Here is a 114,916-nt window from a genome sequence, read left to right as displayed (position 1 = left end):
CCGTACCTCGGCGAAGGCGTGCAGCAGCGCGATCAGGTCCTTGGCGGGTTCGACCCTGCCGACCCAGACCAGCGTGTCGGGTCCGCCGTCGTCGTCGCTCTCGCCGAGCGCGGCGAAGCGGGCGGCCTCCATGCCGGGGTAGACGGTACGCAGCTTGGCCGGGTCGGCGCCGCACCGCTCCTGCCAGCGGCGGGCGTGCGTGTTGCCGGGGGTGATGAGCGCGGCCTGCCGGTACACCTCGGCGGCGAGCCGCCGGTGGAAGCCGGCGAGCAGGGCGCGTACCGCCGCGCTCAGCGGTGTGCCGGTCGCGGCGAGGTAGTGCGCCCGCAGCTGCACACCGTGCTCGGTGACCAGCAGCGGTACTCCGAAGAAGCGTTTGGCCAGCAGCCCCGGCAGCGCGGCGGCGCCGCCGGAGGTGGCGTGGCAGACGTCGACCGCGCCGAGACTCTCCTCGTCGTACCAGTCGAGCGAGAGGGGCCTCAGGACACGGTCCAGCTCGGCGGTGAGGGCGAGGAGGTCGGGGACGGTCGCGGTCTGGACCGTGCGGCTCGTGCCCGGGGCGCGGCAGGCGGCCTCCAGCACCCGGACGGCGGCCTCCGAGCGGAGGGCAGCGGTGAGTCCGCCGTGGTCGCGGGCCAGTTCGGCGAGTCCGTAGAGCCCGTCGGTGAACTGCGCATCGGCGGCGCCGGGGGCGCTCGTACGGCGCACGCCCTCCTCGTCGTCGCCCGCCGTCTCCGTCGTGCAGATCGACGTCGCGAGCGCGGTGAAGGACGCCCTGAAGCGGCGCCGTTCGCGCCGTCCGTAGGGCCGGCCGCCCCCGCCGGTCAGCAGTCGGGCGAGCAGACCCTTGGGGGTTCGGCCGCCCAGGATGTCCTCGTCGGCCATCCACAGCGGCGCCGTCCGCACCCGGCTGACCTGGTGCGGGAGCTGCACCCAGCCCTGGGCCTCCTGCTCGGCGGAGCGGCTGAGCGCATAGAGATCGAACTCATGCTGCGCCAGCCCGCGCACCAGACGGTCGCACCAGAGTCTGGACTCACCGGTCGCATACGGATAACCACCGTCGGTGAGGAGCCCGATCCGCACGAGTGCACCCCCGATCTCCCTTGTGGGCGGCCGCCGTCGGATCGGCGACTCACAGCGGGACGACCGTAAGCGGATATTCGGGTGGCGCGATGGACGGTTGTCCATCGCGCCACCGAAAGGGGTGAACCGTCGTAACTTTCCCGCCCCGGTAGCGTTCTGTCGCGCTATGAGCGGGATCGGTTACGTTGGGTCAGGCTGCGGCCAGCTCCTTGCGAGCCGCGCGGCGCACGGCGGCGAGCGCCGGATCGAGCGAGGGCACAGCGGCCAGGAGCTGCTTGGTGTACGGGTCCTGGGGCGCCCCGTACACCTCGTCGACACGCCCCTGCTCGACGATCCGGCCCTGCCGCATCACCGCGACCCGGTCGCTGACCTGCCGTACGACCGCGAGGTCGTGGGCGATGAAGACCAGCCCGAGGCCGAGTTCGCGCTGCAGCTCGGCGAGGAGCGCGGTGACCTGTGCCTGGGTGGTGACATCGAGCGCGGAGACCGGTTCGTCGCACACGATCAGCTTGGGGTCGGCGGCGAGCGCACGGGCGATGCCCACACGCTGGCGCTGTCCGCCGCTGAACTCGTGCGGGTAGCGGTCGTACCGGTCGGGGTCGAGGCCGACGCGTTCCAGCAGTTCCTGGACACGCGCCCGGATCCGGGTGTCGTCGAGTGCGCCCGCCGCGCGCAGCGGATCGGCGACGGATTCACCGATCGAGCGGCGCGGGTTGAGCGAGGCGACGGGGTCCTGGAAGACCATCTGGAGCTCGCGCCGGTGCGGGCGCAGCGCCTTGTCCGACAGCGATCCGATCTCCGTGCCCCGGTAGTGGAGCCGGCCCGCGGTCGGGTCGAGGAGGCGTACGAGCATCCGGCCGAGGGTCGTCTTGCCGCTGCCGCTCTCGCCGACGATGCCGAGCGTCTCGCCGGGGTGGACGGTCAGCGAGACGCCGTCCACGGCGGTGACCCGGTCACGGCCCCGCCCGAAGGCGCGTCGCAGATCGACGGCTTCGAGCAGGGGCTCACCCACCGGAGCGACCTGGGGCGCGGCTGTTTCCCGTGCCGGCCCGGCCACGTCGGCGACGCGAGCCGCCGGCACGCGTGCCCCCGCCCGCACCGGACGCTCCGCGTCCACCCGCGGTACCGCCGCCAGCAGGTCGCGCGTGTACGGCTGCCGGGGAGCGCCGAGCACCTCGGCGACCGAGCCGCGCTCGACCTCACGGCCCGACTGCATGACCAGCACGTCGTCGACGCTCTCCGCCGCGACCCCCACGTCGTGGGTGACCAGCAGCAGGCCCATTCCGGTCTCCTTGCGCAGGGTGTGCAGCAGGTCGAGGATCTGGGCCTGGACGGTGACGTCCAGCGCGGTCGTCGGCTCGTCGGCGATCAGCAGCTCCGGCTCGCAGGCCACCGCCATCGCGATCAGCGCGCGCTGCCGCATCCCGCCGGAGAACTCGTGCGGCCGGGACCGTGACCGCCGTGCCGCGTCGGGGATGCCGACCCGGTCGAGCACGTCGACGGCCCGCGCCCGCGCCGCCCGCCGCGAGGCACGCGTATGGACCCGGTACACCTCGGCGATCTGGTCGCCGACCGCGTAGTAGGGGTCCAGCGACGACAGCGGGTCCTGGAAGACCATCGCGGCCTTTGCGCCGCGCAGCGCCCGCAGTTCCGCGTCGTCCGCCGTCTGTACGTCCACGCCGGCGACCCGGATCGAGCCGCCGACCGCGGCCCCGGTCCCCCGGTGAAGCCCGAGCAGGGCGTACGCCGACGCGCTCTTGCCCGAGCCGGACTCGCCGACGACGCCGAGCGCGGCGCCCGCCTCCAGGGTGAAGGAGAGGCCGTCCACGGCTCGTGCGCCGTCCGCTCCGTCGAAGGTGATCGTCAGATCGGATACCTCGACCAGGCTCATGCCAGCACCACCCGACGGTCGGCCATCGCCTGGAGAATGTCCGCGACGGCATTGGCTAGGACGACGAAGAAGCCGGTGACGAGCACCAGGCCGACGACGACCGGAAGGTCGACGTTCTTCACGGCTTCGACGAGTTCGCGTCCGACGCCGGGGATGTTGAAGAGTGATTCGGTGAGCACGGCGCCGCCGAACATCGAGCCGATGTCCAGTGCGCCGAGCGCGATCACGGGGCCGAGAGCGCCGCGCAGCGCGTGCCGCCCGACGAGCCGCCGTTCACTGACGCCGTACGCGCGGAAGGTGCGTACATGGTCCTCGGCGAGGGTCTCCAGCATCGACGCCCGGGTCATCCGGGCGTACGGAGCGGCGGAGACCAGGGCCAGCGAGACCCAGGGCAGCAGCAGGTTCCAGGCCCACTGTTCCGGGTCCTCGGTGAGCGGTACGTAGTCGGGGAACGGCAGCAGTTGCAGCGCCGAGCAGAAGACGATGATCAGCAGCAGGCCGACGACGAAGACGGGTGTCGCCGTGCCGGCCAGGGTCAGTCCGGTGAGGAGCCGCTCGGTCGCCCGGCCGCGCCGCCACACCGAGAGCAGCCCGGTGCCGACGCCGACCACGATCCACAGCACGAAGGCGCCGATGGCGAGCGAGGCGGTGGCCGGGAGCTTGGTGAGGATCATCTGGGTCACCTGCTCGTCGTTCTGGTACGAGCGTCCGAGGCAGGGTGCCGGGCAGTGCAGGATCCCGGTGCCGGTCGAGTAGTCGCGGCCGGCGAAGATCCCCTGGAGGAAGTGCGCGTACTGCAGATACAGCGGGTCGCCGAGCCGCAGCTGGTCGCTGACCTGTGCGACCTGGGCGGGCGAGCAGCGCGGACCGCAGGCGATCTGTGCGACGTTGCCCGGGGCGACGTAGAACGCGGCGTAGACGACGACGCTGAGGGCGAGGAGCACGAAGAGCGCCCCGCCGAGGCGCCGCAGCAGGAACCGGCTCATGCTCCGGCCTCCTTCTTGCGTCCGGTGCCGACCCGCAGCCGGGAGGCGACGCGCGGGTCGAGTGCGTTGCGTACGCCCTCGCCGAGGATGGTCAGCGCCAGCACGGTGATGAAGATCAGCAGGGCGGGGATCAGCAGATACGTGGGCGCCGCCTGGTACCAGGTGTCGGCGTCGCTGAGCATCTGCCCCCAGGACGGCGTGGGCGGCTTGATGCCGACGCCGAGGAAGGACAGCGCCGCTTCGACGACGATGTTGCCGGGGAAGAGCAGCACGGCGTACGTGATGACGGGTGCGGCGAGCGCGGGCAGCAGTTCGCGCCGGGCGATGCGCACCCCTCGCCAGCCGCTGAGCCGGGCGGCCGCCACGTGGTCGAGCGACTTCAGCACGAGGGTCCGGGCGCGCACGATCTTGGAGATGCCGGACCAGCCGACGAGTCCGACGATCGTGGCGATCAGCACCGGACGCGGAAAGTCCGCGGGGACGACGGCGAGCGCGCCGAGCGCGATCACCATGACGGGCAGGGCGACGACGACGTCGGTGACGCGGCTGAGGACCTGGTCGACGAAACGGTTGCCGAGCCCGGCGGCGAGACCGACGGCCAGCCCGATGATCACCTGGAGCAGGGTCGCGGCGAGCGCGACGCCGAGGGACACCCTGGCGCCGTACACCACGCGGGCGAAGAGATCGCGGCCGGTGAGCGGTTCGACGCCGAGCCAGTGGTCGGCGCTGATCCCGCCGTACGAGCCCAGCGGCACGCCGCCGGTCGCGGAGTCGACGAGGTTCGCGTGGTACGTGGTGGGGTCCTGGCCCTCGATGCCCGCGAGCAGCGGGGCGGCGAGGGCGACCAGGACCAGCAGCGCGACGACGACGGCCGCCACAGCGGCGGACCGCCGGGCGCGCAGCCGCCGCCAGAACGAGGAGGCCCCGGAGGCGGGGGCCCGCACGGCCCCCGCCTCCTTGACCAGCAGAGCTTCGGCCATGGCTACTTGACCGCGACCTGCGAGATGTCGAGAACGCCGGTCCAGTCGCTGATGACGACGTTCTTGACCGCCTCCCCGTAGAGACGCTTGTAGACGGGGTGGAACAGCGGCACGGTCACCGCCTGCTCCCCGATCTTCTTGTCGAGTGCGCCCCAGCGCTTGGCGGCCGCGCTCAGGTCGGTCAGCTTGTTGATCTCGTCGACCTCCTTGTTGACGGAGGCGTCGTCGAGCTGGGAGGCGTTGAAGTTGTAGCCGTTCTTGACGATCTGGCGTCCGTCGAAGATCGGTGCGAGGAACGGACCGCCGGACGGCCAGTCGGCGCCCCACCCGGTGAGGAAGAAGCCGGGCTCGCTCTTCACGTTGTAGACCGTGTCCGAGTACGCGTTGGACTCCAGGCCCTGGAGCTTGACCGTGATCCCGGCCTTCTTCAGCGCCTCCTGGATCGCGGTGGCGATCTCCGGGCTGGTGGCGAAGTTCTTGTCGTTGGAGTGCGTGAGGGTGACGGTCAGGCCCTTGGCGTAACCGGCCTCCTTCAGCAGTTCCTTGGCCTTGGCCGCGTTGCCCGTCTTACCGGCGGGGAAGGCGTCGTAGGCCTGGTAGCCGAAGGACGCCTGCTCCGGCAGGAAGGTGGTGGCGGGCTCGGCGAGCGAGGAGCCGCCGGCCGCGTTGACGACCGAGGTGCGGTCGACGGCGTACGAGATCGCCTGACGCACCTTCGGGTTGTCGAACGGCTTCACCTTCGGGTTGAAGGCGATGTAGTTGGTGTAGCCGAAGTGGCCGGTGCCGACGCGGGCGGCGAGCTTCTTGTCGCCGGTGACCTTGGCGAGCTCGGCCGGGCCCAGGTTGGTGTCGGTGGTGACGGCAGCGGCGTCGGCGCCCCGGGAGGCGGAGAGCCGCTGGTTGATGACGGCGGAGTCGAGGCCGGAGCGCACGTCGATACGGTCCGGGTACGCCTTGCGCTCCTCGTCGGTCGCGGCCGACCAGTACGTGTTGCGCTCCAGGACGAGGCGCTCGCCGTCGCCCTCGTTCTTGACGACCTTGTACGGCCCCGAGGAGATCGGGTGGTTCTCGTACTTCGTGCCGGTGTCCTTGGCCTTCGGTACGGGGGTCGTCTGGGTCTGCGTCGCCAGGTAGGGGAACTCGCCCTCCGGCTTGTTGAGGTGGAAGACGATCGTCTTCGCGTCGGGCGTCTCGATCGAGGCGAGGCCCTTCTTGTCCTTGTACGGACCCTGGTAGTCGGCCCCGCCGATCAGCCAGTCGCGCAGGTAGGGCGCACCGCCGGAGAGTTCGGCGGCGAAGGAGCGCTCGATGCCGTACTTGATGTCGGCGCTCGTGATCGCGGTGCCGTCCTCGTACTTCAGGCCGTCCTTGAGCGTGTACGTCCACACGGTGGCGTTCTTGCTGGGCGTGCCCAGGTCGGTCGCCAGGTCGGGGACGACCTTCGCGCCGGCTGCACCGCCCTCACGGTTGCGGGTGGTCAGCGTACGGAAGACCAGGGACGGGACGTTGCCTCCGCCCGAGGTGTACAGCCGCGCCGGGTCGAAGTCCTCCTGCGGGCTGCGGTTGAGGACGGTGAGCGTGCCGCCCTTGGCGGGCTTGCCCGCCGCGCCGGAGCCGGCGTCGCTGCCCTTGCTGTCCTGGGGGCCGCAGGCCGCGGCGCCCGAACCCACGACGAGAACCACGACGGCCGCTGCCACGCGGCGCGATATGACGGACGGTTGACGCATCGGAAGATGACCTCTCGGAGTACTGCCTGCGGAGAAAAGCGGAAGGGGGTCCGCGCAGGCTGCGGCGAGAGTGGGAACGAATCAACCGGCCGTCATCGGAAAAGGAGGGCCGGAAAACCGAAACTGCCGCGCCTGCGGACGTATGCACACCGGGCGCGGCGGTCGGAAAGGGCCGTTCGGACCGAGACCAGGGCTCGGAGCAAGGGGCCGACGCGCGCTCGGGCAGGCGTCAGCAACAGTGAATGTCGGCGACGCTGAGCCCGGTCACGCCGATGAGCGCCAGCACAAAGGCGGCGCGCTCGGAGGTGACAGGGCTGCGTGACATGCCGAGAAATATGCGCGACCGGATCAGCGATGTCAACGCAGGAATGAGACGCCGTCTCACATGGTGGACGTCATCCTGGGCGGCCGTCTCTGCGCCCCGGGCGCGGACACCGGAAGACCCTCGGCCCAGGGGCGGCCCGGCGAGCACCGGCGGACACCCGCACCCCGGGTCAACTGACCGGGTACACCCAGGCGTTGGGGCGGCACTTGATCCCGTCGATGTCCAGCGACTTGGTCTGCTGCTGCATGACCGGAGCCAGCGCTCCGGGCGTGCGGCAACTCACATGGTTGTGCCCCAGTCGGTGGCCGACCTCGTGGTTGATCAGCATCTGGCGGTAGGAGAAGAGCTTCTCCGGGCCGAACGTCGACGACCCCTGTGCCCAGCGATAGGCGTTGATCATCACGCGCTCGGTCGCCGCGGAGTCGCACGAGACGTTGTCCTCGGTCGTGTCGAGTCCCGACTTCCTGCACCAGTCGCCGGTGGTTCCCGGACTGGCCAGAGTGATGACGAAATCAGGGTCGCCCGAGGAGATCCGCTCAAACGTCATGGCGCCGTCGTGCGCCCAGCTGCGGTCGTCGTTGAGGGTTTTCTGAACCGCTTCGGCGAAGAGTCCGGCATCGAGACCCAGACCCTTTTCGATATCGATCCGATAGCGGTACTTGTGCCCCTTGCCCGGAGCTTTCGCCGAGCCCGGGACCACCTCGAAACGCCCGGAACCCTTCAGTTCCGGGTCGAGCGGATAGGCCTTGGCCATCTTCTGCGCGTACGAGAGCGGCTTGACCGCGGCCTTTGTCGGCGTCGGCCGGTCGTCCGAACGCGAAGGGGTGTCGACGCCGCCGTTGCGGTCCACGCCGGACGGCGCCATGGCGACGCCGACCCGCGCGCTGCCGTCGTGGGCGACCTGTCCGGCGACGACGACCGCAAGCACGGTGGTCACCGCCGCGGCCGCGATACCGGTGAAGGTACGGCCCTTGGTGCTCCTGCCGTCCTTGGCGTCCTCGGCCCCGTCGAGGTCTTCGCCGGGGGGCCGCTCGTCCCATTCGCCGACCGAGCTGTACGGATCGTCCGACGGGGCCCGCGGCGAGGGCGGCGTGAGCGAGGCCGGCGGTGCGTCGAAGACATCGACGAACTCCCGTCGCGGCCCCGGTATCAGCGGTCGCTCATCGACCGCCTGCTGCTGGGCCGTCCGCGGATACTGCGGCGCCGGCGACCGCCGGGAGGACAGGGGCGCACGCTCGAACAGCGACTGCCCGGACATCGACGGCGCGGCCGTCGGCGGCTGCTGGGACATCGGCCGGGCCGCCCCCGGGCCCCGGCCCGGGCCACCGCCACCGGGCCGCCCCGGAATCTGCCAGTCGCCGTACCGCTGCTGCGTGCCGGTTCCCCAGCCGCCACCCGGTTCACGCTGCTCGGGGTGGCCACCGCGCACCTGGGGGACCCCCTGGTACGGCGTGTGCCCGTCCGTGCTGCCGGGCTGCGCGTCGGCCGCCCTCCGGCGCCGGCCGCTGCCGGGCTGCGGCCGGACCCCCTCGCGGCCGGCGCCTGCGTTCGCAGCGGCGGCATCGCTCTCGGGTCCCTTGGGTTGAGGGCCTTTTCGACTGTGTCGTCCCACGCCCCGAATCAGCTCCTGCCGCGTTCGTCGAGCAGTTCCCGGAACGCCTGGGCGACCGTCTCCGGGTACTCCATCATCGCCACGTGCCCGGCTTCGGGCAGTGTCAGCAGCCGCGAATCGCGGAAAGTCGCGGACGCCCTGCGTGCCATCCGGTACGAGACGAGCTGGTCCCGTCCGCCGTACACGAGCTGGGTCGGAGCGAGTACGCGCTCGGCCTGGCGCCACAGCCCGTGCTGCCCGCCCAGCGTGTACGCATCGACGATGCCACGCGCCGAGCGCGTCATCGCGTCCCAGAAGTACGGCAGCTCCAGCCGTCGCTCCATTTCGGCCACCGCATCACGGAAGCCGGCCTCGGAGACACGTGCCGGATCGCCGTAACAGAGTGCCATGACTCCGCGGGTGCGTTCTTCCGCGGTCCAGTCCTTCGTCATCCGGGAGAACAGGGTTGCGGCACCCGGAAGCGCGAGCAGGGCGGTCGGCACGGCGGGCCACTGCACCCGGATCTCCGGCAGTGCGGGCGAGATCAGAGTGAGTGTGCGCACCAGATCGGGACGGACGGCCGCGACCCGGGTCGCCACCGCGCCGCCGAGCGAATTGCCGAAGAGATGGACGGGACCGCGCTCCCCCGCGTCGAGGAGCCGGATCACCGCGCGGGCATGGCCGGTGACCGAGTAGTTGCCGTCGTCCGGCGGCGGGGAGTCCCCGAACCCGGGCAGATCGACGGCCTCGCCGTCCACCACGTCCTGGAGCAGCTCCATCAGCGCCGACCAGTTCTGCGAGGAGCCGCCGAGCCCGTGCACATACAGCGCCGGCTCCAGGCCGGCCTGCTGCGGCGGCCTGGAGCGGATGCTCAGCGTCAGTCCGGGTAGGGCGACGGAGTGCAGCTTCTCCCCCTCGGCGACCCGGACGGCGCGCCCCGGGGGGACCACGGCGGCAGAGACGTGGACTCCCGGCAGCTCGGTCGAAGACATGCGCCAATGTTACGAGACGATCACACCGTGATTCGTGTGTTCGCCGTCACAGATCGCATAGCGCCGTGAGGGGCTAGCTCCTACGCTCGAATCAAGGAAGGGAGTCACCATGACGGTCGACCCCAGTGACCCGGAGACCTTCGAGGACATCCAGCCGGACGAACCCGACCAGGAGGCGCCCGAGGCGGACGCCGCGGAGCAGCACGCCGATCTCCAGCAGAAGAGCGATGAACCGCTGACCAATATCGATCAGGCCACCGCGAATGCGGCGGATGCCGCCGAACAGCATCGCGTCGTCGCGCAGGATGAGGACGATTACCGCTGATACGCCCTGCTTTTACCGTGCGGGTCGACAGATCTGTGGCTACCGCAGCGGTCCGGTACGTGAAATTCTGCGTCCGCACCGCGCGCACCCGGGTTACTCAAAAGTACGATGGCCGAACGGCGCAGTGTGCAGGTAACGGCTGTGTTCGATCACAAATTTGGGAGGCGGCGTGACAGCCATCGAGCAGACAGAGGCAGCGCGCCCGCGGGGCACTCGCCTGCCTCGCCGCGCCCGACGCAACCAGCTGCTGGGCGCCGCGCAGGAGGTCTTCGTCGCACAGGGGTACCACTCCGCCGCGATGGACGACATCGCGGAACGGGCCGGCGTCAGCAAGCCGGTGCTCTACCAGCACTTCCCGGGCAAGCTGGAGCTCTATCTGGCCCTGCTCGACCAGCACTGCGAATCGCTGCTGCAGTCGGTCCGCACGGCACTGGCGTCGACGACGGACAACAAACTGCGTGTCGCCGCGACGATGGACGCCTACTTCGCCTACGTCGAGGACGAGGGCGGCGCCTTCCGGCTGGTCTTCGAGTCGGACCTCACGAACGAGCCCGCGGTACGCGAACGGGTCGACCGGGTCTCGCTGCAGTGCGCGGAGGCGATCTCCGACGTCATCGCGGGTGACACGGGACTGTCCAAGGAGGAGTCGATGCTGCTCGCGGTGGGCCTGGGCGGTGTCTCCCAGGTGGTCGCCCGCTACTGGCTGTCCAGCCAGTCGGCGATCCCGCGGGACACGGCGGTGCAGCTGCTCACGTCGCTGGCCTGGCGTGGCATCGCCGGGTTCCCGCTGCACGGCATCGACCAGCACTGACCGTGCCGGGCGGGCCCCGGGGCCGATGTTCGCTGCGGGCGTTGCCCGCCGACCCCTGACTGTTCCGCTCACCGGGCTAATGTGTGGTGCGTACGGCGCGGCTCACGCGCAGAGGACTGACCGTCGGAGGGACATAGCCGTGGAGGTCAAGATCGGCGTGCAGCACGCACCCCGGGAGATCGTTCTGGAGAGCGGACTTTCCGCCGAGGAGGTCGAGAGCGCGGTCGCCGAGGCTCTCACCGGCAAGACGCAGCTGCTCAGCCTCACGGACGACAAGGGCCGCAAGGTCCTGGTGCCGGCCGACCGGGTCGCCTACGTGGAGATCGGCGAGCCGAGCACGCGGCGGGTGGGGTTCGGCGCGCTGTAGGAGCACGCTCGACGCACAGCAGTGAGAAGCGGCCCGGTGGGGATCGACCCCCGCCGGGCCGCTTCGTCGTGCGGTGGCCCGAGGGAATGCCCGGCGGAACGGGGCCCCGGCCGCGATCCGCCGGTCACGGCCTCCCGCCTCTGCGACAGCTGTGCGAAACCTGTGCCAAAAGGGTTGCATTCCGCGGCTCACGGGTAGGACCGTCTACGACCGATTTGCCCTCCCCGCACCTTCCCGAACAGGGCAGATCCCCGTCCCAACCCCCCGCGAGGTGAACATCTGTGATCTGGGAATCCCTCGGCTCCGTCGTGCTCGGACTCGCCCTCTCCTGGGTGGCGCTCCGACAGCTGTCCGGCCGGCTTCCGGCCCGCCGTACGGTCTTTGCCACCGGCGCTCTGGGAGCCCTGTTCGGCGCGTATCTGACGCACTCGGTGCTGGGTCCGGGCCATGTGCCGGCCACGCTGATCGGCGCGGTACTGATCGCGGCGGTGACGCTGTCCCTGTTGCTGCGCCCGCGTAGCCGCCGTCTGGGCCGATCAGCGGCGGCCTGACCCTCGTACGAGGTCTTTTCTGCACTCCCGTACGAGGTCGGCCGCGGTCCCAGGGGGCTCAGGCAGCAAGTCCGAGCGCCGCCATCCGCTTGGTGTGCGCCTCGGTGATCCGCGAGAACATCCGGCCGACCTCGGCCAGGTCGAACCCGTCGGCCACCCCGCCGACGAGCATCGTCGACAGCGCGTCGCGGTCGGCGACCACCCGCTGGGCCTGCGAGAGCGCCTCGCCCATCAGCCGGCGGGCCCACAGCGCGAGCCGGCCGCCGACGCGCGGGTCGGCCTCGATCGCGGCCCGCACCTTCTCCACGGCGAAGTTTCCGTGGCCGGTGTCGTCGAGCACGGCGAGAACGAGCGACCGGGTGTCCGAGTCGAGCCGGGCGGCGACCTCACGGTAGAAGTCACTGGCGATCGAGTCACCGACGTACGCCTTGACCAGGCCCTCCAGCCAGTCCGACGGGGCGGTCTGGCGGTGGAAGTCGTCGAGCGCCTTGGCAAAAGGTTCCATCGCCGCGGTCGGCTCCGTGTCGATCGCGGTCAGCCGGTCCGTGAGCTGCTCGAAGTGATGGAATTCGGCGGACGCCATCTTTGCCAGCTCCGCCTTGTCGGCCAGCGTCGGCGCGAGTTTGGCGTCCTCGGCGAGCCGCTCGAAGGCCGCAAGCTCTCCGTACGCGAGCGCACCCAGCAGATCCACGACCGCGGCGCGGTACTGCGGCTCCGCGGATGCGGTGGCCCAGTCCTGAGCGGCGATTCCGGTGGGTGCGGGGGCTTCAGTGGCGTTGTCAGGCGTCTCCATGAACCGCAGAATAGCCCGCCCGTCGGGGGATGGAAGGGCCTGGTCAGCCGGTGACATCACACCGTTCCGATGAATTCGCCCAACACACATGCACGAATCCGGGGTACAGTGGTATTGCGGCTACTGAGTATTTTGGATGTACCGGTGGCGCGAAATTGAATGAGGATGCCCGGTCGGTGGCCCGATCGGCTCCGACCCGACAGCCCTCCACGTGGGTCGTACGACACGTACGACCGCAGATGAGGGGCCCCCTCAGCGGCACGAGCGCTCGAGCGACGGCAGTGGTCCCGCGCCACCCGGCCCATCCACGGCCGGATGACCAACCCCGGCACGGTACGACCCCCAGCGTTCGCCTCGGACCGCGTCTCACAGAAGAGGCAGCACCCTGACTACGTTCCGAGACCTCGGGATCCTTCCCGAGACGGCCGAGGCCCTTGAGGCCGTCGGCATTGTGTCCCCCTTTCCCATCCAGGAGATGACGCTCCCCGTCGCACTCTCCGGCTCCGACGTGATCGGACAGGCCAAGACCGGTACCGGCAAGACGCTCGGTTTCGGTCTTCCGCTGCTGGAGCGCGTCACCGTCCCCGCGGACGTCGAGGCGGGCCGGGCGAAGCCCGAGCAGCTGACCGAGGCGCCGCAGGCGCTGGTCGTCGTCCCCACCCGTGAGCTCTGCCAGCAGGTGACCAACGACCTGCTGACCGCCGGCAAGGTGCGCAACGTCCGCGTTCTCGCGATCTACGGCGGCCGTGCGTACGAACCGCAGGTCGAGGCCCTCAAGAAGGGCGTCGATGTGATCGTCGGCACCCCGGGCCGTCTGCTCGACCTGGCCGGGCAGCGCAAGCTCGACCTGTCGCACGTGCGCTCCCTGGTCCTCGACGAGGCCGACGAGATGCTCGACCTGGGCTTCCTGCCCGACGTCGAGAAGATCATCACCATGCTTCCGCCGACCCGCCAGACGATGCTGTTCTCGGCGACCATGCCGGGTGCGGTCATCGGCCTCGCGCGGCGCTACATGTCGCAGCCGACGCACATCCGCGCCACGTCGCCCGACGACGAGGGCGCGACCGTCGCGAACATCTCGCAGCATGTCTTCCGGGCCCACTCGATGGACAAGCCCGAGATGGTCTCGCGCATCCTGCAGGCCAACGGCCGCGGACTCGCGATGATCTTCTGCCGTACGAAGCGGACGGCCGCCGACATCGCCGAGCAGTTGGAGAAGCGCGGTTTCGCCTCCGGCGCCGTCCATGGCGACCTCGGCCAGGGCGCCCGTGAGCAGGCGCTGCGCGCGTTCCGCAACGGCAAGGTGGACGTACTCGTCTGCACCGACGTCGCGGCCCGCGGTATCGACGTCGAGGGCGTCACGCACGTCATCAACTACCAGTCGCCGGAGGACGAGAAGACCTACCTCCACCGCATCGGCCGAACCGGCCGTGCGGGCGCCAAGGGCATCGCGATCACGCTGGTCGACTGGGACGACATCCCGCGCTGGCAGCTGATCAACAAGGCACTCGACCTGAAGTTCAACGACCCGGTCGAGACGTACTCCACGTCGCCGCACCTGTTCGAGGAGCTCGACATCCCGGCCGGCACCAAGGGTGTACTGCCGCGCGCCGAGCGGACCCGCGCGGGGCTGCGGGCCGAGGAGATCGAGGACCTGGGCGAGACGGGCGGCCGCGGCCGCAAGTCGTCCGGCGCGTCGTCGACGCCTGCGGTACGTGAGGAGCGGGCGCCGCGTACGCCGCGTCAGCGCCGCCGTACACGGGGCGGGTCCACGGTCGCGGACGGCGCCGCCACGGCGCTGCCGGCGCCCGCCGCAGAGGCCGTGCAGGCCCCGCCGGCCGCTGACGCGCCGGTGGAGCCGCGTACCCCGCGTCGCCGTCGCCGTACCCGTGTCGGTGCCCCCGAGGTCGCTGTCGCCGAGGCCGCCGTGGCCGTGGCGGAGGCCCCGGTCAGGGCCGAGGTGACGGTCGAGGAGCCGGTGGCCGAGGCCAAGCCGCGTCGCCGCCGGACCCGGGTCGCCGCCAAGCCGGCGGACGAGGTCGACTTCCAGATCGCGCCGATCGCCGAGCCGGTGCAGGAGACGAAGACGGTGACCAAGCCGCGTCGTCGCGCCCGGATCGTCGCCAAGCCGGCGGCGGACGAGGTCGACTTCCAGATCGCGCCGATCGCCGAGCCGGTGCAGGAGAAGCCGCGTCGGCGGACACGGGCCGCCGCGAAGCCGAAGGCGGAGACCGTGGTCGAGGCTCCGGTCGCCGAGGGCGAGGCGAAGCCGCGGCGCCGCCGCGCGTCGCGTGCGGCCACGCAGACCGAGGGCTGATCGCCGTTCCGGGGCTCTGCCCCGGACACCGCAGATGTGCCGGACGGGCTTGAGGGCGACCTCAGGCCCGTCCGGCGTTTGTGGACACCTGGTTCGGCCCGTCCGGCGTGTGAGGACTTAGCCTCGTCACATGAGTCGGCCGCACACCTTCACCCCGCCCTCCGGCACCCGCACCCACCCGCTCCGTACCGTGCGCGGGGACTTCGCCGTGCTGGACGCCCCGCCGCCCGCCGAACCGCGCGGCACCGCCCTCCTGTTGCCCGGTTACATGGGCAGCAAGGAGGACTTCATCGCGCTCCTCGAACCGCTCTCCCACGCCGGATACCGCGTCGTCGCCGTCGACGGGCGAGGGCAGTACGAGACCGAGGGGACAGACCGTCAGGACACCTACGCACAGGGCGAGTTGGCGCTCGACGTGCTCGCGCAGGCCGCGGCGCTCGACGGCCCCGTGCATCTGCTCGGGCATTCGCTCGGCGGGCAGATCGCCCGCGCGGCCGTACTGCTCGACGCCTCGCCGTTCCGATCGCTGACGCTGATGTCCTCCGGCCCCGCCCAGGTCGTCGAGGCCCAGCAGCTCAAGGTGAAGATGCTCAGCGACGCGCTCGCGACACTGAGCATGGCCGAGGTATGGGCGGCGATGCGCGCCCTCGACCCGCCGGAGGACGCGGCGGCGGCGGACGGCGAGGGTCTGCGTCGGCGCTGGCTGCGACACCGGGCCGCCCAGCTGATCGCCACCGGCCGGCAGCTGGTGACCGAGCCGGACCGGGTGGCCGAACTCGCCGCCGTACCGCTGCCCGTCCATGTGCTGTCCGGCGAGCGCGACGACACCTGGCCGGTGGAGCTGCTCGACACGATGGCCGAGCGCCTCGGCGCGCGCCGTACCCGGATCGCGGGCGCCGAGCACTCCCCCAACACCGACCGCCCGGAACAGACCGCTGCCGCGCTCGTCTCCTTCTGGGACAGCCCTTGAGGGCTGTCCCGTCATCCCTGGTGGATCAGCGCGCGGCGTCGGATGTGGTGCATCGCAAGGCGGAGGAGCGTCCTCGCACGGGGCGTATTCGGGCATTCCGGCAACGCGGCGAGGTGCCGCAGCTGTCGTCGTGCGCCCGCCAGGGATGACGGGACGGCCGTCAGCTCAGTACTGCGCCTGCAGGTGCTGCCAGAAGCCGTCGCGCAGCGCCCGCCGGAGGTGGGCGTGACCGCGCAGCGAGTGCTGGAGCAGTCGTTCCGCCTCGACCAGCAGGTCCTGGTCGACGGAGCCCGGCAGGTAGGGGTGGCCTGGCAGCAGGTCGGCGAGGGCGTCGCGGCCGCGCGCGGAGAGCCAGGTCGCGGCGATCTGCGCACCGACGAAGCGGACGTCGTCGCGCGAGGGGGCCGGGGTGTCGTCCTCGTACGTGGTGACGGGGCGTCTGGTGACGTACGGGCGGCAGAAGTCGAGGTCGAAGGTGCGCTGGCTGTCGACCTCCCAGAGCAGCGGCTCGGCCTGGTTGCGCCCTTCTCCGGCCTCGATGCCCCACAGGTGGACCCGGGCCCCGTAGCCCTGCGCCGCCTCGACCGCCGACACCAGGTCCTCGTCGCCGCCGACGAGCGCCGCGTCGCTGATCGCGCGGTGCCGGGCGAGCGATTCGAGGTCGGTGCGGATGAGTGAGTCGACCCCCTTCTGCTGGTTGTTGGCGTTGAGGTTGCCGAGTCTGACCTTGACGTCGGGAAGTTCGGCGATGGACTGCTGCTCGACGGTGTGGATCCGGCGCCTGGCCCCGTCGTACCAGTACACGCGCAGGAGTCTGCTGTCCGCGAAAATCGTGCGGGCCTTGTCGATGAACGCCTCGATCAGCCCTTCCGCGTCGAGGTCGAAGGAGCGCCGGTCCTCGGTGCCGGTGACGAGCAGCCCGGCTGCCGCGTACACATAGCCCGCGTCCACGAAAATGGCGTGGGTCGAGGGGGTCTTCGACACCTCGGCGAGCACGCGCTGGAGCAGTTCGTTGGTGCGGTCCAGGCGCTCGCCGATCTCTGCGGCCGCTGCCTCGTTCATGCCGGCCTCATCGTCCGCGCCCGGCCCGTCACCTGCTGGTACTTAGACATCCAAAAAATTTCCTTAGCGTAGGGAATGTTTGCAGGAAGCAAGCCGTTGAACCCTTTGTGGAGCGCGGGACACCGATGACCGGCACTCCACATCCTTGCGGACGGATCATCCGTCCTCCCAGTAGTTCTCCAGCAGGAGGATCAGACGAAGGGAAGCCCTATGCGCTTCGAGATCATGCGACTCGACGATGTCGACGGTACCGCCGTGGACAGCACCGTCGTGGACGCCGCCTCCGTCAACCGGATCGTGCAGCAGGCCGCCGCAACAGGCCAGCGCATCTACATCCGCCCGGCCGACAGCTCGGCTTCGTAACGCCTGACGACGCACAAAGACGAAGCGCCCCCGTACGGACGGTCCGTACGGGGGCGCTGTGGCGTGCGGGGGCGCCGTCAGGAGTTCTGGACGATCTGCGTGATGCCGTTGATGATCTGCTGTACGGCGATGGCGGAGAGCATCATTCCGGCGAGCCGCGTCACCAGCACGACACCGCCGTCCTTGATCACGCGGATGATCAGCAGCGAGTAGCGCATGGCCAGCCAGAGAACGACGTGCATGGCGAGGATCGCCGTCCAGACGGAGAGCTGCATGGCGAAGCTGTCGGCGTGCTGCACCGCCAGGATCACCGAGACGATCGCGCCGGGTCCGGCGAGCAGCGGCATGCCCAGCGGTACGAGCGCCACGTTGACGTCCTTCGTCTGTGTCGGCTCGTCGGTCTTGCCGGTCAGCAGATCGAGCGCGATCAGCAGCAGGAGCAGCCCGCCCGCGATCATCAGAGCCGGGACCGAGACATGCAGATAGTCGAGGATCTGCTGGCCGAGCACGCCGAAGACGGCAATCACGCCGAAGGCGACGGCGACCGCCTGGAACGCCATCCTCCGCTGGACCTTGGCGGGTCGGCCGGCGGTGAGGGCGAGGAAGATCGGAGTGATTCCGGGCGGATCCATAATCACAAAAAGCGTGAGAAAAAGGGATCCGAAGACAGCAACGTCGAACACAGTGAGGCCTTGCGAGAAGAGAGCGAATCAAAACAGGACACGCGCAGCCGACAGCCGGGTCCGGCCGGGCACGCGAAGAGATTGGGGTGCGCGCGACGCGACGGCCTGTGCGATGCGCGCAGGAACGGCGTTACGCGGGGCGGGGTCCGCCGGTGCCGGGCACCGGGAAGGCTCCCGTGGCACGCCGGGTGATCTCGCCGTAGATCTCGGGGTCGGTGGTGTACTCACCGAGCCGTACGGTCTTCCGGCTGCCGTGGTAGTCGCTGGAACCCGTGGCCAGCAGCCCCAGCTCACCGGCGAGCCCGCGCAGCCGGGCCCGGGTCGGCTCGTCGTGGTCCATGTGGTCGACCTCGATGCCGTCGAGGCCTGCCGCGGCGAGCCGGGCGATCGACGCCTCGGGCACCACCTCACCGCGCTTGATCGCGAGCGGGTGGGCGAAGACGGTGACGCCACCGGCGGCCTTGACCAGCCGGATCGCGTCGAAGGGGTCAAGTTCGTGCTTCTCGGCGTACGCGCGTCCGCCGTTGGCGAGCCACTCGGGCGTGAAGGCGTCGGAGACGGTCTCGACGACACCGAGCTCGACGAGCGCGGTGGCGATGTGCGGTCTGCCGACCGATCCGTCGCCGGCGATCCGGGCGACCTGCTCCCACTCGACGGGAACGCCGAGCGCCTGGAGCTTGCCCACCATCGTCCGCGCACGCGGCACCCGGTCGTCCCGGACCAGCTCGCGCTCGCGCGCCAGCTCGGGTTCGTCGGGGTCGAAGAGGTACGCGAGCATGTGCAGGCTCACACCGTCGATCCGGCAGGAGAGCTCGGCGCCGGTGACGAGGGTGAGGCCCTCGGGGAGAGCCGCGATCGCCTCGGTGTGGCCGCGGACGGTGTCGTGGTCGGTGAGGGCGACGACGTCGAGGCCCGCCGCTGCGGCGTTCCGCACCAGTTCGGCGGGGGTGTCCATGCCGTCCGAGGCGGTGGAGTGGGTGTGCAGGTCGATGCGCACGACGCGTACTCCAGGGCTCGCAGCAGGACAGGGGGACGCCCAAGGATAACCGGGATTCGAACACTGCCCGGTCAGCCGCGTCCCCGCCCTCAGGGCGGGTCGAGCAGCCGAGGGGTGAGCGCCCCGACCGGCACCAGGTCGAGCTCGCCCCCGGCCTCGCGCAGATCGGCCAGTATCAGCTCGTCGTACATCAGCAGCGCGGACTGCTCGGGCCAGACGACCGCCCACAGCCAGAGGCCGCGCGCCTCACCCGCGAAGACCGCCCGGTCGTCGGGGGCTCCCTTGACCTGCCAGAGCGGGGTGGGCCGTCCGCCGGCGAGCACCTTGGCGTCGGGCGGGCCGTCGACGTGGAGGTACGGACCGGGGTCGGGGCCGTCGATCCCGGCGTACCGTGCACCGAGCCCGACGCCGAGCTCCTCGGCGACGAGCAGCATCTCGCCCATCCCGCCGAGTGGACCCGGTCCCGAGCAGGCCACGGCGGTGGCGCGGCCGCCGCTGCGGTCGTCGCCCGCATACGCCACGCCGGTGAACAGCCAGCCGACCGGCAGCGGCCACGGCATCCACACCGGCACCTGGGCACGGTGCACCACCACCCCGAGCGACTCGACGCTCGGTGGGATCACCGGCTGCAACGGATACACGGCGCCGTGCACGGCGCACTGCCAGGTGTCGGCGAAAAGACCGGGCGCCCTGACCCGGCCACCGCACTTCGGGCAACTGGGTTCGCCCCTCATAGCGACCAACGGTCCTCCCCGGTCGTCGCCACGTCAAGGACGATCACCCGTCCGCAGCGTGCCTCCTGCCGGGGAAATTAGATGCATCTTGCATTAATTAGGTTCTCTAACTTATTGTGTGTAGGACACATCGAACTACCGGAGAGCGAGAACCCCCATGTCGGCACAGGATCCGATCGATCAGGGAACGGGCAGCATCCTGCGCCAGCCCAAAGCCGTCTGGGCCACGGCCGGCGCCTCGGTCGTCGCCTTCATGGGGATCGGACTGGTCGACCCGATCCTGCCGTCCATCGCCAAGGGTCTCGACGCCACGCCCAGCCAGGTGTCCCTGCTCTTCACCTCGTACTTCCTCATCACCGCCTTCGCGATGCTCGTCACCGGCTTCGTCTCCAGCCGCATCGGCGGCCGCAAGACGCTCCTGACCGGCCTCGCGCTCGTCGTCGTCTTCGCCGCCCTCTCCGGCACCTCGTCGTCCGTCGCGGAACTCGTCGGCTTCCGGGCGGGCTGGGGGCTCGGCAACGCGCTCTTCGTCTCGACGGCCCTCGCCGTGATCGTCGGCGCGGCGGCCGGCGGCAGCTCGGCGGCGATTCTGCTCTACGAGTCGGCGCTCGGCCTCGGCATGGCCTGCGGGCCGCTGCTCGGCGCGCTGCTCGGCGACGCCAGCTGGCGCTACCCGTTCTTCGGCACCTCGGCACTGATGGCGATCGGCTTCATCTGCATCACGGCGTTCCTGAAGGAACAGCCGAAGCCGGCCCGCAGGACCTCACTGCTCGACCCGGTCAAGGCGCTCGGCCACGGCGGCCTCGCCTCGGTCGCGACCTCGGCGTTCTTCTACAACTACGCGTTCTTCACGATCCTGGCCTTCACGCCGTTCGTGCTGAACATGACGCCGTACAAGTCGGGCGCGGTCTTCTTCGCCTGGGGCCTGCTGCTCGCCGTCTTCTCGGTGCTCGTCGCGCCGATGCTGCAGAAGCGCTTCGGCTCGCTCAAGGTGCTCGGCGCCTCGCTGGTCCTGCTCGCCGTCGATCTGCTGGTCCTCGGCTACGGCGACCACACCACGGCCATCGTCTGCACGATCCTCTCCGGCGCGTTCATCGGCATGAACAACACCGTCTACACGGAGCTGGCGCTCGGCGTCTCCGACGCACCGCGCCCGGTGGCGAGTGCGGGCTACAACTTCGTCCGCTGGTTCGCCGCGGCCGCCGCCCCGTATCTCGCCCCGAAGATCGAGGAGTGGAGCAACATCCACGTCCCGTTCGTGGTCGCCGCGATCGCGGCCGCGGTCGGTGCGCTCGTCGTCTGGATCCGGCGTACGGCCCTGACCCACGAGGCGGCGGAGCTGCAGCCGAAGCACGCCACCGAGGACAGCGTCACAGTCTTCGCCAACTGACCACCGCGTCAGCCCTGTTCCGCCCCGCCCGCGGCTCTCCCTCCTGGCCGCGCGGCGGGGCTCCCCGCATCGCCGTGTGAGGTGCGTCTCAGTCCAGGGTCACTGACGTCCGCTGCGGATCACGCAGATCCGTCCCGTGCGACAGCCACCGCTCCTGGAGCTCCTGCGCCCCGCGCACCCGCTTCCACGCCGCCTCGTTGTGCGTCATCGGCAGCAGCGGGAGAAACCGCACCGGCTCCATCGGCTCGTCCAGCTCCAGGTCCTCCACCAGACCGCCCGACTCGGCGACGAGCACCGAGCTGAACGGGGCCCCGGGCCACAGTGGTTCACCGAGGTCCAGTGAGGCGCCGGGGGCCACGATCACCCCCTCGACCTGCGGGGAGGCAGCCAGCACCGCCAGTGCTCGGAGCACCTTGTCGGTGTCGGCGTTCCCGGCCCGCACGGAGAGGACCAGCTCGGCACGCGGCCCCTTCACCGGATCCGCGAGGGTGGCGGTCGGGTCGGCCATCGGCTGCGCGGACATGCCGAGCGTGGCGTAGCGCACCACGTCGCCGTCGACGAAACGGAGCACCTCGATCCGGTCCGTACCGAGGAACGTCACTGCGGCGCGCGCGTCCGGTTCGCCGAGAGCCGTCCGGAGACGGGCCTCGACCAGAGCAAGAATTTCTCCCATGTGGCGAGCATAGAGCGCGTATGGAACGGGCAAAGTAAGGGATTGGCCCGGTGTCGGCTGATAGTCTTGGGCGCTGGTCGGGACAGCACGCAGAAGCGTCGCTCTCAGTCCCGACGACACGTCATCCCCCACGGGGGACCGGCTGGAGGAGGTGGGGCTGCAATGGATCGAAGTCGATCGTGCAGTACCGATCGCTCTTCCGCCCGACACCTTTCCTCGGTGATCTGAAGCCTTCTCGGTCAAGGCTCAGGGCATTGCGCACGACGGAAGAGCACTCCGTTTTTGCCTGTCTGTAGCGAACGCCGTCATCGCGCTGCCGCGGTGCCGCCCGCTTTGCGGATGTGAGCCCACGTCCCCATTCCGGGCTGTTCCACGTGCCCGACGACGGCCCCTCCGTGAAGGAGCCAGCCATGTCGATGATCCGTGACCTGCGCGCTGCCGTGCGTCCCTCCCTGCGCAAGACCAACGCCCTGCACAGCAATTACGACACCACCCGCGACCCGTCCGCCTCCAGCGCGGTCGTCGACTGCGCGGTCTACCGCGACGGACGGCGCCAGGAGGGCGGCAACTGCCTCACGCCGCACGAGGCGATGCTCCGGGTGCGCGAGGAGGGCGGCTTCGCCTGGATCGGCCTCCACGAGCCGACCGAGGCGGAATTCGCCGGGATCGCCCGGGAGTTCGGCCTCCACCCGCTCGCCGTCGAGGACGCCGTCCACGCCCACCAGCGGCCGAAGCTGGAGCGGTACGACGACACGCTCTTCACCGTCTTCAAGACCATCCACTACGTCGAGCACGCCGAGCTCACCGCCACCAGCGAGGTCGTCGAGACCGGCGAGGTGATGTGCTTCACCGGACGCGACTTCGTCATCACCGTCCGGCACGGCGGGCACGGCTCGCTGCGTGCGCTGCGGCACCGGCTGCAGGACGACCCCGAGCTGCTCGCCAAAGGACCGTCGGCCGTCCTGCACTCCATCTCCGACCATGTCGTCGACGGCTACATCGCGGTGGCGAGCGCCGTCCAGGACGACATCGACGAGGTGGAGATCGAGGTCTTCTCCACCCCCGCGAAGGGCAGCCCGCGCGGTTCGGACGCCGGCCGGATCTACCAGCTGAAGCGTGAGGTACTGGAGTTCAAGCGGGCCGTCTCGCCGCTGCTGCGGCCGATGCAGCTGCTCAGCGAGCGGCCGATGCGGCTGGTCGACCCGGACATCCAGAAGTACTTCCGGGACGTCGCCGACCACCTGGCGCGGGTGCACGAAGAGGTCATCGGCTTCGACGAACTGCTGAACTCGATCCTGCAGGCCAACCTGGCGCAGGCGACCGTCGCGCAGAACGAGGACATGCGCAAGATCACGTCCTGGGCGGCCATCATCGCCGTACCGACCATGATCTGCGGCGTCTACGGCATGAACTTCGACCACATGCCGGAACTGCGGTGGACCTACGGCTACCCGATGGTGATGGGTGTCATCGGGGTGGTCTGCTTCTCCATCCACCGCTCGCTCAAGCGCAACGGCTGGCTCTGATCCCGGCCCTCACACGGCTCGAATAGAGTGCGGGGCATGACTGCTGCTGCCGCTGACTCGCTGCTCGGACCGGCCCTCGTCGAGGAGGCCACCAAGAAGTCCGGCCTCATCTGGGTACGGGGCACCGGGCCCGCGCGGGCGCTGTGGCACGTATGGCACGAGGGCGCGGCTCATCTTGTCGGGGACGGCCCCGGCGAGCAGCCGCTCCCGGCCGGTCTCACCGACGGGTCCGCCGCCGAGGTGACCGTGCGGAGCAAGGACAAGGGCGGCCGGCTGATCGCCTGGACGGCTGCCGTGACGGAACTCTCGCCGCACTCCGAGGAGTGGGAGGCGGCGGTCGCCGAGCTGAAGGGCAAGCGGCTGAACGCGCCGGACGCCGAGCAGATGACCGAGCGGTGGGCGCGCGAGTGCCGGGTGCTGCGGCTGACGCCCGGCGACTTCCGTACGGAGCTGCCGGACGCCTCGCACGCGGCGGCGCCGCTGCCGACCCCGGCGACCACGCGCCGCCCCGTGCCCGACGCGCTCCCGCGTCTGCTGCTGAAGCGCCGCCGCAAGAACTGACGCGACCGGGCGGCGCTACGAGGAGGACCTGGGAAGCTGCCGTCCGTAGTCGACGGTGTCGCTCTTGTCCGGGGCCTTCAGGTCGAAGTCCGTGCCCCAGTCGGCGAGCGTGACGATGCCTCCGCCACCGCCGCGGGCGAACCGCAGCGGATAGGGCGTGCCCTTCAGCGAGACGTCGAGCGCGCCGCCCTCGCCCTTGCCGCCGAGGATCTGGACGGTACGGACGGAACCCACCTTGCCGTACTCGCCCTTGTTGACCTTGCCGTGCAACGTGAGCATGCCGCCGAGCAGGGTCTTCATGTCCGTGAAGCCGCGCAGCTGCTTGTACGTGGGGTCGTCCTGGGGGACCTTCACATACTTGTCCTCCAGCTTGTCCCCGGCCGCGTCACCCTTGCTGTCCTCGCCGCCCTTCTCGTCGTGGCTCCAGAAGCCGGAGTCGGCCTTCAGATAGACCTCGTCACCGATCCGCAACAGCTCGAACGTGCTGCTCTTCGACGTGACGGAGCCCGTGCCGCCGTCCTCCTTGAGCCGCATGTCGATCTTGTACGTGCCGCCCTTGCTGACCAGCGTGCCGGCCAGCCGCACCGCGTCCGCCGAGTCCGCCGCCGTCTGCGCCCGCTTCTCGATCTCCGTCGCCTCGAGTCTGCCGACGCCGTTGGTCCCCTTGTCCGGATCCTCGCTGCCGCACGCCGTCAGGGCTGCGGTCAGGCCCGCGCAGAGCAGGACGGCAACAGCGGTCCGGCGGCGGGGAGCGACGGGTGGGACAAAAGAGGTCACGGGCGCACTGCCTCTCATCTGCATGTCGGGGGTGGCTGACGGCAGCGTACCGGTGCCGGGTACGCCGTCCGACGCAGAGCCGTACGGGCGGCTCCACCGGGCCGACCCGGAGCGGTACGGGCTAGCCTGATCACGACATAACGGTTAATAAGCAGAAAGTACGGACGGGCTCCCTCTCGACGGGGCGGAAGGAGGCGCACCACATGGCATCAGGCACCCCCCGGGTCTTCGTCTCGCACCTCTCCGGTGTGCCCGTCTTCGACCCCAACGGTGACCAGGTGGGCCGCGTCCGCGACCTGGTCGCGATGCTGCGCGTCGGCGGCCGGCCGCCCCGGCTGCTCGGATTCGTCGTGGAGGTGATCAGCCGGCGCCGGATCTTCCTCCCGATGACCCGGGTGACCGGGATCGACTCGGGCCAGGTCATCACCACCGGAGTGGTGAACATGCGGCGCTTCGAACAGCGCCCCACCGAGCGCCTGATCCTCGGCGAGTTCCTGGACCGGCGGGTCCAGCTGGTGGAGACCGGCGAGGAGGTCACCATCCTCGATGTCGCGATCCAGCAGTTGCCGGCCCGCCGCGACTGGGAGATCGACAAGTACTTCGTACGCAAGGGCAGGGGCGGCGCCCTGCGCCGCAAGGGCGAGACCCTGACGGTGGACTGGTCGGCGGTCAGCGGCTTCTCGCTGGAGGAGCACGGGCAGGGCGCCGAGTCGCTGGTCGCCACGTTCGAGAGGCTCCGCCCCACCGATGTCGCCAACGCCCTGCACCATCTGTCTCCGAAGCGCCGGGCGGAGGTCGCCGCCGCACTCGACGACGACCGGCTCGCCGACGTCCTGGAGGAGCTGCCCGAGGACGACCAGGTGGAGATCATCGGAAAGCTCAAGGAGGAGCGCGCCGCGGACGTCCTGGAGGCGATGGACCCGGACGACGCGGCCGACCTGCTCTCCGAGCTGCCGGAGGAGGACAAGGAACGGCTGCTGATGCTGATGCGGCCGGACGATGCGGCGGATGTGCGGCGGCTGCTGGCGTACGAGGAGCGGACCGCGGGCGGTCTGATGACCACCGAGCCGATCGTGCTGCGGCCGGACGCCACGGTCGCCGACGCGCTGGCCCGGGTCCGCCGCTCGGACCTGTCCCCGGCGCTCGCCGCGCAGGTGTACGTGTGCCGGCCGCCGGACGAGACGCCGACCGGCAAGTACCTGGGCGCGGTCCACTTCCAGCGGCTGCTGCGCGACCCGCCGTTCACCCTGGTCAGCTCGATCCTCGACAGCGACCTCGTACCGCTGACCCCGGACACCCCGCTGTCGGTGGTGACCAGCTATCTGGCCGCGTACAACCTGGTCTCGGTACCGGTCGTGGACGAGGGCGGGGCGCTGCTCGGTGCGGTGACCGTCGACGACGTGCTCGACCATCTGCTGCCGGAGGACTGGCGGGAGACCGATATCCACGGCGAGGAGTGGGTCGCCCGTGGCAGGTGAGGACCGCTCCCGGACCCCGAGGGCCGGTTCCCGTGTGCCGGGTGCCGGATCCCGTGTGCCGGGTGCCGGATCCCGGGCGTCGGGTGCCGGATCCCGGGCGTCCGGGTCCGGGCCGGGACCCTCGTTGACGGGGTCGTCGGCGATGACCCGCACCAGGGGCCGGCTCGACCAGCCGAAGGAACCGCGGCGTCAGCTGCTGCCGGAGTACGACCCCGAGGCGTTCGGCCGGTTCTCCGAACGGATCGCCCGCTTCCTGGGCACCGGGCGGTTCATCGTCTGGATGACGCTGATCATCATCGTCTGGGTGCTGTGGAACGTCTTCGCCCCGACGCCCCTGCGCTTCGACCAGTACCCGTTCATCTTCCTGACGCTGATGCTGTCGCTCCAGGCGTCGTACGCGGCCCCGCTGATCCTGCTCGCGCAGAACCGTCAGGACGACCGCGACCGGGTCACCCACGAGCAGGACCGCAAGCAGAACGAGCGCTCCATCGCGGACACGGAGTACCTCACCCGGGAGATCGCGTCCCTGCGGATGGGTCTCGGCGAGGTCGCCACCCGGGACTGGATCCGCTCGGAACTCCAGGACATGGTGAAGGACATGGACGAGCGGCTCTCCGTATTTCCGGCCGAGAGTGACGAAGACCGCTGACGGCCCATCCCGGAGGCGGGCGCGGGCGCCGTAACATCGTCGTATGGCTACCGAAGACGCGGTGCGCGAAGCACTGGCGACAGTGAACGACCCGGAGATCCACCGACCGATCACCGAACTCGGCATGGTCAAGTCGGTGGAGATCGCCGCTGACGGTGCGGTCGCTGTGACGGTGTATCTCACAGTCTCCGGCTGCCCGATGCGCGAGACCATCACCAAGAACGTGACCGACGCGGTGTCGAAGGTCGAAGGCGTGACCCGTGTCGACGTCACGCTCGACGTGATGAGCGACGAACAGCGCAAGGAGCTCGCGACGTCGCTGCGCGGCGGTACGGCGGAGCGCGAGGTGCCGTTCGCCAAACCCGGCTCGCTGACGCGGGTGTACGCGGTGGCGTCCGGCAAGGGCGGCGTCGGCAAGTCCTCCGTCACGGTGAACCTGGCGGCGGCGATGGCCGCCGACGGCCTGAAGGTCGGTGTCGTGGACGCGGACATCTACGGCCACAGCGTGCCGCGGATGCTCGGTGCGGACGGCAAGCCGACCCAGGTCGAGAACATGATCATGCCGCCGTCGGCGCACGGTGTGAAGGTCATCTCCATCGGCATGTTCACCCCGGGCAACGCCCCGGTGGTGTGGCGTGGTCCGATGCTGCACCGGGCGCTGCAGCAGTTCCTCGCCGATGTGTACTGGGGCGACCTGGACGTCCTGCTTCTCGACCTGCCGCCGGGCACCGGTGACATCGCGATCTCCGTGGCACAGCTGGTGCCGAACGCGGAGATCCTGGTCGTCACGACCCCGCAGCAGGCCGCGGCCGAGGTGGCCGAGCGGGCCGGCTCGATCGCCGTACAGACCCACCAGAAGATCGTCGGCGTCGTCGAGAACATGTCGGGCATGCCGTGCCCGCACTGCGACGAGATGGTCGACGTGTTCGGCACGGGTGGCGGCCAGAAGGTGGCCGAGGGCCTGACGAAGACGGTGGGCGCGGAGGTGCCGGTGCTCGGCTCCATCCCGATCGACGTACGCCTGCGTGAGGGCGGCGACGAGGGCAAGCCCGTGGTCCTCTCGGACCCGGACTCCCCGGCCGGCAAGGCACTGCGCACGATCGCCGACCGGCTCGGCGGCCGCCAGCGGGGCCTGTCGGGCATGTCCCTGGGCATCACCCCGCGCAACAAGTTCTGACGGACGCCGGGTCCTCGGTCTCCGCGGCGGGAAACAAGCCCGTTCCCGATCTCCCCCATGGCCCCGAGGCCATGGGGGAGATCGGCGGCGGCAACCGGCCGCCCCGGTGAAACGCGCTACGCGTACGCGGCAAGGTCTCCGACCACCGAGAACCCCAGGCCGTACGCGCTCATCCCCCGCCCGTACGCCCCGATGTGCACCCCGCCGTGCGCCGACCCCGCCAGCACCCACCCGTACTCCGACTCGCGGTAGTGGAACGGCGCCGGAACCCCGTCCACCGGCAGGGACAGCACCGACCACGCGGGCCCGTCCAGATCGTCGGCGAGTTCGAACGCCGTCTCCGTCTGCTGGTCCAGCCAGTCGTCGCGCAGCGTGTGGTCCAGCTGCGGGGGCCAGGTGTATGCCAGCAGGCCGGAGCCCGCCAGCCAGGCGGCCGACGACACCGTGGTCGCCTCCAGCACCCCCGTACCGTCGCCACTGCGCCGTACGGGGCTGCTCGCCACGGTCACCACGACCGCGAACCGGTGCTTGTCGCCGGCCGAGTCGCCCCGTACAAGAGGCTCGTCGCCGTGCCCGGTCGATCCGTGTTGCACCGTGCCGTCCGCCGCCGTGCCGACCTGCATCAGCCAGCGCGGCCCGGTGAAGGCCGCATCCAGTCCATACCAGGGAAACGGCGCCTGCAGATAGCCGTCGACCGTACGCCGGGCCGCCGGCACCTCCTCCTCGGTGACTGCGCTGGGCGCACCTTCCGCGCCTGCCCGACTCGTCGTCTCCATCTGCCCGGCCGCCTCCTCGATCGCTAGGGTCCGGAGTGGCCCGCCCCCCTCGGGCAGCCTCGCAACCGGACAGTTGGAGAATAGCCATACCGTCCGGACGAGTCGGGATTGACCGGTGTCAGGTGGCGTCTGCGTCGAAGGGCGGACGGTCGTCCTTCGCGGGGTCTTCGCGCTTCTTGAGCCGGTCGGAAGCGCCCGGGGAGCCGTTCGCCGCGGTGATCGCCGCACTGCCCGACACGCCGCCCGCGGCGTCCGCGGACGCGGTCTCGCGCCCGTTCACCGCGTCGGTGACTTCGGCCATTTCCTTGCGGAGGTCGAAGCTCTCGCGGATCTCCTTCAGCCCGAGGTCGTCGTTGCCGTCCATGAGCTGCTTGCGGACGAACGTCTTCGGGTTGAGGTCCTCGAACTCGAAGTCCTTGAACTCCGGGCCGAGCTCCGTGCGGATGTCTTCCTTGGCGCTCTCGGAGAACTCGCGGATCTTGCGGATGAAGCGTGAGGCGTCCTGGATGACCTTGGGCAGCTTGTCCGGGCCGAAGACGAGCACGCCGAGGATCACGAGCGTCACCAGCTCGAGTGCGCCTATGTCATTGAACACCTAGCTGCTCCTCGTGTTCTCCGAGACCATGGACCAGGTCGGATGAGGTCCGGCCCCGGCCCACGGTACCCGGCGAAACTGTCCGGGCGGTAGCGTCCCGGTGCTGTCACGTCCCCGTTGCGGACCCGAGGGTCAAAGTCATGGACAGGTCTTTACCACCGCGGGTCAAGCCGAGGTCCAATCGGTCGCCCGGACGGTGTGCGCGGATCTTCACGATCAGCTCCTCGCCGCTGTGCACCCGTTGGCCGTCCACCTCGGTGATGATGTCGCCCGGCTTGATGCCGGCCTTCGCCCCCGGACCGCCCGGTGTCACCGAGGGCTTGCCCTCGGCGCCCTTCGCGCCGACCTTGGCGCCGTCCCCCGTGTACTTCATGTCCAAGGTGACGCCGATCACCGGATGTGTGGCCTTTCCGGTGTTGATCAGCTCTTCGGCGACCCGTTTGCCCTGGTTGATCGGGATGGCGAAGCCGAGGCCGATGGAACCTGCCTGACCGCCCTCGGTCGTGCCGCTGTCGGCGGCGCGGATGGCGCTGTTGATGCCTATGACATGGGCGTCGGTGTCGACGAGCGGGCCGCCGGAGTTGCCCGGGTTGATGGGGGCGTCGGTCTGCAGCGCATCGACATAGCTGACGTCGCTGCCGTCGCCCTTCTCGCCGCCCGCGGTGATCGGCCGGTCCTTGGCGCTGATGATGCCGGAGGTGACGGTGTTCGACAGGTCGAAGGGGGCGCCGATGGCCACGACCGGGTCGCCGACCTGCACATTGTCGGAGTTGCCGAGCGGCAGCGGCTTGAGTCCGGAGACGCCGCTGACCTTGACCACGGCGAGGTCGTAGCCGCTGTCCTTGCCGACGACCTCGGCGCGCGCGGTCTCGCCGCCGCTGAACGTCACCGTGATGTCGCCGGAAGCGCCGGCCGGAGCGACGACGTGGTTGTTGGTGAGGATGTGGCCCTCGTTGTCGAGGACGAAGCCGGTGCCGGTGCCCGATTCGGTGGTGCCGCTGACGTGGAGGGTGACCACGCTGGGCAGGGCGCTGGCGGCGATGCCCGCGACGCTGTCGGGGGCGCGGCCGCCACCGTTCTTCGCGGTCTGCGGAAGTTCGACCGTGGTGAGGCCGCCGTTGCGCTCGATGTAGGCCCCGATGCCGCCGCCTATGCCACCCGCCACCAGGGCCAGCAGCAGCGCGCCGACGAGCAGGGAGCCACGCCTGCTCTTCTTGCGTCCGCCGTCGGGTCCGGTCGGTGTACCGGGGTGGGTCAACGGCTGCCGGGGGGCGCCCCAGGGGTCGTACTGCAGCCACTGCGTGGCCTGGGGCGGCTGCGGCGGGGGCGTGAAGGCCGGAGCGGAGCCGGGGACCTGGGCGGGCGCGGGGGGCAGGCCGGCGCCGTTGGTGCCCGCGTAGGGCGGGGGGACGGGGGTGCCGTGGGCGGGTGTCGGGACCGGGCGCTGCACGGGCGGTGCGGGCGCCCAGGGCCCGGGGCCGCCGTACGGCGGGGTGCTGTACTCGTCGGGCTCGTGGAGCGGCTTCATCCCGGGGGCGGGCGCCTGGACCGCCGGTGCGGGCGCCTGCACCGCGGGGGCGGGCGCGGGGGCCGGGGCGACGGGAGACGGGACCGGCGCCGCGGGTGCGGGCGCCACCGCCTCGGGGGCCACCGGTTCGGGCGCCACAGGCTGCGCGGGCGCGACGGGAGCCGGCGGGGCCGTCTGTGCAGGCGGCCCCGCCACGGGCGGTACGGGGGTGTCCGCGGCCCTCGCGTCCTCGACCGGTGCATCCGCCGTGGCTGCTGCATCCTCCGGAGCCGAGGTGGTCGTGGTGCGCCCCGGCGTGGGGCGGCTCCACCACTTCACCTTCGGCCCGGTGGGCTTCGCGTCGTCCATGTTCTCCCCGCAACTGCCGCAACCGGCCTCTGCACGCCCCCGGAGGGGCGCCCCTCCGGAATTCCTCCCGGGATTCAACCAGGTTTGCGAACGGCTGCGCAGACCCGGTCAGCGCCGGGCAGAGAGCGGCAGTCCGTGATCCGCGGAGCCCGGCATGGCCGAGGCCGATGTGGGCGTCCAGGAGGAGGCCGGCGAGGGCGCGGGGGACGCGGCGGCCACGGGGGGCAGGCCGCTGCCCAGCGCCCGCGTGAACAGGGGGCTGGTGGCTGTCGGACGTATCAGCGAAGGCACGGACACATCGGTCAGCACCGAGGCCACGAAGGGATTGGGCATCGCGGGACCCGAACCGAACAGTGCCGGCACCAGGCCGTTCGGCTGCCGGAGCGGCGTGGCGACGGCCGAGCGGTTGCCGAGCGCGGTCGAAGAGCCGTGCGGGCCCCCGCTACGGCGGTTGGTCGCGCCGGCGCTCTCGGCGCGGGCGGCGGCATCGAGCGGAGTCGCGTTGTTTCCGGCGCCCTCGGCACGGATCGCGGTGTCGGTGCCGGAATCCGTCGGCAGTGCGCCACCCAGCGCGATGGCCGCCAGCGAGACGGCGCTGGCCGCTGCGAAGGCGAACCTCCGTCCGCGCCACGGCGAACGGTCCCCGTCCCGGCCCACCTCATGGATCCGGAACGCGGAACCCGATGCGGAACCCGGGAGCACCCCCGCGGCACCGTGCGGCGCCGGAACATAACCGAAGCGGTCGAGCGGCGACTTCCCCGAAGGCGAATCGCTGCGGCTACCGGAAGGCGGGACCACGGGGAAGATTCCGTCGGCGAACCGTCCGGCGCCGCCGAATGGTCTTCCTTGGCCGTCGTCGTCACCCCCCGGCCCTCCGGGAAGACCCTGCAGCCGGGCGAGGAACCCCTCGGACGGCGAAGGCGGGGCGGACTGGGCGAAGACGCTCTTCAGCCGCCGCTGGGCGGCAGCCTCGGACTTGCACCTGGCGCATGTCGCGAGATGCGCGAGCACCCGGTCGCGGACGTCGTGTGTGAGCTCACCGTCGACAAGCGCGGCAAGCCGGTCCCCGAGGTGCTGTTCCGCAGGGGTCGGTCCTGTGCCGCTCACGCCGATCCGCCCTCCCCCGCCACCATCGCGCCCGCCAGCGAGCGCTGCTCGGCGCGGGCCTCGGGCGAGCGGTGCTGCAGCGCCTTGCGCAGATGCGAGCGTCCGCGGTGGATACGGCTGCGCACCGTGCCGAGCTTCACACCGAGTGTCGCGGCGATCTCCTCGTACGAGAGCCCCTCGATGTCGCAGAGCACGACCGCGGCACGGAACTCGGGCGCAAGGGTGTCCAGCGCCTGCTGCACGTCCGCGTCGAAGTGGGTGTCGTTGAAAGCCTGCTGCGGGGACGGCTCACGGCTCGGCAGCCGCTCGGCGGCGTCGTCGCCGAGGGAGTCGAAGCGGATCCGCTGCTTGCGGCGGACCATGTCCAGGAACAGATTGGTCGTGATGCGGTGCAGCCAGCCCTCGAACGTGCCGGGCGTATAGGTCGACAGCGAACGGAACACCCGGACGAACACTTCTTGCGTGAGGTCCTCGGCGTCGTGCTGGTTACCCGTCAGTCGGTAGGCAAGGCGGTAGACACGACCGCTGTGCGTGCTGACGATCTCTTCCCATGTGGGCAGCGTCCAGGCCTGGGAGTCCGCGTCCGAGGCGAAGGCCGCAGTCGGCGCGGAGTCGTTGGAAGAACTGTCAGCAATGTTGGTCACGGATTTCGGCTCACCCGCCGACCTGAGAAAGCGCCGCAGCACTCCTCCCCGATCCACAGGCGCAGCCGCACCTCCCCTGTCGGCTCCGGTGGTGTCCAGTGGAGCCCCTACCATAGCCACCTCGCCCGTTAGCTCCGGATAAGCCTTTTTCCTGCTGGGGTCGGGGATCTCCCCGGAACCACCTGCCGTGACGCACGGTGCCCGTTCTGCGGGCCCTGTCCACGCGCTTTCCCCTGCCTCCTCATAACGCCCGGTCCCATCTGCGGGTTCCCGGGTCCAGCGGATACAGTCACCGTTGCGCCAACTACGGGGACAGGAGAGGGTCATTACCGCCAACCGGCAGACGAGCTGGGCGTTCGCCGACGCCTTTGTCGCCGAGGACGAAGCACTGCGCTGGGCCAGAGACCGGGCCCGGGACGCAGGACTCCGCTCGGTGTCGCCAGGCACCGGCGCCGCGCTGCGCCTGCTCGCTGCCACGACGGACGCCAAAGCGGTGGCCGAGATCGGCACCGGGACCGGCGTGTCCGGCATCTATCTGCTGCACGGGATGCGACCCGACGGCGTACTGACCACAGTCGATCCGGAGCCGGAGCGTCAGCAGTTCGCCCGGGAGGCGTTCCGGGCCGCGGGGTTCGCCGCCAATCGGGCCCGGTTCATCCCGGGCCGTGCCCTCGACGTACTTCCGCGGCTCGCGGACGGCGGATACGACCTGGTGTTCTGCGACGGCGACCGGCTGGAGAGCCTGGACTGCCTCGCTGAATCGTTGCGCCTGTTGCGGCCTGGTGGCCTGGTCTGCTTCGAGGGCGTCTTCGCCGACGGCCGCACGGTGGATTCGGCGGCGCAGCCCGCAGAGGTGCTGAGGCTGCGGGAGCTGTTGCGGGCGGTGCGGGAGAGCCAGGAACTCATGGCCACGTTGCTGCCGGTCGGTGACGGGCTGCTGTGTGCGGTGCGGCGGGGATGACCGCTCCGCGCCCTCACGGGGGCGTCCGCCGGTCCGTGGCCGACGGCGCGTGTGCTCGACGGGCTCCGGACGCACCACTGCCCCGGCACGGGCTCCGTGGCGGGGCAGTGGTGAAGTGTGGGCGCCTCTGCGTCAGCCGACGACCTTCTTGAGGGCATCGCCGAGCGCATCGGCCTCGTCCGGAGTCAGCTCCACAACAAGCCGACCGCCGCCTTCGAGCGGAACGCGCATGACGATGCCCCGCCCCTCCTTTGTCACCTCGAGCGGGCCGTCGCCCGTCCGCGGCTTCATGGCCGCCATGCTCGTTCCCCTTCCTGAAACCAGCTCATATCCACCGGCGGCCCCATGACAGGCGCTGTGTCACCGGCATCGAACACATTGCTTCTTGGCCATTATCCCGCATCACCGACCCCGATGACCAACATCGGTCTGCATCGCTTGCGCAACGCGCTCCCGCAAAACCACCCAATTCGGCGATCCGGCTGCGATACTCCGCCGCCATCACCCCTGCATCGGAGCGCAATTGTTAGACGCAGGTCACATGTGCGCGCTCCGCGATGTCGGCCATGCTTGCCTCGACAGGCATTGCCCGAGGCGCAAAGGGGACAGCAAATGGCGGACAACGTGGCCGAAACGGTGCTCTACGAAGTGACCGACGGGCTCGCGACGATCACGATCAACCGGCCCGAGGCGATGAACGCCATGAACACGGCGGCCAAGGTGGCACTCCGTGACGCGCTGCAGACGGCTGCGGCCGACACCGCCGTACGGGCCGTTCTGCTCACCGCGACCGGGCGCGCCTTCTGCGTCGGCCAGGACCTCAAGGAACACGTCGCCACGCTCTCCGACACCCGCGAGGCCGGCACGGGCAATGCGCTGAGCACCGTGCGAGAGCACTACAACCCGGTCGTACGAGCGATCACCGAGATGGAGAAGCCGGTCGTCGCCGGGGTCAACGGGGTCGCGGCCGGTGCGGGCTTCGGGTTCGCCCTCGCCTGCGACTATCGGGTGGTGGCCGACAGCGCGTCCTTCAACACCTCGTTCGCCGGGGTCGCGCTCACCGCCGACTCGGGTGTCTCGTGGACGCTGCCTCGGCTGATCGGCCAGAGCCGCGCCGCCGACCTGCTGCTCTTCCCGCGTTCGATCTCCGCGCAGGACGCCTACGAGCTGGGCATCGTGAACAAGCTGGTGCCTGCCGCAGACCTCGCCGCCGAGGCGCTGGCCGTGGCCCGCAGGCTGGCGGACGGCCCGACGGTGGCGTACGCCGCACTGAAGGCGTCCATGGCGTACGGTGCCGGCCACACGCTGTCCGAGACGCTGGAGAAGGAGGACGAACTCCAGACCAGGGCGGGCGCGTCGGAGGACCACACGATCGCCGTGCAGGCGTTCCTGGACAAGGCGACGCCGAAGTACCTGGGGAGGTAGCCCCCGCTACGCCGCGGCGCCCCGGGCCACGCAGTCGGCCATGTGGTCGTCGACCAGGCCGCACGCCTGCATCAGGGCGTAGGCCGTCGTGGGGCCGACGAATCGCAGACCGCGCTTCTTGAGGTTCTTGGCAAGGGCGGTGGACTCCGGGGTGACCGCCGGAACGTCGCCGAAGGTGCGCGGGACGGGGCGGGTGGCCGGGTCGGGGGCGTACGACCAGATCAGTGCGTCCAGCTCACCGTCCGGCCAGCCGGCCAGCACCTTGGCGTTGGCGAGGGTGGCCTCGATCTTCGCGCGGTTACGGATGATCCCGGCGTCGGCGAGGAGCCGCTCCTTGTCGGCGTCGGTGAACTCCGCGACCGCGGAGATCTTGAACCCGGCGAAGGCGCTGCGGAACCCTTCGCGGCGGCGCAGGATCGTCAGCCAGGACAGCCCGGACTGGAACGCCTCCAGGCAGAGCCGCTCGAACAGGGCGTCGTCGCCGTGGACGGGGCGGCCCCATTCGGTGTCGTGGTACTGGAGGTAGTCGTCGGTGGACAGTGCCCAGGAACAGCGCAGCCTGCCGTCGGCCGCTGCTTCGACGCCGGCGCCGCTCATCGCTGACCCTCCTCGTCGGGCCGGTGCCCGGACTCAGGCCCGCGCGAAGAACCCGACGGTCCGGACTCGGACCCGGTCGGCCGCCCCGGGTGCGGCGGTTCCCAGGGGACCCGGCCGGGCTGCGGCGGCCGGTCCTGCGGGGCCTTGAAGAGCCCCTTGCCGCCCCCCGCGGTCGCCTGCGCACCGGCGAGGGCCGACTCCAGCTCGGCGATCCGCGCGTCCCGTTCGGCGAGCTCGGCGCCCAGCCGGCCGAGGGCGTCGTCGACGTCCGTCATCCGGTAGCCGCGCGGCACCACCGGCAGCCGCATGGCCTCGATGTCCGCGCGGCCGACCGGGCGGTTCGCCGGCAGCGGGTCGGTCAGCTGCTCGGGCGCCACGTCCTGCAGGATGTGGCTCCCCCCTCCACCGACCACCGCGAGGGTGACCGCGGCCACGACCACCACCATCGCCAGCAGCAAGAACCAGAACACGCGCATCTCCCCGGGTGCGAAAACCTGTCCGGCTCCGATCGTGCCATGCGCTACCGACAGTTAGGGTCGCAGACGACCCACGGAGCGGTCTGCAGGGCGGTCTACCAGAGGAGATACACGGAATGCGAAGCGGTGCGCTCAGGCTGGGGCGGCGCGAATTCGGGGCGCACGAGCCGGTGATCATGGCGATCGTGAACCGTACCCCGGACTCCTTCTACGACCAGGGCGCGACCTTCCGCGACGAGCCCGCGCTCGCCCGGGTCGAGCAGGCCGTCGCGGACGGGGCCGCGATCATCGACATCGGCGGGGTGAAAGCCGGTCCCGGCGAGGAGGTGACGGCCGATGAGGAGGCCCGCCGCACGGTCGGGTTCGTCGCCGAGGTGCGGCGCCGCCACCCCGATGTCGTCATCAGCGTCGACACCTGGCGGCACGAGGTGGGCGAGGCGGTCTGCGCGGCCGGTGCGGATCTGCTGAACGACGCGTGGGGCGGCGTGGACCCGAAGCTCGCGGAGGTCGCCGCGCGGTACGGGGCGGGGCTGGTGTGCACGCACGCGGGCGGCGCCGAGCCGCGGACCCGGCCGCACCGGGTCGTGTACGACGACGTGATGGCGGACATCCTGCGGGTGACGGTGGGGCTGGCCGAGCGCGCGGTGGAGCTCGGGGTGAGGCCGGACGGCATCATGATCGACCCCGGCCATGACTTCGGGAAGAACACCCGGCACTCGCTGGAGGCGACCCGCAGGCTCGATGAGATGGCGGAGACCGGCTGGCCCGTACTCGTATCGTTGTCCAACAAGGACTTCGTCGGGGAGTCGATCGACCGGCCCGTGAAGGAACGGCTGATCGGAACGCTGGCGACGACGGCGGTGTCGGCGTGGCTGGGGGCGCGGGTGTACCGGGTGCACGAGGTGGCGGAGACCCGGCAGGTGCTGGACATGGTGGCGTCGATCGCGGGACACCGGGCACCCGCGGTGGCACGGCGGGGGCTGGTGTAACCGGGGCGCCGCCCCCTGCCGCCCCTTGCGGAAACCGGGGCGAGTCCCGGACCCTCTTGGCCCTCGGACGCCGGACGGGCTCGTTCGAGCCCTCCGGCGTCCGAGGGGGCGGGGCCGTCGCTCGCCGGCGGACTCAAACTGCAGGACCGTGCGGGCCGACTTCCTTGGAGACCAGGTTGACCGCCTCCTCCACGCTGTCCGTGACGTGGAACAGCATCAGATCGCTCTCGGACGCCTTGCCCTGCGCCACCACCGTGTCCCGCAGCCAGTCCACCATCCCGCCCCAGTACTCCGTACCGAACAGGACGATCGGGAAGCGGGTCACCTTGCCCGTCTGGACGAGGGTGAGCGCCTCGAAGAGTTCGTCGAGCGTGCCGAGGCCGCCGGGCAGGACGACGAATCCCTGCGCGTATTTGACGAACATCATTTTTCGTACGAAAAAGTAGCGGAAGTTCAGCCCGAGGTTCACGTACTCGTTCAGGCCGGCCTCGAAGGGCAGCTCGATCCCGAGCCCGACCGAGACGCCCGCTGCCTCCCAGGCCCCCTTGTTCGCCGCCTCCATCGCGCCCGGGCCACCCCCGGTGATCACCGCGAAGCCGGCCTCGACCAGGGCCCGCCCGATCTGCACCCCCGCCTCGTACACCGGCGTGCCCACCGGCGTACGGGCCGAGCCGAAGACACTGATCGCACTCGGCAGCTCGGCCAGCGCACCGAAGCCCTCCACGAACTCCGACTGGATGCGCATGACCCGCCAGGGATCGGTGTGCACCCACTCCGAGTCGCCCTCGGTATCCAGCAGGCGCTGGTCCGTGGTCCCCGGCTGGATCTGATCCTTGCGGCGCAGCACCGGCCCGAGCCGCTGTTCCTCCAGTGCCCGCAGGCCCTCGGAGTCGGGGTTGCTCATCGGCTGCTCCCTTCGCGTACCGGTCGTTCCGCTCAAGCGTAGATCTACGCGGGTTACACGCGAGGGACATCAACATGTCCACCGCGAAAGCCCCGGGCCGGACGCCCCACGCCGGCGGTGGCCGGGGCGCCCGCCGAACCGAAGTCGCGCCCGGCGAGCGCGCCGCCCCCTCCTGGACGAAGGACGAACCCCGCGGGTCAGCCCGTGAGCCAGGAGCGGAGCCGTTCCTCGCAGTGGGTGATGTGGTCGACCGCCACGTGTTCGTTGCGCTTGTGCGCGAGGAGCGGGTCGCCGGGACCGTAGTTCACCGCGGGGACGCCGAGCGCGCCGAAGCGCGAGACGTCCGTCCAGCCGAACTTCGGCCGGGCGGTGCCGCCGACCGCCGCCATGAACGCCTCGGCCGCCGGGTGGGAGAGGCCGGGCATCGCCGCCCCGGAGTGGTCGTCGACGGTGAATTCGACGACGCCGCAGTCCGCGAAGACCTCGTGGACATGGGCCACGGCCTCCTCGGCCGTGCGGTCGGGTGCGTACCGGTAGTTGACGACGACGGTGCAGGCGTCCGGGATGACGTTGCCGGCGACGCCCCCTTCGATCCCCACGGCGTTGAGACCCTCGCGGTACTCCAGCCCGTCGATCACCGGCCGGCGCGGTTCGTACGCGGCGAGGCGGCCGAGGATCGGTGCGGCGGCATGGATGGCGTTGGACCCCATCCAGCTGCGTGCGGAGTGCGCGCGCTCCCCCGCCGTGCGGAGGTGGACCCGCAGGGTGCCCTGGCAGCCGCCCTCCACCTGGCCGTCGGACGGTTCGAGGAGGACGGCGAAGTCGCCCTCCAGCCAGTCCGGGTGGGCGTCGGCGACATGGCTGAGCCCGTTGAGGTGCGCGGCCACCTCTTCGTTGTCGTAGAAGACGAAGGTGAGGTCGCGGTTGGGCTCGGGCACGGTCGCGGCGATCCGCAGCTGCACGGCGACGCCGGACTTCATGTCGGAGGTGCCGCATCCCCAGAGCACCCCGTTCTCGTCGAGCCGGGACGGAACGTTGTCGGCGATCGGGACGGTGTCGATGTGCCCGGCGAGCACGACGCGTTCGGTGCGGCCCAGACCGGTCCTGGCGACGACGTTGTTGCCGTGCCGGTCGACGGTGAGATGCGGGAGGGCGCGCAGCGCCGTCTCGATCGCGTCGGCCAGCTCCTTCTCGTCTCCGCTGACCGACGGGAAGTCGACGAGCCGGGCGGTGAGGGACGGGCCGTCCAGGGTGAGGTCAAGCGTGCTTTCAGGCATGCCGTCGACCCTAGAGGACTTCGGCGGAGAGGCCATGGGGGACTTCGCCCTCGGCTGCCGCGGAGCCCTCCAGTACGGTGGCCCCGTGCCCCGGACCGCCTCTTCCTCCCGCCGACACACCGGCCGCAGCCGCCTCTTCCGTATCGCGGCAGCCCTTACCGTACTCCTCGCCGTGGCCGGTTATCTGACCGTGCAATACGTCACCGGCAACAAAGGCACCGAGCAGTGCACGGTGCAGTCCGCCGACGGTTCGGCGGGCCGGGGGCGTACGTACCGGATGAGTCCGGAGCAGGCGGCGAACGCCGCGACGATCTCCGCGGTCGGCACCTCGCGCGGGATGCCGGAGCGCGCGGTCACGATCGCTCTGGCGACGGCCCTGCAGGAGTCCGGGCTGCGCAATATCGAGCACGGCGACCGGGATTCGCTCGGACTGTTCCAGCAGCGTCCCTCGCAGGGCTGGGGCACCGAGGAGCAGATCCTGGACCCGGTGTACGCGGCCGGGGAGTTCTATCAGCACCTGGCCAAGGTCCCCGGTTACTCTCGGCTTCCGCTGACGGTCGCCGCGCAGCGTGTGCAGCGCAGTGGCTTCCCGCAGGCGTACGCGAAGCACGAGCCGGACGCCGCACTGCTGGCCGCCGTGCTGACCGGCCGGACGCCGGCCGCACTGGACTGCACGCCGATGCGGACGGCGGCCGGTGCGGCCGGTGCGGCCGACACGGCGAAGGTGCGGGCGGAGCTGGTGCGGACCTTCGGCAAGGGCGTGCTGCCCACCATCGGCGCAACGACCGGTGGGACCTCGGGCGGGGCGTCGGCGGCCGGCACGGTCTCGGTGCCGGTGAAGTCCGCCCGTACCTCCGGGGACGGCTCCACGGCGCAGCGCGGCTGGGAACTCACGCACTGGGCGGTGGCGCAGGCCGAGGCGCTGGACATAGACGAGGTCGCCTACGCGGGCAGGGTCTGGAAGGCCGGATCGGGCTGGCGGACGGAGCGTGCGGAATCGGGCGCCACAGAGGTCCGCATAGGACTCGTCCGCTAGTACGGAAGGTCCCCTGTACGAGCTATCCGGCTTTTCCGGAACCGTCCGTTGTCACGCCCTCCGGGAGCCTCCTCCCCCGTACCCCGCATCCCTTGAGAACAAAGGGAAGTGACGGTTCATCGGGCACTTCTGGAATGCATTGTCTGCCCGGGTTCCTCCATTGCCGATTATGTGACGCATTACCGACTCTTTACCTCGGCACACCGCAACCTCCCCCGCCCCCGCGACGGTTGTCACAGCGTCCGGTCCACGGACAGAGATTCCACACCCCGTCGAAGGAGCATCATGTCCCTCCCCCTGACCCGTCGGATCGCCCGTGCCGCGCTGCTGATCGCGGCGGGCGCAGCCCCCGTGGTCGGTGCGGCCGGCGCCGCAGGTGCCGCGGAGCTCCCGCAGGCCCCCGAGCTCGGCGGTCTGACCACGGTCGACGGCGCCGGTCTCGGCAAGGCCGTCGGCGGCGCGTCCCAGCAGGACACCCAGGCCGCGGGCGCCGCCAAGCTCGTCGGGACGGCCCTCCCGGCTGCGGCCGGGACCGTCGGCAAGGCGGGCAGCCAGGCCGCCCCCACCGCGGAGAAGGCCGCGGGCGGTGCCGGTGAGCTGGTCGACGGGGCCATGGGTGCCGCACCCAAGGGCGGCCTGCCGGCCAAGGGACTGCCGATGCAGGGCCTGCCGATCGGCTGATCCGGTCGGACGTGCGAGAGGGCCCCGGGAGTGCGTACTCCCGGGGCCCTCTCGCACGTCCGACCGGATCACGCGGGCTCCGGCCGCGCGGTCGCAGACCGTCATGCGGCCCGGGTCAGGACAGCCGCTTGACCGCGGCCTCGACGCGCTCGTCCGTCGCCGTGAAGGCCACGCGTACGAAGCGGTCGCCCGCCGGCCCGTAGAAGTCGCCCGGCGCCACCAGGATGCCGAGCTCCGCGAGGTACGCAACCGTCTCCCAGCACGGCTCGTCGCGCGTCGCCCACAGGTAGAGGCTCGCCTCGCTGTGCTCGATCCGGAAGCCGTGCGCCTCCAGCGCCGTCCGCAGCGCCGCGCGACGGTCCGCGTACCGGGTCCGCTGCTCGGCGACGTGGGTGTCGTCGCCGAGTGCCGCGATCGTCGCCGCCTGGACCGGGGTGGGTGTCATCATCCCGCCGTGCTTGCGGATCAGCAGCAGCTCGCTGAGGACGGCCGCGTCACCGGCGACGAAGGCCGCGCGGTATCCGGCGAGGTTGGAGCGCTTGGAGAGCGAGTGGACGGCGACGATGCCCTCGTACGTGCCGCCGCAGACGTCGGGATGGAGCACGGAGACCGGTTCGGCCTCCCAGCCCAGCTCCAGGTAGCACTCGTCGCTGAAGACCAGCACGTCGTGCTCGCGCGCCCAGGCGACGATCCGGGTCAGCTCGTCCTTGGCCAGGACTCGGCCGGTCGGGTTGGACGGCGAGTTGAGCCAGAGCAGCTTGAGTCCGGCCGGGTCGAGCTCGGTCGGGTCGTCGTAGACGACGGGCTCGGCGCCGCAGAGCCGGGCGCCCACCTCGTACGTGGGGTAGGCGAGCCGCGGGTAGGCGACCTTGTCGCCCGCGCCGAGGCCGAGCTGGGTCGGCAGCCAGGCCACCAGCTCCTTGGAGCCGACGACCGGCAGCACGTTCTCGTGCGCCACGGAGACCGCCCCGAGGCGCCGCTCCACCCAGCCGGTGAGGGCGTCGCGGAGTTCGGCGGTCCCCCACACCGTCGGATAGCCCGGGCTGTCCGCGGCGGCGACGAGCGCCTGCTGGATCAGGCCGGGCACCGGGTCGACGGGGGTACCGACGGACAGGTCGACGATGCCGTCCGGGTGGGCCGCAGCGGTCGACTTGTAGGGCGTGAGCTTGTCCCAGGGAAAGACCGGGAGGCGGGAGGAGACTGCTGCGGACACGGATCTCTGCTTTCTCGTACGAGGGTTACGAGGGTGATACGGGTGGTTCGGGGGCCGTCGGCCGCCCGGCCCGGAAAACACCCCGGCCCCGCACGGTGACGAGCCGTACGGGGCCGGGGCGGCGCACGTGCCGGCCGCTGCTTACTGGTTCTGCGGCGGCAGCGCTGCGATGAACGCGTGATCGCGCTCGATCAGGCCCAGCTTGGAGGCACCACCGGGCGACCCGAGGTCGTCGAAGAACTCGACATTCGCCTTGTAGTAGTCCTTCCACTCCTCCGGGGTGTCGTCCTCGTAGAAGATCGCCTCGACCGGGCATACCGGCTCACAGGCTCCGCAGTCGACGCATTCGTCCGGGTGGATGTACAAGGACCGCTGGCCCTCGTAGATGCAGTCGACGGGGCACTCTTCGATGCAGGCCTTGTCCTTTACGTCGACACAAGGCTGCGCGATGACGTAGGTCACGCTGTCGTTCCTCCTCGGTAGGGCGTTGGCTCTCGCGCGGGAGCGCGGCGTCGTCGATGCCCGCACCTAGTATCTCCGTTCCGGGGCACGAACCGAACAGGAGGGGCGGACAGAGCTGTGGAATTCACCATCGGCGGACGACTCGAGGTCCGAATTACACCCGCTGACGTGGGCAAACGGGTATCAGTCCGACGCCGCTCCGAGAGTGGTGCGGCCGGGTCGCAGTTCACGGACACGGTAGGCGTTCTCACATCCTGGGACGACGGTGTGCTGTCGATCACACCGAAGAGCGGTGATTCCGTCCACATCCCGCAATCGTCGCTGGTGGCGGGCAAGGTCGTACCGTCCGCACCGGCCCGCCGCCGGGGCCCGGCGGCCACCTTCGCCGAGCTCGCCCCCGTCTGCGCCCGGGCCTGGCAGCCGGTGGAGAGCGAGCGGCTCGGCGACTGGCTGCTGCGCTCCGCGAAAGGCTTCACCCGGCGTGCCAACTCCGTACTGCCGCTCGGCGACCCCGGGGCGCCGCTCGACGAGGCACTCGCGCGGGTCGAGCGGTGGTACGAGGACCGCGGACTGCCCGCGTACATCCAGACCGCGACCGGTGCCGAGGGCACGCAGGAGGAGCTGTGCGCGGAGCTGGAGCGAAGCGGGTGGCGGCGCGAGGTGACGGCGGAGGTGCGCATCGCGGCGCTGGCCCCGATCGGTGACCAGGACGCGGACGTGGCGCGGGTGCGGCTGAGCCGGGAGATCGACGAGGCGTGGCTCTCCCGCTACCAGCGCTTCGACACCCCGGGCCCGCATGTGCTGAAGGTGCTGGGCAGCGGGCCGTCGGTGTGGTTCGCCACCGTGCCGGGCGACACGGAGGGCGATCCGCCGGCGGCGATCGGGCGGTGCGTGGTGGACGGGCGCTGGGCGGGCTTCATGGCCGTCGAGGTCGATGTCGCGTACCGGAGGCAGGGGCTCGCCACCGCCGTGATGACCGCACTGGCCCGGCAGGCGCTGGACGAGGGGGCGTCGGCTGCGTGGCTGCAGGTGGAGGCGGACAACGAGCGGGCGCGGGCGCTCTACGACCGGATGGGTTTCGCGACGCATCACCTGTATCACCACTTCAGGTCGGCGTAGCCGGGGAAGGTACCTACGTGTCCCCGATGGACCCAACGAATCCCCCGAACCCGCCGGGCCCGGGGAGGGACGAGCTGCGACGGCAGTTTGCCGAGGAGGCGCGCGCCGAGCGGCCCGACCTGGCGCTGCTCTGTCTACTGCTGGCCGCGGAGGCCGACCCGGCGCTGGACACGGACGGGATCGACACGGCGCAGATCGAACTGGACCGGCTGGCGGGCCTGCTTCCGTACGGGATCCGGGGCGGGCGCGCCTGGGCATCGGCGCTGGCCGAACTGCTGGGTGAACGGTGCGGATTCGCGGGCTCCTCGGCCGATTACCAGCGGCTGGAGTCGTCGCTGCTGCACGACGTGCTGCGGCGCCGGCGAGGGCTGCCGATCCTGCTGTCGGTGGTGTGGATCGAGGTGGCCCGACGGGCGGGCGCCCCCGTGTACGGGGTGGCGCTGCCGGGTCATTTCGTCGTCGGGTTCGGCGATCCGGCGGAGCGGGTACTGGCCGACCCGTTCGCCGGCGGCCGTCCGATGACCGGCCAGGACGCGGAGTTGCTGGTGACGGGGGCGACCGGGGCGACGCTGGAACCGTCGATGCTGGTGCCGGCCCGCCCGCTGGAGATCGTGCTGCGGATCCTGAACAACATCAGGGCGTGGGCGGCGGTGCGCCCGGAGTGCACGCGGGTGGCGCTGTGGGCGGTGGAACTGTCGCTGTTGCTGCCTTCGCACCCGGCGAGGCTGCGGTACGAGCGGGCGCAGCTGCTCGTACAGAGCGGGGAGTTCCTGCGCGGCGCCGCAGAGATGGAGGAGTACGCGGATCTGGTGGGGGCGGTGGAGCCGACGGCGGCGGAGATGATCCGGGGGCGTGCGCGGGCGGCGCGGGCGTTGCTGAACTAGGCGGACGTTGCTGAACCAGGGAGTGCAGCGAGGCCCTGCGGCCGGCGCTTCCGGCGTACCGATGCGACACAAGGCGACTTGACATGCTCACGTCATATCGCACTCATGACATCCGGTCTCCGGACGCACCCGCGCACCCCCGGCCGGCGCCGGGGTGGTGTCGCCGGCACCGCCGACACCCTTGACGGATCACACGCAGAGGAACAGAATCCGCAGAGAAATATGAACTTAAGTTCATCTGGCGAACAAGATGTGTGAGGCGGGCGGATGGACAAGGTGATCGCCTCGGCCGCGCAGGCCGTGGCAGACGTCCACGACGAAGCGTCGTTGGCAGTCGGTGGCTTCGGCCTCAGCGGCGTGCCGAACACACTGGTCCAGGCGGTGTACGACGCCGGAGTCGGCGGACTGGGCGTGGTCTCGAACAACTGCGGCGCCATGGACTCCGGTCTCGCCGTCCTGCTCTCGGCAGGCCGGATCGCCCGCGTCACGGGCAGCTACATCGGCGCGAACAAGGAGTTCGCCCGGCAGTACCTCGCCGGTGAGCTGGAGGTCGAGCTGATCCCTCAGGGCACGCTCGCCGAGCGGCTGCGCGCCGGGGGCTGCGGCATCCCCGCCTTCTTCACGCCGGCCGGCGTCGGCACGCAGGTCGCCGACGGTGGACTGCCCTGGCGCTACGACGGCTCGGGCGGGATCGCGGTGGCATCGCCGCGCAAGGAGACCCGCAAGTTCGACGGCGTCGAGTACGTGCTGGAGCGGGGTATCACCACCGACTTCGCACTCGTCCGGGCCGCCAGGGGTGACCGGCACGGCAACCTGGTCTTCAACAAGTCGTCCCGCAACTTCAACCCGCTGGCCGCCATGGCGGGCCGGATCACCATCGCCGAGGTCGAGGAGCTGGTCGAGCCGGGCGAGATCGACCCGGACCAGGTCCATCTGCCGGGCATCTTCGTCCAGCGGGTGGTGGCGCTCACTCCCGAACAGGCCGCTGACAAGAAGATCGAGAAGCGCACCACCAGGGGGGTGTCGGCCTGATGGCCTGGACGCGAGACGACATGGCCGCCCGTGCGGCCCGCGAGCTTGCCGACGGCGAGTACGTGAACCTCGGCATCGGGCTTCCGACGCTGATCCCGAACCACCTCCCCGAGGGCGTCCACGTCGTGCTGGAGTCGGAGAACGGCATCCTCGGCACCGGCCCGTTCCCCCACGACGACGAGGTCGACCCGGATCTGATCAACGCCGGCAAGGAGACCGTCACCGTCCTGCCCGGCGCCTCCTTCTTCGACTCGGCGCTCTCCTTCGGGATGATCCGCGGCGGTCACATCGACACCGCCGTGCTCGGTGCCATGCAGGTGTCCGCCCGCGGCGACCTCGCCAACTGGGCCGTGCCCGGCAAGATGGTCACCGGCATCGGCGGTGCCATGGACCTGGTGCACGGCGCCCGCCGGGTCATCGTGACGATGACCCACACCGCCAAGGACGGCAGCCCGAAGATCGTCGACGAGTGCACTCTGCCGCTCACCGGCAGGGCCTGCGTGGACCGCATCATCACCGACCTCGGAGTCCTGGACGTCACCGACGACGGGCTCGTCCTGGTGGAGTGCGCCCCGGGCGTCCCTGCCGAGGAGATCCAGCGCAGGACGGCCGCCCCGGTCCGGATCGCCGCGGCCCTCGAAGAGAGCGCCCGATGACCCGTCAGCTGCGCGACGTCTACATCGTCGACGCCGTCCGCACCCCGGTCGGCAAGTACGGGGGCGCCCTGTCCGGGGTGCGCCCCGACGACCTCGCGGCCGGAGTGCTGCGGTCCCTGCTGACCCGTACGGCGGACCTCGACCCGGCCAGGATCGACGACGTCTTCTTCGGCAATGCCAACGGCGCCGGCGAGGAGAACCGCAACGTCGCCCGGATGGCCGTGCTGCTCGCCGGACTGCCCGTCACCGTCCCGGGCAGCACCGTCAACCGGCTGTGCGCCTCCGGCCTCGAAGCCGTCGTCCAGGCCGCGCGCGCCATCGCGGTCGGCGACGCATCCGTCGCCGTCGCGGGCGGTGTGGAGTCGATGAGCCGCGCCCCCTGGGTACTGCCCAAGCCCGAGCGCGCCTTCCCGGCCGGCAGCCAGGAGCTGTTCTCCACCACGATCGGCTGGCGCATGGTCAACAAGCGCCTGGAGCCGCAGTGGACCGTCCCGCTCGGCGAGGGTGCGGAACTGATCGCCGACCGGTACGGCATCACGCGCGAGCAGCAGGACGCGTTCGCCGTGGCGAGCCACGAGAAGGCCGCCCTCGCCTGGAAGAACGGCCTGTACGACGGCGAGGTCGTGCCCGTCGAAGGCGTCGTCCTCACCCGTGACGAGACCATCCGGGACAACACGTCGCCCGAGTCGCTGGCCAGGCTGAAGACCGTCTTCCGCCCGGACGGCACGGTCACCGCCGGCAACGCCTCGCCGCTCAACGACGGCGCCGCCGCACTGCTGCTCGTGGACGAGGAGGGCCTGAAAGCCACCGGCCGTGAGCCGCTGGCCCGTGTCCGCGCCTCGGCCGTCACTGCCGTCGAGCCGCAGTACTTCGGTCTCGGCCCCGTCGAGGCCGTCGGCAGGGCCCTGACCAGGGCCGGCCGCGGCTTCGGCGACCTGACCACGTTCGAACTCAACGAGGCCTTCGCGGCCCAGTCCCTGGGCTGCTTGGCCGAATGGCCCGATCTCGACCCCACCGTCGTCAACCCGCGCGGCGGAGCCATCGCCATCGGCCACCCGCTCGGTGCCTCCGGTGCCCGTATCGCCGGAGCCGTCGCCCACCAGCTCGCCGCCGCGGGCTCCGGAACCGGCGTCGCCGCCCTCTGCATCGGCGTCGGACAGGGCCTCGCCCTGGTCCTGGAAAGGTAGGAAACCCCGTATGACCACCCCTCTGACCCAAGGCCGGATCTCCGCCGAGATCGCCGAGCAGCGCGAGGCCTACGCCAAGGCCGTCGCCGAGGGTGAGCCCGAGCGCAGCCACCCCGACCGCGGTTACGCCCCGTACCGCAGCAGCGTCCTGCGCCATCCCGGCAAGCCGCTCGTCGCCCTGCACGACCCCGAGGCGGTGGAGCTGTCCGGCCCGGTCTTCGGCGTCACCGATGTCACCGCCCTCGACCACGACCTCACCCGGCAGCACCAGGGCGAGCCGCTCGGCGAACGGATGAGGGTCACCGGCCGGGTCCTGGACCGCGACGGCCGCCCGGTTCGCGGCCAGTTGGTCGAGGTCTGGCAGGCCAACGCCTCGGGCCGCTACGCCCACCAGCGCGACGACCACCCCGCCCCGCTCGACCCGAACTTCACCGGTGTCGGCCGCTGCCTGACCGACGACCAGGGCCGGTACGAGTTCGTCACCGTCAAGCCCGGTGCCTACCCCTGGCGCAACCACGTCAACGCCTGGCGTCCGGCCCACATCCACTTCTCGCTCTTCGGCAACGCCTTCACCCAGCGGCTGATCACCCAGATGTATTTTCCGGGGGACCCGCTCTTCGCCCACGACCCCATCCTCCAGTCCGTCACCGACGACTCCGCCCGCGAGCGGCTCGTAGCGACGTACGACCACGACCTGTCCACCCCCGAATGGTCGCTCGGCTACCGCTGGGACATCGTCCTCGACGGTCCGGCCGCCACCTGGATCGAGGAGGGCCGCTGATGTCCACCACCCCGTCGCAGACCGTGGGCCCGTTCTACGGCTACGCGCTGCCCTTCGCCAAGGGCGGCGAGATCGCCCCCGCCTGGCACCCCGACGCCCTCACCGTCCACGGGTACGTCTACGACGGCGCCGGGGCGCCCGTCCCCGACGCCGTCATCGAGACCTGGCAGCCCGCCCCCGACGGCTCCCGCCGCGGCGCCCCCGGTTCGCTGCGCCGCGACCCGGTCACCGGAGCGGTCATCGGCCGGAGCGACGTCGGCTTCACTGGTTTCGGCCGCGTCGGGACCGACGCGGACGGCCACTACGAGCTGCGCACGCTGCAGCCCGGCGGTGTCCCCTACCTCTCGGTGATCGTCTTCGCCCGCGGTCTGCTGCACCATCTGCACACCCGGATCTACCTGCCCGGTGCGGCCGGCACCGCGGCCGACCCGCTGCTGGCCGGTCTCGAGCCCGAGCGCCGCGCCACACTCCTCGCCGTACCGGACGGGGAGCGGATGCACCGCTTCGACATCCGTCTGCAGGGTGACGGTGAGCACGAGGAGACGGTCTTCCTTGCCTTCGACTGACCCCGCCGGGGATCTCGGCCTGCTCTCCCCGGGGCAGGCCGGGTCGCCGGTCGAAGCCGCCACCGGCGACGCCGCGTACGTCCGCGCGATGCTCGACGCCGAAGCCGCGCTGACCCGCGCCCAGGCCGCACTCGGCCTCGTCCCCGCCGCGGCCGGGACTGCCGTCACGGCGGCGGCCGCCGAGACCGCCCGCTACGACGTCCGGGACCTTGCGCTGCGCGCCCGCTCCGGCGGCAACCCGGTCATCCCTCTCGTCGCCGACCTCACCGCGGCCGCCGCCACGCACGACCCGCAGGCCGCCGCCCATGTACACCGCGGCGCCACCAGCCAGGACATCCTGGACACGGCCGCCATGCTGGTCGCCGCCCGGGCCCTGGAACCCGTCATCGCCGACCTCGCGCGCACGGCCGGCGCCCTGGCGCGGCTGGCCGCCGAGCACCGCGGCACACCGGTCGCCGGACGCACGCTCACCCAGCACGCCGTGCCCACCACCTTCGGCCTCAAGGCCGCCGGCTGGCGCTCACTGGTGCTCGACGCCCGCGAACGCCTCGCGGCCGCCCGAGCCGCGCTGCCCGCGCAACTCGGCGGAGCGGCCGGCACCCTGGCGGCCTTCCATGCCTTCGCCGAGGCCGACGGCGTACCCATCGACCCGGATCCGGGCACGGACCTCGGCCTTCGGCTGCTGGCCGGCTACGCGGCCGAGACCGGTCTGGCCGAACCCACCCTGCCCTGGCACACCCTGCGCACCCCCGTCGCCGACCTCGGCGGCGCCCTCGCCTTCGCGGCAGGGGCACTCGGCAAGCTCGCCGCCGACGTCCTGCTGCTGACCCGCACCGAGACCGGCGAGCTCGGCGAGGGCACCGGCGGCGGCTCCTCCGCCATGCCGCACAAGGCCAACCCGGTCCGCGCCACACTGATCGCCGCCGCGGCCCGCCAGGTCCCCGCCCTCGCCTCCGTCCTCTACGGTGCGCTCGCCGCCGAGGACGAACGCCCGGCCGGCGCCTGGCACGCCGAGTGGCAGCCCCTGCGCCAGGCCCTGCGCCTCGTCGGCGGTGCCGCCCGCGACGCCGCCGAACTGGCCGAGGGCCTGCGCGTCCACCCGCAGCGGATGCGGGACAACCTCGACGCCACCGGGGGCCTGATCATCAGCGAGCGGCTCGCCGCAGTGCTGGCGGGGCTGATCGGCCGCGGCGAGGCCAGGCAGGCGCTCTCCCGTGCCTCCCGCCGCGCCGTCGAACAGGGCATGGAACTCGCCGAGGCCCTCGGGGAGGAGCCCGGCATCGCCGGTGTCCTCCCCCCGGACCGGCTGCGCGAACTGACCGACCCGGCGCACTACACGGGTTCCGCGGGTGCGCTCGTGGACCGCGCCCTGCTCCGCACCGCCGTCGCCCAGGACCCGAACTGACGCAGCGTGACCACTGCGCGAGGCTCGATGCGCGCGGGCGCCGTCCGGCGAACTGACACGGTGTCGGATCCGAGCGGCGTCGCGCAGCCCCGCCGCACCCACCGGCGAGCCGGCCGCGAGCCACCGCCCACCGGCGGCCCCGCACCACCGGCACGAGGAGACCCCCGGGCGAGCCGAACCTGCGAACGGCCCGCTCGTCCCGAGCAAGAAGGTAGGACCGCATGAGTACTTCAGCCCCCGCGCAGCATCTGCTGCACCACCGCGTGGACGGCCGGGACTGCGCCCCGCCGCTGATCCTGGGCCCCTCGCTCGGCACCTCGCTGGCCGTGTGGGACCCGCAGACCCCGTCGCTGGCCCGGACCCACCGCGTGGTGCGCTGGGACCTGCCCGGCCACGGCGGGTCCCCGGCCGGCCTGCTGCCCGACGGCGGCTCCGTCGCCGACCTCGGGCGCCTGGTCCTCGGCCTCGCCGACGCGCTCGGAATCGAGGAGTTCGCCTACGCCGGCATCTCGCTCGGCGGCGCCGTCGGCACCTGGCTCGCCGTGCACCACCCCGAGCGCCTCGCCTCGCTCGCGATCCTCTGCTCGTCGGCGCACTTCGGTGACCCGCAGGGCTGGTCGGAGCGCGCGGCGCTGGTGCGCGCCGAGGGCACCGCCCCGGTCGCGGAGACCGCCGCCACCCGCTGGTTCACCCCGTCCTTCGCGGCCGACCCGGCCGCCCGGGCGATGGTCGACGACCTGTCCGCCACCGACCCCGCTGCCTACGCCGGGCTCTGCGACGCGCTCGCCGGCTACGACATCCGTTCCGAACTGTCCCGCATCACCGCACCGACCCTGGTCGTCGCGGGCCGCGAGGACCCCGCGACACCCGTCGCGCACGCCCGGGAGCTGGCCGACGGCATCCCCGGCGCCGCACTGACCGAGGTGGCGCACGCCGCGCACCTCGCCGGCGTCGAGCGTCCGGTCCCCGTCCTGGCCGCCCTGCTGGGACACTTCGCGGCCGAGTCCGCGCCGCCCGCCGACGACGCCTCCCGGTACGGCGCGGGCATGGCCGTGCGCCGCGCCGTACTCGGCGACGAGCATGTCGACCGTGCGGTCGCCCGCACCACCGACTTCACCGCCGGCTTCCAGGATTTCATCACCCGCTACGCGTGGGGGGAGATCTGGACCCGTCCCGGACTGAGCCGCAGGACCCGCAGTTGCATCACCCTCACCGCGCTGGTGGCCCACGGCCACCACGAGGAACTGGCCATGCATGTGCGGGCCGCGCTGCGCAACGGCCTCACCGCCGAGGAGATCCAGGAAGTCCTGCTCCAGTCGGCCGTCTACTGCGGCGTGCCCGCAGCCAACGCCGCCTTCGCCATCGCGAACCGCATCCTCGAAGAGGAGAAGTAGTCACCATGGACCACACCACCGTCGGCATCATCGGCGGCGGCCCTGCGGGGCTGCTGCTCGCCCGGCTCCTGCACAACGCCGGCGTCGACTGCGTCGTTCTGGAGAGCCGCGACCGCACGTACGTCGAGCAGCGCCAGCGCGCCGGAATCCTTGAGCAGAGCACGGTCGACGTGTTGCGGGAGTCCGGCGCGGGCGAGCGGCTGGACCGTGAGGGGATGGTGCACGACGGCATCGAGCTGCGCTGGGATCGCCAGGCGCACCGCATCGACTTCCCGTCGCTCACCGGCGGCCGCCGCGTGTGGGTGTACGCCCAGACCGAGGTCGTCAAGGACCTGATCGCCCTTCAGATGACGGACGGCGCGCCGCTGTTGTTCGAGGCCCGGGTGAACGCGGTCGTCGGGGCCGACACGGACCGGCCTGTCATCCACTACACCCACCAGGGCCGGGACAAGACCCTCGACTGCGACTACGTCGTGGGCTGTGACGGGTTCCACGGGGTGACCCGCTCGGCGGTCCCCGACGGCGTCATGCGCACCTTCGAGCGGGTCTACCCCTACTCCTGGCTCGGCATCCTGGCCGATGTCCCGCCGTCCTGCGACGAGTTGATCTACGCCCACTCGCCGCGCGGCTTCGCCCTGCACAGCATGCGCTCCACAACGGTCGGCCGGCTCTATCTGCAGGTCCCCAACGGCACCGACCCGGCCGACTGGTCCGACGAGCGAATATGGGACGAGCTCGCCGCCCGTTTCGCGACCGACGGCGACTGGCGGCTCGAACGCGGCCCGATCACCTCGAAGGCCGTGCTGCCCATGCGCAGTTTCGTCACCGAGCCCATGCGCTGGGGCCGGGTCCTCCTGGCCGGCGACGCCGCGCACATCGTGCCGCCCACCGGTGCGAAGGGACTCAACCTCGCCGTCTCCGACGTCGTCGTGCTCGCCCGGGCCTTCGCCCGGCTGAAGGACAGCGGCTCCACCGAGCTGCTCGATGCGTACTCGGACACCTGTCTGCGCCGGGTGTGGCGCGCGGAACACTTCTCGTACTTCATGACCACGACGCTGCACACCGACCCGGAGCAGAGCACGTTCGAGACCCGGCTCCAGACCTCCCAGCTCGACCGCATCGCGGCCTCTCCCCATGCTGCCGCCGAGCTGGCCGGCAACTACGCCGGCCTGACGATCGAATAGGCCTCGCCCCGCAACGGTGGTGCCCGGACGACCGCGCGCTGCGTCCCGCTCCACGGCCCGGCCGTCCCGCGCGGCCGCCGCGCGTCCGACGGTACGGTTTCCGGACATCCCAGAGCTTGGACGAGGAGGACGCATGCCGCATGCCGCGACCGCATCCGGAGCGGACGCCGCAGCACCCGGCGAGCCGGTCGGGCCGCTGGAGCGCGGTCTGGCCGTGCTGCGTGCCCTGGCCGCCCACCCCGGGCCGCGGATGCGCCCGGGCGACCTGGCCCGCGCCACGGGCCTGGCCCGCTCCACCGTCGACCGCATCGTCACCACCCTGACCCGCCTGGGGTATCTGCGCATCGAGGACGGCCGCGACGTGGTGCTCGCCCCGCGCCTGATGGAGCTGGGCAATGCCTACCTCGCCTGCTGCGGCCTCCCCGACACCCTGGAACCGTTCGCTGTCGCGTTGGCCGACGAGCTGGACGAGTCCGTCTCCCTCGCGGTGCCGGACAACGCCGGGGTGCGGTTCATCAGCCAGTCCACCCGACGCCGCACCATGGCACTGGCTTTCCAGATCGGAGACCTGCTGCCCGCCGAGCGCTGCGCCCCGGGCGTCCTCTTCGCGGCCGACTGGAGTCCCGAGCAGCGTGCGGCATGGCGCACCCGGCTGCATGACGACCCCTGTGACCTCGGCTTCCCGGCCGTCCCACCGCGTCCGGTGCCCCCGGCCCCCGACGCGGTGGAGGCTGCCTTCCGGCAGCGGGAGGCCGACGCCCGGAACGCCGGCTGGGCCGTCGACGACCAGCTGATCGAGCCCGGTCTGGTCGCCGTCGCCGTCCCCGTGCACGCATCCGACGGCAGCACGGTGTGCGCGCTCAGCGTGGTCAGTCACACCAGCAGGCACAGTGCCGGGTCGCTGGCCGAGCACGCCCTGCCGCGGCTGCGGGCGTGCGCGGCGCGGATGGAGGCGGCGCTGGAGTCCCCCGTACCGGCCGCCGCGCGGACCGCGCCCGGCGGCCCGGACCGCTCCCGCGCCCCCAAGGAGGAGCTGGGCCCGGAGTTCCTGCAGTCACTGGCCCGCGGGCTGGCCGTGCTCACCGCCCTGGGCTCCGCACCCGGTGGGCTCACCCTGTCCGGCGCCGCGGAGGCCACCGGCCTCCCCCGGGCCACCGCCCGCCGGGCGCTGCTCTCCCTCCAGCAGCTGGGGTACGCGGCCCCTGCCGGCGACGGGCGCCGCTTCACCTTGCTGCCCACGGTGCTGGAACTGGGCTACGCCCGGCTCTCCCGGCTGGCGTTCGCCGAGATCGCACAGCCCCACCTGGCCCGGCTGGTGGAGCAGGTGCACGACTCGGCTTCCGTCGCCGTGCTGGCCGACGACGACATCATGTACGTCGCCCGGGTGCACACCGTGCGCATCATGAGCGTCAGCATCACGGTCGGTACCCGCTTCCCGGCGTACGCCACGTCCATGGGCCGGGTGCTGCTGGCCGGTCTGCCCGAGCAGGAGGCGGCCGCGCGGCTGGCCCGCGCCCCGGTCCGGCGGCTGACGCCGTTCACCCGGGTAGGCGCCGCCGAGCTTGCCGAGGCCGTGGCACAGGCGCGCCGGGACGGCCACGCCCTGGTGGACCAGGAGCTGGAGGAGGGGCTTCGGTCGATCGCGGTGCCGGTGCACGACCGTGCGGGCCAGGTGGTCGCCGCGGTCAACGTCTCCACGCACGCCAGCCGGGGCACACCGGACGACGTGCGGCGCGCGCTGCTGCCGGCGCTCGCGGACGCGGCTGCCGCGATCGAGGAGGACCTGGCCGTGGTGACGGAACGGGTCGGACTCCCGATCCCCTGACCGGTCCGCTCGCCCCGTCACACGAGTTCCGTCACCGCCCGCTCCTGTACCGGCGGGACCGGCCCCCTCCCGTCCGGGCACCGGCTACCGGGACTCCCCCTGCCCGGCGATCCTGCGGACCGTGTGCAGCAGGTACTCCTTGCGGTTGAGCGGGTTGCGGTCCGTACGCGGGCGGTCCGGGACCGTACCGACGACCGCCCGGTACGAGTCGAAGGCGGTCTCCAGAACCCCTTCCCCGCGGGTGAGCGCCGGGAGTTGCTGCTGCAGCTCATGGACCCGAGCCGCCGGAAGCTCCCCCTCCAGCACGCACGAAGCCCCCTGCACGGCCGGTGTCCGCGGCACGGCCCGCAGCCGTGCGAGTACGGGCAGGGCCAGGCCGAGCGTGTCCGCCGGTAGCTCCAGCCGGAACCGGTGCATCGGCTCGTACACCGTGGTACCGGCCCGTTTCAGCGCGGCCATCAGGACCAGAGGTGTCAGATTGCGGAAGTCCCCGGCGGTACTCGACATCGATTTGTCGAACACCGCATGGGAATGACTCTGCCGGGGCCAGTAGCCGGAATGCGTCATCGTCACGATGCAGTCGGTGACCTGCCAGCCGTGAATTCCCTGCCGCAGGGTCTCCCCGACCGTCTCCTCGACCGCTCTCATCAGTGAGAACGGCATGGATCCGAGTTCCACTTCCAGCCGGTACTGCACTCCGCTGCAGAGCGGACCGGGATCGACACGCAGGCCGATGGTCGCCAGGAAAGGATTGGGATCCTTGTCCCCGACCTCGAAAGCGGATCCGGTGCCGGTCACCCGTTCCAGACAGATGGTCGTCGTCCTGCGGAAAGTGACGTCGATACCGAATTCATCGGCCAGCGTCGCCTGAATGACTTCCTTCTGCACCTCGCCGTAGAGGGATACGGACACTTCCTTCCGGATATCGTCCTGGCGCACATTGATCAGTGGGTCCTGTTCGGCAAGTTGCGCAAGTGCGAAATGCAGTTCACCGCGGTCGGCCGGAGGGCGGGGAACGACGACTGATTCGAGCGTGGGCGGGGCGAAAACGTGATCGATCGCACCGGCGTCCGCCACGCCGACAGCATCACCGATCCGGACGTCGCCGAGCCCCCGGAGCTTCCCGATCTGCCCCGCACGGACCGACGCGGCACGGACCGTGGAGCCCTGGTCGAAGACGCTGACGGCGGTGACCTTGCCCTCGTCGCGCCTGCCCGGCTCGCCGCGACCGCCGCCCCGGCCGAACGGCAGCCGGTCACGGGTCCGCACGGTCCCCGAGAACATCCGTACGTAGGCGATCTTCTCGCCCGCCGGACCGCGCTCGACCTTGAACACGGTGCCCGAGACCGGCCCGCCGGCGTCGCCCTGGGAAGCAGGCAGCAGTTCCCTGATCCCGCTGATCAGCGCGTCGACGCCCGCCCCGGTGATGGCCGAGCCGAAGAAGACCGGGTGGATGAGCGCCTGGCCGGTCTGCGTGGCCAGCGCCTCACGGAGCCTGCTGTACGGAAGCGGCGCGCCGTCGACGTATGCGGCGAGGAGCGCGTCGTCGCGCTCGGCGAGCAGTTCGGTCAAGCGGGAGACGAAGGCGGGGTCGGATTCCCCGTAGGGCGCACAACGGGCGCCGCGCGTGCCGATTCCGTCGACCGAACCCATCGCGACCACGGCCGGGGTCAGCTTCTCGGACACGGCCCGCAGGACGGACGCGTACTGGGCACCGCCGCGGTCGGTCTTGTTCACAAAAACGATCGTGGGAATGCGCAGCCGTTGCAGGGTCCGCATCAGCACACGGGTCTGCGCCTGCACACCCTCCACGGCAGAGATGACCAGTACCGCACCGTCGAGAACACTCAGTACCCGTTCCACCTCGGCGATGAAGTCCGGGTGCCCGGGCGTATCGATCAGATTGACCGCGATGTCGTCGATGGCGAACGAGACGACGGCCGATTTGATCGTGATGCCGCGCTGTCGTTCGAGCGCCAGAGAATCGGTCTGGGTGTTTCCGTCGTCGACGCTGCCGATCTCGTCGATGACACCGGCGGAGTGGAGCAGCCGCTCGGTCAGGCTTGTCTTACCGGCGTCGACATGCGCCAGAATTCCCAGGTTCAGCAGGTGCACGAAGCTTCATGTCCTCAAGATCGGTGGAAATTTCCGTCTGAATGAACATGGAAGTTCCGCGCATGACCGTCTCCCGGGTCGATGGCCAATGGCCGATCAGCTGATTCCGGGAGTACAGCAGGACACCACCCGGGCGGGCAACCGATTAAGGGCCGGATTCACGACCGGTGCGGCCGGGCGCCCGGCCGCCCACCGACAGCCGGCACCCGCAACCGATGCCGGCCCCGGCTCTTCACGCCCCGTCGGGTGACGTGGCCGCGCACGGCCGCTGCACTCAACCAGCCACCGCACCAAGCCAGTTCGCGCATGCGCCCATGAGTTTCCCGGCCTTGCCGAACGGCCCGTCACCATGAGGCGCCGTCAGCGAACGAGTGGTGCGGCACGCCCCAAACCTCATTACTGCAGGGAATGCAGTCCAACGGGTGATTATCGGCATATTACCACCCGAAAAGACCACGACTTAGCTCCCTTACGGAGCGCCCCGGTCGCGCGACGGGGCATTCCGATCGACGGTGGATCACGTCGAGACTGCGTCACCTTGAGTCGACAGCCAGTCACTCATCGCAGTTGCGTCGAAAGGAATGTGTTCAGATGCGCTCTGCCCGCACCCTGTTCGCTACGGCCGCTATCAGTGCGGTCCTCGCCATCACCTCCCCTGCTGCCTACGCCCTCGCCGTGGCCGACGGAAGCAGCGGCTCCTCCTCCTACGGCGACGGCCACGGCGGCAAGTCCGGCCACGGCGAAGACCACGGCGGCAAGTCCGGCCACGGCGAAGACCACGGCGGCAAGTCCGGCAACGGCGGCGACTACGAAGACGATTCCGACTACGGCGGCGGCGAGGACAGCAGCGGCTACCTCGAGAAGCACGGCGGCGACAAGAAGGGCAGCGGCTACCTCGAGAAGCACGGCGGCGACAAGAAGGAGAGCGGCTACCTCGAGAAGCACGGCGGCAAGGGCGGCCACGGCAGCCAGCCCAACGGCGGCGTGCGCACGGGTGGCGGTGCCATGGCGAAGGTCGTGGCCGATGACGAAGGCTACGGCGACGACGGCGAGGGCTACGGCAGCGAAGAGGAGGGCAGCGGCCCAAGTGAGGAGCAGTGCCGTGACACGAAGGGCAGCGGCTACCTCGAGAAGCACTGCGGTGACAAGAAGGGCAGCCACGGCAGCCAGCCCATCGGCGGCGTGCACACGGGTGGCGGTGCCATGGCGAAGGTCGTGGCCGATGACGAAGGCTACGGCGACGACGGTGGTTACGGCGACGGCGAGGGCTACGGCGACGACGGCGAGGGCTACGGCGGCGACCGCGGCAGCAACGGCGGCAACGGCGAAGCCAGGCCGCGCGGGGGCGTCCACACCGGTGGCGGCGGGACGGCCATGACCGGCAGCGGTCTGGCCGCCGGTTCGGCGCTGCTCGTCGGTGGACTCGGCGTCGGTGCGTACAAGCTGCGCCGTCGTCAGACCGTGGGCGGTGCGGTGGCCTGAACCACCTGAACCGCCGGCCGGTTGTGCATCTGTCGCGGTCGCTGTCCCTCGGGGCGGCGGCCGCGGCGGCTGCGTTTCCCCGCCCTACGGGCTGAACGGCCGACCCCACACCTGACTTGATGTCACATGGAAGAAAGGCTCCCACCCATGGCCGCCCCGCAGTCGTCCGACCCCAACCCGCCCCAACCCGCCCCCTTCGCCCTCGGCCGCGCGTTGCTCTGGCCCGCAGCTGCGGCAGGGCTGGGCATGATCCTGATCTTCAACTCCTTCGGTACGTCGGACGACAGCAAGCCACTGGCCGCCCCGTCGGTGATCGCGCCCGCAATGCCCGCACCTGCTCCCCCCGCGCCTCCCGCCCCGTCGACCGCCGCCTCCCCCAGCCCGACGGGGCTGGCCATGCCGCGTTCCGCGCCGAAGCGCATCCAGATCCCGTCGATCGCGGTCGACGCACCCTTCACCCCGCTGACCCTCGCCGCCAGCGGTCAGCTCAACGCCCCGCCGCCGAACGACAAGAACCTGGTCGGCTGGTACAAGAACGGTGCCACGCCCGGTGAGCGCGGCTCGGCGATCATCGCGGGCCACGTCGACACGAAAACCGGACCTGCGGTCTTTCTCCAGCTCCAGTTCCTCAAGCCCGGTTCCACGGTCGACATCACCCGGGTGGACGGCAGCGTCGCCACGTTCAAGGTCGACAGTGTCGAGAAGTTCAGCAAGGCGAAATTCCCCAACAGGCGGGTGTACGCCAACACTCCGGACGCGGAGCTGCGAGTGATCACGTGCGGCGGCGACTACGACAGGAAGGTGAAGGACTACAAGGACAACGTGGTGGTGTTCGCCCATCTGGACGCGATGAAGCGCGCCTGACTCATCGAACGGTCTCCGTCCGCTCCAACTCCTCGAAGAAGTGGTGACAGGTGTGGCCGCCCGGTATCCCACCGCCTCTGCCGGCCTTCTGATGGCCCTGCCGACGGCAGGAACCGGGCGCCCGGATGGGCACAGGCGGGACGCCAACCGATGTACTACCGAAATCTGTCCTGGCCAGGCCGGTGACGCAGCTGCCTCCCCCGGCCCGTTCGTAGGGTGACGTGGTGATCGTTCGCGAGGGTGCAGTGAACGCAGGCGATTGCCGGCGGCCGGGCTATCCGGCTGCGGCAGTGGTGTTCGCCATCGGGATGGCCGGGACCACGCTGCCCACACCGTTGTACGGGCTCTACCAGGAAAAGATCGGGTTCTCCGAGCTGCTGGTCACCGTGGTCTTCGCCGTGTACGCCGTCGCAGTCATCACCGTGCTTCTGGTGGCGGGAAACTACTCCGACAAGGTCGGCCGCAGACCCGTGCTCCTGTGCGCCATGGCCCTGTCGGCCGCAAGCGCGGGGTGCTTCCTCCTGCAGAGCGGTCTGCCTCTGCTCTTCGTGGGACGCGTGCTGTCCGGCGGCGCGGCCGGCCTTCTGAGCGGCGCGGCGACAGCGGCCGTGATCGAGCTGGCCGGCCCAGGGCAGAAGACGCGTGCCGGATTCGCCGCCACGGCGGCGAACATGGGCGGTCTGGGCTGTGGGCCACTGCTCTCCGGCCTCCTCGCGCAGTACACGCCTTGGCCGCTGATGCTGCCGTTCTGGGTTCACCTGGGGCTGGTGGCCGTGGCCACCGGGATCACCTGGTTCCTGCCGGAAACCGTGGCGGAGCCGAAGAGATGGCCGCCTCTGACGCCGCAGGGCATCACGGTGCCTCCCGAGGTGCGGGGTGTGTTCACGCCCGCCTCGCTGGCGGCGTTCGCCGGCTTCGCCCTCCTCGGGCTGTTCACGGCGGTCGCGCCGAGCTTTGCCGCGCAGACGCTGGGGGTGCACAACCTGGCTGTCTCCGGCGCCGTGGTGTTCTCCGTGTTCCTCGCGTCGACCATCGGCCAGTCCCTGACGCAGCGGATCGGCGCGCGCCTCGCGCTCCCCGTGGGGTGCGGCGTCCTCATCGTGGGCCTGCTGCTGGTGGCGTCCTCACTGATCGCCGAATCCATGCTCCTGCTCGTCCTGGGCGCCCTGTGCGGCGGTGGCGGCCAGGGACTGGCCTTTCGCGCGGCGCTCACCCTGGTCGGCCATGCGGCCCCGGCACAGCATCGTGGCGGCACCATTTCGGCGTTCTTCGTCGTCGCCTACGCCGGGATCTCGGTGCCGGTGGTCGGGGTCGGTGCCATGGCCACCTGGCTCGGGCTGCGCCCGGCCGGGCTGATCTTCACGGGCTGCGTGATCCTGCTGGCGGCAGGAGCGGGAACGTACGCTGCGTGCAGGCCGCCGGCGGGGACGTGATCCGTCGCCGATGCAGTCCCGTCCACGCGCATGCCCCGGCAGCGTCCGACGGCGCCGTGGGGGACCCGGAGTGGGGCCCCTCGCGAACGCGCTCCTTCGCCGGCGGGCGCGGTTCCCGCTCCTACGTCAGGACCATCCATCTCCGACCGTCGATGAGCTCTCGCGCTGCGTCGAGATGGCCGGCGTGGCACGCGGTCTCGGTGATGACGTGGAGCAGGACGTCTCGAAGGGTGTGCAGGTGTGGTTCGCCGAAGAGATCGTGGGGCCACCAGGCCAACGAGGCGTCCGCTGCCGCGGCAGTCACGACGGCGTCTGCGAGTTCCGTCTCCGCGCGGTACCGATCGAGGACGTCGGCGGCCGGCGTGCCGGACGCCACCTGCCAGGCGTCCTCGATGTCGCCCAGAGCGTCGATGACGTCCCGGTCGCCGAGGAAGACGGCCCGGAACCAGAACCGCTCCACATCGAGTGCCAGATGCTGGACCAGTCCCAGACAGCTCCACCCCGACGGCAGCACGGGCTTGCGCAGCGCATCGGCTTCCAGCCCGTCGAGGATGCCCAGTACATGACGACGCTGTCCGTTCAGGAAGGACAGGAGCGTCCGGATCTCCGTATCGACGCTGATGTCCCTGGGCCATGCGGGATCGTTCTTCTTGTCGGTCACGGCTACAGAGCATCTCCGCATCGGCAGGGCCGTGTACAGGGAGCGGTCCGGGATTTTCGTGGTGGGTCCGTCGCCCTCGGGGCGACAGGCCCACAAGGCGTCCAGGTTCTTCAGCCCCGACAGCCCTCCGTTCGCCGACCGCGCGGTGCGTCACTGCCCTGCGCGCGGGCCTCGACGAACGAAGGGCCGGTGACGTTGCCTTGTGTCAGCGAGCGTCCGCCGCGTGCCCCTGTCGCTCGCGGATCATCGCCAGGCCGTCGATCGCCGCCGGGGACAGCACCGAGTCCGTCAGCCCGGCCAGCGGCATCCAGGTGACCGCGGCGGTGGTGTCATCGGGCTTGGTGACGGTGAGCGGACCGGGGGTGAACTCGATGGCGTAGAAGAGCGCCACCAGGTGCCAGCTCACACCGAGCCGGTGGGCCGTGTAGCTTCGCGCGTCCACCAGGCGGGCGCCGCGCAGCTCCAGGCCTGTCTCCTCGCGCAGTTCGCGGGCGAGTGCCTCGTGCGGCTGCTCCCCGGGGTCGATGCCGCCGCCCGGCAGATGCCACAGCCCGGGCGCGAAGACCGGTGAGGAATCGGCAAGGCGCGTCAGGAGCAACGCGTCGTCCGAGGTGGCGAGCGCGTACGCCGAGACGCGCTTGTGTACGGGTTCTGCCATGGCTACAGCCAGCCCTTCTCCCGTGCGATCCGCACCGCTTCCGCCCTGTTCCGTGCCGCCAGCTTCTGGATCGCCGTGGACAGGTAGTTGCGGACCGTGCCCTGGGAGAGGTGGAGTGCGGTGGCGATCTCCACGTTGGTCGAGCCGTCGGCCGCCGCGCGCAGGACGTCGCGTTCGCGTTCGGTCAGGGGGCTCGCCCCGTCGGCGAGCGCGGCCGCCGCCAGCGTCGGGTCGATGACGCGTTCTCCGGCCAGCACCTTCCGTACGGCGTCCGCGAGTTGGGACGCGGGGGCGTCCTTCACCAGGAAGGCGTCCGCGCCCGACTCCATCGCGCGGCGCAGATAGCCGGGACGGCCGAAGGTCGTGACGACGACGACCTTCACGGCCGGCAGTTCGCTCCGCAGCAGACCCGCCGCTTCGATGCCGGTCAGGCCCGGCATCTCGATGTCCAGGAGGGCGACATCGACGGCGTGCTCGCGGGCCGCGGCGAGGACCTCGTCGCCGCGGGCGACCTGGGCCACCACCTCGATGTCGGGTTCCAGGCCGAGCAGCGCCGCGAGGGCCTCGCGCACCATGGACTGGTCCTCGGCGAGGAGAAGTCTGATCATGCTCATTCCCAGGATCCTAGGCCGGATCCGAGCGGCACACTGAGGGTCAGGGTGAAGCCTTTGCCCGAACGGGCATCGGTGGGCCGGGTGGTCATCGTGCCGTGGACCGTGGCGAGGCGTTCCGTGATGCCGGTGAGGCCGTTGCCGGGCTTCGTGCCCGAGGTTCCGCGGCCGTCGTCCGCCACGGTGAGCTCGAGGACGCGGCCGCCGAGCGTCTGGCGGGGGGCGAGCGCGACCGTGCAGCGGCGGGCGCCGCTGTGGCGTACGACGTTGGTGACGGCTTCCCGCAGCGCCCAGGCGAGGACTTCCTCCGGCTGCTCGGGGACGTCTGCGGGGAGATCCGCCGGGACGTCGGCGGTGATGCCTGCGGCGGCAAGTGCCGTACGGGCCCCGGCCAGTTCGCCCGGGAGCGTCGGCCGCCGGTAGCCGGTGACCGCGCTGCGTACGTCCACCAGGGCCTGGCGGCTGACCTGTTCGATGTCGGCGACCTGGAGCGCCGCCTGCTCGGGGTGGTCGGGCAGCATCCGCCCGGCCAGCTCGCTCTTGAGCGTGATCAGGGAGAGCGAGTGGCCGAGCAGGTCGTGCAGATCGCGGGCCAGCCGCAGCCGCTCCTCGTTGGCTGCGAGCTGGGCCACGGTGGCACGGGCCTCGCGGAGCTCGATCGTCGTACGGATCATCTGCCGTACGCCGGTCATCGCGAAGCCGCCGAGGAGTGCCGGGACGACCAGGGCGGTGATGATCTCGCGCGGGTGGTCGCCGGTCAGGCCGATGCCGACGAGCACGGCGGTGACGGCGGGGATCAGCCAGCCGGCGGTCCTCAGCGGCAGGGTGGCCCCGACCGTGACGGAGACGTACACGAAGAGGACCAGCCACGGGGTGCCCAGCGTCAGGGAGAGCGCGACGGCCAGGGCGCCGAGGAAGGCGATCGTCGTCCCGACCCGGCGACGGTCCAGCGCCTTCGACGTGTGGCGGAAGACGAGGACCAGGTACGTCCCGACGAAGACCACCAGGCCGAGGGCGCCCAGCGCGGTGGCCCACGGCGTGTGGTTGCCGTCGAGGAGGTCCTTGACCGGGGCGCTCATGAACGCGAGCCAGATGCCGATCCAGAGCAGCTTGACGGCCACCTGGCGGCGGTCGGTCGGCGGGCGCCCGATCCCTACGAACGTCGCGTCGTCGTTCACGCCTTGAGGGTGTCCTTCCGGTAGAGCCAGGCCGCGCCACCCGCGAAGAGCAGGAAGTAGACGCAGAGGATGCCGACGTCCTTGGCGTGCGGCGAGCCGCCCATCTCGACGGCCTGGCCGAGTGAAGCGTACGCGTGGGTGGGCAGCCACTCGGAGATGTTCTGGAGCCACTGCGGGAAGGTCGCGCTGGGCATCCACAGGCCGCCGAGGATCGACAGCGCAAAGTAGATGATCATGGTGATCGGGCGGACCGCGTCGCCGCTGGCGATGTAGCCGATGGCGACCCCGAGCGCGGCGAAGACCAGCGAACCGGCCCAGATGACCCCGACCAGCGCGAACCACTGCCAGGCGTCCATCCGCACGTGCTTGACGGCAGCGGCGACCAGGAAGACGACCACGATGCACGGCAGGGTGACCATCGCGGCGCTGGCGATCTTCGCCAGGACGTAGCCGCGGCTGGGCAGTGCGGTCAGGCGCAGCTGGCGGACCCAGCCCTTCTCGCGCTCCTTGGCGATGCGCTCGCTGTTGCCCATCAGCACGGCGGTCAGCGCGCCGAACGAGGCCATCGAGACCATGAAGAAGGCCTGCAGCGTCAGGTCGGTGTGCGGGACCTTGTCGGTGGTGTTCTGCGTGCCGGAGATCAGCAGGTAGATGACCGACGGGTAGATGACGGAGAAGAACATGAACTTCTTGTTCCGCAGCGTGCGGGTCACTTCGAGCCTGATGAGTGTCCACGAGAAGAGATTCATCATGCGGTCCTGGCCTCCTCGGCCTCGGTGATGGCGACGAAGGCCTGCTCCAGGCCGAGTCCTGCGACTTCGAGTTCGCGCGGGTAGAGGCCGAGCGCGTAGACCGCGTGGACGGTCGCGTCGGCGTTGTGCGACTGGATACGGATCCGGTTGCCGTTGATGTCGAGCGTGGACAGGAACGGCAGGCCGCGCAGGGCCACTTCGTCGACGGGCCCCTCCAGCTCGAAGGAGATCCGGCGGGCCCCGGCCCTCGCCTTGATCTCGGCGGCGGTGCCGTCGGCGAGGAGCCTGCCCTTGTGCAGGACGAGGACGCGGTCGGCGATCGCGTCGGCCTCTTCGAGGTAGTGGGTGGCGAACAGGACGGTACGGCCCTGCTCGGCCTGCTCGCGCATGGTGGCCCAGAACGCCTGGCGGGCGGTGACGTCCATGCCGGTGGTCGGCTCGTCGAGCACGATCAGGTCGTTGGCCCCGGCGGTGGCGAGGGCGAACCGTACCCGCTGCTCCTGGCCGCCGGAGAGCTTGTTGACCATCCGGTCGGCGATCGACGCGATGCCCGCGCGGGCCAGGACGTCGGAGACCGGGTAAGGGCGGGGGTGCAGATCGCAGACGAGCCGGACGAGCTCCGCGACGGTGACGTCCTCCATCAGGCCGCCGCTCTGCAGCATCGCGCCGACCCGGCCCTCGGCGATCGCCTCCTGCGGGGAAGTACCGAAGAGCCGGACCGTGCCGGAGTCCGCGGTGCGCAGACCGAGGAGCAGATCGAGAGTGGAGGACTTGCCGGCACCGTTGGGGCCGAGGAGCGCCACGGTCTCGCCGGGGTGCAGGTCGAGGGAGATCCCGTCGACGGCGCGTACGTCCCCGTACGCCTTGCTGACCTGGTCGAAGCTGACCACGGCGGCTTGCGCGGTGGTGGCTTCGGTGGCTGTCGTCGTCATGCGCCCAGCCTGACGGAGGCGGGTGGGTGCCCGGCAGGGTCACGGGTCGTGAATCGGGGATGACAGATGTCATGCCGGATGCATGACACCGCCGGGCGGCGCGTTCCCGGCGCACCGGACGAGGGGCGCCGCGAACGCTGACGGCGCCGCCCCCGGCCGGAGGTCCGGGCGGGGGCGGCGCCGTCAGCTGTGACGGTACGGGGTGCTGCTACCCGTTGCCGTCGAGGGCGATCGTGGCGGTCCGCTCGGCGGTGGTCTTGCCGAGCAGTGCGCTCTGCATGGCATGCGCCACGTCGTCCGCACTGAGCTGATGCTGCTTGCCGTCAGCCTTGGTGATCATGATGCCGTCGAAGACCCCGTCGCAGAGCGTGTCGATCGCCTTCTTGTTGTAGACCTCGACCAGCCGGCCGTTGATCGCCTTCATCGAAAGGATCTGCGGCAGCGACTTCGCGGGGCCGAACTGGATCTGCTTGGGCCCGGCCTTGATAGTGATCAGGCCGGACATCGCGGGCTTCGCGAACTCGTTCATGGCCCGGTCGAGTTCGGCCTGGCCGATGGTGGGCTCGCGGGTGGCGACCGGCAGTTCGACCGTGGCCGGCTTGCCCGTCTGCACCTGGGCGCGGTACGCATCCCGCACGGAGATCATCGACCGGTTGACGTCGAGCGCCTTGCCCACCTTGCCGGGGACCGGAACGGCCTTGCCCGGCTCGAACTTGATCGTGCCGTCGTTGGCCGAGCCGGAGGTGCCCGCCAGGTCGCTCAGCGCGACGCCGAGCTTCTCCTCGTCGACCGGGATGACCGGGTCGGCCTGGCGCTCGGCGCCGAAGAGGGAGCCGATCACCGACACCGGGTTGTAGTCGCTGCCCGCGGCGCCGCGCACGGTCTCCTGGCTGTCCAGGGAGAGCCCTGCCTTGTCCGGGGCGAGCTGCGCCTTCTTGCCGTCCACGGACAGCTGGAGAGGCGTCTTGGCACGCTGGCCGAGCGCCGTGTCCAGCTTGGCGACCGCCTCCTCCTTCGTGCCGCCGCCGATGTCGACGCCGAGGACGGTGGTGCCCTTGGGGACCTCGGAGTGGTTCATCAGCAGGCCCGCGCCGTACGCGACGCCGGCCAGACCGACGACTCCCACGCAGAGCAGGACCAGCTTGGAGCGGCCCTTCTTCGCGGGGGCCGGAGCGGGGCGGGCCGCGGCGGGGGCGGGCGCCGGGGCGGCAGGGCCGGCCGGCCGTCCCGGTCCGCCGGGTCCGGCGCCCATCGGATCGTCCTGGAAACGGGGCGTCGGGCCGGTGCCCGGTGCGCCGGGACCGCCGGAACCCGGGCGCGCGAACGGCGACGGGGCGGACGGCGCGCGGTGCTCCGGCGGAACGACGGGGATGCCGCTGGTGAGCGTGTCCCCGGAGACATGCCCGCCGGGGCCGGGGGCGGGCGCCGCGAACTGCGGCGTCAGGACGGCCGTGTCGTCGGACATCCGCGGGGGCACGCCACCGGGGGCGCCGGGGCCCGCCGGAACGCCGGGACCGCGCGAGCCGGGACCGTCCGGCCCACCGAGGTTCGGGGTGAACGACGAGGCACCGGTGACCGGGCCGGTGGTGGCCCCGGACGGGCCCGGCGGACGCACACCGAGGTTCGGGGTGGCGCGCGGCTCGCCCGGGATCTCGTCGCGTGCGCCGGGGCGGGGTGCGCCCTGGTCGCCTGCGCGCTGCGGGCCGTCCGAGAAGTACGGCAGGTCGCCGCGCGGCGGGGTGGATCCACCGGGGCCGCCGGGTCCGGCGGGCGCAGAAGATCCGGAAGGTCCGGCGGGTACGCCGGCGCCTTCGGCCGAGCCCGTGCCACCGGCCGCCGACATGCCCGTCGGGGCCTTGCGCGGTGCGAACCAGTCGCTGCCGCTCTTCTCTCTGGCCGGCTTCTCGGCAGCCGGTTCCGCAGCCGCCGCACCGTCCCGCGCATCATCGGCAGGTCCGCCCTGCGCGCCCGTTCCGCCCTGCGCGCCCTTGGGCGCGGGTACGCCCGGACGCGGCGTGCTGCCGGTGCGCTCGCGCGAGGCGTCCGCCTCGGCGTCGCTCACTGGCGTACGCATGACAACCGGCGGGATGGGACGCGAGCCGGGAATGTTGATCCGGATACGCGTCGTCAGCGTCGTCTCGGTTCTCGGCTCTTCGGGCTGGGACGGCTCCGCAGACTCCGGGGACTCCTCAGGGGCGTCCTGCGAAGGATGCAGCGACGGATACTGGCGTGATCCGTACGGCGGCGTACCCGATGGGTACGCGGCTCCCCCGCGCCCCTGGGGCCCGGAGGACGAACTGTCAGTTTCACGACTCAAAGCAGGTTCTCCCGATTGGCTCCGCCGCCCGTACTTCCCCCATGCCGCAGGCCAGGGGACGGCTCGGCGCGCGAACCACCATACTGGCCGCCGCCGACAGACACTCCGCGACCGGGGGAAAGGGCGGTGCACCCGCGGGACGGGCAGGGGGCATTACGGGATCGGACGTGGCACATTACTTGCCAGGTCGGCCGCTGTCGTCACCTTGTCGCGGCGACCGCGACATGGTGGCACAGATCACAGCGACAGCCATCCCGCCCAGCATGAAAAGTGTGAGGCCCACTTCGTCACCGAAGACGTAGTCGCCCTCAGGGCGTCCACCGAGCAGAAGAATGATGGAGATCAGCCAGCCCGCGGCGGGTGCGAGGGTGCCGATCTGGGTGCCGGTGAGCAGCCGGCCGCCGTAGAAGAGTCCGGCGGCGGCGACCAGCGCGAGGAGCAAACCACCGGGGAACCAGGCGGCTTGGACGAACGCCCCGGCGATCCCGACGAGCACGCCGAGGACCGCGAGGCCCAGGTAGGCGCCGATGCGGCCCGGGTTGAGGGGTGCGGCGAGACCGGTGGGCACCGGCTCCCGCGCCGTGGCCCCGGTGCGGGGCGGGCGCTGCTTGCCGTTGCTCATGTCCGTGCTCCCGGCCGTGCTTCCGGTACGCCTGCGAAGAGATCGTGTTCCCGCGCGCCCTCGGCGGCTCCCGGGGTTCCGCGTACCAACTCGTAGTACTCCGTGGTGAAGACGGGTTGTCCCAGATCGTTCGAGAGGGCGAAGAACGGACCGTCCACGGCGATCTGTGTGCCGTGGGCCCGCATGGCCGCCGTCTTGGCGGCCGCATGGGCCGCGCCGTCGATCTCCGTGGTGATCTGCGTGTCGTTCACCACACCCGGTACGTCGTCGATCGTGGCGATCCCCGGAAAGGCGTCGGGGGCGGTGGCGCGCAGCCGGGCGAAGGCCTGCTCGGCGACGGAGCGGGGCACCCGGTTCCAGTAGATCTTCTCGACGGCGTGCGGGGTGCCGGCCCCGTCCCGGTACGCGGGGTCGGCCGCGAGGTCCGCGGCGCGCATCGCCACCCGGTGCGCCTGGATGTGGTCGGGGTGCCCGTAGCCGCCGTCGGGGTCGTACGTGACGAGGACCTGAGGGCGTACCGAGCGGATCACCTCGACGAGGTACCCGGCGGCGTCGTCCACGGCCGTGTTCCAGAAGGCGCCGGGCCGGTGGTTCTGCTCGGCGCCCATCATGCCGGAGTCGCGGAACCGGCCCGGTCCGCCGAGGAACCGGTGGTCGGTGACCCCGAGCTCCTTCATCGCGGCGGCGAGTTCACCGATGCGGTGGGCGCCCAGGGTGTCGTCCCGGTCGGCCGTGAGGTGCGCGAGCTCGGGCGGGATGACCTCGCCCTCCTCGCCGAGCGTGCAGGTAACCAGGGTGACCTGGACGCCCTGGGCGGCGTACAGGGCCATCGTGGCGCCGTTGTTGATCGACTCGTCGTCGGGGTGCGCGTGCACCAGGAGCAGACGACGGGCGGGAAGGTCCGTCATGGCACCCACCCTACGAGCCGACTGCCCCACGGGCCGACCGCGGAAGGCTCCGGATCAGAACTTGATGCCTCCGATCATGCCGGCCACGTTCGTGGTCAGCTCCGAGATGGTGGGGGCGATGGACGAACTGGCGAGATAAAAACCGAGCAGCATGCAGACCACCGCATGTCCGCCCTTCAGTCCGGATTTCCGGATCAGCAGGAAGACGACGATCGCCAGCAGCACCACCGCCGAAATCGAGAGTGCCACGGCGGTTCACCTCCATCGGTACGGTCGGGGACAGGCAGCACGCATGGAGCCAGCAGGTTCTTACCCACCGAGCGCTACGGATCATAACTATCCGTGCCACCGCATTGATCGGGGCACAGCAGCACGAGGGGCGCACGACCGGGTGGTCGGGCGCCATGTCCGGTCTCTGTCCCGGTCCTCGGACCTCGGCCGGATCAGGCCCTAGGGTTCGGGGTTATGACCTTGCAGAAGCTTTCGTTTCCCCGACAGCACGCCAGGACTCAGCGGTTCACCCTCGGCGCCCCCCGTGCGTTCACCGTCTCGCCGGACGGTGAGCGGGTGATCTTCCTGCGGTCGGCCTCCGGCACGGACCGGTCCAACCAGCTCTGGGTACTGGAACTGACGGCCGACGGCTCACCGAAGGAACGCGTCGTCGCCGATCCCGCGGCGCTGCTGGGCGGTTCGGCGGAGAAGCTGTCGGCGCAGGAGCGGGCACGGCGCGAGCGGAGCCGCGAGGGCTCCTCGGGGATCGTCGGCTACGCGGTCGACGAAGCGGCCGAGTTGGCGGCGTTCGCGCTGTCCGGGAAGGTGTACGTCGCGGAGTTGCGGGCCGGTACGGCGCGCGCGCTGCCGGTGCCGGGGCCGGTGCTGGACCCGCGGCCGTCGCCGGACGGTCGTCATGTCGCGTACGTGTCGAAGGGCGCACTGCGCGTCGTGGGGGCGGAGGGCGACGGGGACCGGGCGCTGGCGGAGCCGGAGAACGCGCACATCTCCTACGGTCTCGCGGAGTTCATCGCGGCCGAGGAGATGAAGCGCTCGCGCGGCTTCTGGTGGTCGCCGGAATCGGACCGGCTGCTGGTCGCCCGGGTCGACGACAGCCCGGTGAAGCGGTGGTGGATCGCCGATCCCGCACACCCGGACCGCAGGCCCACGGAGGTCGCGTACCCAGCGGCGGGGACGCCCAACGCCGAGGTGCGGCTGCTGGTGATGGGGCTGGACGGCACCCGTACCGAAGTGGTGTGGGACCGGGCCCGCTACCCGTATCTGGCGCAGGTGCACTGGTCGTCGGCCGGCGCCCCACTGATCCTGGTCCAGGCCCGCGACCAGCGCAGTCAGCTCTTCCTCGCGGTGGACACGGAGAGCGGTACGACGCGGACGGTCCATGTCGACGAGGACCCGGTGTGGCTGGATCTCTTCGCCGGAGTGCCGGCGTGGGCGCCGGACGGGCGGCTCGTGCGGATCGCGGACGAGGGGGGCGCACGGGTGCTCGCGGTGGGCGACCGGCCGCTGACCGGGGCGCAGTTGCAGATCCTGGCGGTGCTGGACATCGGCGAGTCGGACGTCCTGGTGTCGGCGTCGGCGGGCGAGGACGCGGCAGATCCGGAGATCGGCGAGAGCCACGTGTACCGGGTCAACGAGCTGGGCGTGGAGCGGGTCTCCGAGGGGGTGGGGATCCACTCGGCGGTCCGGGCGGGCGGAGTGACCGTGCTGGTCTCCACCGCACTGGACCGGCCGGGGGCATCGGCGCAGGTGATGCGGGACGGAAAGCGCATCGCCACAGTCGCGACCCATGCGGAGGAGCCCGTTCTGTCGCCCCGGGTGCAGCTCACCGAGGGGGGCGCACATCGGATTCCGTGCGCCGTGCTGCTCCCCACCGGCTACCAGGAGTCGGACGGTCCGCTTCCGGTGCTGATGGATCCGTACGGCGGACCGCACGGCCGGCGGGTCGTCGCCGCACACAATGCGCACCTCACCTCGCAGTGGTTCGCCGATCAGGGCTTCGCGGTCGTCGTGGCGGACGGCCGGGGCGCCCCCGGGCGCTCCCCCGCCTGGGAGAAGGCCATCAAGAACAATCTGGTCCTGACGCTGGAGGACCAGGTGGAGGCACTGCACGGACTGGCCGGACGGTTCCCGCTGGATCTCGGCAAGGTGGCGATCCGCGGCTGGTCGTACGGCGGCTACCTCGCGGGCATGGCCGTGCTGCGGCGGCCCGATGTCTTCCACGCGGCTGTCGTGGGCGCTCCGGTGACCGACCAGCGGCTGTACGACACCCACTACACCGAGCGCTATCTCGGTGATCCGTCGACGCAGCCCGAGGTGTACGCCCACAACTCGCTGCTCACCGACGACGGGCTGTCCGAGGCCGCCGATCAGATCCGGCCGATGATGATCGTCCACGGGATGGCGGACGACAACGTGGTGGTCGCGCACTCGCTGCGGCTGTCGTCGGCGCTGCTCGCGGCCGGGCGGCCGCATGAGGTGCTGCCGCTCAGCGGGGTGACGCACATGACGCCCCAGGAGCAAGTCGCGGAGAATCTCCTGCTGTTGCAGGTGGACTTCCTGAAGCGATCGCTCGGGCTGCACGCGTAGGGGGCCGGAACGGGCAACCGGCCGGGAGGACTGGGAAGCCCTCCCGGCCGGTTCACGGCACCCGCACGGCCGTACGCTGTTCATACTGACTCGTTCGTATATCGGACGTGCGACGGCCGAGTTGCCCGTGCGTTAACGAATCCGGGGGTCCGTCCCCGGCTCGCCCGGCTCCTGCCCCGGCTCCTCATCCGGTCCCTCGCCCGGCTCCGCCGCCTCTTCACCCGGCTCCACAGGTTCCTTCCGCACCTCTTCGCCGGCCTGCACAGGTTCCTCCCACACGTCTTCGCCCGGCTCCACCGGCGGCACCACCTGCTTCTCCTCCGCGAAGTGGCACGCCGAGTCGTGCGCGGCCGGAGTGTCCGTCAGCCGGAAGACCGCGGGCACCGCAAGCAGTGGCACCTCCAGTGCGCACCGCTCCTGCGCCTTCCAGCAGCGGGTGCGGAAGCGGCAGCCGGACGGCGGGTTGGCCGGCGACGGCACATCGCCGTGCAGGATGATCCGTTCCCGGTGCTCGCGCGCCATCGGGTCCGGCACCGGCACCGCCGAGAGCAGCGCCTGGGTGTACGGGTGCGTGGGGTGGTCATAGATCTGCTCGTCCGTACCGATCTCGGCGATCCGGCCCAGATACATCACACCGACCCGGTCGGAGATGTGCCGGACGATCGACAGGTCGTGCGCAATGAAGACGTAGCTCAGGCTGAACTCCGCCTGCAGTCGGTCGAGCAGGTTGATGACCTGGGCCTGCACGGAGACGTCGAGGGCCGAGACCGGTTCGTCGGCGACGATGATCTCCGGGTTGAGGGCCAGACCGCGGGCGATGCCGATGCGCTGGCGCTGGCCGCCGGAGAACTGGTGCGGGTAGCGATTGATGTACTCCGGGTTGAGACCCACGACATCCAGGAGGTCCTGCACCTTGCGGCGCCGGTCGCCCTTCGGGGCCACCTCGGGGTGGATCTCGTAGGGCTCCCCGATGATGTCGCCGACCGTCATCCGCGGGTTGAGCGAGGTGTACGGATCCTGGAACACCATCTGGATGTTGCGGCGTACGGCCTTCAGCGCACGGCCGGACAGCTTGGTGATGTCCTCGCCCTTGTACGAGATCGAGCCGGCCGTCGGCTGTTCCAGATGGACGAGCATCTTGGCGACGGTCGACTTTCCGCAGCCGGACTCCCCCACGATGCCGAGGGTCTCGCCCGCGGCCAGCCGGAAGGAGACACCGTCGACCGCCTTGACCGCACCGACCTGCTTCTTGAACAGGATGCCCTGGGTCAGCGGGTAGTGCTTGACGAGGTCGCGGACCTCCAGGATGGGTTCGCCGCCCGCGCGGGTGCTCCCAGGTTCAGCGTTCATCGAGCGTCTCCTTCCAGAAGTAGCAGGCGCTCTCACGGTGCTGGGCGACCTCGAACAGCGGCGGTACCTCGCCCCGGCAGATGTCCTGGGCCATCGGGCACCGGGGGTGGAAGGCACAGCCGGGCGGGATGTGCAGCAGGTTCGGCGGCAGGCCCTTGATCGCGTACAGCTCCTGGCCCTTCTGGTCCAGCCGTGGGATCGACTGGAGGAGGCCCTTGGTGTACGGGTGGGCAGGGGCCTTGTAGATCTCGTGGACGGGGGCCGCCTCGACAATCCGGCCCGCGTACATCACGGCGATGTAGTCGGCGACGTCCGCGACCACGCCCAGGTCGTGGGTGATCAGGATGAGTCCCATGTTGAGCTCGCGCTGGAGCTCGGCGAGGAGGTCCATCACCTGGGCCTGGACGGTCACGTCGAGGGCGGTGGTGGGTTCGTCCGCGATGATCAGCGAGGGTTCCAGCGCCATCGCCATGGCGATCATGATGCGCTGGCGCATCCCGCCGGAGAACTGGTGCGGGTAGTCCCCGACGCGTTCCTTCGCGGCCGGGATGCGGACCCGGTCCATCAGCTCGATGGCCTTCAGTCTGGCGTCCTTGCGGGACATCCCACGGTGCACGACGAACATCTCGCCGAGCTGTGCCCCCACGCTGAGCACCGGGTTGAGGGACGACAGCGCGTCCTGGAAGATCATGGCCATCTCCTGGCCGCGGATCTTCCGGCGTTCGTCGGCCTTGAGCTTCAGCAGATCGCGGCCCTTGAAGGCGATCTCGCCGCTGCTGATCTTCCCCGGCGGCATGTCGAGAATGCCCATGATCGCCTGCGCGGTGACCGACTTGCCGGAGCCGGACTCTCCGAGTACGGCGAGCGTCTCCCCCTCGGACACCGAGTAGTTGACCCCGTTGACGGCTTTGACCACCCCGTCCCGGGTGTGGAACTCCACATGCAGATCGCGCACTTCGAGCAACATGGCAACGGGCTCCTCAGCGCAGCTTGGGGTCGAGGGCGTCGCGCACCGCGTCGCCGAGCATGATGAACGCGAGCACGGTGATCGCCAGCGCTCCGGCGGGCCAGAGCAGCATGTGCGGGGCGTTGCGGATGTACTGGGAGGCGGCCGAGATGTCGATGCCCCAGGAGACGGCCGGCGGTTTCAGTCCGACGCCGAGGAACGACAGGGTCGCCTCCAGCGAGATGTACGTACCGAGGGCGATGGTCGCGACGACGATCACGGGGGCGACCGCGTTGGGGGCGATGTGGCGCAGCATCATCCGGGAGTTGGAGGCGCCGAGCGCCCGGGCCGCCTGGACGTAGTCGTTCTGCTTGGCGGTGATGACCGAGCCACGGGCGATGCGGGCGATCTGCGGCCAGCCCAGCAGCACGATGAATCCGATCACCGGCCAGACGGTGGAACTGGTCACCACGGAGAGGAAGACCAGGCCGCCGAGGACGACCGGGATGCCGAAGAAGATGTCGGTGATCCGGGAGAGGACCGAGTCCCACCAGCCGCCGAAGAAGCCGGCCAGCCCGCCCAGGATGCCGCCGAGGATCGAGACTCCGACGGTGGCGCAGACGCCCACCGTGACCGAGGTCCTGGCCCCGTAGACGGTACGGGTGTAGACGTCGCAGCCCTGCCCGTCGAAGCCGAACGGGTGGCCGGGCTGGGAGCCCTCCTGGGCCTTGCCCAGGTCGCAGTCGAGCGGGTCCTGGTCCGTGATCAGCGACGGCCAGATCGAGATGATCACCAGGAAGAGGATGATCAGGGCGGAGATGATGAAGACCGGGTTGCGGCGCAGGTCGCGCCAGGCGTCGGACCAGAGACTGCGGGGCTTCTCCGCCGGGCCGGTGCCCTCGGGGCCGCCCGGTGTCTTCTCCAGGGTCTCCCCTTGCGCCAGGGCGAGATCCATGGCTGCTCCTGCTCCGCCCGGGGAGATCGCTTCGTCCGGCGTCTGCTCAGGCATAGCGGATCCTCGGGTCGAGTACGGCGTACAGGAGGTCGACGATCAGGTTGGCCGCCAGGAAGACGAGGACCAGGACGGTGACGAACCCGACGACGGTCTGGGAGTTCTGGCGCAGGATGCCCTGGTAGAGCTGGTAGCCGACGCCGTGGATGTTGAAGATGCGCTCGGTGACGATGGCCCCGCCCATCAGGGCGCCCACGTCCGTACCGATGAAGGTGACGACGGGGATCAGCGAGTTGCGCAGCAGGTGCCGGATGACGACCCGTCGCCTGGGGAGGCCCTTGGCGGTGGCGGTACGGACGTAGTCGGCGCGGGCGTTCTCGGCGATCGAGGTCCGGGTGAGCCGGGTGACGTACGCCAGGGAGACCGAGGCGAGGACGAGTCCGGGGATGAGGAGTTCGTTGAACGGCGCCTCCGGGGAGACGGAGGGCTTGATGACGCCCCACTTCACGCCGAGGAGGAGCTGCAGCAGCAGACCGGTGACGAAGGTCGGGATGGAGATGACGACCAGGGTCAGGATCAGCACGGTGGTGTCGACGGGCCGGCCGCGGCGCAGGCCGGTGATGACGCCGAGGGTGATGCCGATGACGATCTCGAAGACGATCGCGATGATGGTGAGCCGGATGGTGATGGGGAAGGCGGTCCCCATCAGTTCGGTGACCTTCTGGCCGTTGAACGCGGTGCCGAAGTCGCCGGTGAAGACATTGCCCATGTAGGTGGCGTACTGCTGCCAGACCGGCTTATCGAGACCGAACTCCGAGCGGAGCTGGGCGGCGGTCGCCGGATCGCACTGACGGTCGCCGCAGAGACCCGCGATGGGGTCGCCCATCACGTTCACCATGAGGAAGATCAGCAGCGTGGTGCCGAAGAAGACCGGGATCATCTGCAGCAGCCGCCGGATCACATAACGTCCCATGAAGACTCCGGGGGTCGCGGGGGTCGGTGGCGCAGGGATGCGGAAGCCGGGTGGCCGGTGCGGCACAGCGCACCGGCCACCCGGCCCCGCGTGATTACTTGACCTTGATCTGCTCGTACACCGGGACGCTGAACTGGTTCAGCGCGACGTTGGTGATCTGGTCCGAGTAGCCGGCGCTGCCGTTCTGGTACCAGAGCGGGATGACGGGCATCTGCTCGGCGAGGACCTTCTCCGCGTCCTGGAATGTGGAGACGGCCTTGGCCTTGTCGGACTCGGCGTTGGCCTTGTCGATCAGGGCGTCGAACCTCTTGTTGCTCCACTTGCCGTCGTTGGACGAGGCGTCGGTGTAGTAGAGGGGCTGCAGGAAGTTCTGGATCAGCGGATAGTCCATCTGCCAGCCCGCGCGCCAGGCGCCGGTGAGCTTCTGCTGGGAGACCTGGCTGCGGAAGTCGGCGAAGGTGCCGACCGGGGAACCCACGCAGGCCCTGTTGTTCCCCATCACCTTGTTGATGCTGTTGCAGACGGCGTCGACCCATTCCTTGTGCGAGCCGGTGTCCGCGTTGTACGAGATCTTGAGCTGGCCGCCGGGGATGCCGCCGCCCTCCTGGATCAGCTTCTTGGCGTCCGCCGCGTTGTACTCGCACGGGGCGCCGCACAGCCCCTCCTTGAAGCCGCCGTCCGCGCCGAGGACCGGGGACGTCCAGTCGGATGCGGGGGTGCGGGTCTTCTGGAAGATCTGGTCGGTGATCTGGTCGCGGTTGATCGCCATCGACAGGCCCTGGCGGACCTTGATGCCGCCGGGGGTGTCCCACTTCTTGTCGTAGAAGGGGAAGGCGAGGGTCTGGATGATGCCGGCCGGGGTGTTGATGTACCGGTCGCCGAGGTCCGCCTTGACGTTCTTCAGCTGCGAGGCCGGCACGTCGTCGACGAGATCGAGGTTGCCCGCGATCAGGTCGGTGTACGCGGTGTTGTTGTCGGTGTAGACCTTGAGGTCGATGCCGCCGTTCTGCGCCTTGTCGTCACCGGGGTACTTGTCCCACTTGCGCAGGCTCATCGAGGAGCCCTTGGTGTACTTCTCGATGGTGTACGGACCGTTGCCGATGGGCTTGGCGAGCCAGCCTGCGTGATCGGTGAAGAAGGCCTGCGGCAGCGGGGCGAAGGCCGGATAGCCGAGGGTGTCCGGCCAGAGCGAGAACTTCTGCGTCAGCTTGACGGTGAAGGTCATGGGGTCGACGATCTTGAGACCGGAGAGCGTGCCCGCGCGGGCGCTGCCGCTGGCGGGGTGGACCTGGTCGTAGCCGTCGATGTAGCCGAAGAAGTAGGCGTTCTTCTGGTTGTTCTTCAGCAGGGCGCCGTAGTTCCAGGCGTCCACGAAGGACTTCGCCGTGATCTTCTCGCCGTTGCTGAAGGTCCAGCCGTCCTTCACCTTGATCGTGAAGGTCTGCGAGTCGGTGGTGTCGATCTTCTCGGCGAGCATGTTCGTGGCCGCGCCGGTCTTCGGGTCGTACTTCTTCAGTCCCCGGAAGACCATGTCGAGAACCTTGCCGCCCTGCACCTCATTGGTATTGGCGGGCTCCAGCGGGTTCTGCGGGTCCCCCCAGGAGGAGCTGACGATCCCATTGGCGCCGCCGCCACCGCCACCGCCGCTTTCCCCCCCGCCGCCGCAGGCTGTCGCCGCAAGAGCGACGGCCACGGCACATGCGGCCCACTTGGCCTGTGTGGCTCCGCGCATGGAAATGCCTCCTCGTCGAGCGCTGTCTCACTTGGAGTCAAATATCACCTCATTGTGAATTTTGCGCATATCGACACCACCCATCCGAGTACGGCCGAATTCGCCCGTTCTGCTCGATGGACGGCGCCACCGCATCTCTCGTCACATGTCATGGACCTGACAATCAATGACCTCCCGCTGTACAGCGCGTCACAGCTGTCAGGCCCGGGTGCCGGGACGCCTGCGCGTCCGGACACCCGGGCCTGACAACCGATCCGAGTGGTGTCAGCTCTTGGAGGGCTGATCCTCGAGAGCGGAGAGCGCCGGGTCCATGATGATGGCCTCGTCGCGGCCCTCGGTCGTCGGGTCCTCCGGGAAGTGGCACGCGGTCAGGTGCCCCGCGCGGTTGCCGGAGATCTGTACGAGCGGCGGCTCCTCCGTCGCGCACTTGTCCTGCGCCTTCCAGCAACGGGTGCGGAACCGGCAGCCGGACGGGGGCGAGATCGGGGACGGCACATCGCCCTCGAGCCGGATGCGCTCCTTGGAGGCGCTGTCGACGTCCGCCTCCGGAACGGCCGACAGAAGGGCGTGGGTATACGGGTGCCGGGGTCGGTTGTAGAGCGAGTCGCGGTCCGCGACCTCCACCACCTTGCCGAGGTACATCACGGCCACACGCTCGGAGAAGTGCCGGACGATCGCCAGGTCGTGCGCGATGAACACGAAGGCGATGCCCAACTCCCGCTGCACCTTCTGCAGCAGGTTCACCACCTGGGCCTGGATCGAGACGTCGAGAGCCGAGACCGGCTCGTCGGCGATGATCAGCTTCGGCTGGAGCGCGAGGGCACGGGCAACACCGATGCGCTGGCGCTGACCGCCGGAGAACTCGTGCGGGAAGCGGTTGTAGTGCTCGGGGTTCAGGCCCACGAGCTCGAGCAGCTCCCGCACCCGGTTCTCCATGCCCCCGGCAGGCTTGATGCCGTTGACCTCCATCGGGCTCTTGATGATGCTGCCGACGGTCTGCCGCGGGTTGAGCGACGAGTACGGGTCCTGGAAGATCATCTGGATCTCGGACCGAATGGGGGCCAGCTGCTTCCGGCTGGCGTGGGTGATGTCCTGACCCTCGTAGAGGAGCTTTCCGCCGGTGGGCTCCAGAAGGCGGGTCATCATCCGGCCCGTGGTGGACTTGCCGCAACCGGACTCGCCCACGAGGCCGAGGCTCTCGCCCTCGTACACCGTCAGGTCGATCCCGTCGACCGCCTTGACGGCACCGACCTGGCGCCGGAAGGGGAAGCCTCCGTAGATCGGGAAGTGCATGGCCATGCCCTGGACGGACATCAGCTCGCGGCGCTCACGAACCTCATCCACTGAACCCTGCTGTTCAGGCAGAGTGACGTTTTCACTCATGTCTCTGCGTCTCCCTAGCCCAGCCGGGGCTTGATGTGATCGATGAAGATGGTGTTCCTCTGCTCCCCGGTGAGGTGGCAGGCCGCGGCCCGGCCGTCGGCCAGCAGTGGCCTCTCACCGCTGCACCGCCCGCCGTCCACCTTGTCGGTGAAGGCGCACCGCGGGTGGAAGGCACAGCCGGAAGGCGGGTTGAGGAGGCTGGGCGGGGATCCGGGGATCGGTGCCAGCGCCTCGTTGATGTCGCTGCTCAGACGCGGCATCGAGCTGAGCAGACCCCAGGTGTAGGGGTGCTCCGGCGCACGCAGGACGTCGCGGACGCTGCCGCGCTCGACTGCCCGCCCGGCGTACATCACGAGCAGGTCGTCCGCCATGTTGGCGATGACGCCGAGGTCGTGGGTGATGAAGATGATCGCCGACCCGAACTCCTGCTGGAGGTCCTTGAGGAGGTCCAGGATCTGGGCCTGCACGGTCACGTCGAGCGCGGTGGTCGGCTCGTCGGCGATCAGCAGGTCGGGGTTGCACATCAGCGCCATGGCGATCATCGCGCGCTGCCGCATACCGCCCGAGAACTGGTGGGGGTAGTCGTCGAAGCGCATCGCGGGCTGCGGGATGCCGACCTTCGTCAGCATCTCGATCGCCCGGGCCTTCGCCTCCCTCTTGGAGGCGCCGGTGTGCTTGCGGAACGGCTCGGAGAGCTGACGTCCCACCGTGTAGTAGGGCGAGAGGGCGGTCAGCGGGTCCTGGAAGATCATCGCGGCCTTGTTGCCGCGGATGCTCTCCATTTCCTTCTCCGTGGCGCCGGTCAGCTCCTGGCCGTCCAGGATGATCTCTCCCTGGACCTGCGAGCTCTGCGGGTTGTGCAGCCCGAGGATGGCCAGGTTGGTCACGGACTTCCCGGAGCCCGATTCGCCCACGATACCCAGCGTCTTACCGCGCTCGACATCGAAGGAGAGTCCGTCGACCGCGTTGACGATGCCGTCCTCGGTGGAGAACCGCACCCGCAGGTCGCGTACCGAGAGGAAGCCCTCCGGCCCGGTCGGGGCCGGCGTGTCTTCGGTCTTGGTCAGTGTGGTCACGGTCGTTCTCCTAGGCGAGGCGCACGCGCGGGTCGATGTAGGCGTAGGTGAGGTCCACGATGATGTTCAGGATCAGGATGAAGAAGGCCCCGAACAGCATCACGCCCATCGTCAGCGGCAGGTCCTTGGTCAGCGACGAGTCCACTGCCAGGCGGCCGACACCGGCCAGCTGGAAGGTGAACTCGGTGACCACGGCACCGGCGAGGAGCGCGCTGAGGTCCATGCCGAGGATGGTGACGATGGGAGCGAGAGAGCCGCGCCAGGCGTAGCGGAAGAAGACGTACCGCTGTGGCATGCCCTTGGCCCGCGCGGTGCGGACATGCTCTTCCTGAAGCTGCTCGATCATGGTGGAGCGAGCCATACGCGTGTACTGGGCGGTGAAGATCGTCGCCATGACGGCCCAGGGAATCAACAGCCCGTAGGCCCAGCCGATCGGATCGTCCGTGAACGGAACGTACTTGGGGCTTTCCATCCACCCTGTCTGGTAGACGAAGATGCCAAGAACGATCGGCCCAAGGAAGTAGATCTGGAACGAGCTGAGCACCATCGAGGCGCCACTGACGGCCTTGTCGACCGCGGTGCCGCGCTTCCACGCAGCGATGAGTCCCGAGGCGAGTCCCAGCACCAGGAAGATGACGAGACCGCCGATGGTCAGCGACAGCGTCAGCGGGAAGCGGTCCATGATGGACGCCCAGACGAAGTCACCAGTGCTGAAGGAGACTCCGAGGCACGGTGCGGGGCAGTGGCCGACAGGGAAGTCCCGGCCGGTGACGATGCCGACCATGAAGTCCCAGAACTGGGTGGTGATCGGCTTGTCGAGGCCGAGATTCTCGCGGATGACCGCGATGTTCTCCGGCGAGCAGTTCTTGCCGCAGGAGAGCTCGGCGAAGTCCTGAGGGATTGTGTAGAACAGGAAGAACGTGAACGCGCCGATCAGGAACATGATGACGACGGCGCCGGTCAACCTGCGGATGAGGAACTGAAGCATCGCGGGAGGCTGCTCTCTTCGGAAGCGGCGGGGTAGTAAGGGGGGGAGGGTCCGTGGGGGTGCGCTCCGCCTGGCGCACACCCCCACGGATCAGCCGTGATTCGGTGTTACGGCTGGATCAGGTACAGACGGTTGATGTCGATGTAGCTCGAGTTCGTGCTGTACCGGGCGCCACCGATGTTGGAGCCGAAGAGCTGGATCTGCTTCGAGTAGTAGACCGGAGCAGCCGGGTTGATCTCCTCGACGATGCGGTGGTGAGCCTCTTCCCACTTCTTGGCCGCGGCATCGGGCTGCAGGACCAGGGCTTCCTGGATGAGGGAGTTGACCTTCTCATCGTTGATGTGGGAGTAGTTCGACGCGCCGTCGGAGACCAGCGTGCCGTCGTAGACCGGGGTCACGACCGTCGACGGGGAGGACCAGTCCTGGCCCCAACCCGTCATGTACATGTCGTACGGGTTCTTGACCTTGCCGACCTGCTCGTAGAAGCTGGCGCGCTCGATCTCCTTGGCCTGGACGTCGAAGCCGATGGCGTTCAGCGCGTCCTTGATGATGACCATCTGCTTCTGGCCACGCGGCGTGTTGGAGTAGGCGTAGGTGAGCTTGGTGCCCTGCTTGAAGCCCGCCTCCTTCAGGAGCTGCTTGGCCTTCTCCGGGTCACCGTTGGGCTTCTTCAGCTTGCCGAACGGGTCGTACGTCGGGTCGAAGCCCGGCAGGGTGGGCGCGAACAGACCGCCGGCCAGCTCGCCACCGTACTTGCCACCGTCAGCCTGGATCATGCGCTGGTTCGGGAGCGCGTAGGTGATCGCATCGCGGATCTTCTTGTCCTTGATGCGGTCCAGGTTGAAGGTCAGCTGCCACACGTAGGGCTGGTAGCCCTTGATCGTGCGCTTGTTGACCGCCGCGTTGGTGATCACGGACTGCATCTGGGCCGGGTCGACCGAGTCCGTGAACTGGATGGCGTTCTTGGCATCGCCCTGGTCGGCGATCAGACGCTTGGTCTGGCTCGGGCCGTCGATCGTCGTGGTGAAGTTGTAACCGTCGACGTACTGGTGACGCACCGCGTCCGTCTTCGGGTCCCAGTTGGTGTTCTTGACCAGCGTGAGGGACTTGCCGGACTTGTACTCAGCGATCTTGTACGGGCCGAGAGACTTCGGGGCCTTGTCGTACTTCTCCTTCGTGTCGTCCTTCTGCGGGACGATGCCGTAACCGGCCATGGCCAGCGCCTGCGGGAGGTCCGGGCGGGCCTTGTCGAAGTGGAAGACGACCGTCTTCGCGTCCGGGGTCGCGAGGACGGAGTCCGGAAGGTGCTTGCCCTTGTACGGGCCGTCCGGCAGCGCCTTGCGGTAGTCGGAGCCGGAGAGCCAGCTCTGGATGAAGGAGGGACCGTCGAAGATGACCTTCGAGTACTGGCGCTCGATGGTGTGACGGACGTCGGCCGAGGTGATGACGTTGCCGTCCTCGTCCTTGATGCCGTCCTTGAGCGTGTACGTCCAGGTCTTGCCGCCGTCGGAGGACTTGCCGGCGTCGGTGGCGATGTCACCGACGACGGTCAGGTTGCCCTTGTCGTCCTCCTGGTAGTTCGTCAGCTTGCGGTGAAGCAGGTTGGCGAACTGGCCCGCGTCACTGACGTAGATCTGACCCGGGTCCATGTGGGAGAGGTCCGACTGCGTGTAGACGTTGATGGTGCCGCCGGGCTTGGCGCCCGGGACCTCTGCCGCCGGGCCGTTGGACTGAGCCGCGGTGCCGTAGACGACAGGCTGCGACTGGGCCGCAGCGTCCTGCTTGGACTTCGACTCGTCCTTGGCGTTCTTACCGCTGTCCTTGGAGCAGCCGGTCAGCGCCAGCGAGCCCGCCGCAACTGCGACGACCATGACGCGTGCGGAGCGCGAGTGAATGGGCTTCATGAGCTCGTTACACCTACCTGTCGGTTGTTATCCAGAAAAGCTGCCTGACCGTCCGGTTGCCCGGTGCGGGGGCGGCAGTTACCCCCACCCATGGACGTCACCGTCCGGTCTTGGGGTCGAATGCGTCCCGGACCGAGTCACCAAGGAGGTTGAAGCAAAGAACAAAAACCACCATGGCGACGCCCGGGAAGATCATGAACGCCGGGTCCTGCTCGTAGATCCCGGAGCCGATCGCGAACATCCGCCCCCAGTCGGGGGTGGGTTCGACGAAGCCGACACCGACGTACGAGAGGAACGCGATGCTCAGGATGGAGCTGGGCAGCGTATAGGTGCCCTGCACAAGGATCGGCGTGACGATGTTCGGGAGGATCTCCTTGCGCACGATCCGCCACCGCGAGGCGCCCGAGACCTTGGCCGCCTCCACGAACTCCCGCTCCCGCAGGGTGAGTACGGAGCTTCGGACCAGACGGGCCATGCCCATCCAGCCGAGGAACCACATCACCAGCAGGATCGCGACGACGCGCAGGTAGGTGGGGGTCTCGTCCGCCGGAGAGACGAACAGCGCGGTCACGACGGGCATGAAGGCAATGAAGAACAGCTGGCTCGGGAAGGCGAGGAAGAAGTCGGTCGTCCGGCCCAGCCAGTAGTCGACCCTGCCACCGAAGTAGCCGCCCACCATGCCGATGATCACGCCCGTACCCACGCTGAGGATCGTGAGGATGAGCGCCAAGTACAGCGAGGTGCGCATGCCGTACAGCAGCATGGTGAACACATCGCGGCCCAGGTTGGGTTCGACACCGAACCAGAAGTCGCTGGAGATGCCGCCGAAGCTGCCGGCGGGCATCGCGAAGTCGTCGAGCAGGTTCGCGTACTCCGGCTTCGTCGGGTAGAGCGTGTAGGGATCCTTGCCGTACAGGGCAGAGATCACCGGCGCCAGCGCCGCGATGACGAAGAAGAACAGCACCACCCAGGCGGAGATCACGCCCGTGCGGTCACGCTTGAAGCGCATCCACATCAGTTGCCCCGGAGAGCGGCCGACGGGCGCCTTTGCGTCCGCTGCTGTGGTCTGTTCGTCCAAGGCGACAGAGGCCGTGGCGTCCTCGGCCTCGATTGGACTGGTCATGATGTGTCCATTCACAGATGTCGGGTACCGGCGCCCCGGCAGGTTGCGACGGTTGAGTCAGATGCACTCACCGCGTCGGACCTGCTGCGTGACGGTCCCCGCTGCCCACCGGCACCCGGCACGGGTACGGCGGCAGGGCCGACGCCTGACGGAGATCACCCCAGGGCGGTGCGGCAGAAAGGGAGCGTCGACAGGAGTGGGTTTCACTCCCGGGAACGCGAGTTGAGCGGTAGGACGGGCTGAGAAATCGTCAGCCGTTGCCGGCGACGGGGCCGGGTGAGCCGCTATGAACGAAACCGGCCTGACACGCCGTCCAGGACGACGCACCCCCACTGGCGCTCAGGGCACCGCACATGGGTTCCTCCTCGTGAGTCCACGTAAACAGTATTGGCACGTGATCTTCCATCGACACCCCTGACGACGAAAGAGCAGTACCTCGTGTGCTCGTGAGTCGGCACTCCCCACAGCGCGTGACCCATTGACCCGAGCTCAATGGAGCCAACTATTAAGTACGACCAGGCTGTAAACCACACTTAAAGTGTCTCGGTTTGACAACATCGATACCCCCCGAGCGCCCGAAATCCGGACAAAGTCATCCCAGACAGACGCACCCGAAACGGACTGTTAACACGTGTTCCGGAGAGCGACGCCCGATACTCGGACATCTCGACGGGAAAACGGGTTGCGCCCGGCCCCGATGGACCCGTTCCCGCGACTCCGTCGCCGGAACGGACCGGTGCCCCGGTCCCCCGGAAAGATCCGGGCGCCCGGGGCACCTGCCGAACACACGACGTCGGGACCCGCCGATCGGATCAGCAGCAGGCCGTCGCCGTCGCCACGGCTCAGCAGTACGTCTTCTTCACCGCCTCGGCCAGGGAACCCTTGGGCGGCTTGGTGCCACAGCGTAGACCGCCCTCGACCGCCGTCGTCCAGCTCTGGGCCTTGCCGTAGCGTCCGGTCTTGATCCACTTCGTGCCACGGTCGCACCGCCACTGCGTGTAGTAGCCACCGGCCTTCCTGATGCCGGCGAAGAACACATAGGTGCCGTTCTTGCCCACTTTGTAACTGATCGACTCCGCAGTCTTCTTGGCCCTCTTGCCCTCCGCCTTGAGCTCGAGGCCGATGGACCCCTCCAGGCTCACGAGAACGATCTTCCCGCTCACCTTCGAACCCGCCGTCGCCGTCACCGAAGCAGTGATTTCGCACACCTTCTCCGCGCTGACCGTCTTCGTCGCCGTACCGCCCGTGCAGTTCTCCAGAACCTTCCGGTGCGTGACCACTCACGGCTTCGCCTTGCCGGTCCAGGTGAGCTTCGTACGCCCGGGGCTGCACATCGGGTCATTGCCCGAGGCTGCCGCCACGGCGGGCGCCGCCAGCAGGGCCGACATCGCCGCGCCGGTCACTGTTGCCGCTATGAATTTCCGCACAACTTCCCCCTTGCTTCTGCGAACGAACTACGTTCGCAACACCTTCGGCCACCGCGCCGGTCCAGCGCGATGGAGCCGATGCTGGCCGCAACAGTGCGGCTTTTCCAGCAAGTTGAGAAGTTCCGAGATTTGGGTACATGCATCCTCGCAAAGGGTGACCGAAATCACGGCATCCATATATCCTTTGCATATGCGTACTTCCATACGCTTCCTGCATCGTTGGACGCAAAAATGCCCGGCCCCCCGAAGAACGGGGGGCCGGGCATTTGTCCCGGGCCGGACCGACCGCAGCCGGACGGTCCGACCGAGGGTCAGCGCTTGGCGCGCGACGCGGCGCGGCCGCGCTCCTTCTGGTCCAGGACGACCTTGCGAATACGCACGGTCTCCGGGGTCACCTCGATGCACTCGTCCTCACGGCAGAACTCCAGGGACTGCTCCAGCGACAGCTTCCGGGCCGGTACCACGTTCTCCGTGGTGTCCGCGGAGGCGGCACGCATGTTGGTGAGCTTCTTCTCCTTGGTGATGTTCACGTCCATGTCGTCGGCGCGGGAGTTCTCGCCGACGATCATGCCCTCGTAGACCTCAGTGCCGGCCTCGGTGAAGATGACACCGCGCTCCTGCAGGTTGACCATCGCGAACGGCGTCACGGAACCCGCGCGGTCGGCGACCAGCGAGCCGTTGTGACGGGTGCGCAGCTCACCGAACCACGGCTCGTGGCCCTCGAAGATGGAGTGCGCGATGCCCGTGCCGCGGGTCTGCGTCAGGAACTCCGTACGGAAGCCGATGAGGCCACGGGACGGAACGATCCATTCCATGCGGACCCAGCCCGAACCGTGGTTTGTCATGGTCTCCATGCGGCCCTTGCGGGTCGCCATCAGCTGGGTGATCGCACCGAGGTGCTCCTCGGGGGAGTCGATCGTCATGCGCTCGATCGGCTCGTACGTCTTGCCGTCGATCTGCTTGGTGACGACCTCCGGCTTACCGACCGTGAGCTCGAAGCCCTCACGGCGCATCTGCTCGACGAGGATGGCCAGCGCGAGCTCGCCGCGGCCCTGGACCTCCCAGGCGTCGGGGCGCTCGGTGTCCAGGACGCGGAGCGAGACGTTACCGATCAGCTCGCGGTCGAGGCGGTCCTTCACCTGGCGGGCGGTGACCTTGTGGCCCTTGCCGCCCTTGCCGACGAGCGGCGAGGTGTTCGTACCGATAGTCATCGAGATGGCCGGCTCGTCGACCGTGATCAGCGGCAGCGCGATCGGGTTCTCGGGGTCGGCCAGCGTCTCGCCGATCATGATGTCCGGGATACCGGCGATGGCGCAGATGTCGCCGGGGCCCGCCATCTCGGCCGGCTTGCGGGTGAGCGCCTCGGTCATCATCAGCTCGGTGATGCGGACGTTGGACATCGTGCCGTCGCGCTTGATCCAGGTGACGGTCTGGCCCTTGCGCAGCTCACCCTGCTCGACGCGGCAGAGCGCGATACGGCCGAGGAAGTTGTCGGCGTCCAGGTTGGTGACGTGGGCCTGCAGCGGCGCCGCTTCGTCGTACTCCGGAGCGGGGACGTGCGCCAGGATCGTGTTGAAGAACGGCTCCAGGTTCTCGCTGTCGGCCGGGACGGTGCCGTCCTCCGGCTTGGTCAGCGAGGCGACGCCGTCACGGGCGCAGGCGTAGACGATCGGGAACTCGATCTGGTCCTCGTCCGCGTCCAGGTCCAGGAACAGGTCGTACGTCTCGTCGACGACCTCGGCGATCCGGGAGTCGGGGCGGTCCGTCTTGTTGATGCAGAGGATCACCGGCATCTTCGCGGCGAGCGCCTTGCGCAGCACGAAGCGGGTCTGCGGGAGCGGGCCCTCGGAAGCGTCGACGAGCAGCACGACCGCGTCCACCATCGACAGACCGCGCTCGACCTCGCCGCCGAAGTCGGCGTGGCCGGGGGTGTCGATGATGTTGATCGTGATCGGGTCCCCGCCGTCCTTGGGGTGATACTTCACCGCCGTGTTCTTGGCGAGGATCGTGATGCCCTTCTCACGCTCCAGGTCGTTCGAGTCCATCATGCGGTCGTCGAGGTGCTCGGCGGCGTGCGCGGCGAAGGCGCCGGCCTGCTTGAGCATGGCATCGACCAGCGTGGTCTTGCCGTGGTCGACGTGGGCGACGATGGCTACGTTACGGATGTCGTGGCGCGTGGGCATGGGTGGCTTGCGCTTCTCTCGGATCGTGGGATCAGGCGTCTTAGTCGGTCTCAAGTCCTCGTACGCCCGCCGGGCGGACACGCCACGGCTACCCCCCATGGTACGGGGCTGGCGCCATGACGGCTTCCCGGGCAAGCGTTACCGGCCGCAGGGGAGGGCGCCCGGCCACGAGGGGCGGGCCCGTCGCGTCCTGGGAGAGCGGCTCTTCGCGGTGGAGGTTTCCGCTGTCCGGAGTGCCGCAGGTCACCACGGCCGGCTGAAGGCAGCCGTCCCGCTCGGCACGGTCGCGTCCGCGTTCCGCCCGATGTTGGCACCGGCGTACACATCTGTTCCGGTGATCTTCACCGGTGGTCAGGGACACGGTCCCCCACGCGGGGGAACTCGACGCGGGAACGTGCGCAACTCCGGAGGTGGGGGGCTCCGGAGCTGCGGCTCTGAGTGGTGCGCGGAGTTGGGGCTCCGAGGTCAGCACTCAGCGATGAGACTCATGGGTGGGGGAAGAGCGGCTACCCGGGTCAAGAGGTGCTCATGACCTTGCCCGCCGAGGCCCCGGCGGGCAAGGGGATTGAGCCAGTTCTGAGCTTCCTCTGAGGTTCTGACCTGCTACTTCCTACGATTCGCGGGGGAACCGGCCGCTTGCGGCTTCTTGAAACCGATGTCCTGGTAGTGGGGCACTCCGAAGCCGAAGGCGCCGACGTTCACGAGCTTCCGGTCGGCGGCCACCAGCTGCGGACGCTGATAGAGCGGAATGGATCCCGCGGCGGCCCAGATCCGGGCGTCCGCCTGCCTGATCAGGTCGCGGGCGGCATCCTCGTCCAGCTCGGCGACCGCCTGGTCGAAGAGCTGGTCGATGTGGTCCGTGCCGACGCGGGTGTAGTTCTGCTCGACCAGCAGGGATCCGTCGGTGGCGGGCACCGGCTTGGCGAAGATCGGCCGGTCGTCGGTGGCCGGGTAGGCGGTGGCCGGCCAGGAGTACAGCGCCAGGTCGTACTCACCGGCGGCGATGTGGTCCTTGAAGTAGCCGGCGTCCGCGACCTTGATGATCTCCGTGCGGACACCGATCGCATCGAGCATGGCCGAAATCTTGTCCCCGACGGTCCGGAGTGACTCCGATCCGGGACCGGACGGCAGGACGAAACGCAAGCTCAGCGGCTTGCCGTCCTTGCCGAGGGTGCCACGGGCCGAGTCGGCGACCCGGGCCGGAGCCGCCGGGGCCGCGGTTCCGGCGGGGGCGTAGGCCCCGGCCGCACCGCCCGTCCTGCGCTCCTGGACGGTGACCTTCTCACGGGCGCCCTCGGAGGCGCCGGTGTCGGCGACGGCGGGAGCGCCGGCATAGGGGCTGGTGAAGGCGTCGGCCTGGCGCAGCAGGGAGACGCTCTGGACGGCCGCAGTGGTGGCGGGGGCGAGGATGTGACCGGAATCCTCGTCGTCGCGCGGCCTGCTGTCGCGGCCGGGCTTGCCGTCGTCGCCCGGCTTGTCGTCACCACCGGACTTGTTGCGGTCGCCCACGATGTACAGGCTGTCATCGGCGGACGGCTTGCGCTTCTCGCCCGCGCCCGCCGTCCTGCCGGCGCTCCTGTCCGCCTTCTTCTCGGCCTTCTCGGCCTTCTCGGCCTCGGCCGCCCTCTCCTCCGCGGCCCTCTCCTCCGCGGCCTTCTCGGCCTCGGCCGCCTTCTCCTCCGCGGCCTTCTCGGCCTCGACCGCCTCTTTCTGCCGCTCCGCCCTGCCCTTCGCCTTCTCGCCCTCGCTGCCCGCCTTCGTCCCGGCGGACTTCTGCGTGGCGCCGTCCCGCGTCCAGCCGGCGTCGGCCAGCAGCGCCTGGGCCTCCTTGGGGTCCTGCTTGCCGAGTGCGTCGCTGCTGTCCCGGTACCCCGGCTGACCGGCCAGCGCCAGGTGGCTGCCGAGCGGGGTCGCGGGCAGGCCGAGCGGCCCCAGTACCGCGTCGGCGAGTTCCTGGCGGTCGAGCGCACGGGCCACCGCGCGACGCACCCGGTCGTCGGACAGCGGCCCGGACTCGCCGTTCAGCGCGAGCTGTGTGTAGGCGGGCTCCAGGGACTTGCGTACGGCATAGGCGCGCAGCCCGTCCTGTTCGGCGGCGTACACCTCGGCGGCGGCCCGGGTCTTCGCCCGGGCGGCCCGGGCGGCGGCCGCCGCCTTCTTGTCGGAGCCGTGCGCCACGGCCCAGGAGCGCAGGGCGGCGGCCGGGCCGATCTCCGAGCCGGGGCCGTGGGTGAGCGGCTGCCCGTTCCCGCCGTTGTCGCGTGCCGCAGCCACGATCCGGTGCGCCGCCTCCGCGTCGATGTCGGCGACGTCGATCTTGCCGTCGGTCAGCGCCTCGACCCGGTCCTGCGGCTTGACCTTCCGGAAGACCAGCGAGTCCAGCTTGGTCGGGCTTCCCCACCAGCGCATGCTGCGGACCAGCGTGACGGTGCCTGCCTTCTTGTCCACACCGCTGAGGCGGAACGGCCCCGATGTCGCCGCGAGGGTGGTGCGCGCTCCGTCGTTGAAGGCGTCCGGGGAGCTGGTCACCTGCTTCGGGTACAACGGTGAGAAGAGGGAGCGCCAGTCCGCATACGGCTTGGCGAAGGTGACCCGGACCTCCAAGTCGTCCTTGCCGCGCTCGATCCGCTCGATCCGGTCGTAACCCGCGTTGCGGGCGGTCCAGAACGCCGTGTCCTTGCCGCTCAGCGCACGCCACTGGGCGACGAAGTCGGGGGCGCCGATCTCCCGGCCGTCGCTCCAGACCGCCTTCTGGTTGAGCCGGTAGAGCACGACCTGCTTGGGCTCCCGCTCGATGATCTTCGCCGATTCCAGATAGTCCGGATTCAGCCGTGGGACGCCCTTGGTGTCGAGCGGGAAGAGCGTCGGCAGCAGGGCCCCGGTGATGCGGGTGGTCGAGGCGTCGGCATCCGCCTGGAAGGCGTTGAAGGTGGTGGGCATCGCATCGATCGCCCAGCGGACCGTGCCTCCTTCGGCGACCTGGCTCCGGAGGGCGGGGGCCACATCCTGCGGTACGACGGTGGCAGTGGTGTCCGCCTTGTCCGAACCGCTGCACCCGGCCAGCACGGGCACCGCGAGCACACCTGTCGCGAAGAGCGCGAGCGAGCGGCGCTTTCGAACCGTCCCGCGCGGGACGCCGACGTAGGACATGGCTGATACCTCCGAGGCCGGCCCGGTCCACTCGCCTGCGAATGGACTGGATTATGCGTTTTGGTGGCATTTGCAGTTGATCACACTGGTTCCGCTCATCCACTGAAGGTGCCCGCGCACGAGAGGCGGCGCCGACACGGCGCACCGGCCCGGAACCTCACCCGCGCGGCGGAGCATCCGGTCAAGCCGGAACGGCCCGCTCTCTTCCCAAAGGAGATGTGACGCGCGACACTCGCATGCGCATGAGCACTGCCACCCGCAACCGCGGAGGTGAGAGAAGTCATGTCACTGCAGGACGAATTGACGGCTGTTCAACATCGCCTCGACGACCTCGTCCGCACCGTCGGACGGCTGGAGCGGAGCCTTGCGCAGCTGCGCACGGCCGAAACCGGGCCGCAGCCGCTCGGAGCCGCCGGTGGCGCCGACCGCCCCGACGGCAGCGCCGCGGGCACCGACATCATCACGATCACCGAGGCGCCGTACGACGCCGCCCTGTGGACGGACTCGGACGACGAGGGTCTGGGCGTCCGCGGCAGGCACGCCCCCTAGGAGAGTTCCTTGGCCACCGGAACGGAACCAGGTACGGAACCACCACAACTGAAGAGGACGGCCCGGCCCGGCGCCCGCGCCCGGCCGTCCGGTGTGCACGACGCCTCGCGGGCCGCCATCGCCGCCCGCCATCTGCGCACCGACCGCTGGTGGCTGGCGCCCGCCGCGACCGCGGGCGGCCTTCTGGCCTTCATCGTCTACTCGACCTGGCGGGCCTTCTCGAACGCGGACTACTACGCCGCCCCCTATGTGTCGCCGTTCTACTCGCCCTGCCTGGCGGAGAACTGCGCCCCCATGCGGCACGGCCCGAACTGGGATCTCTTCGGCAGCTGGTGGGGCCTCTCCCCCGCCCTGCTGATCCTGATCTTCCCGCTCGGCTTCCGGCTGACCTGCTACTACTACCGCAAGGCCTACTACCGGGGCTTCTGGGCCTCGCCCCCGGCCTGCGCGGTCGCCGAGCCGCACACCACGTACACCGGCGAGACCCGCTTCCCGCTGATCATGCAGAACATCCACCGGTACTTCTTCTACGCTGCGGTGCCGGTCGCCGGGATCCTCACGTACGACACCGTGCTCTCCTTCCGCGACGAGCACTATGCCTGGGGCCACATGGGTCTCGGCTCCGTGATCTTCCTGGTCAACATCACGCTGATCTGGGCGTACACCCTGTCCTGCCACTCCTGCCGGCACATCATCGGCGGCCGGCTGCGGCACTTCTCCAAGCACCCCGTGCGCTACCGGCTGTGGGGCTGGGTGGGCCGGCTCAACGCCCGGCACATGCTGCTTGCCTGGGCCTCCCTGATCAGCGTGGCGCTCGCCGACTTCTACGTGTATCTCGTCGCCTCCGGCGCCTTCGACGATCCGAGGTTTTTCTGAATGACAGAGCTCGAACGGCAGCAGTGGGACGTCGTCGTGGTCGGTGCCGGAGGCGCCGGGCTGCGCGCCGCCATCGAGGCACGGGAGCGCGGGGCCCGTACCGCAGTGATCTGCAAATCGCTCTTCGGCAAGGCGCACACCGTCATGGCAGAGGGCGGAATCGCCGCCTCCATGGGCAATGTGAACTCCGGGGACAACTGGCAGGTGCACTTCCGCGACACCATGCGCGGCGGGAAGTTCCTCAACCAGTGGCGCATGGCGGAGCTGCACGCCAAGGAGGCACCGGACCGGGTCTGGGAGCTGGAGACCTGGGGTGCGCTCTTCGACCGGACGCCGGACGGAAAGATCTCCCAGCGCAACTTCGGCGGCCATGAGTACCCGCGGCTCGCACACGTCGGGGACCGTACCGGCCTCGAACTGATCCGCACCCTCCAGCAGAAGATCGTCCAGCTGCAGCAGGAGGACTACCGCGAGCACGGCGACTACGAAGCCCGGCTGAAGGTCTTCCAGGAGTGCACCGTCACCCGCGTCCTGAAGGACGGTGCCCGGGTCAGCGGGACCTTCTGCTACGAGCGGGAGTCCGGCCGCTTCTTCGTCCTCGAAGCCCCCGCGGTCGTCCTGGCGACCGGCGGCATCGGCAAGTCCTTCAAGGTGACGTCGAACTCCTGGGAGTACACCGGCGACGGCCACGCCCTCGCGCTGCTGGCGGGCGCGCCCCTGCTGAACATGGAGTTCGTGCAGTTCCACCCGACCGGCATGGTCTGGCCCCCGTCGGTGAAGGGGATCCTCGTCACCGAGTCGGTGCGCGGCGACGGCGGGGTGCTGCGCAACTCCGACGGCAAGCGGTTCATGTTCGACTACATCCCTGATGTGTTCAAGGAGAAGTACGCGCAGTCGGAGGAGGAGGGCGACCGCTGGTACGAGGACCCGGACCACAACCGCCGCCCGCCCGAACTGCTGCCGCGCGACGAGGTCGCCCGCGCGATCAACTCCGAGGTGAAGGCGGGTCGCGGCTCGCCGCACGGCGGGGTGTTCCTGGATGTCTCGACCCGGATGCCCGCAGAGCGGATCCGGCGGCGGCTGCCCTCGATGTACCACCAGTTCAAGGAGCTGGCGGATGTCGACATCACCGCGGAGGCGATGGAGGTCGGCCCGACCTGCCACTACGTGATGGGCGGCATCGCCGTCGACTCGGACAGCGCGGCGGCCGTCGGCGTGCCCGGACTGTTCGCCGCGGGCGAGGTCGCGGGCGGCATGCACGGCTCCAACCGGCTCGGCGGGAACTCCCTCTCCGACCTGCTGGTCTTCGGCCGGCGGGCCGGGCTGCACGCCGCCGAGTACGCGACCGGGCTGTCCGCCGTCCCCGAGGTGGACGACGGGCAGATCGACGAGGCGGCTGCGGAGGCACTGCGTCCGTTCAGCGCGGAGGGTCCGGAGGACGGGGCGGCGGCCGAGAACCCGTACACCCTCCACCAGGAACTCCAGCAGACCATGAACGACCTGGTCGGCATCATCCGGCGGGCACCCGAGATGGAGCAGGCCCTGGAGAAGCTGGCCGCGCTGCGGGGACGGGCGCGCCGCGCCGGGGTCGAGGGGCACCGGCAGTTCAACCCCGGCTGGCACCTCTCGCTGGACCTGCGGAACATGCTGCTGGTCAGCGAGTGCATCGCCCGCGCGGCGCTGGAGCGCACGGAGAGCCGCGGCGGGCACACCCGCGAGGACTGCCCCACGATGGAGCGCTCCTGGCGGCCGGCCAATCTGCTGTGCCGGCTGGCCGACGGCGGCGCCACGGCGCAGGACGACCGCAGCATCGAACTCGTACGCAGGACGACCGAACCCATCCGTCCGGATCTGCTCGCCCTCTTCGAGAAGGAGGAGCTGGTCAAGTACCTCGCCGAAGAGGAGCTGTACGAATGAGCAGCTACGACGCACGGTTCAGGGTGTGGCGCGGCGACACCGAAGGCGGCGGTCTGGAGGACTTCACGGTCGAAGTGAACGACGGCGAGGTCGTCCTCGACATCATCCACCGGATCCAGGCCACCCAGGCGGGCGATCTGGCGGTGCGCTGGAACTGCAAGGCGGGCAAGTGCGGTTCGTGCAGCGCGGAGATCAACGGGCGCCCACGGCTGATGTGCATGACCCGCATGTCGGTGTTCGACCGGGACGAGACGATCACCGTCACTCCGTTGCGGGCGTTCCCGGTGGTCCGTGATCTGGTGACGGACGTGACGTTCAACTACACCAAGGCGCGGGAGGTGCCCGCCTTCGTGCCGCCGGAAGGGGTGAAGGCGGGCGACTACCGGATGCAGCAGGTCGATGTGGACCGCTCGCAGGAGTTCCGCAAGTGCATCGAGTGCTTCCTGTGCCAGGACACCTGCCATGTGGTCCGCGACCACGAGGAGAACAAGAAGGCGTTCGCCGGACCGCGCTTCCTGATGCGGGTCGCCGAGCTGGACATGCACCCCCTGGACGCCGCCGCCGAGTCGGGACTCGACCGGAAGGCGACGGCGCAGGAGGAGCACGGGCTGGGCTACTGCAACATCACGAAGTGTTGCACCGAGGTGTGCCCCGAGCACATCAAGATCACGGACAATGCGCTGATCCCGCTGAAGGAGCGGGCGGTGGACCGCAAGTACGACCCGCTGGTGTGGCTGGGCAACAAGATCGGCCGACGCCGGGACGCTCCGTGACCGGGTTCGGGCCGAGCCCCATCGGACCGATGGGGCTCGGCCCGAACGGGACGTTCTCGACAGGGCTCAGCCAAGCAGCTTGACGATCGCCTCGGTGGTGTCCGTCTCGCCGAGCCGCGGGAAGATCTTCTCGACGCTGTTGGCGTGGGCGCCGCCGTCCATGTCGGTGACCGCGTCCGTGACGACGGTGACGTGGTAGCCGTGCTCGTGTGCGGACCGCGCGGTGGACTCCACGCCGATGCTGGTGGCGATGCCCGTCACCACGACCTGAGTGACGCCGCGGCGGCGCAGCTGGAGGTCGAGGTCGGTGCCGTAGAAGGCGCCCCACTGCTGCTTGGTGACCACGATGTCGCCGTCACGCGGGCCGAGTTCGGGGGCGATGTCCGCCCAGTCGGCGGCCGGCTGACCGGAGCGCTGGGCGCCCTCGGTGCGGCCGGGGGCGCCGCCGGTGACACGGACCAGAACGACCGGGAGGCCCTTGGCGCGGAACGCGTCGGCGAGGGCCGCGGACTTCGCGACGATGTCGGCGGAGGGGTGAATGGTGGGGAGGTCGACGATGCCCTTCTGCAGATCGACGACGACCAGGGCGGTCTTCGGATCGAGAGTGGTGGCGGTCACGGTGGCGCTCCTCTTGGGGGATGGACGGTGCTTGCCTGGAGTGGTCAGGAATGGGTGCGCAGGGCGCGGTCGGTGACGGTCAGGATGATCAGCAGCAGGCCGAGCACGGCAGAGACCGCTGCCATGAGATGGAGCCCGCCGACACTCGCCGACTGGCCGTAGGCGAGCGCGATCAGGCTGGACGCGGTGATGGCCCCGATGTACTGGGCGGTGCGCTGGAGTCCGGCGGCGGAACCGATGCTCTCGGGGGGCGCGTACGCCTGGACGGCGGCCTGGTTGCTGGTACCGATCAGCCCCTGCGGGATGCCGAAGCAGGCTCCGGCGAGCAGCAGCACGGCGACCGGCGTGGAACCGGAGAGGAACATCAGCACCGCGGCCCCGACGGTGAGCAGCACGCAGGCCAGTGTGAGCGGGCCGCGGATGCCCTTCGTGCGCGCGCCGAGCAGCGAACAGACCAGGGCAGCGACCGACATCGGCAGCATCAGCAGTCCGGTGTACCCGGACGAGTAGCCACGCGCCTCTTCCAGCCACTGCGTGAATCCGTACATCACGCAGTAGATCAGCAGATAGCTCAGTCCGTGGCGCAGATACGTACGGGCGAGTGCGGCGTTGCCCGCGATCATCCGCAGGTCGATGAAGGGCTGCGGGCGACGCAGTTGCCACCACACCAGCACGGCGATCAGCACGGCGAAGGGGGCGAGCAGCCACCACAGCGGATGGGAGAGATCGAGCAGGAAGAAGACCAGCACGGTCAGGGCGGCGGAGAAGAGGCCGATGCCGAGCGGGTCCAGGTCGAGCCGGGGCACACCGCCGCCGGCGTCGCGCGTGCGTTCCGGATCCGCCGGGATCCAGAACAGCGCGGCGCCGAGCGCGACTAGGGCGACGGGCACGTTGACGGCGAAGATTCCTCGCCAGCCGACGACCATGACGAGCAGCCCGCCGAGCGTGGGCCCGACGGCGGCGCTGCCGAGCGCGGCGAAGGAGAGCCGGGCCAGGACGGGGCGCGGGGTGACGCGGCCGACCCGCCGGGACTCGTCGCGCAGGACCGACATGGCGGCCGGGTAGGCGGCCGACGTACCGATACCCAGCAGCAGCCGGGAGGCGATCAGCCAGCCGAAATTCGGCGCGAACACACCGACGAGTCCGGACGCGAGCACGACGAGCAGACCTGCGACGAAGACGCGGCGGGGGCCGAGGGCGTCGGCGAGCTTGCCCAGTACGGGCTGGGCGACGGCGCTGGCCAGGTAGAGGACCGAGATGAGCCAGGCGGTGTGGGCGGCGCCGATGCCGAATTGGTGCCCGATCGCCACCAGCGCCGTGGAGATCATGGTGGTGTTGAGCGGATTGAGCAGGGATCCGAGGAGCAGCGGCGCGGTGAGGCGCCCACTGAAACCGGGGCCGGGGGTGACGCCGGCCGAGGGGCGACCGGGGACCGTGGTCGCGGTGACCGGGAGGAGGCCGAGGCCGGTGGGGGTGGCGACCGTGGTCGCTTCCGGTGCAGGCCGGTCACTCGTCGCCTTCACGTTCACTTTCACCACATTCGCCGCCGGTATCGGTTCCGGGGCGGTCACTTCCCGACCAGGCGGTCGAGGAGAGCCGTGGCCTCGGCGACGGTACGGCGCTCGGCCCCGTCGAGCTCGGCGGCGATCGCCTCGGCGAGCCAGTTGTGCTTGGCGGCTCTGACCGCGCCGAGCGTGGTCCGGCCGACCTCCGTGATCGACATGACCGACTTCCGGCCGTCGGCGGGATCCGGCGCCCGCTCGACGAGCCCCTGGCTCTCCAACACCCCGAGGGTCAGCCGCATGGACTGAGGCCGTACGTACTCGGCACGGGCCAGCGCGGCCGTGGTGGCCGGGCCCTCCCCGTCGAGACGGGCGAGCACCGAGCGCTGGGTCGGGGTGAGCAGGCTGTCCGCCGAGGTGGTGCGCAGCCGGCGCAGCAGCCGATTGACGACGGACGCCAGCTGCGTCGCGACCTGCTCGGCGCTCGGCTCGGTGGGTGTGGCTTCGGACGATGGTTCCCGCATGCCGCCATCGTAAAAGATGCACAGGCAATCTTGCAAGGTTACCTGTCTATTTTCATGGCGACCTTGCTCGTGGCACAGCACGCGATCTAGGGTGAATGCGCTTTCAACATGTGCAGGTGCGGAAGAAGAAGCGGACGGTCGGTTCGGGTGAGTGCCCCAACGGTGTACGACGTCGCCGAGCGGTCGGGCGTCTCGATTGCGACGGTCTCGCGGGTCTACCGCAACCCCGACTCCGTGCGCACCCAGACCCGCGAGCGGGTCCTCGATGCGGCCCGGGAGCTCGGGTACGTACCCAGCGGGAACGCACGGGGCCTGGCCAGCCGGACGACCGGAGTGCTCGGGCTCTGCTTCCCCGACTACGCCGACCCGGACGCCGAGGCCGACGCGGAGGCGGACAGCGACGCCGACGACGCGGTGATGCTCTACTCCGACCAGATCATCCGCGGCATGGAGCGGGCGGCGCGGCGCCACGGGTACGCGCTGCTGATCGCCGCGTCGCTGGAGGGCGGACCCGAGAGCCTCGTCGCGAAGGTGGCGGGCCGGGTCGACGGATTCGCGGTCCTGGCGCAGACCGTGCCGACCGAGGACCTCGAGGTGATCTCCCGCCGACTGCCGGTGGTAATGCTCGCCGGGCCGCGCGAGATCGATCACCTCGACCACATCGTCGTGGCCAACGCCGACGGCGAACGCGAACTGGCCCGCCACCTGATCGAGGACCACGGACTGCGCAGACTGGCCTTCATCGGGGGCGAGGTGGCGTCACCGGACGCCGAGGCGCGGTTCCGCGGCTTCCAGGAGGCCTGCCGCGACGCCGGACTCCCGGTGCCGGACGCGCCGGACCTGCGGGCCGAGATGATGACGCAGGCCGAGGGCGCCCGGACCGCGGAATCCCTGCTCGACCGGTACGCGGGCCTGAGCGACGCGGAACGCCCCCAGGCCATGCTGTTCGCCAACGACCAGATGGCGGTGGGCGCACTGCGCGCTCTGGAACGGCGCGGGGTGCGGGTGCCCGAGGAACTCGCCGTGACCGGGTTCGACGGGATCCCGCTGAGCCGGATCGTCCGGCCGTCGCTGACGACCGTACGACAGCCGATCCGGCAGCTCGGCGAGCAGGCGGTGGAACTGCTCGTGCAGCGCCTGGGCGACCGGGAACGCGAGCCGGTGTCCCTGATGCTCCCGGTGTCCCTGGCCCGCCGGGCCAGCTGCGGCTGCGGCTGACCCCGGCCGCCACTCGGGACGAACCGCAAGGCCCAGCCGTACGGCCCGCGAGGGCAACCCGCCCACCGCGCCACTCCTCGCGGCGATCCCGGCATGCTCCGAAGGAAGGCGTCAGCCCGGATACGCCGCGAAGAACCGTTCCCGGTTCCTCCGCAACTCCTCCGCCGCCCCGGCGAGCCCCTCGTACTCGAAATGCCCCGCACGCAGCACCTGCAGTTCACGCGGTCCTGCGAGCGCATTGTGTACGGCGAACTGGCCGGGCGGCGGCACCGAGGGATCGAACAGCGCCGCCGCCACCAGCGTCGGCAGCTTCAGATGCGCGGCGGCCGTCGCCGCGTCGAAGTACCGCAGCACTTCGATGACTTCGGGATGCTCACGGTGATACGCGCGCACCGACTCGCCGCTGCCGGCGCACCGCAGCGTGAGCCTCAACGGATGGTTGCCGAACGTGGGCACCGTCAGCTGCGCGGCGCCGAACCGGTCGTCCCACGGCAGGGCCAGCGCACCGAGCCCGCCGCCGAAGCTCTCCCCGAGATAGCCGAGCCGGGGAACCCCCGCGGTGCCTTCGGGAACCAGCCCCGGAACGAGTGCGTGCAGCGCCGATGCCGCACACCACAGGTCGGCCACGCAGTCCCCGATGACATAGGTGTCGCGCGACTCGATGCCGTGGCGGACATGCGCGTCGGCCCCCTCGGGGATCGCCGGCTGCAGACCGCGGCTGCCCATGCCGCGCACGCAGGGCAGGATCGCGGCGGACCGGGGCAGAGGCAGCGGAAGATCGGGCCCCGGCTCCTGCCGACCCCCGTATCCGTGGCCGATCACGAAGCCGTGCTCGACGGCCCCCGCGGCGGGCAGGGCGAGCCAGCCGCCGAGCCGGATCCCGCCCACGGAGGTGAAGCTCACACCATGGATCCGCAGCCCGTCGCGCTCCTCCTCCAGCGGACCGATCTCCGGTTCCGGGTCCACTGTGCGGGCCTCGTCGTGACGTGCTCGCCAGAAGGCCGCGAAATCGCCCGGGGCAGCGGGGGCGGGGACACCCAGAAGGTCGTCCAGCGTGTACCCGTACGACGGATCGAATGGGAAGTCATGCACCAGCGAAGACATGGTCACGACAATATCGCCCCCGCCTTCTCGGTCCGGATATCCGCGAAATGGATCATTGGTTTCGTATTTCACAAACATCCCATTTACCGTTCGGAATCGAACATTCAGATGCCGAGCACGTTGCGCGAGTGTGACCTAGCACCCCCTTGCGCATCTCCGAAGGCGTGTCGCAGAGTGATGTATGCGCTTACAGGCAGCGCATACATTCGGATTGCTCAAGGAGGAGCCCTCCATGTCCCGCACCGCCAGAACCGCCTCGGCCGGTATCGCAGTCGCCCTCGCCTTCGGCATCACCGCATGCGGCAGCTCCGGTGGCGGCGAGGTCGCCGCGGACAAGAAGCAGACGCTCACCGTCTGGGCCATGGGGGCCGAGGGCGAGAAGCTCACGGATGTGGCGAAGGTCTACGAGAAGTCGCACCCGAACATCACCGTCAAGGTGACCCCGGTCGGCTGGGACGTCGCCCACCAGAAGCTGGTCTCCGCGGCCGCCGCCGGCACCATGCCGGACGTGGCCCAGATGGGCGGCAGTTACATGGGCGAGTTCGCCGATCTGGGCGTCCTGGAATCGGTGGACACCAAGACCTTCGACAAGACGGACTTCTTCCCGTCCGGATGGAACCAGGGCGAGGTGGACGGCACCGCCTACGGCGTGCCGTGGTACGTCGACACCCGCGTCCTCTACTACCGCACCGACCTGGCCGAGAAGGCCGGTGTCGACAAGGCTCCGACCAACTGGAAGGAACTGCAGGACCTCGCCACCGCGTACCAGAAGAAGGCCGGTACCAAGTGGGGCCTGTCCATCCAGCCCAGCGGCCTGGACACCGTGCAGAACTTCTACTCCTTCCTGTACTCGGCCGGCGGCGAGATCCTCAACGACAAGGGCGAAGCAGTCGTCGACAGCCCCGAGGCCGTCAAGGCGCTCAAGGAGTACGGCTCGTACTTCGACAAGGGCCTGTCCAACAAGTCCGTGGCGCCCGGCTACGACGTGGTGAAGGACTTCGGCAACGGCCGCGTCCCGATGTTCTTCGGCGGTCCCTGGCACGTCACTCTGCTGAACGAGGGCCAGCCGCAGATCAAGGGCAAGTGGGCGGTGGCGAACGTCCCCGCCGACAAGTCCTCCGTCTCCATGGCCGGCGGCTCCTCCCTGGTGATCTCCAAGGACAGTGAGCACAAGGCCGCTGCCACCGAGTTCATCAAGTACCTGACCGACGCCAAGGGCCAGGCGGACTGGTACGAGCGCACCAAGGACCTGCCGGCCAACACCGCGGCCTGGACCTCCGGAGCGCTGGCCGATGACGCCGACCTCCAGGTCTTCAAGAAGCAGATGGACACCGCCAAGGCCGCGCCCTCGCTCGCCAAGCTGACCGAGATCACCGACAAGGTCGACCAGGCCATCGCGAAGGTCACCCAGGGCAAGGCTTCCGCCGAGGACGCGCTGAAGACAGCGCAGTCCGAGATCGAAGGCCTCGTGAAGTAGGAGCCATGAGCACCACGACCGGAAAGGCCGCACAGCCGGCCACGGTGCAGGCCGGGTCGGGGACCTCACAGTCCCCGGCCGCCGGGCCCCAGGGGCGCCCAGGTCGCAAGAGGGCTTCGATGGGTGTGCAGAACACAGCAGGCTGGCTGTTCTCCACCCCCTTCCTCGTCCTCTTCACCGTCTTCATGGCGTTCCCGATCCTTGCCACCCTGCTGATGAGCTTCACCGACTTCGGACTGCGCAATGTCACGCGTCCGCTGGACGCGAATTTCATCGGCTTCGAGAACTACGTCGATCTGTTCGGCGACGAGAAGTTCCTCAAGTCCCTCTTCAACACAGCCTATTTCGTGGTCATCGGCGTCCCCCTGACGATCTTCCTCGGACTGGTCGTCGCGGTACTGCTGAACAACGGCATCGATCGGGCCCGGACCTTCTTCCGGGTCGGCTTCTACGCCCCCGTGGTCACCACGATCGTCGCAGTTGCCGTGGTCTGGCGGTTCGTCCTGGACCCGAGCGACGGACTGATCGCGGGGCTCTTCACCGAAGTGGGCCTCACTCCGCCGGACTTCCTCGGCTCCGAAACTCTGGCCATGCCGTCGATGATCGCCATGGCGGTCTGGCGCAACCTCGGCACGGTCATGGTTCTCTTCATCGCGGGTCTGCAGGCCATACCCACCGAGGTACGGGAAGCCGCGAAGCTCGACGGTGCCGGTGTCTGGCACGAGTTCCGCAGGATCACCGTGCCCCTGCTGCGGCCCACGCTGCTCTACGCCACCGTGATCACCACCATCGGCTACCTCAACGTCTTCGAGGAACCGTTCGTGATGACACAGGGCGGGCCCTCGGACTCCACCCTCACCGTCTCGCTGAACATGTACCGCGAGGGCTTCAACTTCTTCCACATGGGCTATGCGAGCGCCATGGCGTATGTCCTCTTCGTAGTGATCATGGGCATCACTGTGCTCCAGCTCCGACTGCTGAAGGACAACACGAAATGAGCGCCACCCGTGCACCCGGCGCCGTCCCGACGGCGCCCTCGAAGGAGCCGATCGGTCCCCTGGGCGTGAGGAGGACCCCGGGCGTGACAACGACCCGGAACCCCAAGCGGCTGCTGACCTACGTCCTTCTCACGGCCGGACTGCTGATCATGGCCGCCCCGTTCCTCTGGATGGCTCTCTCGGCCTTCAAGACGTCGAGCGAACTGTCGGCCAGCCCACCCGTATGGATCCCCACCGAGTGGACCCTGGACAACTTCCGGGACCTGCTCGACAAGCTCGACCTGCCGCTGTACTTCATGAACTCCGTCATCGTGGCGGTGCTGGTCACCGTCTCGAACCTGGTGTTCTGCTCGATGCTCGGCTACGCCCTGGCCAAGCTGAACTTCGTCGGACGCAACAAGATCTTCGGGCTGGTCCTCGGTGCCCTGATGGTTCCCGGCAACCTGATGCTGCTGCCGCTCTTCGTGCTGATGAGCAAGCTCCAGCTGATCGACAGCTACGCAGGCCTCGTACTGCCCTTCGCCGCGGGAGCCTTCGGTGTCTTCCTGATGCGGCAGTTCATGCAGTCGATCCCGGACGAGTTGCTGGAAGCGGCCCGGATGGACGGCGCCGGCGAGTGGTACATCTTCTGGCGGATCGTGATGCCACTGGTGAAGCCCGCCCTCGCAACGCTCTCGATCTTCGCCTTCCTCGGCTCCTGGAACAACTTCGTCTGGCCGCTGATCGCGACCAACGACCCGGACAAGTACACCCTGCCGGTCGCGCTCGCGACGTTCGCCACGGACCCCAACAAGGCCGGTGGCTCCAACGGCATGCTGATGGCCGGCGCGTTCCTCGTCGTGCTGCCCGTGCTGATCCTGTTCATCGCACTGCAGCGCCACTTCACCCAGGGCATCGCCACGGCGGGCATGAAGTAGCCCGCCCCACCGACTCGCACGAGGCCGCACCCCACACTCCCGCCGGCCACACCCCTTCACGCACCAGAAAGACATTTTGCGATGACTCACACCCAGGTTCCGTTCCCCGAAGGCTTCCTGTGGGGTGCCTCCACGGCCGCCCACCAGATCGAGGGCAACAACACCAACAGCGACTGGTGGGTCAAGGAACACGCCGCGGGCACCCACATCCAGGAGCCCAGCCTGGATGCCTGCGACAGCTACCACCGCTGGCACGAGGACATGGACGTGCTGGCCGGACTGGGCTTCACCGACTACCGGTTCTCCATCGAGTGGGCACGCATCGAGCCGGCCGAGGGCCAGTTCTCCCGGGCCGAGCTCGCCCACTACCGCCGCATGGTCGAAGGCGCCGTCTCGCGCGGCCTGCGCCCGATGATCACGCTGCACCACTTCACCGTGCCGCAGTGGTTCGAGGCGCGCGGCGGCTGGACCGCCGAGGGCGCCACCGAGCTCTTCGCCCGCTACGTCGCCGCCTGTGCACCGGTGATCGGCCAGGACGTCAGCCATGTCTGCACCATCAACGAGCCCAACATGATCGCCGTGATGGCCGGCCAGGCCAGGCGTGGCGACAACAGCTTCCCGCCGGCGGGCCTGCCGACCCCGGACGACGAGACCACCCAGGCCGTCATCGCCGCCCACCACGCGGCCGTCAAGGAGGTCAAGGGGATCAACGCCGACATCCAGGTCGGCTGGACCATCGCCAACCAGGTCTACCAGGCCCTCCCCGGCGCCGAGGACGTGACGGCCGCGTACCGCCACCCGCGCGAGGACATCTTCATCGAGGCCGCCCGCGGAGACGACTGGATCGGCGTCCAGTCCTACACCCGTACCAGGATCGGCACCGACGGCCCGATCCCGACGGCCGAGGGCGCCGAGCGCACCCTCACGCAGTGGGAGTACTACCCCTCCGCGGTGGGCTACGCGCTGCGTCACACCGCCGAGGTCGTCGGCGGCGACATACCGCTGATCGTGACCGAGAACGGCATCGCGACCGATGACGACAGCCGTCGTATCGACTACTACACCGGGGCCCTGAACGAGGTCGCCTCCGCGCTGCAGGACGGCCTCAACATCCAGGGCTACCTGGCCTGGAGCGCCCTCGACAACTACGAGTGGGGCTCCTACAAGCCCACCTTCGGCCTGATCGGCTGGGACCCGGAGACCTTCGAGCGGCTGCCGAAGCCGTCCGCCGTCTGGCTGGGCGAGATGGGCCGCACCCGTACCCTGCCGCGCATCGCCGGCTGACGGCGACTCACAGACCGGGGGCCACCTGACGGCCCCCTTCGGTACGGGAGCCGACGGAACCTGACATCCGCCGGTCCCTGTGCTGCTCCGTTCAGCGCGGCCGAAGCCCCACGGCTTCGGCCGCGCCGACGGCCATACCCGAAAACGGCGCCATCTGCGCAGCCATACCCGCGGCCCCGTCTCCGCCGCCGCATCGAGCACGCCACGAAATCCCCCCATCGCCCTTCTGCCAACGGGAGCTGGACCTTCATGGACCGTCGCACATTCGTCACCGCCGCCGGGACCGGGGCTGCCGCCCTGTCCCTGGGAGCCGTGTCCGCGTCCTCCGCGAGCGCCGTGCCGTCCGCGCCATCCGCGCCGGCCGCTCGTGCCGTTCGATCCGCGCATACCGCGCAATCTGTTCATGCCCTTGATACACCGCTGCTGCTGCGCTGGTTCCGCGATACGTATCACTCGATCGAGGCAATGACGACCGACCTCGGTCTGGCCACGGACAAGATCGATGTCAGCGGCTCCGGTGGCCCGGTCCAGTCCCGTCAGACATCGCCCACCAATATCGGCTGCGGTCTCTGGTCGACCGTCGCCGCCGCCGGGCTCGGAGTGATCAGCGATGCCACGATGCACCGCAGGCTGGAGCGCACCGTCCGGACTGTGGAGAAGCTGGAGCGCCACCACGGTTTCTGGCTCAACTGGTATGACGCGCACGACGGTTCGGTACTGACCGAGTGGCCCGGCACCGGGGACCCGGTCCGGCCGTTCCTCTCCTCCGTCGACAACGCCTGGCTGATCACCGGCCTGCGCATCGCCACCGACGCCTCGCCCGCGCTGCGGCCGCGCATCGCCCGCATCCTGGCGACCGCCGACTGGTCGTACTACTACACGCCGTACGACCCGTCCGACCCGGTCGCCGGCCCCGGTCAGCTGCGGGGCGGTTTCTGGCCCGACACCGAGGAGCCCACCGGACATCACTACGGCGCACTCAACACCGAGCCCCGCATGGCCAGTTATCTGGGCATCGCGGACGGCTCACTGCCCTCCGACCACTACTGGCACCTGCTGCGCACGATGGTTCCCGAGAACGAGCAGGAACAGCATCCGCAGGGCTCGTACGTCGTCATGGACGGCATCCGCGTCTGGCAGGGCCACTACACGCACCGCGGCCGCAGGCTCATACCCAGCTGGGGCGGTTCGATGTTCGAGGCGCTGATGGTGCCGCTGTTCGTGCCGGAGCCGGAGTGGTCGCCGCAGTCCTGGGGCCTCACCCATCAGCGTTACGTCCGCAGCCAGATCGAACACGGCATGAAGGAAGCGGCGTACGGGTACTGGGGCTTCTCTCCCGCCAACGTTCCCGAGGGCGGGTACCAGGAGTACGGCGTCGACGCCATCGGCATGCAGGTCGACGGCTATGCCTCCAACACCGACCGCACGTACACCACGGACGGCGCGCCCCTGCCGCCCGCGTCCGCGTTCACCAACGGTGTGGTGACCCCGCACGCATCTTTCCTCGCCCTGCCGTTCGCGCCGGTCGAGGCGATCGCCAACCTGCGTGCGCTCGACCGTGACTTCGGCGCCTACCACGACGGGTACGGCTTCCGGGATTCCGTCAATGTCCGTACCGGACGGGTCAGCGACTACCTGCTCGCCCTCGACCAGGGCATGATCGCCGCGGCGCTGGCCCAGGCGATCCGCCCCGGACTGCTCCAGCAGCCTTTCCGGACGGGCGGGTTCCGGTCGAAGGTGCGTCCGCTGCTCGCCAAGGAGCAGTTCTCCATCTGACGCCGGGCGCCGCGCACCGCGTCAGTTCCAGCCCGCGCGGTATGCCGCCCAGTCGCCTTCCCGCGCCGCGAAGTCGACATAGAGCGCGACTCCGAACCGCTCCCGGCCGCGGTCCGTGCGCCCCAGACCCAGTCTGGTGCCGCGGACCGCGGCCGCGACCGTTTCCGCGGACTCGTGGTGTCCGAGGTCGTCCTCGTGGAAGAACGGCAGCCCCATCAGCAGATCGGTCTCCGGGGGCGTCACCTCCAGGGCGAGCGCGGTCTGTTCGGCGACGTAGCCGCCGTACATCCCCTCAAGCGGCATCCAGGTGTCGTACGACATCACCGCTATCTGGTCGACGCGCTGTGCCACCTGCCCGAAGAACTTCTGCGACCACCACTTGGGGCTGCCGCTGAGCGCGCCCACGACCCTGTGTGCCGCAGGCAGCGGGTCGATCTGGTGCGCGGCGACGGAGAGCGGAGCCCTGCGGGCCTTCGTGAGGGCGTGCAGGTCGTCGAGGAGCGAGAGGTAGTGACGGTCGCCGGAGTGCAGCGGCTCGAGGTCGAAGTGGACACCGTCGAAACCGGCGTCGAGGATCTGCCGCGCGGAGGCGACCACCTCGGTGCGGGTGGCGGCCCGCTCCAGGCGCAGCCCGTCGGGCCCTTCGGTCGCGAGTACGTCCCCGAGCCAGGCCTGCACCCGGATGCCGGGCAGGGTGCGGTGCACGGCATCGATCAGCCACCGCACCTTCGGGTAGCGGCTCGCGGGCAGTGTGCCGTCGTGTTCCAGGGGTCCCGCGTGGACGTACAGGTCCTTGATCCCTGTCCCCCTGATCCGGTCGGTAAACGCGGCGAGAGCCTTGTCGCTTCTGCGCCCGTCGACCCAGGCGTGTCCGAGCCAGATGGCATCCCGGCCGCGGGTACGGGTTCCGGTGCCCGGATCACCCGAGTAGTTGAGCCGCAGGGTGGCACCGGCCGTGAGCAGCGGGACCACGATCACCAGGACGACGCCCAGCGCGACCCGCCGCGGCCAGGTCCGCCCCATCCCGGTCCTGCGGAACCGGGCCGCCCCGTTCCGCACAGCCCTCGTCATGCCCTCCATACGCGTACGCACTTCCGCTACCCCCTGATATTCGGCGTGCCGTGGCAGTATGACCGGCAGGACGACCTCCTGCCGAAAGGCCGATGCCGCGTAACCGGCCCGGCGCGCTGCGCGCCGCTCAGCAGAGAACGCCCGGATGGCTGCGCGAGCCGGGCAGAATCCGTCGGCTCTCCCCCTCCACCAGTGCAGCGATCCGTCACGTGGAGCATGAGAGCGGTCTGTACGAGATCTTCCCGGGGGTCACCGCCGTGGCCCTGGGCCGCTGCCGCTCCTTCTTCCGGCTTCCCGGCCGCACCCTGTATCCCGGCCTCGCCGACCGCCCCTGCCGCGGCTGCTCGCTCGACGACGTGACCCATGCCCGGGACGTGCCGGCCGACATCCTGGCCGCACTGCCGCCACGGCTGCAGACCGAGCCGGGGCGCCTGATCGCCCGGATCGACGCGGAGCTGCTGCGCCGGACCCTGCCCGATCCGCGCGCGCCCGGCTGTCCGTGGCGGCGGGAGGCGTCGTGGCGGATGCGCCTGTACGACGGGGTTGTCGATCCGCCGCGGCGGCGCCGGCGGCAGCGCGTGAACCCAGGGAGTTCCGCCGGTGGATCGCCAGGTCGCGGGTGACTGAGGGTGCACATAGCGTCACACATGTGATGCAGCTCGTGAGCCGTACCCGGATTCCCATACCGGGCCGCGCCCTCGTCGCCGTCCTGATGGCAGTGTGCTGGCTGGCCCTTCCCGCTGCGGTGATCGCCCACGCCGACGACCCCGTCACGCTGTCCCGGGACGGGCAGATCACCGACAAGGTGGGGGCGCTCGGCGACCGCCGGGGCCAGGTGGCCGCCGCGCTCGACCGTCTCTACACCGACCGGCGCATCCAGCTCTTCGTCGTCTATGTACATGACTTCTCCGGCCGTTCGGCACAGAGCTGGGCCGACGACACTGCCGACAAGAACGGTCTCGGCCTCGACGACGTGCTGCTCGCCGTCGCCACCCATGACCGGCAGTACGCGTACACCGTCGACCCGGGCTCCCGTCTCACCGACGCCCAGCTGCAGGACGTGGCGACCACGGCGATCGAGCCCGCCCTCAGGCAGAACGACTGGGCGGGCGCCGCGATCGGCGCGGCCGACGGCTACGCCGCCGTGGTGGCCGGAAAGCCCGTACCGACTCCCGCTGTCACTCCCGGCGTGGCCGATCCCGGAACAGGCGGTTCCGGTGGGACGAGCACCGGGGACCTGCTGCTCCCCGTGGTCCTCGTCGGCGGAGCGGGGGCCGTAGCCGCCTATGCGTACGCCCGCCGGAAGAGGCGCGCCACGACCCGCACCACTCCCGGGGCGACGGGTTGGGGGCAGGGCGCCGCGCCGTCTGGCGGGCCGCCCCAGCCGGCGACTCCGCTGCCCGAGCTCGATGCCCGGGCCAAGCAGACGCTGGTGGGCACCGACGACGCGGTCCGCACCAGCGAGGAAGAACTCGGTTTTGCCACTGCGCAGTTCGGGGAAGAGGCCGCCGCCCCGTTCACCGAGGCCGTCACCTTCGCGAAAGGCGAATTGATGGCCGCATTCCGGTTGCGTCAGCAGCTGGACGACGCCTTCCCCGAGAACGATGCGACACGTCGTCGGATGCTGGACGAGATCATCGCCCGCTGCACGGAGGCCAACGCCCGCCTCGACGCCGTCTCCGAGGACTTCGACCGGCTGCGCGCCCTGGAACGCAACGCTCCCCAGGCCCTCGCCACGGCCGAGGCCGCTTTCCGTGCGCTCGCCGGCCGGGTGTCGGCTGCCGAGACGTCCCTGGCCTCCCTGCGCAGCCGCTACGCGGAATCGGCCTCCTCCTCCGTCGCCGGCGACATCGAGCAGGCGAAGGACCGTCTCGTCTTCGCGACGTCCAGCCTCAACCAGGCGCGGCAGGCCGTGGACGGGGGCAACAACGCGTCGGCCGCGGTGTACGTACGGGCCGCGGAGGGCGCGGTCGACCAGGCGACCACCCTCGTCGACGCCGTGGACCGGCGTGCCCACGAACTCGCCCGGGCAGCGGCCGAACTGCCGGCCGCACTCACCGAGACGGAAACCGATCTGGCCGATGCGGACGGGCTGCTCGAAGGCACCGCCGAGGGAGTGTCCACCGCGGATCTTCGGGGCCGGATCGCCCGCGCCCGGTCGGTGCTGGGCGAGGTGAAGAGGGAGCAGCAGGCCGGCCCCTACGACCCGATCGATGCGCTGCGCAGGGTGCAGGAGGCCGATGCGGCGCTGGACGAGGCGTTGGCCGGGGCCCGTGAGCGGGAGCAGGGCGATCGACGGGCCCGGTCCCTGCTCGACCAGGCGGTGCTCACCACACGCTCGGCGATCGCAGCCGCCGCCGATTACATCTCGACGAACCGGGGGGCGGTGGGCAGTCAGGCCCGGACCCGGCTCGCGGAGGCCCAGCGGCGGCTGGAGCGGGCCGGGCAGCTGGCCGGTGCGGACGATCCGCAGGGTGCGCTGGCGGAGGTCCATCAGGCCGACTCGCTGGCCGGGCAGGCGCAGAGCCTGGCCGAACAGGATGTGCAGGCATACGGGAACCGGAACGGTCCGGGCGGTGTACAAGGAGGGGGCGGCGGGGTCGGCGGCGCCGTCCTCGGCGGAATCATCCTCGGCGGACTCCTGGGCGGAGGCAGGGGCGGGGGGTATGGGGGAGGTTTCGGCGGCGGGTTCGGCGGGGGCGGAGGCGGCGGCCCCGGCAGCTTCGGCGGCGGAGGCACTCGTGGCCGACGGGGCGGCGGCGGCCGCTTCTGAGCCCTCGGCAGCGCATGCATCGGAAGCGTTCATCGGGTCCGTACCGGCGTTCCCGCAGTCCACACCAAGGAGAGGTGCCATGACCAAGCAGACCATCCTCGGCCGCGTCACTCAGCTGGCGAAGGCCAATATCAACGCGCTGCTGGATCAGGCGGAGGATCCGCAGAAGATGCTGGACCAGCTGATCCGCGACTACACCGCGAACATCGCGGAGGCCGAGCAGGCGGTGGCGGCGACCATCGGCAATCTGCGGCTGATGGAGCAGGACCATCAGGAGGATGCCGACGCGGCCAAGGAGTGGGGCGACAAGGCACTCGCCGCCAGTCGCAAGGCGGACGAGTTGCGGGCCGCCGGGTCGGCGCCGGAGGCCGACAAGTTCGACAACCTGGCCAAGGTCGCGCTGGGGCGGCAGCTCCAGTCGGAGAAGGAGGCGAAGACCGCAGAGCCCACGATCGCCTCGCAGACGGAGGTGGTGGACAAGCTCAAGTCCGGCCTGGACCAGATGAAGTCGAAGCTGACGGAGCTGAAGGCCAAACGGGACGAGCTGGTCGCACGCGCCAAGTCCGCACAGGCGCAGAACCAGATGATGGACGCCGTCAAGAACATCAACGTTCTCGATCCGACCAGTGAGCTCAGCCGCTTCGAGGACAAAGTGCGGCGGGAGGAGGCGAAGGCGATGGGCAAGCAGGAACTCGCCGCGTCGTCCCTGGACGCCCAGTTCGAGCAACTGGACGGTCTCGGCGACAGCGCGGAGATCGAGGCCAGGCTCGCCGCCCTCAAAACGGCCTCATGACCACCGCATCCGTGACCACCGCATCCGGAGCGCTCACCGCCCCCTCAGCGCGTCCGGTTCTCAGAACATGCTCAGCAGCTCCTCGACCGTGCGCTCGGCAGCCGGCTGCCCGTCGGGCAGCGGGAGTTCGAACCAGACGGTCTTGCCGCGCGGTGTCCGCCGCGAACCCCAGGCCGCACTCAGCAGACCGACCAACTGCAGCCCCCGCCCGCCTTCGTCGGTGTCACGCGCCCGGCGTCGCCGTGGCTGGACGAGACCCGCGTCCCATACCTCACACACGAGTGTGCGGTCGCGCAGCAGCCTGAGTCTGATCTCACCCTCGCCGTACCGCAGGGCGTTGGTGACCAGCTCGCTCACGAGCAGTTCGGTGGTGTCCACCAGATCACCCAGGTCCCAGGCGATCAGCCGGCCGCGGGCCAGCTCCCGGGCGCGGCCGACGGAACGGGGTTCGCGCGGCAGCCGCCAGTCGCCCACCGCGTCGGCCGGGAGTCCCTGGATGCGGGCCATCAGCAGGGCAATGTCGTCCTCACCGTGCCGGGTGTCGAGGGTGGTCAGGACGTGGTCGCAGACGTCCTCGAGCGGGAGGGCGGGTTCGACGAGGGCGTCGCGCAGGGCCTGCAGCCCTTCGTCGAGCGGGTGGTCACGGGACTCGACGAGACCGTCGGTGTAGAGGGCGAGGAGGGCGCCCTCCTTCAGCTCGACCTCGACTTCCTCGAAAGGTTCGCCGCCGACGCCGAGCGGCATTCCGGGCGGGACGTCGAGCAGCAGGGCCGGTTCGCCCGGCTCGACCACGACAGGGGGGAGGTGACCGGCGTTGGCGAAGGTGCACCGCCGGGTGACCGAGTCGTAGACGGCGTAGACACACGTCGCCAGGTAGATCTCGGAGGGGTCCGCGTCGCGGGATTTGTGGGAGGCCCGGGAAGGCCACTGGGCGCCGCCGCCGAAGCCGTCGGAAGCGGTGCCGCCACCGGGCGTGCCCAGGCCACGGGCGACCTCGTCGAGCGCTGAGAGCACTTCTGCGGGTTCCAGATCGAGCAGGGCCAGAGTCCTTACGGCGGTCCGCAGTTCGCCCATGGCGACGGCGGCCCGCAGTCCGCGGCCCATGACATCGCCGACGACCAGGGCGGTGCGGTGCCCCGGGAGTTCGATCACGTCGAACCAGTCACCGCCCACCTCGGTGGCCGCGTTACCGGGCAGATAGCGGCAGGCGATGTCGAGGCCTGCGGCCTCGGGGTCGCCGGGTGGCAGCAAGCTGCGCTGGAGGATCAGCGCACGCTCGTGCTCGCGCCGGTAGAGACGGGCGTTGTCGATACAGACCGCGGCGCGGGCGGCGAGTTCGGTCGCAAGGGCCCGGTCACGTTCGCCGAAGGGCTCGCTGCCCTTCGTGCGGGAGAACCGGACGAGGCCGACGACGGTGTCGTGGGCGACCATCGGCACGGCGAGGGTCGACTGAACGAAGCCACGCTCGTCTCCGGGGACGACCTCGACATGACCGGTGCGCAGGGCGATGGCGCAAGGGGAGTTGAAGGGGTAGCGGTGTACGGCGCCGAGTGCGGGCGGGCCGGTGTCGCCGCCGGTCGCGGCGGCGTCGGGAACGGTCGACGGCAGGGCGTCCGACACAGCACTGGCGAAGGCGACGCGGCGAAGTTCGGCGGAGCCACCGACGGGCTCCTGACGAGGCGAGCCCCAGCTGCCGGGCGGTGCCTCGTCGCCGGTGAGGAGCCCCTGGTAGAGGTCGACGGAGGCAAGGTCGCAGAAGCCGGGAACGGCGACGTCGAGGAGTTCGCGGGCAGTGGTCTCCAGGTCCAGCGAGTTGCCGATACGGGCGCTGGCCTCGTTGAGCAGGGCCAGGTTGCGGCGGGCGCTGGCGGCCTCGCGGGCGGCGATATGACGGCGGGTTACGTCGGTGGCCAGTCCGGCGATGCCGATGGGGCGGCCCGCTCCGCTGTGTACGCGGTAGAGGTTCATCGACCAGTGGCGGCTCTCCGCATGGCGGGGAGTCGTGCCGACCAGCTGGAGATCGGTGACGGACTCTCCGGTCTCCAGTACCCGCTTGAGGGTCGCGGTGAGCCGCTCGGCCTCGGGGCGGGCGAGGTAGTCGTCGACCGTGCGGCCGCGGTGGTCGTCGGCCAGGCCGCCGAAGACGGTGGCGAAGCGCTGGTTGGCGCGTACGACCGTGAAGTCCGTACCGAACAACACGAAACCGAAGGGAGATTGGCCGAAAATGGCCTGCGATGCCGCCAGGTCCGTCTCGATGCGCCGCAACGCGCGGACGTCCACGACGATACAGACCGCGGCCCGTTCCCCGCTCCCCGTCTCGCTGGGCATCACATACAGCTCGGCGACCCCGTGGACGGCCTCCGCGCCCGGCATCCGGAAGGGGACGAGGCCCGTCCACTCCTTGCCGTCGAGTATCTCGCCGACCCGGCGATGGCCGTCCGAGCGCAGCTCGGCGGGCATGAAGGCCTCGACCGGATCCTTGCCCACCGCTTCGTCTGCGGCAATGCCGAAGAGACCGGTGGCCCGGCGGCTCCACTGCTCGATCAGACCGTCGGGGCCGATCGAGAAAGAGGCGACCCTGATGTAGTCATAGATCGAGCCAGGCGGGCTGCTCTGCCACACGACAGTGCCCGCTGTCCCAGGTATTTCGCTCACGCGACCGTCCCCTCCAGCTCACCCACCGGACCGGTCCTGCCCGCAGTATTCAGCACTACGGCGCTTACCGACACGGCGTTCACGATCACAGCAAGGTCTCAGTCCCTTTCGGCCAGACTGTCCGACCCTTGGTGATCGCTGTGCGTCCCACCCCCACTCCTAACCGGGGAGGGCCAGCTCGAACCACACCGTCTTGCCACTCTTTCCACGCCGCGTCCCCCAGCGGCGAGCAGAACAAGCCACCAGCTGCAGTCCCCGGCCCCCTTCGTCGTCAGGTCCCGCAGCGCGTTCGGTGGGCGGATCCGGAAGCGGATCGGAGACTTCCACAAGGAGTCCGGGGCGGGCGTCCGGGGTCTCGCCATCGGGATGGGGGCGCACCAGTCGTACGCCGATGGGGCCCGAGGTGTACCGCATGGAATTGGTCACCAGCTCACTGACCAGCAGAACGGTCATGTCACCGACGGCCGTGTCGAGCCCCCAGCCGCGCAGCGCCTCATGGACCGCGTGCCGAGCGGAGCGCACGGCGCCAGGCAGAGCCGGAAAGGTCCACTCGGCGCAGTCGCCTTCGGTATCGATCACGCCGATCACTTCCCAAGACCAGCAGCAGGGAATGTCCTGTTTATGGGGGCTAATCAGCACATACCCGATATTTGGGGCAGAGTATCGCCGAGATCGACACGTGGGGCGTACGGGTGCAAAGTACGGCGCCGCGCACACCGCATGGGGCGCGCATTCAGCGGTGTGCGCCGTCCGGCAGACCGCCGCTCGGTGCGGTCCCGTCGCGGAAGACTCCGTCCGGGGCGGTCCCGCCATGGGCGGTTTCGTCCGGGACGGCCCCGTCCGGGAGGCGGCGCATGGCCTCGGCCACGGCAGCAAGGTCCTGGTCCAGCCAGTTGACCGTGCCACTCTGGCCCGGTCCGAGCCATCGCAGTTCGTCGTGGT

The 114,916-nt window shown here is 70.1% G+C and carries 106 protein-coding genes (2 of these 106 only partly in view); 46 read left to right on the top strand and 60 right to left on the bottom strand.

Annotated features, from left to right (window positions below):
- The 8 genes from LRD69_RS21865 to LRD69_RS21835 form a co-directional block, all read right to left on the bottom strand.
- Positions 1-1,083, bottom strand: the 5' portion of a protein-coding gene (locus tag LRD69_RS21865) for a DUF3492 domain-containing protein (protein ID WP_277328242.1). The gene continues 702 nt to the left of window position 1, outside the view; the window shows 1,083 of its 1,785 coding nt (coding positions 1-1,083); its start codon is at positions 1,081-1,083; its stop codon lies beyond the left edge, outside the window.
- A gap of 190 nt (positions 1,084-1,273) precedes the next feature.
- On the bottom strand, positions 1,274-2,974 hold the full coding sequence (locus LRD69_RS21860; RefSeq protein ID WP_277328241.1) for an ABC transporter ATP-binding protein: 1,701 nt from the start codon (positions 2,972-2,974) through the stop codon (positions 1,274-1,276).
- Positions 2,971-3,960 (bottom strand): ABC transporter permease, encoded by a 990-nt coding sequence (locus LRD69_RS21855; RefSeq protein WP_277328240.1) that lies wholly within the window; start codon positions 3,958-3,960, stop codon positions 2,971-2,973. Before LRD69_RS21855 ends, LRD69_RS21860 begins: the two co-directional genes overlap by 4 nt.
- Complete coding sequence (locus tag LRD69_RS21850; protein ID WP_277328239.1) at positions 3,957-4,940, bottom strand: ABC transporter permease; 984 nt, start codon at positions 4,938-4,940, stop codon at positions 3,957-3,959. Before LRD69_RS21850 ends, LRD69_RS21855 begins: the two co-directional genes overlap by 4 nt.
- A 2-nt stretch (positions 4,941-4,942) precedes the next feature.
- Positions 4,943-6,667: an ABC transporter substrate-binding protein gene (locus LRD69_RS21845; protein WP_277328238.1), complete on the bottom strand. Its 1,725-nt coding sequence runs from the start codon at positions 6,665-6,667 to the stop codon at positions 4,943-4,945.
- 229 nt (positions 6,668-6,896) lie between these two features.
- Positions 6,897-6,992, bottom strand: a complete 96-nt coding sequence (locus LRD69_RS31065) for an Ms4533A family Cys-rich leader peptide (protein WP_328887213.1) — start codon at positions 6,990-6,992, stop codon at positions 6,897-6,899.
- 169 nt (positions 6,993-7,161) lie between these two features.
- Positions 7,162-8,604: a DUF3152 domain-containing protein gene (locus LRD69_RS21840; RefSeq protein ID WP_277328237.1), complete on the bottom strand. Its 1,443-nt coding sequence runs from the start codon at positions 8,602-8,604 to the stop codon at positions 7,162-7,164.
- Positions 8,605-8,612: 8 nt separating this feature from the next.
- Positions 8,613-9,575, bottom strand: a complete 963-nt coding sequence (locus LRD69_RS21835; RefSeq protein WP_277328236.1) for an alpha/beta hydrolase — start codon at positions 9,573-9,575, stop codon at positions 8,613-8,615.
- 109 nt (positions 9,576-9,684) lie between these two features.
- On the opposite strand from LRD69_RS21835, the gene LRD69_RS21830 reads away from it, so the two are divergent.
- The 4 genes from LRD69_RS21830 to LRD69_RS21815 all read left to right on the top strand — a co-directional run bounded on the left by LRD69_RS21830 (position 9,685) and on the right by LRD69_RS21815 (position 11,629).
- Positions 9,685-9,900, top strand: coding sequence for a hypothetical protein (locus LRD69_RS21830; RefSeq protein ID WP_277328235.1), 216 nt, complete (start codon positions 9,685-9,687; stop codon positions 9,898-9,900).
- 169 nt (positions 9,901-10,069) lie between these two features.
- Positions 10,070-10,711 carry a TetR/AcrR family transcriptional regulator gene (locus tag LRD69_RS21825; protein WP_277328234.1) on the top strand — a complete coding sequence of 214 codons (642 nt, stop codon included), beginning with the start codon at positions 10,070-10,072 and terminating at the stop codon, positions 10,709-10,711.
- A gap of 139 nt (positions 10,712-10,850) precedes the next feature.
- On the top strand, positions 10,851-11,078 hold the full coding sequence (locus tag LRD69_RS21820) for a DUF3107 domain-containing protein (RefSeq protein ID WP_277328233.1): 228 nt from the start codon (positions 10,851-10,853) through the stop codon (positions 11,076-11,078).
- A gap of 281 nt (positions 11,079-11,359) precedes the next feature.
- Positions 11,360-11,629: a hypothetical protein gene (locus LRD69_RS21815; RefSeq protein WP_277328232.1), complete on the top strand. Its 270-nt coding sequence runs from the start codon at positions 11,360-11,362 to the stop codon at positions 11,627-11,629.
- 58 nt (positions 11,630-11,687) lie between these two features.
- On the opposite strand, the gene LRD69_RS21810 is transcribed toward LRD69_RS21815, so the two are convergent.
- A complete protein-coding gene (locus tag LRD69_RS21810) occupies positions 11,688-12,422 on the bottom strand; it encodes a ferritin-like fold-containing protein (RefSeq protein WP_277328231.1) in 735 nt (244 codons plus the stop codon).
- Between the two features lie 475 nt (positions 12,423-12,897).
- Here LRD69_RS21810 and LRD69_RS21805 point away from each other — a divergent pair, with 475 nt between their 5' ends.
- Together LRD69_RS21805 and LRD69_RS21800 are read left to right on the top strand one after the other, a co-directional pair.
- The gene (locus LRD69_RS21805) at positions 12,898-14,739 is read left to right on the top strand and encodes a DEAD/DEAH box helicase (protein ID WP_277328230.1); all 1,842 of its coding nucleotides are present in this window, start codon (positions 12,898-12,900) and stop codon (positions 14,737-14,739) included.
- Between the two features lie 130 nt (positions 14,740-14,869).
- A complete protein-coding gene (locus LRD69_RS21800; protein ID WP_277328229.1) occupies positions 14,870-15,709 on the top strand; it encodes an alpha/beta hydrolase in 840 nt (279 codons plus the stop codon).
- A gap of 165 nt (positions 15,710-15,874) precedes the next feature.
- On the opposite strand, the gene LRD69_RS21795 is transcribed toward LRD69_RS21800, so the two are convergent.
- Positions 15,875-16,771, bottom strand: coding sequence for an NYN domain-containing protein (locus tag LRD69_RS21795; RefSeq protein WP_277328228.1), 897 nt, complete (start codon positions 16,769-16,771; stop codon positions 15,875-15,877).
- Between the two features lie 210 nt (positions 16,772-16,981).
- On the opposite strand from LRD69_RS21795, the gene LRD69_RS21790 reads away from it, so the two are divergent.
- Positions 16,982-17,134 carry a hypothetical protein gene (locus tag LRD69_RS21790; RefSeq protein ID WP_006127395.1) on the top strand — a complete coding sequence of 51 codons (153 nt, stop codon included), beginning with the start codon at positions 16,982-16,984 and terminating at the stop codon, positions 17,132-17,134.
- Between the two features lie 77 nt (positions 17,135-17,211).
- Here LRD69_RS21790 and LRD69_RS21785 read toward each other — a convergent pair whose 3' ends face one another.
- The 3 genes from LRD69_RS21785 to LRD69_RS21775 form a co-directional block, all read right to left on the bottom strand.
- Complete coding sequence (locus LRD69_RS21785; RefSeq protein ID WP_277328227.1) at positions 17,212-17,817, bottom strand: MarC family protein; 606 nt, start codon at positions 17,815-17,817, stop codon at positions 17,212-17,214.
- 130 nt (positions 17,818-17,947) lie between these two features.
- The gene (locus tag LRD69_RS21780) at positions 17,948-18,814 is read right to left on the bottom strand and encodes a PHP domain-containing protein (RefSeq protein ID WP_277328226.1); all 867 of its coding nucleotides are present in this window, start codon (positions 18,812-18,814) and stop codon (positions 17,948-17,950) included.
- An 89-nt stretch (positions 18,815-18,903) separates the two neighbouring features.
- Positions 18,904-19,548: a DUF6758 family protein gene (locus LRD69_RS21775; RefSeq protein WP_277328225.1), complete on the bottom strand. Its 645-nt coding sequence runs from the start codon at positions 19,546-19,548 to the stop codon at positions 18,904-18,906.
- 157 nt (positions 19,549-19,705) lie between these two features.
- On the opposite strand from LRD69_RS21775, the gene LRD69_RS21770 reads away from it, so the two are divergent.
- The gene (locus tag LRD69_RS21770; protein ID WP_277328224.1) at positions 19,706-20,938 is read left to right on the top strand and encodes an MFS transporter; all 1,233 of its coding nucleotides are present in this window, start codon (positions 19,706-19,708) and stop codon (positions 20,936-20,938) included.
- An 88-nt stretch (positions 20,939-21,026) separates the two neighbouring features.
- Here the strand turns inward: LRD69_RS21770 and LRD69_RS21765 are convergent, their stop codons facing one another.
- Positions 21,027-21,611 carry a suppressor of fused domain protein gene (locus LRD69_RS21765; RefSeq protein ID WP_277328223.1) on the bottom strand — a complete coding sequence of 195 codons (585 nt, stop codon included), beginning with the start codon at positions 21,609-21,611 and terminating at the stop codon, positions 21,027-21,029.
- Between the two features lie 410 nt (positions 21,612-22,021).
- Here LRD69_RS21765 and LRD69_RS21760 point away from each other — a divergent pair, with 410 nt between their 5' ends.
- Together LRD69_RS21760 and LRD69_RS21755 are read left to right on the top strand one after the other, a co-directional pair.
- Complete coding sequence (locus LRD69_RS21760) at positions 22,022-23,137, top strand: magnesium and cobalt transport protein CorA (protein ID WP_277328222.1); 1,116 nt, start codon at positions 22,022-22,024, stop codon at positions 23,135-23,137.
- Between the two features lie 36 nt (positions 23,138-23,173).
- The gene (locus tag LRD69_RS21755; RefSeq protein ID WP_277328221.1) at positions 23,174-23,698 is read left to right on the top strand and encodes a hypothetical protein; all 525 of its coding nucleotides are present in this window, start codon (positions 23,174-23,176) and stop codon (positions 23,696-23,698) included.
- 15 nt (positions 23,699-23,713) lie between these two features.
- On the opposite strand, the gene LRD69_RS21750 is transcribed toward LRD69_RS21755, so the two are convergent.
- A complete protein-coding gene (locus LRD69_RS21750) occupies positions 23,714-24,475 on the bottom strand; it encodes a hypothetical protein (protein ID WP_277328220.1) in 762 nt (253 codons plus the stop codon).
- Positions 24,476-24,678: 203 nt separating this feature from the next.
- Between LRD69_RS21750 and LRD69_RS21745 the strand changes: the two genes are divergently transcribed.
- The 3 genes from LRD69_RS21745 (at position 24,679) to LRD69_RS21735 (ending at position 27,779) form a co-directional block, all read left to right on the top strand.
- Positions 24,679-25,953, top strand: a complete 1,275-nt coding sequence (locus tag LRD69_RS21745) for a CBS domain-containing protein (RefSeq protein WP_277328219.1) — start codon at positions 24,679-24,681, stop codon at positions 25,951-25,953.
- Between the two features lie 142 nt (positions 25,954-26,095).
- Positions 26,096-26,602 (top strand): DUF1003 domain-containing protein, encoded by a 507-nt coding sequence (locus LRD69_RS21740; RefSeq protein WP_277328218.1) that lies wholly within the window; start codon positions 26,096-26,098, stop codon positions 26,600-26,602.
- Positions 26,603-26,645: 43 nt separating this feature from the next.
- Positions 26,646-27,779 (top strand): Mrp/NBP35 family ATP-binding protein, encoded by a 1,134-nt coding sequence (locus LRD69_RS21735; protein WP_277328217.1) that lies wholly within the window; start codon positions 26,646-26,648, stop codon positions 27,777-27,779.
- Between the two features lie 116 nt (positions 27,780-27,895).
- Here the strand turns inward: LRD69_RS21735 and LRD69_RS21730 are convergent, their stop codons facing one another.
- The 5 genes from LRD69_RS21730 to sigE all read right to left on the bottom strand — a co-directional run bounded on the left by LRD69_RS21730 (position 27,896) and on the right by sigE (position 32,891).
- Positions 27,896-28,555, bottom strand: coding sequence for a hypothetical protein (locus LRD69_RS21730; protein WP_277328216.1), 660 nt, complete (start codon positions 28,553-28,555; stop codon positions 27,896-27,898).
- Positions 28,556-28,673: 118 nt separating this feature from the next.
- On the bottom strand, positions 28,674-29,150 hold the full coding sequence (locus LRD69_RS21725) for a sec-independent translocase (RefSeq protein WP_277328215.1): 477 nt from the start codon (positions 29,148-29,150) through the stop codon (positions 28,674-28,676).
- 106 nt (positions 29,151-29,256) lie between these two features.
- Entirely contained in the window at positions 29,257-31,026 is a 1,770-nt protein-coding gene (locus LRD69_RS21720) for a trypsin-like peptidase domain-containing protein (protein WP_277328214.1), read from the bottom strand.
- Positions 31,027-31,134: 108 nt separating this feature from the next.
- Complete coding sequence (locus tag LRD69_RS21715; RefSeq protein WP_277328213.1) at positions 31,135-32,133, bottom strand: zf-HC2 domain-containing protein; 999 nt, start codon at positions 32,131-32,133, stop codon at positions 31,135-31,137.
- Positions 32,130-32,891 carry an RNA polymerase sigma factor SigE gene (sigE, locus tag LRD69_RS21710; RefSeq protein WP_277328212.1) on the bottom strand — a complete coding sequence of 254 codons (762 nt, stop codon included), beginning with the start codon at positions 32,889-32,891 and terminating at the stop codon, positions 32,130-32,132. Before sigE ends, LRD69_RS21715 begins: the two co-directional genes overlap by 4 nt.
- A gap of 181 nt (positions 32,892-33,072) precedes the next feature.
- Between sigE and LRD69_RS21705 the strand changes: the two genes are divergently transcribed.
- Positions 33,073-33,738, top strand: coding sequence for an O-methyltransferase (locus tag LRD69_RS21705; RefSeq protein WP_030915381.1), 666 nt, complete (start codon positions 33,073-33,075; stop codon positions 33,736-33,738).
- A gap of 132 nt (positions 33,739-33,870) precedes the next feature.
- Here the strand turns inward: LRD69_RS21705 and LRD69_RS21700 are convergent, their stop codons facing one another.
- A complete protein-coding gene (locus LRD69_RS21700) occupies positions 33,871-34,038 on the bottom strand; it encodes a DUF3117 domain-containing protein (protein ID WP_003966491.1) in 168 nt (55 codons plus the stop codon).
- Positions 34,039-34,350: 312 nt separating this feature from the next.
- Here LRD69_RS21700 and LRD69_RS21695 point away from each other — a divergent pair, with 312 nt between their 5' ends.
- Positions 34,351-35,163, top strand: a complete 813-nt coding sequence (locus LRD69_RS21695) for an enoyl-CoA hydratase-related protein (protein ID WP_277328211.1) — start codon at positions 34,351-34,353, stop codon at positions 35,161-35,163.
- 6 nt (positions 35,164-35,169) lie between these two features.
- Here the strand turns inward: LRD69_RS21695 and LRD69_RS21690 are convergent, their stop codons facing one another.
- Entirely contained in the window at positions 35,170-35,760 is a 591-nt protein-coding gene (locus LRD69_RS21690; protein ID WP_277328210.1) for a DNA-3-methyladenine glycosylase I, read from the bottom strand.
- Complete coding sequence (locus LRD69_RS21685) at positions 35,757-36,230, bottom strand: cell division protein DivIVA (RefSeq protein WP_277328209.1); 474 nt, start codon at positions 36,228-36,230, stop codon at positions 35,757-35,759. Before LRD69_RS21685 ends, LRD69_RS21690 begins: the two co-directional genes overlap by 4 nt.
- Positions 36,231-36,352: 122 nt before the next feature.
- Here LRD69_RS21685 and folP point away from each other — a divergent pair, with 122 nt between their 5' ends.
- Positions 36,353-37,225: a dihydropteroate synthase gene (gene folP / locus LRD69_RS21680; protein ID WP_277328208.1), complete on the top strand. Its 873-nt coding sequence runs from the start codon at positions 36,353-36,355 to the stop codon at positions 37,223-37,225.
- Between the two features lie 133 nt (positions 37,226-37,358).
- On the opposite strand, the gene LRD69_RS21675 is transcribed toward folP, so the two are convergent.
- A complete protein-coding gene (locus tag LRD69_RS21675; RefSeq protein WP_277328207.1) occupies positions 37,359-38,129 on the bottom strand; it encodes a TIGR00730 family Rossman fold protein in 771 nt (256 codons plus the stop codon).
- A 197-nt stretch (positions 38,130-38,326) separates the two neighbouring features.
- Positions 38,327-39,406: a succinyl-diaminopimelate desuccinylase gene (dapE, locus tag LRD69_RS21670; protein ID WP_277328206.1), complete on the bottom strand. Its 1,080-nt coding sequence runs from the start codon at positions 39,404-39,406 to the stop codon at positions 38,327-38,329.
- Between the two features lie 85 nt (positions 39,407-39,491).
- Between dapE and LRD69_RS21665 the strand changes: the two genes are divergently transcribed.
- Together LRD69_RS21665 and LRD69_RS21660 are read left to right on the top strand one after the other, a co-directional pair.
- Complete coding sequence (locus tag LRD69_RS21665; protein WP_277329833.1) at positions 39,492-40,442, top strand: hypothetical protein; 951 nt, start codon at positions 39,492-39,494, stop codon at positions 40,440-40,442.
- Between the two features lie 285 nt (positions 40,443-40,727).
- Positions 40,728-41,123: an ATP-binding protein gene (locus LRD69_RS21660; RefSeq protein WP_277328205.1), complete on the top strand. Its 396-nt coding sequence runs from the start codon at positions 40,728-40,730 to the stop codon at positions 41,121-41,123.
- A 115-nt stretch (positions 41,124-41,238) separates the two neighbouring features.
- Here the strand turns inward: LRD69_RS21660 and dapC are convergent, their stop codons facing one another.
- Positions 41,239-42,336, bottom strand: a complete 1,098-nt coding sequence (gene dapC / locus LRD69_RS21655) for a succinyldiaminopimelate transaminase (protein ID WP_277328204.1) — start codon at positions 42,334-42,336, stop codon at positions 41,239-41,241.
- 141 nt (positions 42,337-42,477) lie between these two features.
- Entirely contained in the window at positions 42,478-42,798 is a 321-nt protein-coding gene (gene fdxA / locus LRD69_RS21650) for a ferredoxin (RefSeq protein WP_018956287.1), read from the bottom strand.
- 117 nt (positions 42,799-42,915) lie between these two features.
- Between fdxA and LRD69_RS21645 the strand changes: the two genes are divergently transcribed.
- The 11 genes from LRD69_RS21645 to LRD69_RS21595 all read left to right on the top strand — a co-directional run bounded on the left by LRD69_RS21645 (position 42,916) and on the right by LRD69_RS21595 (position 54,831).
- The gene (locus LRD69_RS21645; RefSeq protein WP_277328203.1) at positions 42,916-43,917 is read left to right on the top strand and encodes a GNAT family N-acetyltransferase; all 1,002 of its coding nucleotides are present in this window, start codon (positions 42,916-42,918) and stop codon (positions 43,915-43,917) included.
- 26 nt (positions 43,918-43,943) lie between these two features.
- A complete protein-coding gene (locus LRD69_RS21640; RefSeq protein WP_277328202.1) occupies positions 43,944-44,801 on the top strand; it encodes a transglutaminase-like domain-containing protein in 858 nt (285 codons plus the stop codon).
- Positions 44,802-45,068: 267 nt separating this feature from the next.
- Positions 45,069-45,833 carry a CoA transferase subunit A gene (locus tag LRD69_RS21635; RefSeq protein WP_277328201.1) on the top strand — a complete coding sequence of 255 codons (765 nt, stop codon included), beginning with the start codon at positions 45,069-45,071 and terminating at the stop codon, positions 45,831-45,833.
- Complete coding sequence (locus LRD69_RS21630; protein WP_277328200.1) at positions 45,833-46,489, top strand: CoA transferase subunit B; 657 nt, start codon at positions 45,833-45,835, stop codon at positions 46,487-46,489. Before LRD69_RS21635 ends, LRD69_RS21630 begins: the two co-directional genes overlap by 1 nt.
- Positions 46,486-47,676: a thiolase family protein gene (locus LRD69_RS21625; protein ID WP_277328199.1), complete on the top strand. Its 1,191-nt coding sequence runs from the start codon at positions 46,486-46,488 to the stop codon at positions 47,674-47,676. The genes LRD69_RS21630 and LRD69_RS21625 overlap by 4 nt, the downstream gene beginning before the upstream one ends.
- A 10-nt stretch (positions 47,677-47,686) precedes the next feature.
- Entirely contained in the window at positions 47,687-48,457 is a 771-nt protein-coding gene (gene pcaH, locus LRD69_RS21620) for a protocatechuate 3,4-dioxygenase subunit beta (protein WP_277328198.1), read from the top strand.
- Positions 48,457-49,023, top strand: a complete 567-nt coding sequence (gene pcaG, locus LRD69_RS21615; protein WP_277328197.1) for a protocatechuate 3,4-dioxygenase subunit alpha — start codon at positions 48,457-48,459, stop codon at positions 49,021-49,023. Before pcaH ends, pcaG begins: the two co-directional genes overlap by 1 nt.
- Positions 49,010-50,428 (top strand): 3-carboxy-cis,cis-muconate cycloisomerase, encoded by a 1,419-nt coding sequence (pcaB, locus tag LRD69_RS21610; RefSeq protein WP_277328196.1) that lies wholly within the window; start codon positions 49,010-49,012, stop codon positions 50,426-50,428. Before pcaG ends, pcaB begins: the two co-directional genes overlap by 14 nt.
- 221 nt (positions 50,429-50,649) lie before the next feature.
- Complete coding sequence (pcaD, locus tag LRD69_RS21605) at positions 50,650-51,822, top strand: 3-oxoadipate enol-lactonase (RefSeq protein WP_277328195.1); 1,173 nt, start codon at positions 50,650-50,652, stop codon at positions 51,820-51,822.
- Between the two features lie 5 nt (positions 51,823-51,827).
- Positions 51,828-53,006 carry a 4-hydroxybenzoate 3-monooxygenase gene (locus LRD69_RS21600; RefSeq protein WP_277328194.1) on the top strand — a complete coding sequence of 393 codons (1,179 nt, stop codon included), beginning with the start codon at positions 51,828-51,830 and terminating at the stop codon, positions 53,004-53,006.
- 133 nt (positions 53,007-53,139) lie between these two features.
- The gene (locus LRD69_RS21595; RefSeq protein ID WP_277328193.1) at positions 53,140-54,831 is read left to right on the top strand and encodes an IclR family transcriptional regulator C-terminal domain-containing protein; all 1,692 of its coding nucleotides are present in this window, start codon (positions 53,140-53,142) and stop codon (positions 54,829-54,831) included.
- Positions 54,832-54,915: 84 nt separating this feature from the next.
- On the opposite strand, the gene LRD69_RS21590 is transcribed toward LRD69_RS21595, so the two are convergent.
- A complete protein-coding gene (locus tag LRD69_RS21590) occupies positions 54,916-56,946 on the bottom strand; it encodes a TetM/TetW/TetO/TetS family tetracycline resistance ribosomal protection protein (protein WP_277328192.1) in 2,031 nt (676 codons plus the stop codon).
- A gap of 591 nt (positions 56,947-57,537) precedes the next feature.
- On the opposite strand from LRD69_RS21590, the gene LRD69_RS21585 reads away from it, so the two are divergent.
- From LRD69_RS21585 to LRD69_RS21575, 3 genes are all read left to right on the top strand, one after another.
- On the top strand, positions 57,538-58,428 hold the full coding sequence (locus LRD69_RS21585; RefSeq protein WP_277328191.1) for a hypothetical protein: 891 nt from the start codon (positions 57,538-57,540) through the stop codon (positions 58,426-58,428).
- A 147-nt stretch (positions 58,429-58,575) separates the two neighbouring features.
- Positions 58,576-59,292, top strand: coding sequence for a class F sortase (locus LRD69_RS21580; protein ID WP_277328190.1), 717 nt, complete (start codon positions 58,576-58,578; stop codon positions 59,290-59,292).
- 245 nt (positions 59,293-59,537) lie between these two features.
- Positions 59,538-60,725 (top strand): MFS transporter, encoded by a 1,188-nt coding sequence (locus LRD69_RS21575; RefSeq protein WP_277328189.1) that lies wholly within the window; start codon positions 59,538-59,540, stop codon positions 60,723-60,725.
- Between the two features lie 121 nt (positions 60,726-60,846).
- Here LRD69_RS21575 and LRD69_RS21570 read toward each other — a convergent pair whose 3' ends face one another.
- The 10 genes from LRD69_RS21570 to LRD69_RS21525 form a co-directional block, all read right to left on the bottom strand.
- Entirely contained in the window at positions 60,847-61,347 is a 501-nt protein-coding gene (locus LRD69_RS21570) for a DUF664 domain-containing protein (protein ID WP_277329832.1), read from the bottom strand.
- A 244-nt stretch (positions 61,348-61,591) separates the two neighbouring features.
- Entirely contained in the window at positions 61,592-62,044 is a 453-nt protein-coding gene (locus LRD69_RS21565) for an NUDIX domain-containing protein (RefSeq protein ID WP_277328188.1), read from the bottom strand.
- Between the two features lie 2 nt (positions 62,045-62,046).
- Positions 62,047-62,658: a response regulator transcription factor gene (locus tag LRD69_RS21560; protein WP_277328187.1), complete on the bottom strand. Its 612-nt coding sequence runs from the start codon at positions 62,656-62,658 to the stop codon at positions 62,047-62,049.
- Positions 62,655-63,833 (bottom strand): sensor histidine kinase, encoded by a 1,179-nt coding sequence (locus LRD69_RS21555; protein ID WP_277328186.1) that lies wholly within the window; start codon positions 63,831-63,833, stop codon positions 62,655-62,657. The genes LRD69_RS21560 and LRD69_RS21555 overlap by 4 nt, the downstream gene beginning before the upstream one ends.
- Positions 63,830-64,582: an ABC transporter permease gene (locus LRD69_RS21550; RefSeq protein WP_277329831.1), complete on the bottom strand. Its 753-nt coding sequence runs from the start codon at positions 64,580-64,582 to the stop codon at positions 63,830-63,832. Before LRD69_RS21550 ends, LRD69_RS21555 begins: the two co-directional genes overlap by 4 nt.
- Positions 64,582-65,517, bottom strand: coding sequence for an ABC transporter ATP-binding protein (locus LRD69_RS21545; RefSeq protein ID WP_277328185.1), 936 nt, complete (start codon positions 65,515-65,517; stop codon positions 64,582-64,584). The genes LRD69_RS21550 and LRD69_RS21545 overlap by 1 nt, the downstream gene beginning before the upstream one ends.
- A 208-nt stretch (positions 65,518-65,725) precedes the next feature.
- The gene (locus tag LRD69_RS21540; protein WP_277328184.1) at positions 65,726-67,834 is read right to left on the bottom strand and encodes a hypothetical protein; all 2,109 of its coding nucleotides are present in this window, start codon (positions 67,832-67,834) and stop codon (positions 65,726-65,728) included.
- A 175-nt stretch (positions 67,835-68,009) separates the two neighbouring features.
- Positions 68,010-68,456 (bottom strand): DUF6113 family protein, encoded by a 447-nt coding sequence (locus LRD69_RS21535; RefSeq protein WP_277328183.1) that lies wholly within the window; start codon positions 68,454-68,456, stop codon positions 68,010-68,012.
- Positions 68,453-69,364, bottom strand: coding sequence for an N-acetyl-1-D-myo-inositol-2-amino-2-deoxy-alpha-D-glucopyranoside deacetylase (mshB, locus tag LRD69_RS21530; protein WP_277328182.1), 912 nt, complete (start codon positions 69,362-69,364; stop codon positions 68,453-68,455). Before mshB ends, LRD69_RS21535 begins: the two co-directional genes overlap by 4 nt.
- A gap of 54 nt (positions 69,365-69,418) precedes the next feature.
- Entirely contained in the window at positions 69,419-69,613 is a 195-nt protein-coding gene (locus LRD69_RS21525) for a hypothetical protein (protein ID WP_030915260.1), read from the bottom strand.
- A gap of 216 nt (positions 69,614-69,829) precedes the next feature.
- Here LRD69_RS21525 and LRD69_RS21520 point away from each other — a divergent pair, with 216 nt between their 5' ends.
- A complete protein-coding gene (locus tag LRD69_RS21520) occupies positions 69,830-71,962 on the top strand; it encodes a prolyl oligopeptidase family serine peptidase (protein ID WP_277328181.1) in 2,133 nt (710 codons plus the stop codon).
- Positions 71,963-72,094: 132 nt separating this feature from the next.
- Here LRD69_RS21520 and LRD69_RS21515 read toward each other — a convergent pair whose 3' ends face one another.
- The 14 genes from LRD69_RS21515 to LRD69_RS21450 all read right to left on the bottom strand — a co-directional run bounded on the left by LRD69_RS21515 (position 72,095) and on the right by LRD69_RS21450 (position 91,149).
- Positions 72,095-73,312 carry a dipeptide ABC transporter ATP-binding protein gene (locus LRD69_RS21515; protein ID WP_277328180.1) on the bottom strand — a complete coding sequence of 406 codons (1,218 nt, stop codon included), beginning with the start codon at positions 73,310-73,312 and terminating at the stop codon, positions 72,095-72,097.
- Positions 73,302-74,279 carry an ABC transporter ATP-binding protein gene (locus LRD69_RS21510; RefSeq protein ID WP_277328179.1) on the bottom strand — a complete coding sequence of 326 codons (978 nt, stop codon included), beginning with the start codon at positions 74,277-74,279 and terminating at the stop codon, positions 73,302-73,304. The genes LRD69_RS21515 and LRD69_RS21510 overlap by 11 nt, the downstream gene beginning before the upstream one ends.
- A 13-nt stretch (positions 74,280-74,292) precedes the next feature.
- A complete protein-coding gene (locus tag LRD69_RS21505) occupies positions 74,293-75,267 on the bottom strand; it encodes an ABC transporter permease (RefSeq protein WP_277328178.1) in 975 nt (324 codons plus the stop codon).
- Positions 75,260-76,183, bottom strand: a complete 924-nt coding sequence (locus tag LRD69_RS21500; protein ID WP_277328177.1) for an ABC transporter permease — start codon at positions 76,181-76,183, stop codon at positions 75,260-75,262. Before LRD69_RS21500 ends, LRD69_RS21505 begins: the two co-directional genes overlap by 8 nt.
- Before the next feature lie 94 nt (positions 76,184-76,277).
- A complete protein-coding gene (locus LRD69_RS21495) occupies positions 76,278-77,915 on the bottom strand; it encodes an ABC transporter substrate-binding protein (RefSeq protein ID WP_277328176.1) in 1,638 nt (545 codons plus the stop codon).
- A 264-nt stretch (positions 77,916-78,179) separates the two neighbouring features.
- Entirely contained in the window at positions 78,180-79,298 is a 1,119-nt protein-coding gene (locus tag LRD69_RS21490; protein WP_277328175.1) for an oligopeptide/dipeptide ABC transporter ATP-binding protein, read from the bottom strand.
- A 14-nt stretch (positions 79,299-79,312) separates the two neighbouring features.
- Positions 79,313-80,374: an ABC transporter ATP-binding protein gene (locus LRD69_RS21485; RefSeq protein ID WP_277328174.1), complete on the bottom strand. Its 1,062-nt coding sequence runs from the start codon at positions 80,372-80,374 to the stop codon at positions 79,313-79,315.
- A gap of 10 nt (positions 80,375-80,384) precedes the next feature.
- Positions 80,385-81,362: an ABC transporter permease gene (locus LRD69_RS21480; protein ID WP_277328173.1), complete on the bottom strand. Its 978-nt coding sequence runs from the start codon at positions 81,360-81,362 to the stop codon at positions 80,385-80,387.
- Between the two features lie 107 nt (positions 81,363-81,469).
- Positions 81,470-83,266 carry an ABC transporter substrate-binding protein gene (locus LRD69_RS21475; protein ID WP_277328172.1) on the bottom strand — a complete coding sequence of 599 codons (1,797 nt, stop codon included), beginning with the start codon at positions 83,264-83,266 and terminating at the stop codon, positions 81,470-81,472.
- Positions 83,267-83,363: 97 nt separating this feature from the next.
- A complete protein-coding gene (locus LRD69_RS21470; RefSeq protein WP_277328171.1) occupies positions 83,364-84,389 on the bottom strand; it encodes an ABC transporter permease in 1,026 nt (341 codons plus the stop codon).
- Positions 84,390-85,231: 842 nt separating this feature from the next.
- A complete protein-coding gene (locus tag LRD69_RS21465) occupies positions 85,232-85,669 on the bottom strand; it encodes a hypothetical protein (protein ID WP_277328170.1) in 438 nt (145 codons plus the stop codon).
- Entirely contained in the window at positions 85,670-85,816 is a 147-nt protein-coding gene (locus LRD69_RS21460) for a hypothetical protein (RefSeq protein WP_277328169.1), read from the bottom strand.
- A gap of 311 nt (positions 85,817-86,127) precedes the next feature.
- Positions 86,128-87,999, bottom strand: a complete 1,872-nt coding sequence (typA, locus tag LRD69_RS21455) for a translational GTPase TypA (protein ID WP_277328168.1) — start codon at positions 87,997-87,999, stop codon at positions 86,128-86,130.
- Between the two features lie 603 nt (positions 88,000-88,602).
- Entirely contained in the window at positions 88,603-91,149 is a 2,547-nt protein-coding gene (locus tag LRD69_RS21450) for an ABC transporter substrate-binding protein (RefSeq protein WP_277328167.1), read from the bottom strand.
- A gap of 282 nt (positions 91,150-91,431) precedes the next feature.
- Between LRD69_RS21450 and LRD69_RS21445 the strand changes: the two genes are divergently transcribed.
- From LRD69_RS21445 to LRD69_RS21430, 4 genes are read left to right on the top strand one after another with little or no spacing between them, the layout of a single operon-like run.
- On the top strand, positions 91,432-91,698 hold the full coding sequence (locus LRD69_RS21445) for a hypothetical protein (RefSeq protein ID WP_277328166.1): 267 nt from the start codon (positions 91,432-91,434) through the stop codon (positions 91,696-91,698).
- A gap of 48 nt (positions 91,699-91,746) precedes the next feature.
- Entirely contained in the window at positions 91,747-92,574 is an 828-nt protein-coding gene (locus tag LRD69_RS21440) for a hypothetical protein (protein ID WP_277329830.1), read from the top strand.
- Complete coding sequence (locus tag LRD69_RS21435) at positions 92,575-94,491, top strand: fumarate reductase/succinate dehydrogenase flavoprotein subunit (protein ID WP_277328165.1); 1,917 nt, start codon at positions 92,575-92,577, stop codon at positions 94,489-94,491. It begins immediately after the preceding gene.
- Positions 94,488-95,264 carry a succinate dehydrogenase/fumarate reductase iron-sulfur subunit gene (locus LRD69_RS21430; protein ID WP_277328164.1) on the top strand — a complete coding sequence of 259 codons (777 nt, stop codon included), beginning with the start codon at positions 94,488-94,490 and terminating at the stop codon, positions 95,262-95,264. The genes LRD69_RS21435 and LRD69_RS21430 overlap by 4 nt, the downstream gene beginning before the upstream one ends.
- A 66-nt stretch (positions 95,265-95,330) precedes the next feature.
- Here LRD69_RS21430 and LRD69_RS21425 read toward each other — a convergent pair whose 3' ends face one another.
- From LRD69_RS21425 to LRD69_RS21415, 3 genes are all read right to left on the bottom strand, one after another.
- Positions 95,331-95,882 (bottom strand): isochorismatase family protein, encoded by a 552-nt coding sequence (locus LRD69_RS21425; RefSeq protein WP_277328163.1) that lies wholly within the window; start codon positions 95,880-95,882, stop codon positions 95,331-95,333.
- A gap of 44 nt (positions 95,883-95,926) precedes the next feature.
- Complete coding sequence (locus LRD69_RS21420; protein ID WP_277329829.1) at positions 95,927-97,249, bottom strand: MFS transporter; 1,323 nt, start codon at positions 97,247-97,249, stop codon at positions 95,927-95,929.
- A gap of 200 nt (positions 97,250-97,449) precedes the next feature.
- The gene (locus LRD69_RS21415; protein WP_277328162.1) at positions 97,450-97,908 is read right to left on the bottom strand and encodes a MarR family transcriptional regulator; all 459 of its coding nucleotides are present in this window, start codon (positions 97,906-97,908) and stop codon (positions 97,450-97,452) included.
- Between the two features lie 147 nt (positions 97,909-98,055).
- On the opposite strand from LRD69_RS21415, the gene LRD69_RS21410 reads away from it, so the two are divergent.
- Positions 98,056-99,126, top strand: a complete 1,071-nt coding sequence (locus LRD69_RS21410; protein ID WP_277328161.1) for a LacI family DNA-binding transcriptional regulator — start codon at positions 98,056-98,058, stop codon at positions 99,124-99,126.
- Between the two features lie 111 nt (positions 99,127-99,237).
- Here LRD69_RS21410 and LRD69_RS21405 read toward each other — a convergent pair whose 3' ends face one another.
- Entirely contained in the window at positions 99,238-100,230 is a 993-nt protein-coding gene (locus LRD69_RS21405) for an acetylxylan esterase (protein WP_277328160.1), read from the bottom strand.
- A gap of 232 nt (positions 100,231-100,462) precedes the next feature.
- Between LRD69_RS21405 and LRD69_RS21400 the strand changes: the two genes are divergently transcribed.
- From LRD69_RS21400 to LRD69_RS21380, 5 genes are all read left to right on the top strand, one after another.
- Complete coding sequence (locus LRD69_RS21400; protein WP_277328159.1) at positions 100,463-101,707, top strand: sugar ABC transporter substrate-binding protein; 1,245 nt, start codon at positions 100,463-100,465, stop codon at positions 101,705-101,707.
- 5 nt (positions 101,708-101,712) lie between these two features.
- Positions 101,713-102,705 carry a sugar ABC transporter permease gene (locus LRD69_RS21395; RefSeq protein ID WP_277328158.1) on the top strand — a complete coding sequence of 331 codons (993 nt, stop codon included), beginning with the start codon at positions 101,713-101,715 and terminating at the stop codon, positions 102,703-102,705.
- Positions 102,702-103,622 (top strand): carbohydrate ABC transporter permease, encoded by a 921-nt coding sequence (locus tag LRD69_RS21390; protein WP_277328157.1) that lies wholly within the window; start codon positions 102,702-102,704, stop codon positions 103,620-103,622. Before LRD69_RS21395 ends, LRD69_RS21390 begins: the two co-directional genes overlap by 4 nt.
- A gap of 81 nt (positions 103,623-103,703) precedes the next feature.
- Positions 103,704-104,906, top strand: coding sequence for a family 1 glycosylhydrolase (locus LRD69_RS21385; RefSeq protein ID WP_277328156.1), 1,203 nt, complete (start codon positions 103,704-103,706; stop codon positions 104,904-104,906).
- 249 nt (positions 104,907-105,155) lie between these two features.
- Positions 105,156-106,682: a glucoamylase family protein gene (locus LRD69_RS21380; RefSeq protein WP_277328155.1), complete on the top strand. Its 1,527-nt coding sequence runs from the start codon at positions 105,156-105,158 to the stop codon at positions 106,680-106,682.
- Between the two features lie 21 nt (positions 106,683-106,703).
- Here LRD69_RS21380 and LRD69_RS21375 read toward each other — a convergent pair whose 3' ends face one another.
- A complete protein-coding gene (locus tag LRD69_RS21375; protein ID WP_277329828.1) occupies positions 106,704-107,705 on the bottom strand; it encodes a glycoside hydrolase family 18 protein in 1,002 nt (333 codons plus the stop codon).
- 257 nt (positions 107,706-107,962) lie between these two features.
- Between LRD69_RS21375 and LRD69_RS21370 the strand changes: the two genes are divergently transcribed.
- The 3 genes from LRD69_RS21370 (at position 107,963) to LRD69_RS21360 (ending at position 111,319) form a co-directional block, all read left to right on the top strand.
- Complete coding sequence (locus LRD69_RS21370; RefSeq protein ID WP_277328154.1) at positions 107,963-108,376, top strand: hypothetical protein; 414 nt, start codon at positions 107,963-107,965, stop codon at positions 108,374-108,376.
- 29 nt (positions 108,377-108,405) lie between these two features.
- Positions 108,406-110,526 (top strand): TPM domain-containing protein, encoded by a 2,121-nt coding sequence (locus tag LRD69_RS21365; RefSeq protein ID WP_277329826.1) that lies wholly within the window; start codon positions 108,406-108,408, stop codon positions 110,524-110,526.
- 79 nt (positions 110,527-110,605) lie between these two features.
- Complete coding sequence (locus LRD69_RS21360; protein WP_277328153.1) at positions 110,606-111,319, top strand: PspA/IM30 family protein; 714 nt, start codon at positions 110,606-110,608, stop codon at positions 111,317-111,319.
- Positions 111,320-111,379: 60 nt separating this feature from the next.
- On the opposite strand, the gene LRD69_RS21355 is transcribed toward LRD69_RS21360, so the two are convergent.
- From LRD69_RS21355 to LRD69_RS21345, 3 genes are all read right to left on the bottom strand, one after another.
- Entirely contained in the window at positions 111,380-113,941 is a 2,562-nt protein-coding gene (locus LRD69_RS21355; RefSeq protein WP_277329825.1) for a SpoIIE family protein phosphatase, read from the bottom strand.
- Between the two features lie 192 nt (positions 113,942-114,133).
- Entirely contained in the window at positions 114,134-114,562 is a 429-nt protein-coding gene (locus tag LRD69_RS21350; RefSeq protein ID WP_277328152.1) for an ATP-binding protein, read from the bottom strand.
- Between the two features lie 145 nt (positions 114,563-114,707).
- Positions 114,708-114,916, bottom strand: the final stretch of a protein-coding gene (locus LRD69_RS21345) for a (deoxy)nucleoside triphosphate pyrophosphohydrolase (RefSeq protein WP_277328151.1). The gene runs 286 nt beyond the window's last position; the window shows 209 of its 495 coding nt (coding positions 287-495); its start codon lies beyond the right edge, outside the window; the stop codon is at positions 114,708-114,710.

The organism is Streptomyces sp. JH14, from assembly GCF_029428675.1.
Lineage (GTDB): Bacteria > Actinomycetota > Actinomycetes > Streptomycetales > Streptomycetaceae > Streptomyces.
The sequence above is the reverse complement of the archived record's forward strand: the minus strand, read 5'-3'. Positions and strand labels throughout refer to the sequence as shown.

Bases quoted from the DNA above. Each gene is read 5' to 3' on its own strand.
- LRD69_RS21430 (WP_277328164.1), top strand. From the start codon at position 94,488: ATGAGCAGCTACGACGCACGGTTCAGGGTGTGGCGCGGCGACACCGAA.
- LRD69_RS21595 (WP_277328193.1), top strand. From the start codon at position 53,140: ATGCCGCATGCCGCGACCGCATCCGGAGCGGACGCCGCAGCACCCGGC.
- LRD69_RS21475 (WP_277328172.1), bottom strand. From the start codon at position 83,266: ATGAAGCCCATTCACTCGCGCTCCGCACGCGTCATGGTCGTCGCAGTT.
- LRD69_RS21690 (WP_277328210.1), bottom strand. From the start codon at position 35,760: ATGAGCGGCGCCGGCGTCGAAGCAGCGGCCGACGGCAGGCTGCGCTGT.
- LRD69_RS21560 (WP_277328187.1), bottom strand. From the start codon at position 62,658: ATGAGCATGATCAGACTTCTCCTCGCCGAGGACCAGTCCATGGTGCGC.
- LRD69_RS21505 (WP_277328178.1), bottom strand. From the start codon at position 75,267: ATGCCTGAGCAGACGCCGGACGAAGCGATCTCCCCGGGCGGAGCAGGA.
- LRD69_RS21515 (WP_277328180.1), bottom strand. From the start codon at position 73,312: ATGAACGCTGAACCTGGGAGCACCCGCGCGGGCGGCGAACCCATCCTG.
- LRD69_RS21415 (WP_277328162.1), bottom strand. From the start codon at position 97,908: ATGCGGGAACCATCGTCCGAAGCCACACCCACCGAGCCGAGCGCCGAG.
- LRD69_RS21490 (WP_277328175.1), bottom strand. From the start codon at position 79,298: ATGAGTGAAAACGTCACTCTGCCTGAACAGCAGGGTTCAGTGGATGAG.
- LRD69_RS21755 (WP_277328221.1), top strand. From the start codon at position 23,174: ATGACTGCTGCTGCCGCTGACTCGCTGCTCGGACCGGCCCTCGTCGAG.
- LRD69_RS21360 (WP_277328153.1), top strand. From the start codon at position 110,606: ATGACCAAGCAGACCATCCTCGGCCGCGTCACTCAGCTGGCGAAGGCC.
- LRD69_RS21550 (WP_277329831.1), bottom strand. From the start codon at position 64,582: ATGAATCTCTTCTCGTGGACACTCATCAGGCTCGAAGTGACCCGCACG.
- LRD69_RS21700 (WP_003966491.1), bottom strand. From the start codon at position 34,038: ATGGCGGCCATGAAGCCGCGGACGGGCGACGGCCCGCTCGAGGTGACA.
- LRD69_RS21625 (WP_277328199.1), top strand. From the start codon at position 46,486: ATGACCCGTCAGCTGCGCGACGTCTACATCGTCGACGCCGTCCGCACC.
- LRD69_RS21830 (WP_277328235.1), top strand. From the start codon at position 9,685: ATGACGGTCGACCCCAGTGACCCGGAGACCTTCGAGGACATCCAGCCG.
- LRD69_RS21390 (WP_277328157.1), top strand. From the start codon at position 102,702: ATGAGCGCCACCCGTGCACCCGGCGCCGTCCCGACGGCGCCCTCGAAG.
- pcaH (WP_277328198.1), top strand. From the start codon at position 47,687: ATGACCACCCCTCTGACCCAAGGCCGGATCTCCGCCGAGATCGCCGAG.
- mshB (WP_277328182.1), bottom strand. From the start codon at position 69,364: ATGACGGACCTTCCCGCCCGTCGTCTGCTCCTGGTGCACGCGCACCCC.
- LRD69_RS21480 (WP_277328173.1), bottom strand. From the start codon at position 81,362: ATGCTTCAGTTCCTCATCCGCAGGTTGACCGGCGCCGTCGTCATCATG.
- LRD69_RS21600 (WP_277328194.1), top strand. From the start codon at position 51,828: ATGGACCACACCACCGTCGGCATCATCGGCGGCGGCCCTGCGGGGCTG.
- LRD69_RS21445 (WP_277328166.1), top strand. From the start codon at position 91,432: ATGTCACTGCAGGACGAATTGACGGCTGTTCAACATCGCCTCGACGAC.
- LRD69_RS21845 (WP_277328238.1), bottom strand. From the start codon at position 6,667: ATGCGTCAACCGTCCGTCATATCGCGCCGCGTGGCAGCGGCCGTCGTG.
- LRD69_RS21850 (WP_277328239.1), bottom strand. From the start codon at position 4,940: ATGGCCGAAGCTCTGCTGGTCAAGGAGGCGGGGGCCGTGCGGGCCCCC.
- pcaD (WP_277328195.1), top strand. From the start codon at position 50,650: ATGAGTACTTCAGCCCCCGCGCAGCATCTGCTGCACCACCGCGTGGAC.
- LRD69_RS21580 (WP_277328190.1), top strand. From the start codon at position 58,576: ATGGCCGCCCCGCAGTCGTCCGACCCCAACCCGCCCCAACCCGCCCCC.
- LRD69_RS31065 (WP_328887213.1), bottom strand. From the start codon at position 6,992: ATGTCACGCAGCCCTGTCACCTCCGAGCGCGCCGCCTTTGTGCTGGCG.
- LRD69_RS21495 (WP_277328176.1), bottom strand. From the start codon at position 77,915: ATGCGCGGAGCCACACAGGCCAAGTGGGCCGCATGTGCCGTGGCCGTC.
- LRD69_RS21365 (WP_277329826.1), top strand. From the start codon at position 108,406: ATGCAGCTCGTGAGCCGTACCCGGATTCCCATACCGGGCCGCGCCCTC.
- LRD69_RS21855 (WP_277328240.1), bottom strand. From the start codon at position 3,960: ATGAGCCGGTTCCTGCTGCGGCGCCTCGGCGGGGCGCTCTTCGTGCTC.
- LRD69_RS21565 (WP_277328188.1), bottom strand. From the start codon at position 62,044: ATGGCAGAACCCGTACACAAGCGCGTCTCGGCGTACGCGCTCGCCACC.
- LRD69_RS21775 (WP_277328225.1), bottom strand. From the start codon at position 19,548: ATGAGGGGCGAACCCAGTTGCCCGAAGTGCGGTGGCCGGGTCAGGGCG.
- LRD69_RS21380 (WP_277328155.1), top strand. From the start codon at position 105,156: ATGGACCGTCGCACATTCGTCACCGCCGCCGGGACCGGGGCTGCCGCC.
- LRD69_RS21790 (WP_006127395.1), top strand. From the start codon at position 16,982: ATGCGCTTCGAGATCATGCGACTCGACGATGTCGACGGTACCGCCGTG.
- dapE (WP_277328206.1), bottom strand. From the start codon at position 39,406: ATGCCTGAAAGCACGCTTGACCTCACCCTGGACGGCCCGTCCCTCACC.
- folP (WP_277328208.1), top strand. From the start codon at position 36,353: ATGCGAAGCGGTGCGCTCAGGCTGGGGCGGCGCGAATTCGGGGCGCAC.
- LRD69_RS21385 (WP_277328156.1), top strand. From the start codon at position 103,704: ATGACTCACACCCAGGTTCCGTTCCCCGAAGGCTTCCTGTGGGGTGCC.
- LRD69_RS21800 (WP_277328229.1), top strand. From the start codon at position 14,870: ATGAGTCGGCCGCACACCTTCACCCCGCCCTCCGGCACCCGCACCCAC.
- LRD69_RS21630 (WP_277328200.1), top strand. From the start codon at position 45,833: ATGGCCTGGACGCGAGACGACATGGCCGCCCGTGCGGCCCGCGAGCTT.
- LRD69_RS21760 (WP_277328222.1), top strand. From the start codon at position 22,022: ATGTCGATGATCCGTGACCTGCGCGCTGCCGTGCGTCCCTCCCTGCGC.
- LRD69_RS21765 (WP_277328223.1), bottom strand. From the start codon at position 21,611: ATGGGAGAAATTCTTGCTCTGGTCGAGGCCCGTCTCCGGACGGCTCTC.
- LRD69_RS21745 (WP_277328219.1), top strand. From the start codon at position 24,679: ATGGCATCAGGCACCCCCCGGGTCTTCGTCTCGCACCTCTCCGGTGTG.
- LRD69_RS21375 (WP_277329828.1), bottom strand. From the start codon at position 107,705: ATGGGGCGGACCTGGCCGCGGCGGGTCGCGCTGGGCGTCGTCCTGGTG.
- LRD69_RS21510 (WP_277328179.1), bottom strand. From the start codon at position 74,279: ATGTTGCTCGAAGTGCGCGATCTGCATGTGGAGTTCCACACCCGGGAC.
- LRD69_RS21735 (WP_277328217.1), top strand. From the start codon at position 26,646: ATGGCTACCGAAGACGCGGTGCGCGAAGCACTGGCGACAGTGAACGAC.
- LRD69_RS21730 (WP_277328216.1), bottom strand. From the start codon at position 28,555: ATGGAGACGACGAGTCGGGCAGGCGCGGAAGGTGCGCCCAGCGCAGTC.
- LRD69_RS21585 (WP_277328191.1), top strand. From the start codon at position 57,538: ATGCGCTCTGCCCGCACCCTGTTCGCTACGGCCGCTATCAGTGCGGTC.
- LRD69_RS21400 (WP_277328159.1), top strand. From the start codon at position 100,463: ATGTCCCGCACCGCCAGAACCGCCTCGGCCGGTATCGCAGTCGCCCTC.
- LRD69_RS21770 (WP_277328224.1), top strand. From the start codon at position 19,706: ATGTCGGCACAGGATCCGATCGATCAGGGAACGGGCAGCATCCTGCGC.
- LRD69_RS21860 (WP_277328241.1), bottom strand. From the start codon at position 2,974: ATGAGCCTGGTCGAGGTATCCGATCTGACGATCACCTTCGACGGAGCG.
- typA (WP_277328168.1), bottom strand. From the start codon at position 87,999: ATGCCCACGCGCCACGACATCCGTAACGTAGCCATCGTCGCCCACGTC.
- LRD69_RS21435 (WP_277328165.1), top strand. From the start codon at position 92,575: ATGACAGAGCTCGAACGGCAGCAGTGGGACGTCGTCGTGGTCGGTGCC.
- LRD69_RS21740 (WP_277328218.1), top strand. From the start codon at position 26,096: ATGACCCGCACCAGGGGCCGGCTCGACCAGCCGAAGGAACCGCGGCGT.
- LRD69_RS21720 (WP_277328214.1), bottom strand. From the start codon at position 31,026: ATGGACGACGCGAAGCCCACCGGGCCGAAGGTGAAGTGGTGGAGCCGC.
- LRD69_RS21520 (WP_277328181.1), top strand. From the start codon at position 69,830: ATGACCTTGCAGAAGCTTTCGTTTCCCCGACAGCACGCCAGGACTCAG.
- LRD69_RS21640 (WP_277328202.1), top strand. From the start codon at position 43,944: ATGGACCCAACGAATCCCCCGAACCCGCCGGGCCCGGGGAGGGACGAG.
- LRD69_RS21535 (WP_277328183.1), bottom strand. From the start codon at position 68,456: ATGAGCAACGGCAAGCAGCGCCCGCCCCGCACCGGGGCCACGGCGCGG.
- LRD69_RS21660 (WP_277328205.1), top strand. From the start codon at position 40,728: ATGTCCCTCCCCCTGACCCGTCGGATCGCCCGTGCCGCGCTGCTGATC.
- LRD69_RS21395 (WP_277328158.1), top strand. From the start codon at position 101,713: ATGAGCACCACGACCGGAAAGGCCGCACAGCCGGCCACGGTGCAGGCC.
- LRD69_RS21795 (WP_277328228.1), bottom strand. From the start codon at position 16,771: ATGAACGAGGCAGCGGCCGCAGAGATCGGCGAGCGCCTGGACCGCACC.
- LRD69_RS21500 (WP_277328177.1), bottom strand. From the start codon at position 76,183: ATGGGACGTTATGTGATCCGGCGGCTGCTGCAGATGATCCCGGTCTTC.
- LRD69_RS21695 (WP_277328211.1), top strand. From the start codon at position 34,351: ATGGCGGACAACGTGGCCGAAACGGTGCTCTACGAAGTGACCGACGGG.
- pcaG (WP_277328197.1), top strand. From the start codon at position 48,457: ATGTCCACCACCCCGTCGCAGACCGTGGGCCCGTTCTACGGCTACGCG.
- LRD69_RS21635 (WP_277328201.1), top strand. From the start codon at position 45,069: ATGGACAAGGTGATCGCCTCGGCCGCGCAGGCCGTGGCAGACGTCCAC.
- LRD69_RS21805 (WP_277328230.1), top strand. From the start codon at position 12,898: ATGACGCTCCCCGTCGCACTCTCCGGCTCCGACGTGATCGGACAGGCC.
- LRD69_RS21835 (WP_277328236.1), bottom strand. From the start codon at position 9,575: ATGTCTTCGACCGAGCTGCCGGGAGTCCACGTCTCTGCCGCCGTGGTC.
- LRD69_RS21470 (WP_277328171.1), bottom strand. From the start codon at position 84,389: ATGACCAGTCCAATCGAGGCCGAGGACGCCACGGCCTCTGTCGCCTTG.
- LRD69_RS21545 (WP_277328185.1), bottom strand. From the start codon at position 65,517: ATGACGACGACAGCCACCGAAGCCACCACCGCGCAAGCCGCCGTGGTC.
- LRD69_RS21450 (WP_277328167.1), bottom strand. From the start codon at position 91,149: ATGTCCTACGTCGGCGTCCCGCGCGGGACGGTTCGAAAGCGCCGCTCG.
- LRD69_RS21405 (WP_277328160.1), bottom strand. From the start codon at position 100,230: ATGTCTTCGCTGGTGCATGACTTCCCATTCGATCCGTCGTACGGGTAC.
- LRD69_RS21810 (WP_277328231.1), bottom strand. From the start codon at position 12,422: ATGGAGACGCCTGACAACGCCACTGAAGCCCCCGCACCCACCGGAATC.
- sigE (WP_277328212.1), bottom strand. From the start codon at position 32,891: ATGGTAGGGGCTCCACTGGACACCACCGGAGCCGACAGGGGAGGTGCG.
- LRD69_RS21675 (WP_277328207.1), bottom strand. From the start codon at position 38,129: ATGAGCAACCCCGACTCCGAGGGCCTGCGGGCACTGGAGGAACAGCGG.